Annotated in this window: 90 protein-coding genes and 1 pseudogene (1 of these 91 running past the window's edge); 22 read left to right on the forward strand and 69 right to left on the reverse strand. The window is 67.9% G+C overall.

Annotated features, from left to right (window positions below):
* Nucleotides 1–201: 201 nt before the first annotated feature.
* The 9 genes from C1Y63_RS03290 to C1Y63_RS03330 all read right to left on the reverse strand — a co-directional run bounded on the left by C1Y63_RS03290 (nt 202) and on the right by C1Y63_RS03330 (nt 12868).
* Nucleotides 202–1161 (reverse strand): ArsA family ATPase, encoded by a 960-nt coding sequence (locus C1Y63_RS03290; protein ID WP_106015047.1) that lies wholly within the window; start codon nt 1159–1161, stop codon nt 202–204.
* Nucleotides 1152–1424: a cory-CC-star protein gene (locus tag C1Y63_RS03295; RefSeq protein WP_369831012.1), complete on the reverse strand. Its 273-nt coding sequence runs from the start codon at nt 1422–1424 to the stop codon at nt 1152–1154. The genes C1Y63_RS03290 and C1Y63_RS03295 overlap by 10 nt, the downstream gene beginning before the upstream one ends.
* Nucleotides 1424–3085 (reverse strand): carbon starvation protein A, encoded by a 1662-nt coding sequence (locus tag C1Y63_RS03300; RefSeq protein ID WP_106015048.1) that lies wholly within the window; start codon nt 3083–3085, stop codon nt 1424–1426. Before C1Y63_RS03300 ends, C1Y63_RS03295 begins: the two co-directional genes overlap by 1 nt.
* A 373-nt stretch (nt 3086–3458) precedes the next feature.
* Nucleotides 3459–6737, reverse strand: coding sequence for a choice-of-anchor M domain-containing protein (locus tag C1Y63_RS03305; RefSeq protein ID WP_158256071.1), 3279 nt, complete (start codon nt 6735–6737; stop codon nt 3459–3461).
* Nucleotides 6738–6793: 56 nt separating this feature from the next.
* Complete coding sequence (locus C1Y63_RS03310) at nt 6794–7660, reverse strand: anchored repeat-type ABC transporter permease subunit (protein WP_106015050.1); 867 nt, start codon at nt 7658–7660, stop codon at nt 6794–6796.
* Nucleotides 7657–8454 (reverse strand): metal ABC transporter ATP-binding protein, encoded by a 798-nt coding sequence (locus tag C1Y63_RS03315; RefSeq protein ID WP_233195555.1) that lies wholly within the window; start codon nt 8452–8454, stop codon nt 7657–7659. Before C1Y63_RS03315 ends, C1Y63_RS03310 begins: the two co-directional genes overlap by 4 nt.
* Entirely contained in the window at nt 8451–9473 is a 1023-nt protein-coding gene (locus C1Y63_RS03320) for a choice-of-anchor M domain-containing protein (protein ID WP_146128848.1), read from the reverse strand. Before C1Y63_RS03320 ends, C1Y63_RS03315 begins: the two co-directional genes overlap by 4 nt.
* Nucleotides 9474–9500: 27 nt before the next feature.
* The gene (locus C1Y63_RS03325) at nt 9501–11117 is read right to left on the reverse strand and encodes an anchored repeat ABC transporter, substrate-binding protein (protein WP_106015052.1); all 1617 of its coding nucleotides are present in this window, start codon (nt 11115–11117) and stop codon (nt 9501–9503) included.
* Nucleotides 11114–12868 carry a TIGR03773 family transporter-associated surface protein gene (locus C1Y63_RS03330; RefSeq protein ID WP_158256073.1) on the reverse strand — a complete coding sequence of 585 codons (1755 nt, stop codon included), beginning with the start codon at nt 12866–12868 and terminating at the stop codon, nt 11114–11116. The genes C1Y63_RS03325 and C1Y63_RS03330 overlap by 4 nt, the downstream gene beginning before the upstream one ends.
* A 556-nt stretch (nt 12869–13424) precedes the next feature.
* On the opposite strand from C1Y63_RS03330, the gene C1Y63_RS03335 reads away from it, so the two are divergent.
* Complete coding sequence (locus tag C1Y63_RS03335) at nt 13425–14696, forward strand: DUF5129 domain-containing protein (protein ID WP_158256074.1); 1272 nt, start codon at nt 13425–13427, stop codon at nt 14694–14696.
* A gap of 122 nt (nt 14697–14818) precedes the next feature.
* Here C1Y63_RS03335 and C1Y63_RS03340 read toward each other — a convergent pair whose 3' ends face one another.
* The 7 genes from C1Y63_RS03340 to C1Y63_RS03370 all read right to left on the reverse strand — a co-directional run bounded on the left by C1Y63_RS03340 (nt 14819) and on the right by C1Y63_RS03370 (nt 21407).
* The gene (locus C1Y63_RS03340; RefSeq protein WP_106015054.1) at nt 14819–15244 is read right to left on the reverse strand and encodes a metal-sulfur cluster assembly factor; all 426 of its coding nucleotides are present in this window, start codon (nt 15242–15244) and stop codon (nt 14819–14821) included.
* Between the two features lie 63 nt (nt 15245–15307).
* The gene (gene sufU / locus C1Y63_RS03345) at nt 15308–15763 is read right to left on the reverse strand and encodes a Fe-S cluster assembly sulfur transfer protein SufU (RefSeq protein WP_106015055.1); all 456 of its coding nucleotides are present in this window, start codon (nt 15761–15763) and stop codon (nt 15308–15310) included.
* 111 nt (nt 15764–15874) lie between these two features.
* Nucleotides 15875–17137, reverse strand: coding sequence for a SufS family cysteine desulfurase (locus C1Y63_RS03350; protein WP_106015056.1), 1263 nt, complete (start codon nt 17135–17137; stop codon nt 15875–15877).
* Nucleotides 17137–17892, reverse strand: a complete 756-nt coding sequence (sufC, locus tag C1Y63_RS03355) for a Fe-S cluster assembly ATPase SufC (protein ID WP_106015057.1) — start codon at nt 17890–17892, stop codon at nt 17137–17139. The genes C1Y63_RS03350 and sufC overlap by 1 nt, the downstream gene beginning before the upstream one ends.
* An 88-nt stretch (nt 17893–17980) precedes the next feature.
* Complete coding sequence (sufD, locus tag C1Y63_RS03360; RefSeq protein WP_106015058.1) at nt 17981–19165, reverse strand: Fe-S cluster assembly protein SufD; 1185 nt, start codon at nt 19163–19165, stop codon at nt 17981–17983.
* 2 nt (nt 19166–19167) lie between these two features.
* On the reverse strand, nt 19168–20607 hold the full coding sequence (gene sufB / locus C1Y63_RS03365; protein ID WP_106015059.1) for a Fe-S cluster assembly protein SufB: 1440 nt from the start codon (nt 20605–20607) through the stop codon (nt 19168–19170).
* Nucleotides 20604–21407, reverse strand: coding sequence for a metalloregulator ArsR/SmtB family transcription factor (locus C1Y63_RS03370; RefSeq protein ID WP_106015060.1), 804 nt, complete (start codon nt 21405–21407; stop codon nt 20604–20606). The genes sufB and C1Y63_RS03370 overlap by 4 nt, the downstream gene beginning before the upstream one ends.
* A gap of 584 nt (nt 21408–21991) precedes the next feature.
* Here C1Y63_RS03370 and mptB point away from each other — a divergent pair.
* The 5 genes from mptB to C1Y63_RS03395 all read left to right on the forward strand — a co-directional run bounded on the left by mptB (nt 21992) and on the right by C1Y63_RS03395 (nt 27918).
* Nucleotides 21992–23818, forward strand: a complete 1827-nt coding sequence (mptB, locus tag C1Y63_RS03375; protein WP_199189052.1) for a polyprenol phosphomannose-dependent alpha 1,6 mannosyltransferase MptB — start codon at nt 21992–21994, stop codon at nt 23816–23818.
* Between the two features lie 36 nt (nt 23819–23854).
* Nucleotides 23855–24814 carry an ABC transporter ATP-binding protein gene (locus C1Y63_RS03380; RefSeq protein ID WP_233195557.1) on the forward strand — a complete coding sequence of 320 codons (960 nt, stop codon included), beginning with the start codon at nt 23855–23857 and terminating at the stop codon, nt 24812–24814.
* Nucleotides 24815–24818: 4 nt separating this feature from the next.
* Nucleotides 24819–25622 (forward strand): ABC transporter permease, encoded by an 804-nt coding sequence (locus tag C1Y63_RS03385; RefSeq protein ID WP_199189053.1) that lies wholly within the window; start codon nt 24819–24821, stop codon nt 25620–25622.
* Between the two features lie 148 nt (nt 25623–25770).
* Nucleotides 25771–26805 carry a heme A synthase gene (locus C1Y63_RS03390; protein ID WP_106015061.1) on the forward strand — a complete coding sequence of 345 codons (1035 nt, stop codon included), beginning with the start codon at nt 25771–25773 and terminating at the stop codon, nt 26803–26805.
* Nucleotides 26806–26946: 141 nt separating this feature from the next.
* A complete protein-coding gene (locus C1Y63_RS03395) occupies nt 26947–27918 on the forward strand; it encodes a quinone oxidoreductase (protein WP_106015062.1) in 972 nt (323 codons plus the stop codon).
* A gap of 80 nt (nt 27919–27998) precedes the next feature.
* Here C1Y63_RS03395 and C1Y63_RS03400 read toward each other — a convergent pair whose 3' ends face one another.
* Complete coding sequence (locus C1Y63_RS03400; protein WP_106015063.1) at nt 27999–28934, reverse strand: heme o synthase; 936 nt, start codon at nt 28932–28934, stop codon at nt 27999–28001.
* A gap of 830 nt (nt 28935–29764) precedes the next feature.
* On the opposite strand from C1Y63_RS03400, the gene tkt reads away from it, so the two are divergent.
* The 5 genes from tkt (at nt 29765) to pgl (ending at nt 36774) form a co-directional block, all read left to right on the forward strand.
* Nucleotides 29765–31888 (forward strand): transketolase, encoded by a 2124-nt coding sequence (gene tkt / locus C1Y63_RS03405; protein WP_369831013.1) that lies wholly within the window; start codon nt 29765–29767, stop codon nt 31886–31888.
* 180 nt (nt 31889–32068) lie between these two features.
* A complete protein-coding gene (gene tal, locus C1Y63_RS03410) occupies nt 32069–33166 on the forward strand; it encodes a transaldolase (RefSeq protein WP_106015065.1) in 1098 nt (365 codons plus the stop codon).
* Nucleotides 33167–33381: 215 nt separating this feature from the next.
* Nucleotides 33382–34938 (forward strand): glucose-6-phosphate dehydrogenase, encoded by a 1557-nt coding sequence (zwf, locus tag C1Y63_RS03415; RefSeq protein ID WP_233195559.1) that lies wholly within the window; start codon nt 33382–33384, stop codon nt 34936–34938.
* A 62-nt stretch (nt 34939–35000) separates the two neighbouring features.
* Nucleotides 35001–35966 (forward strand): glucose-6-phosphate dehydrogenase assembly protein OpcA, encoded by a 966-nt coding sequence (locus C1Y63_RS03420; protein WP_106015067.1) that lies wholly within the window; start codon nt 35001–35003, stop codon nt 35964–35966.
* Between the two features lie 34 nt (nt 35967–36000).
* Nucleotides 36001–36774, forward strand: a complete 774-nt coding sequence (gene pgl / locus C1Y63_RS03425) for a 6-phosphogluconolactonase (protein WP_106015068.1) — start codon at nt 36001–36003, stop codon at nt 36772–36774.
* Between the two features lie 49 nt (nt 36775–36823).
* Here the strand turns inward: pgl and C1Y63_RS03430 are convergent, their stop codons facing one another.
* From C1Y63_RS03430 to mihF, 25 genes and pseudogenes are all read right to left on the reverse strand, one after another.
* Entirely contained in the window at nt 36824–37930 is a 1107-nt protein-coding gene (locus C1Y63_RS03430; RefSeq protein WP_106015069.1) for an endonuclease/exonuclease/phosphatase family protein, read from the reverse strand.
* Nucleotides 37931–38037: 107 nt separating this feature from the next.
* Nucleotides 38038–38271, reverse strand: coding sequence for a preprotein translocase subunit SecG (gene secG, locus C1Y63_RS03435; RefSeq protein ID WP_106015070.1), 234 nt, complete (start codon nt 38269–38271; stop codon nt 38038–38040).
* Between the two features lie 316 nt (nt 38272–38587).
* A pseudogene (ppc, locus tag C1Y63_RS03440) lies at nt 38588–41339 on the reverse strand (phosphoenolpyruvate carboxylase).
* A 221-nt stretch (nt 41340–41560) separates the two neighbouring features.
* Nucleotides 41561–42340, reverse strand: a complete 780-nt coding sequence (gene tpiA, locus C1Y63_RS12980) for a triose-phosphate isomerase (protein ID WP_106015071.1) — start codon at nt 42338–42340, stop codon at nt 41561–41563.
* A gap of 120 nt (nt 42341–42460) precedes the next feature.
* Nucleotides 42461–43672 carry a phosphoglycerate kinase gene (gene pgk / locus C1Y63_RS12985; RefSeq protein WP_106015072.1) on the reverse strand — a complete coding sequence of 404 codons (1212 nt, stop codon included), beginning with the start codon at nt 43670–43672 and terminating at the stop codon, nt 42461–42463.
* A 357-nt stretch (nt 43673–44029) separates the two neighbouring features.
* Nucleotides 44030–45034 carry a type I glyceraldehyde-3-phosphate dehydrogenase gene (gene gap, locus C1Y63_RS03455; protein ID WP_106015073.1) on the reverse strand — a complete coding sequence of 335 codons (1005 nt, stop codon included), beginning with the start codon at nt 45032–45034 and terminating at the stop codon, nt 44030–44032.
* Nucleotides 45035–45779: 745 nt separating this feature from the next.
* Nucleotides 45780–46757 carry a DNA-binding protein WhiA gene (gene whiA, locus C1Y63_RS03460; protein ID WP_233195560.1) on the reverse strand — a complete coding sequence of 326 codons (978 nt, stop codon included), beginning with the start codon at nt 46755–46757 and terminating at the stop codon, nt 45780–45782.
* Nucleotides 46758–47096: 339 nt separating this feature from the next.
* On the reverse strand, nt 47097–48068 hold the full coding sequence (gene yvcK, locus C1Y63_RS03465; RefSeq protein WP_233195561.1) for a uridine diphosphate-N-acetylglucosamine-binding protein YvcK: 972 nt from the start codon (nt 48066–48068) through the stop codon (nt 47097–47099).
* 235 nt (nt 48069–48303) lie between these two features.
* Nucleotides 48304–49206, reverse strand: coding sequence for an RNase adapter RapZ (rapZ, locus tag C1Y63_RS03470; RefSeq protein ID WP_106015076.1), 903 nt, complete (start codon nt 49204–49206; stop codon nt 48304–48306).
* Nucleotides 49207–49356: 150 nt separating this feature from the next.
* Entirely contained in the window at nt 49357–51645 is a 2289-nt protein-coding gene (gene uvrC / locus C1Y63_RS03475; RefSeq protein ID WP_106015077.1) for an excinuclease ABC subunit UvrC, read from the reverse strand.
* 138 nt (nt 51646–51783) lie between these two features.
* Nucleotides 51784–52314: a PH domain-containing protein gene (locus tag C1Y63_RS03480; RefSeq protein WP_106015078.1), complete on the reverse strand. Its 531-nt coding sequence runs from the start codon at nt 52312–52314 to the stop codon at nt 51784–51786.
* 171 nt (nt 52315–52485) lie between these two features.
* Nucleotides 52486–52959 carry a 6,7-dimethyl-8-ribityllumazine synthase gene (gene ribH / locus C1Y63_RS03485; protein ID WP_106015079.1) on the reverse strand — a complete coding sequence of 158 codons (474 nt, stop codon included), beginning with the start codon at nt 52957–52959 and terminating at the stop codon, nt 52486–52488.
* A 102-nt stretch (nt 52960–53061) separates the two neighbouring features.
* Nucleotides 53062–54276 (reverse strand): bifunctional 3,4-dihydroxy-2-butanone-4-phosphate synthase/GTP cyclohydrolase II, encoded by a 1215-nt coding sequence (locus tag C1Y63_RS03490; RefSeq protein WP_106015142.1) that lies wholly within the window; start codon nt 54274–54276, stop codon nt 53062–53064.
* Nucleotides 54277–54555: 279 nt separating this feature from the next.
* The gene (locus tag C1Y63_RS03495) at nt 54556–55173 is read right to left on the reverse strand and encodes a riboflavin synthase (protein WP_106015080.1); all 618 of its coding nucleotides are present in this window, start codon (nt 55171–55173) and stop codon (nt 54556–54558) included.
* A 97-nt stretch (nt 55174–55270) separates the two neighbouring features.
* Entirely contained in the window at nt 55271–56311 is a 1041-nt protein-coding gene (gene ribD, locus C1Y63_RS03500; RefSeq protein WP_106015081.1) for a bifunctional diaminohydroxyphosphoribosylaminopyrimidine deaminase/5-amino-6-(5-phosphoribosylamino)uracil reductase RibD, read from the reverse strand.
* Entirely contained in the window at nt 56308–57006 is a 699-nt protein-coding gene (gene rpe / locus C1Y63_RS03505) for a ribulose-phosphate 3-epimerase (protein ID WP_106015082.1), read from the reverse strand. The genes ribD and rpe overlap by 4 nt, the downstream gene beginning before the upstream one ends.
* Before the next feature lie 91 nt (nt 57007–57097).
* A complete protein-coding gene (locus C1Y63_RS03510; protein ID WP_106015083.1) occupies nt 57098–58708 on the reverse strand; it encodes an RsmB/NOP family class I SAM-dependent RNA methyltransferase in 1611 nt (536 codons plus the stop codon).
* Entirely contained in the window at nt 58705–59694 is a 990-nt protein-coding gene (gene fmt, locus C1Y63_RS03515; protein WP_106015084.1) for a methionyl-tRNA formyltransferase, read from the reverse strand. Before fmt ends, C1Y63_RS03510 begins: the two co-directional genes overlap by 4 nt.
* Before the next feature lie 66 nt (nt 59695–59760).
* Nucleotides 59761–60285 (reverse strand): peptide deformylase, encoded by a 525-nt coding sequence (gene def / locus C1Y63_RS03520; protein WP_106015085.1) that lies wholly within the window; start codon nt 60283–60285, stop codon nt 59761–59763.
* 174 nt (nt 60286–60459) lie between these two features.
* The gene (locus tag C1Y63_RS03525) at nt 60460–62718 is read right to left on the reverse strand and encodes a primosomal protein N' (RefSeq protein ID WP_106015086.1); all 2259 of its coding nucleotides are present in this window, start codon (nt 62716–62718) and stop codon (nt 60460–60462) included.
* A 137-nt stretch (nt 62719–62855) separates the two neighbouring features.
* On the reverse strand, nt 62856–64079 hold the full coding sequence (metK, locus tag C1Y63_RS03530; RefSeq protein ID WP_106015087.1) for a methionine adenosyltransferase: 1224 nt from the start codon (nt 64077–64079) through the stop codon (nt 62856–62858).
* Nucleotides 64080–64340: 261 nt separating this feature from the next.
* A complete protein-coding gene (coaBC, locus tag C1Y63_RS03535) occupies nt 64341–65663 on the reverse strand; it encodes a bifunctional phosphopantothenoylcysteine decarboxylase/phosphopantothenate--cysteine ligase CoaBC (protein ID WP_106015088.1) in 1323 nt (440 codons plus the stop codon).
* Nucleotides 65664–66023: 360 nt separating this feature from the next.
* Nucleotides 66024–66302 carry a DNA-directed RNA polymerase subunit omega gene (gene rpoZ / locus C1Y63_RS03540; RefSeq protein WP_106015143.1) on the reverse strand — a complete coding sequence of 93 codons (279 nt, stop codon included), beginning with the start codon at nt 66300–66302 and terminating at the stop codon, nt 66024–66026.
* A 235-nt stretch (nt 66303–66537) separates the two neighbouring features.
* Nucleotides 66538–67119 (reverse strand): guanylate kinase, encoded by a 582-nt coding sequence (gene gmk / locus C1Y63_RS03545; protein ID WP_106015089.1) that lies wholly within the window; start codon nt 67117–67119, stop codon nt 66538–66540.
* A 2-nt stretch (nt 67120–67121) separates the two neighbouring features.
* Entirely contained in the window at nt 67122–67448 is a 327-nt protein-coding gene (gene mihF / locus C1Y63_RS03550; protein WP_106015090.1) for an integration host factor, actinobacterial type, read from the reverse strand.
* A 560-nt stretch (nt 67449–68008) separates the two neighbouring features.
* Between mihF and C1Y63_RS03555 the strand changes: the two genes are divergently transcribed.
* The 4 genes from C1Y63_RS03555 to C1Y63_RS03570 all read left to right on the forward strand — a co-directional run bounded on the left by C1Y63_RS03555 (nt 68009) and on the right by C1Y63_RS03570 (nt 70955).
* Complete coding sequence (locus C1Y63_RS03555; RefSeq protein WP_106015091.1) at nt 68009–68917, forward strand: AEC family transporter; 909 nt, start codon at nt 68009–68011, stop codon at nt 68915–68917.
* An 81-nt stretch (nt 68918–68998) separates the two neighbouring features.
* On the forward strand, nt 68999–69598 hold the full coding sequence (locus C1Y63_RS03560; RefSeq protein WP_146128849.1) for a winged helix-turn-helix domain-containing protein: 600 nt from the start codon (nt 68999–69001) through the stop codon (nt 69596–69598).
* Between the two features lie 35 nt (nt 69599–69633).
* Complete coding sequence (locus tag C1Y63_RS03565) at nt 69634–70668, forward strand: serine hydrolase (RefSeq protein WP_158256075.1); 1035 nt, start codon at nt 69634–69636, stop codon at nt 70666–70668.
* Nucleotides 70665–70955 (forward strand): hypothetical protein, encoded by a 291-nt coding sequence (locus tag C1Y63_RS03570; protein ID WP_106015094.1) that lies wholly within the window; start codon nt 70665–70667, stop codon nt 70953–70955. Before C1Y63_RS03565 ends, C1Y63_RS03570 begins: the two co-directional genes overlap by 4 nt.
* 391 nt (nt 70956–71346) lie before the next feature.
* Here the strand turns inward: C1Y63_RS03570 and pyrF are convergent, their stop codons facing one another.
* The 6 genes from pyrF to pyrR all read right to left on the reverse strand — a co-directional run bounded on the left by pyrF (nt 71347) and on the right by pyrR (nt 79753).
* Nucleotides 71347–72222 (reverse strand): orotidine-5'-phosphate decarboxylase, encoded by an 876-nt coding sequence (gene pyrF / locus C1Y63_RS03575; protein WP_106015095.1) that lies wholly within the window; start codon nt 72220–72222, stop codon nt 71347–71349.
* Nucleotides 72222–75605: a carbamoyl-phosphate synthase large subunit gene (gene carB, locus C1Y63_RS03580; protein WP_106015096.1), complete on the reverse strand. Its 3384-nt coding sequence runs from the start codon at nt 75603–75605 to the stop codon at nt 72222–72224. The genes pyrF and carB overlap by 1 nt, the downstream gene beginning before the upstream one ends.
* Complete coding sequence (carA, locus tag C1Y63_RS03585) at nt 75606–76736, reverse strand: glutamine-hydrolyzing carbamoyl-phosphate synthase small subunit (RefSeq protein ID WP_106015097.1); 1131 nt, start codon at nt 76734–76736, stop codon at nt 75606–75608.
* Between the two features lie 30 nt (nt 76737–76766).
* Nucleotides 76767–78137: a dihydroorotase gene (locus C1Y63_RS03590; protein WP_106015144.1), complete on the reverse strand. Its 1371-nt coding sequence runs from the start codon at nt 78135–78137 to the stop codon at nt 76767–76769.
* Between the two features lie 78 nt (nt 78138–78215).
* Nucleotides 78216–79139 carry an aspartate carbamoyltransferase catalytic subunit gene (locus C1Y63_RS03595; RefSeq protein ID WP_106015098.1) on the reverse strand — a complete coding sequence of 308 codons (924 nt, stop codon included), beginning with the start codon at nt 79137–79139 and terminating at the stop codon, nt 78216–78218.
* 23 nt (nt 79140–79162) lie between these two features.
* Nucleotides 79163–79753 carry a bifunctional pyr operon transcriptional regulator/uracil phosphoribosyltransferase PyrR gene (pyrR, locus tag C1Y63_RS03600; RefSeq protein WP_106015099.1) on the reverse strand — a complete coding sequence of 197 codons (591 nt, stop codon included), beginning with the start codon at nt 79751–79753 and terminating at the stop codon, nt 79163–79165.
* Nucleotides 79754–80240: 487 nt separating this feature from the next.
* On the opposite strand from pyrR, the gene C1Y63_RS03605 reads away from it, so the two are divergent.
* Genes C1Y63_RS03605 through C1Y63_RS03615 form a run of 3 tightly spaced genes read left to right on the forward strand, consistent with a single transcriptional unit; the run spans nt 80241 to nt 82749 of the window.
* Complete coding sequence (locus C1Y63_RS03605; protein ID WP_106015145.1) at nt 80241–81701, forward strand: TIGR01777 family oxidoreductase; 1461 nt, start codon at nt 80241–80243, stop codon at nt 81699–81701.
* The gene (locus tag C1Y63_RS03610; protein WP_106015100.1) at nt 81698–82258 is read left to right on the forward strand and encodes a hypothetical protein; all 561 of its coding nucleotides are present in this window, start codon (nt 81698–81700) and stop codon (nt 82256–82258) included. Before C1Y63_RS03605 ends, C1Y63_RS03610 begins: the two co-directional genes overlap by 4 nt.
* An 8-nt stretch (nt 82259–82266) precedes the next feature.
* Nucleotides 82267–82749, forward strand: coding sequence for a hypothetical protein (locus C1Y63_RS03615; protein ID WP_106015101.1), 483 nt, complete (start codon nt 82267–82269; stop codon nt 82747–82749).
* Nucleotides 82750–82869: 120 nt separating this feature from the next.
* On the opposite strand, the gene nusB is transcribed toward C1Y63_RS03615, so the two are convergent.
* The 15 genes from nusB to aspS form a co-directional block, all read right to left on the reverse strand.
* Nucleotides 82870–83583 (reverse strand): transcription antitermination factor NusB, encoded by a 714-nt coding sequence (gene nusB, locus C1Y63_RS03620; protein ID WP_106015102.1) that lies wholly within the window; start codon nt 83581–83583, stop codon nt 82870–82872.
* Nucleotides 83583–84146 (reverse strand): elongation factor P, encoded by a 564-nt coding sequence (gene efp / locus C1Y63_RS03625; RefSeq protein WP_106015103.1) that lies wholly within the window; start codon nt 84144–84146, stop codon nt 83583–83585. The genes nusB and efp overlap by 1 nt, the downstream gene beginning before the upstream one ends.
* Before the next feature lie 111 nt (nt 84147–84257).
* The gene (locus tag C1Y63_RS03630) at nt 84258–85346 is read right to left on the reverse strand and encodes an aminopeptidase P family protein (RefSeq protein WP_106015104.1); all 1089 of its coding nucleotides are present in this window, start codon (nt 85344–85346) and stop codon (nt 84258–84260) included.
* Between the two features lie 232 nt (nt 85347–85578).
* The gene (gene aroQ, locus C1Y63_RS03635) at nt 85579–86070 is read right to left on the reverse strand and encodes a type II 3-dehydroquinate dehydratase (protein WP_106015105.1); all 492 of its coding nucleotides are present in this window, start codon (nt 86068–86070) and stop codon (nt 85579–85581) included.
* Between the two features lie 70 nt (nt 86071–86140).
* Nucleotides 86141–87208 carry a 3-dehydroquinate synthase gene (gene aroB, locus C1Y63_RS03640; RefSeq protein WP_106015106.1) on the reverse strand — a complete coding sequence of 356 codons (1068 nt, stop codon included), beginning with the start codon at nt 87206–87208 and terminating at the stop codon, nt 86141–86143.
* A 7-nt stretch (nt 87209–87215) separates the two neighbouring features.
* Nucleotides 87216–87779, reverse strand: a complete 564-nt coding sequence (locus tag C1Y63_RS03645; protein WP_106015107.1) for a shikimate kinase — start codon at nt 87777–87779, stop codon at nt 87216–87218.
* Nucleotides 87779–89002, reverse strand: coding sequence for a chorismate synthase (gene aroC / locus C1Y63_RS03650; protein ID WP_106015146.1), 1224 nt, complete (start codon nt 89000–89002; stop codon nt 87779–87781). Before aroC ends, C1Y63_RS03645 begins: the two co-directional genes overlap by 1 nt.
* Before the next feature lie 134 nt (nt 89003–89136).
* Nucleotides 89137–89733: a prepilin peptidase gene (locus C1Y63_RS03655; RefSeq protein WP_158256076.1), complete on the reverse strand. Its 597-nt coding sequence runs from the start codon at nt 89731–89733 to the stop codon at nt 89137–89139.
* Nucleotides 89734–90252: 519 nt separating this feature from the next.
* On the reverse strand, nt 90253–91080 hold the full coding sequence (locus C1Y63_RS03660; RefSeq protein WP_106015109.1) for a shikimate dehydrogenase: 828 nt from the start codon (nt 91078–91080) through the stop codon (nt 90253–90255).
* Nucleotides 91081–91605: 525 nt separating this feature from the next.
* Nucleotides 91606–92745, reverse strand: a complete 1140-nt coding sequence (gene mltG, locus C1Y63_RS03665) for an endolytic transglycosylase MltG (protein ID WP_106015147.1) — start codon at nt 92743–92745, stop codon at nt 91606–91608.
* 157 nt (nt 92746–92902) lie between these two features.
* Nucleotides 92903–93481, reverse strand: coding sequence for a Holliday junction resolvase RuvX (gene ruvX, locus C1Y63_RS03670; RefSeq protein ID WP_106015110.1), 579 nt, complete (start codon nt 93479–93481; stop codon nt 92903–92905).
* 235 nt (nt 93482–93716) lie between these two features.
* Nucleotides 93717–96383 (reverse strand): alanine--tRNA ligase, encoded by a 2667-nt coding sequence (gene alaS, locus C1Y63_RS03675; RefSeq protein ID WP_106015111.1) that lies wholly within the window; start codon nt 96381–96383, stop codon nt 93717–93719.
* A 292-nt stretch (nt 96384–96675) separates the two neighbouring features.
* A complete protein-coding gene (locus C1Y63_RS03680) occupies nt 96676–98001 on the reverse strand; it encodes a replication-associated recombination protein A (RefSeq protein WP_233195568.1) in 1326 nt (441 codons plus the stop codon).
* 156 nt (nt 98002–98157) lie between these two features.
* Complete coding sequence (locus C1Y63_RS03685; RefSeq protein ID WP_106015112.1) at nt 98158–99420, reverse strand: phosphotransferase; 1263 nt, start codon at nt 99418–99420, stop codon at nt 98158–98160.
* Between the two features lie 544 nt (nt 99421–99964).
* A complete protein-coding gene (gene aspS / locus C1Y63_RS03690) occupies nt 99965–101770 on the reverse strand; it encodes an aspartate--tRNA ligase (RefSeq protein WP_106015113.1) in 1806 nt (601 codons plus the stop codon).
* A gap of 396 nt (nt 101771–102166) precedes the next feature.
* Here aspS and C1Y63_RS03695 point away from each other — a divergent pair, with 396 nt between their 5' ends.
* On the forward strand, nt 102167–103069 hold the full coding sequence (locus C1Y63_RS03695) for a neutral zinc metallopeptidase (protein WP_106015114.1): 903 nt from the start codon (nt 102167–102169) through the stop codon (nt 103067–103069).
* 107 nt (nt 103070–103176) lie between these two features.
* Here C1Y63_RS03695 and C1Y63_RS03700 read toward each other — a convergent pair whose 3' ends face one another.
* Nucleotides 103177–104436 (reverse strand): hypothetical protein, encoded by a 1260-nt coding sequence (locus C1Y63_RS03700; RefSeq protein ID WP_106015115.1) that lies wholly within the window; start codon nt 104434–104436, stop codon nt 103177–103179.
* A complete protein-coding gene (locus C1Y63_RS03705; protein ID WP_106015116.1) occupies nt 104433–107651 on the reverse strand; it encodes a DEAD/DEAH box helicase in 3219 nt (1072 codons plus the stop codon). Before C1Y63_RS03705 ends, C1Y63_RS03700 begins: the two co-directional genes overlap by 4 nt.
* Before the next feature lie 418 nt (nt 107652–108069).
* Between C1Y63_RS03705 and C1Y63_RS03710 the strand changes: the two genes are divergently transcribed.
* Entirely contained in the window at nt 108070–108654 is a 585-nt protein-coding gene (locus tag C1Y63_RS03710) for a TetR/AcrR family transcriptional regulator (RefSeq protein ID WP_158256077.1), read from the forward strand.
* Nucleotides 108655–108947: 293 nt separating this feature from the next.
* On the opposite strand, the gene C1Y63_RS03715 is transcribed toward C1Y63_RS03710, so the two are convergent.
* The 3 genes from C1Y63_RS03715 to C1Y63_RS03725 form a co-directional block, all read right to left on the reverse strand.
* Nucleotides 108948–109592 (reverse strand): hypothetical protein, encoded by a 645-nt coding sequence (locus tag C1Y63_RS03715; RefSeq protein ID WP_106015118.1) that lies wholly within the window; start codon nt 109590–109592, stop codon nt 108948–108950.
* A gap of 2 nt (nt 109593–109594) precedes the next feature.
* The gene (gene hisS, locus C1Y63_RS03720) at nt 109595–110902 is read right to left on the reverse strand and encodes a histidine--tRNA ligase (RefSeq protein WP_106015119.1); all 1308 of its coding nucleotides are present in this window, start codon (nt 110900–110902) and stop codon (nt 109595–109597) included.
* Nucleotides 110903–111040: 138 nt separating this feature from the next.
* Nucleotides 111041–111691 (reverse strand): MBL fold metallo-hydrolase, encoded by a 651-nt coding sequence (locus C1Y63_RS03725; protein ID WP_106015120.1) that lies wholly within the window; start codon nt 111689–111691, stop codon nt 111041–111043.
* Between the two features lie 308 nt (nt 111692–111999).
* Here C1Y63_RS03725 and C1Y63_RS03730 point away from each other — a divergent pair, with 308 nt between their 5' ends.
* Together C1Y63_RS03730 and C1Y63_RS03735 are read left to right on the forward strand one after the other, a co-directional pair.
* Nucleotides 112000–112845 carry a peptidylprolyl isomerase gene (locus C1Y63_RS03730; protein WP_199189054.1) on the forward strand — a complete coding sequence of 282 codons (846 nt, stop codon included), beginning with the start codon at nt 112000–112002 and terminating at the stop codon, nt 112843–112845.
* Nucleotides 112846–113323: 478 nt separating this feature from the next.
* The gene (locus C1Y63_RS03735) at nt 113324–113689 is read left to right on the forward strand and encodes a hypothetical protein (protein ID WP_106015121.1); all 366 of its coding nucleotides are present in this window, start codon (nt 113324–113326) and stop codon (nt 113687–113689) included.
* A gap of 352 nt (nt 113690–114041) precedes the next feature.
* Here C1Y63_RS03735 and C1Y63_RS03740 read toward each other — a convergent pair whose 3' ends face one another.
* Nucleotides 114042–115343, reverse strand: the 3' portion of a protein-coding gene (locus C1Y63_RS03740; RefSeq protein ID WP_106015122.1) for a bifunctional (p)ppGpp synthetase/guanosine-3',5'-bis(diphosphate) 3'-pyrophosphohydrolase. 936 nt of this gene lie beyond the right edge of the window; 1302 of the gene's 2238 nt are visible here — the last part of the coding sequence; the start codon falls outside the window, past its right edge — the gene reads right to left on this strand; it ends in the stop codon at nt 114042–114044.

Raw genomic sequence — 115343 nt, forward strand, 5'->3', positions numbered from 1 at the left:
GCCGAACCGGACTCGGGGCCAGTTCCAGCGGGACGCGGACGGCAAGGTCAGATTCAAGTTCCGTGGCCGGGCCACGGCAGGAGAGTCGACGATGTCGCGGTTCGCGGCGGGTGAGACGTTGCGGCACTTGCGGGGGCCGTAGGTAGTGGGGCGTGAGCAGCCCCCGGATCCAGGGGTGGTCCGGGGGCTACTCGTCGTGCCTTAACTCCCCGGCAACAGCTCCTGGCGGAGCCGTTCGACAGCTGCAGTACCGGTCATGTCACCACCGAGCCACGGCACCTCCACGACCGGGACGTCGGGGCGGGCGCGGCGCAGCTCTGCGAGAAACCCCTCTTCGAGGTCCGCGCGCTGCGCCAGGAACTCGCCCTGGTCGCGGGGCGAACGCCGGTTGGCGATGAAGTCAGCCAGCCGCAGCCCCGCCTCGTCGAGGTGCCGGGCCAAGTCCAGGGATTCGGCGACAGGCATCCGCTCCGCGGTGAGCACGATATGGAAGGCTGCGTCGTCGGTGAGCCGGGCGCGGAAACGGCTGTAGAGGTTGCGGCGGGCAGTGAGGATCGCCCGGAGTTCCGCCGACCTGGGTTCGGGGTCCTCCCCCAGCAGGCGCGTGTCGTCAGCGCGCCGCATGCTGCGGGCCGCCCGGCTGAGCTTCTCACTGCGATCCTGGTGGCCGAGGAGCCCCTCCATCCAAGCGGTCATGAGCTCCGGCAACGCCAATAGCCGAGTGGTGTGCCCGGTCGGGGCGGTATCCACGACGACGGTGTCGTAGTCCTCGTCCATGGCGAGGTGGGCGAGCCTTTCAATGGTGGCGGCTTCCACCGTGCCGGGTGCCGTGGCCGCGAGCTCCAGGTGCTGCTCCACCGCCCGGTGCAGGCGGGGCGCGGTGAGTCGCCGCATGGTGCGGCGCACCTGCTCAATGTGGGCTGCTGCGGTGGCGTCCGGGTCGAGTTCCACGGCCGCCAAGCCGGGCGCGACCGGGGTGGGGTGCGCCGCAATCGGCTGCCCCAGCAGGTGCCCGATGTTGTGAGCGGGGTCTGTAGAGACCAGCAGCACCCTCCGGCCTTCGCCAGCGAGATGCCAGGCGGTGGTGGTCGCTAGGGTGGTTTTCCCCACCCCGCCCTTGCCGCCGAAGAAGTGCAGCCGGGCGCTGGTGTCTAGCAGCATGAGATCCCCTCCCACGGGGAGCGTTCCATGCCCATGCGGGTGTGCCAAGCATGGAAATTGTCGATGAGGATCGGGGTCAACTCCAACGTGTGATACGCCGCCGGGTTGGGGATGCCGAGTGCTTCCGCCATGACGTTGAGCATGAACAGGTCGTCGTGATCGCGGGCGGCGCGCGCCAGGGACGCCCGGTAGGGCGCATGATAGAACTCGTGCAGCCCCGCGCCGAGGTCCCGGAGGCGCTGCCGCAGCTGTCGCGCCGCCACTAGGCTGCGAGGGTTTCCCGGCGGGCCCGGCGCAGCGCGCCGACAGCCTCAATCGTCACCCAGACGGCGGCGACGAGGATGATGACGTCGAGGACGAGCAGCAGCCAGTTGCCGTCGGCGAGGAAGCCGGTGAGCTGAGTGGCCAACGCCCAGAAACTCATGACGAGCACGAACACCAGGGGGATCGCCACCGGCCAGAAGTTGCGACCCAGGCGGGCGAGGATCACGCAGATGATCGCCAGCGTCAGTGCGGCCATGAGCTGGTTGGTGGTGCCGAACAGGGGCCAGATGAGCATGCCGCCGGAACCGTCGCCACCCGCGGAGAACGTCAGACCCAAAGCCACCACGAGCACGATGACCGTGGCGACGGGCCCGCCGATGCGCACGCCGGCGATCTCGCCGATTTCCTGCACCACCAGGCGCTGCAGGCGCACACCGGTGTCCATCGTCGTCGCAGCGAACAGCACCGCCATCGTCGCCAGAATCGTCGACGACAGGGACGCCGGAATACCCAGGCCGTCGTTGATGATGGTGGAGCCGCCCTCCACGAAGGCCGTCACCCCGCCCTTACCGAAGGCGCTGTACACCTCCTGCCAATTCGCCAGAGTGCGGTAGCCGCCGGTGGTGGCGATGATCGCGCCGAGCGCCAGCAGCCCCTCACCGACCGCGCCGAAGTAGCCGACGAAGCGGGCGTCAGTCTCCTTATCGAGCTGCTTCGAGGACGTGCCGGAAGCCACCATGCCGTGGAAGCCGGAAATCGCGCCGCACGCAATGGTGACGAACAGCAGCGGCACCATCGACGGCGAGCCCTCCGGCATCGCATCATTGAGGGCGGGAGCAATGAGCGTCGGGTGGGCGATCGCCACCGACCCGTAGAGAATCGCCAGGCCGACGAACAGCTGCAGGCCGTTGATGTAGTCGCGGGGCTGCAGCAGCACCCACACCGGCAGCAGGGACGCCACACCGGCGTAGAGGAACAGCAGCACAATCCAGAACGCCTGCGGGCTCAAGCCCAGCACCTGTTCCGGGAGAACGATCGGCATGCGATCACCAAGCACCATGAGCCCGTAGAGCGCGATGACACCGACGACGGACACGACCGGCAGGTTCCAGTGCAGGCGGTAGATCGCCTGGCCGATGAGCACGGCCACAACGATGGCACCCCAGGTGGGGATCACCGCCGTCGGCGTACTCACCAATAGCTTCGCGATGACGACGGCGAACGCCGCATTCACCATGAGCAGCAGCAAGAAAATGACCACGAGGAACAGGTTGCGACCCCGGGCACCGATGTAACGCCCCGACAACGTACCGATCGACTGGCCTTTGTGGCGGCTCGACGCCCACAGGGCACCGAAGTCGTGCATGCCAGCGATGAACACGGTGCCGATCGTCACCCACAGGAACGCCGGCACCCAGCCCCAAATGACGGCGATGGCGGGGCCCACGATGGGCGCCGCGCCCGCCACGGAGGTGAAGTGGTGCCCCCACAGCACAAACTTGTTCGTGGGCACATAATCCACCCCGTCGTTGAGTTCGTGCGCCGGGGTGACGGCGGAGTCCTGAAGCTGATACACCCGGCGGGCGAGATACTTCGAGTACAGGGCGTACCCGGCGAGCATCATGGCCACGCCAATGAGCGCGAGGAGAACAGAGTTCACTGTGGTCGTCCTTCCAACGAATGCGTGGAGGTGGTAAGAGTCACAACAACGTAACAGTCAGAGTTCAGACATCCATAATCGCTACGCGCGGGCGTACCCCCACCACGCCGCCGACGTGTGGGAAACCGCCTCTCAGCAGCATCGCGGACAAGCCGCCCCACCCCCGGCGGGGGTGGGCTCAACACAACGAGGACACCCCATCGGAATGGCTGCGGCCCGCCCCTACTGCCTACGGCCATTTCCCATCGATACTTTGGGAATATTCCGGGGCGTGGATTGTCAACCACTGCTCCCCCAGGAGGCTCCCGTGGTGGTGGCATCGCCAGCGACGGATGCACCCCGCGTTGCCACTCACCCAGAGGGGAAACCGGAGTTAGCGCCGGTGACGCTGAGCACCGATCGACGCCCCGACAACTGCGCCGGCACCAAGGAGGCTCATGACACCGACGCCGACGAGCACTCCCTCCAGATATGAACTGTCCGCGACCGGCTGATAAGTCACCGTTTCCGGCACCGCGGGGGCAGCGGCAATCTCCGTGTCAAGGTTCGCCGGGGGCACCTGCGCTGCATCCAACGGCACGACCGCTGGACTGATAGTGCCGGCGGCAGCGACTGCCGGCTGCCCCACCTGTCGGGGCGCGGAGGCGGTGTGCGCTGCCGCAACGAAACCGCCTGAGACGGGGCCGTTGAGGTTGTTCCCGACAAGTGCGGCAGGTGTGGCGGTAGCACTGGCGGCCGGGGCGTGGTTCGTCTCACCGTGATTGCTTGTCGGCTCACTCGATCCGGCAACCAGCCAATCAAACAGTGTCGTCAACACGGTGTGCCCGCCAGCTACGATCTGTCCCAGCAGTCGTGCGATCGCCACCACAACGTCGACGAGTCCTCGCGCGACCCCCCACGTCGAACCTGTGACGGCGTCTGCCGGCGTCCGAGGGGGACGAGCAGCTGGACTCGAAGGCGTCGACGTCGCGGACGTGGAACTGTGGGTCGTGGTGCTCCGCGGCGCCGTCGGCGATGCAGTGGGGCGCGTGACCGTGGCAGAGGGTGGGGCGGGGATCGTCGTGCTACCCGTACCCGGCGCTGCACTCGGACCCTTCGAGGGCTGCGGAGTTGGCGTCAGGCTGGTGGAAGGCGTGGGAGTGACCCGCACCTCGGATGCTCGGCTAGTGGAAGGGACGCTCGGTGTCGTCGTCGGGGTTACCGCCACGGTTGTGGGGGCTGGTTTCTCAGCAGCGACCCGTGCGCGCGCTTCATCAACTGCCCGGCCGCCCACGGCGAAGAGCACGTCAATGTCCTTCGACTCCCTCACACCCTGATTCAGCCACGAGTAGTTCAACGTCGCCCGGTACTGGCCCGGGGCGCTGAAGAAGAAGTACTGGTGGTCGTGCGCGCGACCGCGGTACAGCATCGTGTGATCCTGATCGGCGGAGTCGAGAGTCTTATCCAACCCACCGAGGAAATCCATGTGCCCGCTAACCATGCGCCCCGGCCCCTGCCACTCAGTGAGCGCAACCGTCACCGTGTGGTCATCCGCTTGGTCGTGGTCGAAACGGTCGGTGCTGAAACCAAGCCAGGGAAGGTCCTGTTCTTGAACCTGGGGCAACGTCCACCCACCATCAACAAACTCGGTTCCCTCGTCCTGGACCGCGTAGGGCAGTTCACTATGAGCGCTGTCCGGGACGGCGATCACAAAGGTGCCGGAGTCCCGGAGTGTCTCGTGGGCCGGGTTTTCCCCGTCAAGCAGGCCGACCGTGGCCTGCCCCGGCTGGCCGCTCAAGGCAAGGTCCATATGTCCGCGCTCCACCACGTGCGTCGGCGCGAATCCAGCCCACACGTCTGGTGCCGTGGGCTCCGCAGCGGGCAGCCGACTACTCGTGGGCGTGGCGCTGGGCTGCTGCCGGGTGCTCGTCGGGGCGCTGGGGGCACTGGCAGTCGGCTCGGCAGGACGTGACGCGTCCACACCGGGCAACTCTGGGTAAGTGAATGGGTCCGCCCCGCGGAGCGGCGGACCGCTGCACTCCACCTGGGTGCCGGCCGGCAGGGGCGGCGCGCCAGGAGTGTGGCGTGCGCGCCAGGCATTGATGGCGTCGTTACCTACGAGAAAGGTCACTTCGGCGAAGCCGTAACGGTAGCGACTTGCTTCGACGTCAATGAAGAGATTCGCACTCGTGGAGTACACACCCGGGTGTGTAAACAGCCACCGGGTCGGTGTGTCATCGGCGGTCGGCAGGAGGAATGCCCGCGCGCCACCACCACCGTTGCGGCTCACAGGGGTGATGGTGTCACTGTCCTGACCGGTCACGCCGCCGACACTCAAGGCACCTTCAGGACCAGTCAGCATCATGTCGACACGGACTTTGCTGTGGGTGGGGATCGCAGAGTAGTCGACACCACGAGTGTCAAACCCGAAGGATGGAGCGTCTGCGTTTGCGGTCACCGGCGTGGCATACACCGCCGTGCTCCCACTACGCCGTGCAAGGTAGCCAAGGTACTCATCGTCCGCATCGACGCATCGCACCGTGCTATCAGGGACCTCGATGACAGGGGCACGACTGTGGGTGGTTCCGAGGCTATTACTCACCGTGTAGCTGGGGGTCTCATCGCCGTCAGAGTAGGTCAGCGCCAAGCGTGCGTCGCCCGCCTGCACGAGACCCTCCGGGTCAGGGTCCCAGAACTTGTTTTCCACGGTCTGATCAATTGCCGCGAGGTCCGCCGCGGGGGTCCTTGCACCCACCGTGGGATGAGGAGGCTCGCCGGTGGGCTCCTCAAGTCCCATAGCGCTGCGCTGTTCCTCCGCGCTCACGCCGCCCGTGGGCAAACCCACCGTCGTTCCCTCCGGGAGCCCCACCTGCTCATCGGTGCCCACCAACCAGTACTGGGTCACAGGCTTCGTCGTTTCCACCGTGCCGTCGTAATGACGGCCCCGCGCCTTCCAGGTCAGCGCGTAGATGCCAGGGGCGCTAAAGGTCCAGTCGTAGTGCCCGTGGCCGCCCACCTGGAGGCTCGTCCGGCGCTGCTCCGTACTGGAAAAATGCCTGCGGGCCGTTTTCCAGCCGGGAAGATAATTGAACACCTCCATCTCCCCGGGTCCAGAGAAGTCGACGAGTTCCAGGTCGATCATGTTGCCCACGAAGTCCGTAGGTACGTCGAACTCGTGGTGGGGGTCGAACGCTCCAAAGCCGGCCCAGATGGGCACGTGGCCATCGTAGAGATTAAACGGTGCGTGCCACAGCAGACTCCCCGGCTGGCCCAAGAAGCTCAGCTTCGGATCGCGGGGCACCACCATGCGGGAGACTTCCCGGCCGCCCGCAGCGGCCGGCGCGAGGCGCATGCAGGCAGAGTCGGAGTCGACCACCTCGGAGCCGTCGACCGTTGCGATGGTCAACTCCCCCGCATCGCGAGTGATGTAGGTGGCGTCGACGTGCGAGGCGTAGAGCACATCCCTGCCCGCACAGGGGTGAGCGGTACCGTCGGGAAGGGTGAGCCCAGCGTCAAGATGGACGCTGGTGCCCCGTTCGCCTGGCCGGTGGTGGGATTGCGCGGCGGCAGGTGGCGCGGCAGCCACCGTGATGCTCACCCCGCAAGCCACCAACAGCGCCACTGCTGCGCGGGGCCCGCCCCATCGGCGTGGGGAGAAAAAATGCAAAGTCACGGAAAATTCTTCTTTCTTGTGAGGTTCTTTGTCCGGGGCTCGCGAGCCCGACACTTCTAGTTTTGCGGTGCGGAGATGCGCACCGCAGGGAGCCTCCGTACCACGGGTGGGATTGCCCACGCAGCGAGGAAACACCCAGTCGTCACCAGCACGATGGTTGCGCCGGCCGGAGTGTCCCACGCCCACGCCAGATACACCCCGACGACGGCGCTGAGGGCTCCCAAGACTCCGGCGGTGACCATCATCGGAACCAGGCGGTAACACAACAGCCGTGCCGTAGCCGCCGGTGTGACCAGCAGGGCGAGCACGAGAACGTTGCCCACGGTGCGCACACTCACCACGACGGTGAGTGCGATAGCGATGTAGATGCCAAGGTCGACTGCGCGAACAGGCACCCCCATTGCGCGGGCTGTCATCGGATCCACGCTCGTAGCGACGATCAGACGGCCCGCAACAGCCATCAGCACGATCATGACGACGAGGGTGCCCGCCACCACTGCGGCGTCTGCTGCGCTCGCCCCAGTAAGGCTTCCGAAGAGGAAGCCGGTCACACTGGCCGAATAGGCCGGTGAGCGTGACAACACCACCAGGCCAATCGCGAACGACGCTGCAAAAAACACACCAATCGCTGAGTCCTCGCTCACGCGGCCCCGGTGGCTGACTGTCGCGATGAGCACCACGCACACCACAGCGGCGGCGAGCCCCCCGAGGAGGAGGCTTCCGCCGAGGACAAAGGCAATGGCGAGACCGGGGAAAACTGCGTGGGCGACGGCATCACCGATGAAGGCCATGCCGCGGACGACCACGAGGCTGCCAGTGAGCCCGCAGAGCGCAGCGCTCAACACCGCGACGAGCAGTGCCCTCGGCAAGAAGTCCAGCTGCGGGTTCGCCATGTCGGCGAGAAATTCCCACGGGGTAATCACGGACGCACCCCCGCCGGTCGCGGTGACGCCAGGCCGGCAGCCCGCAGCACCATGGTCTCCACGGCGTCAGCTGCTGCAGTGTCTCCGGCACTCGGCCGGAAGGTCTCTCGCCACGGCTGTGGTTCCAACACCTGGTCAACAGGGCCCTGCGCCACCACGCGTCCGCGGAGCAACACCACATGGTCGCAAAGCTCAACCGCCTGCCCAAGGTCGTGGGTAGCCATGACCACGGCGGTTCCGCTGTCACGCACCCGCTCGACAATCCGGCCCACCTCAACCTGGTTGGGGACGTCAAGTCCGGTCAGGGGTTCATCAGCGACGAGAAGATCGGGTTGAGCCGCGAGTGCTCTGGCAATCAACATGCGTTGGCGCTGTCCTCCGGACAAATGTCCGATCGGCCGCGTACTCAGGTCCACCATGTCGACGAGGCGGAGCGCACGCACTACGGCCCCGATATCGTCCTCGGTGAGGCGTCGCAGACCCATCGTTTGGGTCCTCCCGCTGAGGACGCACTCGCGTACCGTCATCGGGAAGTTCCAATTCACTCCGGAATGTTGGGGCACAAAGCCGATGACGGGGCGCCCCCGAGGTGACGTGACGGCACCTGCAGTCGGTCGCAGCGTCCCAACAATTGTGTGCAGCAGCGTCGACTTCCCGGCGCCGTTGGGTCCGAGCAACCCATAGATGCGTCCAGGCAAGACGTCCAGGTTCACGTCGCGCAGCACCTGCATCCGACCGCGGTTGACGGAAACACCCCGCACTGTCAGCAGTGGTGTGGCAGCCGTGGCGCTCATGGGGTCGCCTCCGGCATCGAGGGCTGGGCGTCCTTTTCCGCGTCCCAGGCGGCGCCGCGCGTGCCGCGGCTGCGCGCCCAAACAATGACAGCGACAAGCAAGACCAGCGCGCACCCTGCGCCCAGACCAAGCCACAGCAGCCGGTCAGAGTCGCCGTCCGCAATATCGGTGAGCGCTGCCGTAGCCTCCGGCGTGCGCATGGCAGCCGGTGCCGGCTCAGCAGGATCGTTGACTGTGGCCGCCAGCGCGAGCTGCGGATCCGTATCCCCGACTGCAAATCGGAGCACCGTTGTCACCGTCTGTGGCGGCCCAGTGGGGTAGTCAACGTCGGCCTGCAGCGTCAGTACATGGACTCCAGGGTCGCTAAACACCCAATTGGCGTGCACATGGGTGTTCGGTTCGATCCACATGCTCTGGGGGAGCACTTTTCTTCCGTCGACCAGTGCTTGCGGCGCCTCAAACGTGCCGGACTGGAGGAACAGGCTGGCTGTCCCCGGCCCCTGGTGCCCCGTGACGCTCAACGTCATGCCGGTGGGATGAGTGTCCAGGAAGCTGGGGGCTTGGGTGTTCCACCCTAGCCATGGCACATCCGCGACTTGGTTTTGGGGGATCGCCCACACCAGCTGGCCGGGGTCTGCCCCAGTGAGCCCATAGTCGGCGGAATCCGGCACCCGATTTTCTGCGGCCGCTCCCAGAACGAAAACCACGTCGTTGGGGTCGCGCCAAACCGGTGGTACGACGGTGTCGTCACGGATTTTTATTTCCAGTGCACCATCGTGGAACAGCGGCCCAAAGTCAGCGTGGCCTGAGTGCATCGCCACCGGGGTGCCCGGAGGAATCAGTTCCTCTTCGGCAGTGACAACGACATCGAGCGCAGGGTCGCGGGGTTGCGCCCCGACGGCAGGTACGCCCCCAGCAACGACAGCCGCTGCAAGCCCGACAGCCCACAGCCTCCGCCGGAAATGGTCGTCACGTTGCCTTGTCGTGGGGGCATCAAGGCAGTGTTGTCCAAGTGTCACGACAATACTTCTCCTTTTCTCGGTTTCTTATGACTGCGGCAGTGGGGTTGTGCCCCGGCCGCCCTCGGTTCCCAGACAGGTACGCAGTTCGCGTGCTGTGTGCTGGAGTAGCGGCACATACCCATCAACCCCCTCACGGGGGTCAAGGACTTCCCCATACAGGACGCACACCTTGACGCCTGCGCGGCCTGCAATGTCCTCCAAGGTGCGCTGGTGGGTTGTATCCAACGGCCCACGGAACACCGCGGGTAACTGCAGACCTTCGATCGCTGCAGCTACCTGGGCACGAGCCCTCGGCGTCGACTCCAGGCCGGCGTGGGCTGCCACCACGCCCGCCCGCCGCAACCCATACGCCTCCGTGAGATACCCGAAGCCGTCGTGGGTGGTGACGAGCCCGCGCCGACCAGGGGGTATCGCTGCGACTGCACGTCGGATCTCCTCCCCTGCTGCGTTCACCGCGTGCGCCGTACGTGCGCTGCGTTGCTGATAGACCGCCCGCTGGCCTGGGTCGACCTGTGATAAGGCGGCAGCGATGCTATCGAGGTAAGCGATCCCGTTGGCAGGGTCCAGCCAGGCGTGCGGGTCCGTGTCGCCGTGAATGTGCCGACCGACGACTGCTTGACGGAGTACAAACCACTGCTCGCCCCTCCGGCCGAGGAATCGGAAGTCCGTCGTCCGCGGGATCTCCATCACTGTGGTGGCCGGGACGGACACCACCGTGTTCTCAAGATCCCACTGCGGACGGACGTCCCCGGGCGTTGCCGGATCACCGACCAACACCAGCTCTCCATCTCGCAAGGTGACGTCAGCATGTCCCCGATCGATAACGTCGGGGGTTGTCCCTGTCTCGACGAGAGGGTGGGCGTATGGGTCGACGCCGACAGCAACCAAGAGATGCGCGCGTGCAGGCGGCTCGTTGTTTGGTCGGTCGGCGGTCGCCGCTTCAAGGTCAAGCGCGTAATAGCCTGGCTCGTTGAATGCCCACGACACGTGGGTGTGCGCGCCACGCGGCAGTCGCGTCGATGAACCTTCCTCGTCGCTGTCGAACAGCACATACGGCTGCCCGAAAGTCGCCGTTTGGAACGCGACGGCACGGCCTCCTGGGGGCACTGTGGCCCCGACGAGCGTCCATTCGGCCTCGCTGCCTGTCGCGGCGCCATTGTCGCTTCCGGCCGCGGAGGCGCCTCCGGCAGTGCTCGGCGGCATATCGACGCGCACTCCCAGCCACACGGTATCGAGGGCAGCGTCCTCCACAAGGGGAAGCAGGTACCCACCGTGGGCCGGCGCGTCCTCAGCCAGAAACACCACCGGAGTCCCCGGCTTCTTCACTGCCTGCACCGTGCGCAACACCCGCGAATCTTCGAAGAACAGCCCATTGGCCACTATGAGATCGGCGTGGGCAATCTCCCGAATTGTGCGTAACGTGGGCTCGAAGGTGTGGGGGTCCGCACCGTTGGGCACGATGGAACTCACATGTGCGGTCGGCATCGCTACCTGCCGCACCATGTCAGCAAACAGGGGCGTGGTCGCTACGATCTGCAGCTTTTCCCCAGTGTCCGGAGGCGACGGCTGCGAGCATGCCGTGGCACTCGCTACGACGGCCATCGCGATTGCGGTCACTCCTCGCCGAAGGCGAGAAGTCATCGCGGCCCTCCCAGCCAGGCCGGAAGAGTTCCGGTGTGCCACCCATGGAGGAGGGCAGCGCCGATGCTCAGCAAGCCGAGAGCTGCGAGGATCAATGCCCACAAAGGCGATGCCACGCCAGTCGAGGCCAACTGGGAGCCATGACCGTCCGTGGTCGTCGGCTGGTCGCTCGCACCCGGAGAGCAGGGGGTCCCGTCGGGAAGCGTCCACGTCCCCACGCCATCGCGGATGGTGGCCCCCAGATCAAAGTGGCCTTCGTTCACCTGTCGACCGGCTGCAGTGCCAGCGGACTTGCCAACGAGGAACCTCAGCGTCGTCGTGGCCGACATGCGGTGACCATCGGTGGACGTCGCGCTCTGCTCCACGGTCAGGAGATATTCGCCAGGTGCGCTAAACACCCAGTTGGGGTGGACATGGGTGTTGCGCGGAATTGTCACTTCCCCACTGAGGTGGTCGGCGGAGGCCTGGAACCAAGGAGTACCGATCACCTGGCCAAAATTGCCGCTGGTAAAAACTTCCAATCGACCAGGTCCCTGGAGGCTCACGGGTCGCCACGTCACCTCACCAGTCGTGGAACGCTGGAGATCCTCGTCCATGGTATTCGCGCCCAGCCAGGGCACACCGGCAATTTGGGTCGCTCCAATGGTGTAGATCTCGCTTCCCGCCTCGATGCCCTGCAATCCTGCAGGGGCCTGCGCTCGGGCACGCTCCCCCACAACGAAAGTGACAGATGCCGGGTCGCGGAACACCGCGGGGTGCACCGTGTCGTCTTTCAGCTGGGCGACGAGCCCCGTCCCGGTCGATGTCTGCCGGCATTCGGGGACCGTGGCGGTTGCGTGAATAGGCTGGGCCGAGTGACCACCACGCTCACTGCTACCAGACGACGAAGAGGAGCCGCTGGGCGCTTGACGAGGAGCCGGTGAAGGAGTTTTCTTCGGGGGATCCGAAGGAAGCGGGGGGACTACTGGCACGGATGGTGCGGGCGGAACAGCAATCGGGGGCACGGCCCCCGAATCAGGAGCAGGAGTGAGGTCTCGGGAGTCCACCGCGGTGGCGTCCCCCACCGCCCAGGTGTAGGTCACCTGGGGGCTGGAAACAGTTGTGCCATAGCGCTCACCCTGGGCATGGGCGGTGAAGGTATAGACGCCGGGCTCCGTGAACATCCAGTACGCATGCACGTGAGCCGGGGTGGCCTGGTGGATGCGGGAGCCATCGTGGAAACTCAATTCACCATCCGCCAGAAGCGGCTGAAGTTCCTGGGAGAAGTTCTTCTGCGTGAACAGGTACACGGTGCCGGGACCCCGTACCTGATCGATGACGATGTCGATAGCCTCAAATCCAGCGGGCGAGACCTCCAAGGTGTCCCACCCGGGCCACAGCAACCCTTGCACCTGAGTCAAGGGCAGCACATAGCCGCTTGACGCAATGTCCGGGTGGCTGGCGAGGTCGGCACTGTATGCCGCATCACCGACACGGAACACCACATCTTCCGGGTTGCGCAGCACCCCATGGCCGGTGATGTCCTCTTTCACCTGCAGGGTGAGTCCGTCATCGTTCGGGATGACGGTGAAGGCATCGACGTGACCGTCTGCCAATTCCACGGCATCTGCGGCCACAGCGACACCAGCTGCCCCCAGGAGCATGCCGAGGCTTGCGGCAATGGCGAGCAGCAGTCGCGTCGCCGTACTCGACAGCTCCTGCGCGTGGGTGCGGATGCTTGGCTCTCTACCGGGCACATGTCGGGAGGTCATGGGGTGCGCCCCCGGGGGAGGCGGAAAAATCGTGAACATAAAATCCTTCGTTGACAACGACGAACAGCGGTCACACCGACAGCTAGTGGAAACGATGTGCAGAGTCAGTTCTAGCAAAATGAAAACCCCTCCGCAAGCGATATTCATTAACGGTTCGTTGATGAACATCCCCACACCCCCGACGATGCCCGACAGGCTAATCACACAGACATCATGGGCCTCATCGCCACCTCTCGACATGGGCCAATGCAACTCCCCACCGACAACGTCAGGACACCGTCGCCATCGTCCGTCTACCCCCACACCACGCATCCCTGCAGCCACTATCCCCCTGTCCCCATCCCTGACACACCACACCACAGCGACCAGTTTCCATATACTGGAGCCCATGAGAATTATGCGCGCGACAAAACTATTCCGCCACGCGCTTGGTGCGCTGGCCGCCGGAACGCTCGCAGTGTGCACCACAGGAGCCCTCCCCCATGCCGCAGCTGTTCCACCAGCACTCATCGATGCGTCCCCCACCGCGACACCACAAGGATCAGTGGAGGTCAGGGTGTGGTCGAACGACCCGACGATTACCAGTGCAGACGTCGACTTCCTCCGCAAGGAAACCGACAGAATCCCCTTTCCGCCACAGGTCACCCACGTCGACTATGTCGTCTTTAGCTCTGGCGCAGACAATCTCAACGACACCACCCTCGCTTTTGCGACTGAGCAGCGACGTGACCTCATTAATGCCACGGAAACCAAATGGGCCCCTGGCCACCTCATCGCAGTGGTCAGCCTCGACCCCCGCCGCAACGGTATCTACTGCGGCGACGATGTCTGTTCAGCTCTGCAGCTCGCTGGCACAAGCCATTTGGATTACTCCCTCGATGCAATGAAACCTTCACTGCGCCAAGGCAACATTGCGGCAGGGCTCTTCGAAGGCGTCAAGGCCGCCTCCGACCCCACCCTGAGGCGCACCGACAACGACACGTCGAAAGGCACCTCTGTCTGGTGGCTTCTCCTCGGTGGCGGTTCTGCGGCACTACTGCTTGGGTACGGCATCCGTCGCGGCGCTCGGCAGGGTGCCGAGTTGACCAAGCGTCACAACAGACTCATCACCGAATGGTCACGTGTCGCTCACCAGCTCGACGACTACGACATCCGCGCCAATAGCTTGACCAGCGTTTTTGCTGACGCCCAGTTGCGCCACGAGTGGACCGAGCTCCGCGACGGATTCGTCGCCGTCGAAGAGCAGCTCCACACAATCCCCGAAGCCCCCACGGAGCAAGACCTTGCCCCCTACGCCCAGGACCTCACCGAGGCGGAGCGCACCCTGACCATGATGAAGAACGCACAAAACAATATCGATGTGCTCTACGACGTCGAGCACGGCGACGTGCAACGGCGAATCATCGAGGCCACCAAACTTCACCTCGAGCTCCAAAAGGCGCTCCGCACGACGGACGACACCGCAGAGATCGAACAACTCCGGGAACTCGACGCGCGCGCACTCCTCCTGCGTGATGAGCCTGAAAGGGACACCTTCCTCGATGACTTCGCGCTACTCATTGCTGATATCGCCGAAATCACCGAAGCGATCGCCGCGAGCCACTACTCCGACACCACTCGGCGATCGACGCCAAAGCTCACTAGCTACGACTGGTCGCTCGGCACCGGCTACCACGACTACGTGCCCTTGACTGTGTGGGAGACATGGCACGACTACGATCACGCACCGGTTGCGTCCGCCAGCGACGGCAGCTGGGGCGCATCCAGCTCCAGCACTTCTTACTCCTCGGGCGGTTTCAGCGGTGGCGGAGGCTCCAGTAGCTGGTAGCTGACTCACCTCGACGTTCGAGGTGCTCGACGAGGTACACCCCTCCGTGCACGCTCCTTGAGACTAGGCTCACGAGCCGACACGAAGGGGTGAGATTCCATGCCCAACGTCTGTGACGGGCCCTATACGCTAAACCCCAGGGCACGCAGCTGCTCGCGCCCATCTTCGGTGATCATCGCCGGCGTCCACGGCGGCATCCACACCCACTTGATGGTGAGCTTGGAGGCCACCTTGTTACCCACTACAGCTTGCTCCGCCTGGTCCTCCAACACGTCCGTCAGCGGACACGCAGGCGAGGTCAACGTCATCTCGATGACGGCCTCGTCGCCGTTTTCGATCCAAATGTCGTAGACCAAACCCAGGTCGACGACGTTGATGCCGAGCTCCGGGTCAATGACGTCGCGCATGTACTCCTCGACGTCGAAGGCGCGGGCCTCGTCGGCCTCGGACTGCGGCGGCTTCACCTTCTCCGCGGCCTCGGCGCGCTCCTCGCTGCGATCGGCCGGCAGGGTGGTCTCGTTGTCCTCGACAGGGGTGTTCTCAGTCATCGGCTTCCCGTGAAATCAGTGGCCGCCCCAACAACCGGGCGGCGAAAAACGTGTGTGTGGTCTCTACTCGGCGCTTTTGTGCTCCACCGCGTCCGCGGCCGCAGCCTGGAATGCCTTCCAGCCCAGCAGCGCGCACTTGACGCGGGCGGGGTACTTGGACACCCCGCCGAAGGCGACGCCGTCGCCCAGCACCTCCGGGTCGCCTTCAATCGTCCCGCGGGAGGTCACCATCTCCTCAAAGGCGGCGAGCTTGTTCACCGCCTCCGCCAGCGGCAGGCCGACGATCTCCTCGGCCATCACCGACGTCGAGGCCTGGGAGATGGAACACCCCTCAGCCTCGTAGGAGATGTCCTTGACGGTGGAGCCGTCCTCGTCGAGGAGGATCCGCAGCGTCAACTCGTCGCCGCAGGAGGTGTTGACGTGGTGCACCTCTGCATCGAATTCATCATTCAACCCCGCGTGGGTGGGGTGACGGTAGTGATCGAGGATCACTTCCTGGTACATCGACTCCAGGTTCACGACAACACGCTCCTTAACTGTCTTCGGGCCGGCGGGGCCCACTGTACAGTGCCACACGGCACCGGCTAGATGCTGCAACGCCCAGGGTGCGGGAAAACTTCCCCCGCAGGGCTAGCGGCCGAAAAACTCGGCCGCCCGGCCCACCGCCCGCGCCAACGCCTCGATCTCCTCGTGGGTGTTGTACAGGTAGAAACTCGCCCGCGCGGTCGCCTGGGCGTCGAGTGCCCGGTGCGCCGGCCACGCACAGTGGTGGCCGACCCGGATGCAGACGCCATCGTCGTCGAGCACCTGCCCCATGTCGTGGGGGTGCACCCCATCCAACACGAAGCTCACGGCGGAGCCGCGGCGCTCGGCGGTGCGGGGACCGACGATACGAACCCCGTCGATGGCCTGCAGCGCCTCCAGGGCGTGGGCGGTGAGCTCGTGCTCGTGGGCGGCAATCGCGTCCATGCCCACCTCGTCGAGGAAACGCACCGCCTCCCCGAGGCCCACCACCTGACTATTCATCATGGTGCCGGCCTCAAAGCGCTGCGGCGGCGGGGCGAAGGTCGAGCCGTCCATGCGCACAATTTCGATCATGGAACCACCGGTCATAAACGGCGGCAGCTGCTCCAGCAGCTCGCGTGTGCCGTAGAGCGCGCCCACACCCGTCGGCCCGCACATTTTGTGGCCGGAGAAGGCCGCGAAGTCGACTCCCAGGGCGTGGAAATCGATCGGCATGTGGGGCACCGACTGGCACGCGTCGAGCACGACGAGCGCGCCGACCGCGTGGGCGGCCGCCACAACGGCCTCCACATCGGTGACGGCACCGGTGACGTTCGACTGGTGGGTGACCGCCACGACTTTGACGTTGCCTTCGCTCAAGTCGAGTGCCGCCAGGTCGATGCGACCATCCTCGGTCGCGGGGAACCAACGCAGCGTCGCACCCGTGCGGCGGCAGAGTTCCTGCCAGGGCACGAGGTTCGCGTGGTGTTCCAGCTCCGTGACGACGACGGTGTCGCCGGGGCCGACCGCCAACTCGCCTGCGCGCCGATCACCCAGGGTGAAGGCCACAAGGTTGAGTGCTTCCGTGGCGTTCTTCGTGAACACCAGCTCATCGTCATCGGCACCGACGAAGCGGGCGATGTCGTGGCGGGCGGTCTCGTAGGCGTCGGTGGCTTCCTCCGCCATGGAGTATGCGCCCCGGTGCACGGGCGCGTTGCACCCGAGCACGAAGTTCTGCTCCGCCTCCCACACGCGCAGGGGGCGTTGGCTGGTCGCGCCGGAATCCAGGTAGACAAGCGGCTTGTCGCCCCGCACCGTGCGGCTCAGGATGGGGAATTCCTGCCGCACGGCGGCGACGTCCAAGCGGCCATCGGGGAGACGGAAACTCATCACAGGAAGCGGTCGTAGCCGTTGGCCTCGAGCTCGTCGGCGAGCTCCGGGCCACCGGACTCGACGATGCGGCCGTCGGCGAAGACGTGCACGAAGTCGGGCTGGACGTAGTTGAGGATGCGCTTGTAGTGGGTGATCATCAGCACGCCACCGTTCTCGCGCTCCTTGTAGCGGTTAATGCCCTCGGACACCACGCGCAGTGCGTCGACGTCCAGGCCGGAGTCGGTCTCGTCGAGGACGGCGAACTTAGGCTTGAGCAGCCCCAGCTGCAGCACCTCGTGGCGCTTCTTCTCACCGCCGGAGAAGCCCTCGTTGACGCTGCGCTCGGAGAAGGCCTTGTCGATGGCGAGCTCTTCCTGAGCCTCGCGCACCTCCTTGACCCAATCGCGCAGCTTCGGGGCCTCGCCGCGCACGGCGGTGGCGGCGGTGCGGAGGAAGTTCGCCATGGACACACCCGGCACCTCGACCGGGTACTGCATGGCGAGGAACAGGCCGGCGCGGGCGCGCTCGTCCACATCGAGGTCGAGGAGGTTGACGCCGTCGAGCAGCACCTCGCCCTCGGTCACTTCGTACTTGGGGTGGCCGGCGATGGTGTAGGACAGGGTCGATTTGCCGGAGCCGTTGGGGCCCATGATGGCGTGGGTTTCACCGGAGTTGATGGTGAGGTTGACGCCCTTGAGGATTTCCTTCGGTGCCGCGCCCTCCTCGGTGGGGCGGACCTGGGCGTGCAGGTTTTTGATTTCGAGAGTGCTCATGGGTGAGGTCACCTTTTCGTGTCAAGCAGGGCACACACGCCCCCACCGGGCGCAAGGGCCGGCGGGGTGTCGTGGGTGGACGGAGGGGTTACAGCGGGGTGTTTTCCAGCTCGTGGGCGATGCGGTCTTCGAGGGTGTCGCGGAGTGCGGCTTCCGGGATACGGGAGATGACCTCGGAGAAGAAGCCGCGCACGATGAGGCGGCGGGCGGCCGCCGGGGTGATACCGCGGGACAGCAGGTAGAACAGCTGCTCATCATCGAAGCGGCCGACGGTGGCGGCGTGACCGGCACCGGCGATCTCGCCGGTTTCGATCTCGAGGTTCGGCACCGCGTCGGCGCGCGCACCCTCGGTGAGCACGAGGTTGCGGTTGACCTCGTAGGTATCGGTGCCCTGCGCGTTGGAGCGGATGAGCACGTCGCCCACCCAGGCGGTGCGGGCCTCCGGCTTGTCGGAGTCGGCGTCGGCCTGCAGCGCACCCTTGTACATGACGTTGGAGCGGCAGTTCGGCACGGCGTGGTCGACGAGCAGGCGTTGTTCGAAGAACTGGCCATCGTCGGCGAAGTAGACGCCGAGCAGTTCGGCGTCGCCGCCGGGCTGGGTGAACTTCACCTGGGGCACGTTGCGCACCACGCCGCCGCCGAAGGTGGCCACGGTGTGGCGGAACACGGAGTCACGGCCGAGGACGGCGCGCTCGCCGGCGCAGTGCACGGCGTCGTCGTCCCAGTCCTCGTGGACCACGACGGTGAGGCGGGCGTTGTCGCCGACCAAGTATTCGTGGTTGTCGGCGTGGGTGCCGGTGCCCACGAAGTGCAGGTTGACAAAGGCGCTCGCGCCCTCTTCCACATCGATGACGAGGGTGCCGAAGGTGGTGACCTCCGGCCCCTTGCCCGTCACGGTGATGGTGATGGGCTGGTCAATGTGCGCATTCTTGGCGATGTGCACCAGCTGGCCGCCCTGGGAGGACGTCCACGCCTGGGCGCCGATGCGATCCACGGCACCGCCGGTGCGGCCCAGCCGCGGGTCGCCCTTGGCCAGGGTTTCCACGGTCACGCCTTCTGCACCCGCGGGGACGTCGACGGTGACGTCCGGGGTGTCTGCCGGGGCGAAGCTGCCGTCGTGCAGGCCGCGCAGGCGGCGCAGCGGCACGAAGCGCCACACTTCGTCGCGGCCACGGGGGACCTCGAAGTCAGCCACATCGAAGGAAGTGAACAGGTCACCCTTGTTGTTGTGGTAGGTGGCATTTTTGACGGGAGCGGTTTGGGGGGTGGTCACTTCTAGCCCACCGATCCTTCCATCTGCAGTTCAATGAGGCGGTTGAGCTCGAGGGCGTATTCCATCGGCAGCTCCTTGGCAATCGGCTCGACGAAGCCACGGACGATCATCGCCATGGCCTCATCCTCGGCCACGCCGCGGCTCATGAGGTAGAACAACTGGTCTTCGCTGACCTGGGACACGGTGGCCTCGTGGCCGAGCGAGACGTGGTCGTTGCGGATGTCGTTGTAGGGGTAGGTATCCGAACGGGAAATGTTGTCGACGAGCAGGGCGTCACATTCCACGTTGGAGGTGGAGTGGTGCGCGTCCTTGTTGACCTGCACCAGGCCGCGGTAGGCGGCGCGGCCACCGCCGCGGGCCACCGACTTGGAGACAATGTTGGAGGACGTGTGCGGTGCCATGTGCACCATCTTCGCGCCGGTGTCCTGGAACTGGCCTTCGCCGGCAAAAGCGACGGACAGCACCTCGCCCTTGGCGTGGGGGCCGGTCATCCACACGGCCGGGTACTTCATCGTCACCTTGGAGCCGATGTTGCCGTCCACCCACTCCATGGTCGCGCCCTCTTCGCACTTGGTGCGCTTGGTGACGAGGTTGTAGACGTTGTTCGACCAGTTCTGGATGGTGGTGTAGCGGCAGCGGCCGCCCTTTTTCACGATGATCTCCACGACGGCGGAGTGCAGGGAGTCCGACTTGTAGATCGGCGCGGTGCAGCCCTCGACGTAGTGCACGTAGGCGTCCTCGTCGACGATGATGAGGGTGCGCTCGAACTGGCCCATGTTTTCCGTGTTGATGCGGAAGTAGGCCTGCAGCGGGATGTCGACGTGCACACCCTTGGGCACGTAGATGAAGGAGCCACCGGACCACACAGCCGTGTTCAGCGCGGAGAACTTGTTGTCGCCGGCGGGGATGACGGTGCCGAAGTACTCGCGGAACAGCTCCGGGTGCTCCTTGAGCGCGGTGTCGGTGTCGAGGAAGATCACGCCCTGACGCTCGAGGTCCTCGCGGATCTGGTGGTAGACGACCTCGGATTCGTACTGGGCGGCCACACCGGCGACCAGGCGCTTCTTTTCCGCCTCGGGGATGCCGAGCTTGTCGTAGGTGTTTTTAATGTCCTCGGGCAGGTCATCCCAGGTGGTGGCCTGCTTCTCCGTGGAGCGGACGAAGTACTTGATGTTGTCGAAGTCGATGCCGCTCAAGTCCGCACCCCAGGTGGGCATGGGCTTCTTGTCGAAGATCTCCAGCGCCTTCAGGCGGTTCTGAAGCATCCACTCGGGCTCGTTCTTCTTGGCGGAAATGTCGGCGACGACGTCGCGGTTGAGGCCGCGCTTCGCGGCCGCGCCGGCGGCGTCGCTGTCGTGCCAGCCGTAGTTGTAGGCACCAATGGACTCGATGATTTCGTCATCGGTGCGTGGCGCGTCGGCCCTGTCAGTTGCCTGAGTCACTGTCGAGGCGCTCCCTTCGTGTGAGCAGTGTGGGTGATGGGCGTCAGGGGAAGACAATTCCCCGGAACCTTCGATGACGCAGTCTCCGCGCCGCAGTCACAGCCGCCGTCGCTCCCGCAGCAGTCCTCAGCGCTCCCGAGGAACGCGAGGGTCGTGGGGATGTGGGTGGTGCAGATGTCGTGCCCGTCGGCGATCGATGCGAGTGGTTGCACGTGCTGGCCGAAGAGTTCAGCCAGGGCTTCGTGTTCCGCTTCGCACAGCTCGGGGTGCTCGGAGGCCACCTCACTGATCGGGCAGTGGTGCTGGCACAGCTGCACACCCCGGTCGGTGGCGCGAACCTCCGCGGCATAGCCGTGGCGGCTCAGCACCTCGGCGATCCGTTCGGCTTTCTCCTCGGGGCTGAACTCCGCGTGGCTGGTCGCCTCGGACACGTCGGCCAACATGCGGGCGGCGCGTTTTTTGGCGAACGCTTTCACCGCCACACTGCCGCCGGTTTCCCGCAGTGCTTCCACCGCGAGGGAGGCGAGAGTGTCGTAGTCGTGCCCGAAGTGCTGGCGCCCTGCCGGGGTGAGGCGGAAGGCTTTGGCCGGCCGGCCGCGCCCCTTGTTGGGGGTGCGGGCGGGGCAGGTCTCCACCAGCCCATCCTCCAGCAGGTTGTCGAGGTGGCGGCGCACACCGGCTGCTGCGAGTTGCAGGTGCGAGGCGATATCGGCGGTGGTTTGGGGGCCGCCGGTGAGCAGGCGACGCAAAATGGCCTGGCGGGTATCACCCTCCACGGCGCGTAATGCGGCGTTGGTCATCGCAGCTCGTCGCCTCCTTCCCTCACTAGTGGTGTGCCTCGCCGACGCCCACGCACCACCCCAGGCGCCGGACTCCTCCCCCGATCTGCTCGGCACGCCACTGCATCGTTAGCGCGGCGGTGCGCGCGTGAAGGCGGCGTGTGGTCTCACAAGGCCGTGGGTGAGGCGACACATGGGCTGGCGCGAGCCACACGCGCACGAAGTCGACGCCCCGATACTTTGCCGTCGGCGGCAGGGCGCTGGCCGGATGCGGTGCGGTGTGTCGTGCACACGCGCGCGGCCTAGAGAAAGGCGGTCGGGCGCGGGGCTGGTGCACGACGGCACTGCGATTCCGATGGCGCGGGCTGCGGACGATGTCGGGGCGCGTGCGGTGTCAAGCGACAGCGGTCGTCAAAGGTTTTTGACAACACTAGTGTTCCTTAAATCTGTGGCGCATGCAATAGCCCTGGCCATGTGGCACAAACACGCCACCCCACCACCTACTCCCATGCGCATGCACGCACCAGTGGGGTTGCCTGCGTCCCACCCCTTCCCAGGCGGGGCGCGACCCGCGGCAGGGCTCAGCATCGTTAGACTGAGCGCTTGTGAAAATACTGTCCCGTCTGGCCGCCGCAGCACGTGGCGATGCGCCGCACCTGGGGTCCCCGGGGTCGCGCTCGCAGGCGCTCCACATCGACGCCGCCGAGATCGGTGAGGTGCCCCAGCCTGCCGGCGCGCAAGCCACCGGCACGGGCGCGCTCATGCGCGCGGTCGTGGGCCACGACCTGGTGCCCGTCACCGGCGGCCCCGGCGCCCGGGTGCGGCAGTTGGCGCAGCCGGGACGCATTTCCTCCCAGCCGGCGCGGGCCTTAAGGGCGGAGGAACTCTACCGCTTCGCTCTCATCCGCTGGTTGGGCACGCTCGGCGCGATCCTGTTGGGGTTCGGCGCCCTCGGCGCCGGCGCGCTGCCGGTGGTGGGTAACCCCTATGGGTCCTTCCCCGGCGGGTCGATCATGGGCCGGATGCTGCAAACCTCCTCGGTGCTCTGCTACGTCGGCATCGGATTCCTCGTCGTCGCGTGGCTGGCCATGGGCCCCTTTGTGGGGGTGCGGCTCACCCGGGCGGATGCCCGGCCCCTGCTCACCCTGTCGCTCATCCGCCGCACGGCGGCCGCCTGGATCCTGCCGATCGCTTTGTCCGCCCCGATGTTCACCCAGGACATCTACTCCTACCTGGCCCAGGGGTCGATTGCCGCCCAGGGCCTGGATCCTTATAGCGCCGGCCCGGTCGACATCCTCGGGGTCAACCACCCCCTGGCCCGCAGCGTGCCGCTCATTTGGTCCCACTCCCCCTCCCCGTACGGGCCGGTCGCGTTGGGACTCGCGGCCGCGATTTCCCGCGCCACCGGGGACTCCATCCTGCTGGGCATCATGTGCCACCGCCTACTCAGCGTGCTGGGCGTGGCGGCCGCCGGCTGGGCCGTGTACCGGCTGGCGCTGCGCTGCCGGGTCGACGCACAGGCCGCCCTGTGGATGAGCGTGCTCAACCCCCTGGTGCTGCTGCACCTGGTGGGTGGCATCCACAACGAGGCTGTGCTGCTGGGCTTCATGCTGCCCGGCGTGGAGCTCGGCATGCGAGGCGTCGACGCGCTGAAGATGAATCACCGCCCCCGGGCGTGGGCGCTCATCGTCGCCAGCACCGTGCTCATCACGTGCGCAGGGTTGACGAAGGTGACGGGGTTCGTGGCCTTAGGTTTCGTCGGCATGTGGCTCGCCCGGGAGCTGCGTGGCCTCGACTGGCCGCACGCCCTGGCCATCGGAGTGGCCGCCGCCGTGGAGGCGGCCGTCATGGTGGCCACGATTGCTGCGGCCACGGTGGCCACGGGCATCGGCTTGGGCTGGGTGACCGGCCAGGGTGGGGCCGCCACGATCCGCAGCTGGCTGTCACTGACCACCGATGTCGGCGTGCTCAGCGGCTTCGTGGGCATGCTGCTGGGGTTGGGGGATCACACGGACACCATCCTGCCGCTCACCCGGGGCGCGGGCCTCGTGCTCGTCGCGGTGTTTTTGGCGCGCATGCTGCTCGCCACCTACCGGGGCGCGATCCCCCCGGTCGGCGGGCTGGGGGTGTCCACCTTCGTCCTCGTCGTCTTTTTCCCCGTCGTCCACCCCTGGTACCTCCTGTGGGCGATCATCCCGCTCGCAGCTTTCGCCAACCGGCCCCTGTTCCGCACCCCGGCGATTGTGTACTCGGCGGCCGTGTCCTTCATGGTGCTGCCCCGCGGCCTGGCGCTGCCGCCGTCGACGACGGTGTGGATTTACGGCGCGGCCCTCGGGGTTTTCGGCACCTGCATGCTGGCGTTGTGGTGGCTGCTTGCCCGCCGCACCGGCACCTTCTGGCGGGGCGCGCGGCCTGCGGCGCGCCGCCGCTGAGCCCCGCGGGCGCACTCTGCCTTAGACTGGTTCGACGTGAGTACAGACCACCGCACCCCCGGGGGCACAAGCCCCGCGCTCAGCGTGCGTGACGTGAGGAAGACGTTTGGCGATGTCACCGCCGTCGACGGCGTGAGTTTCGACGTCGCCCCCGCCACCGTCACGGCGGTGCTGGGCCCCAACGGGGCGGGCAAAACCACCACCATTGAAATGTGTGAGGGGTTCACCCGCCCCACCTCCGGCAGCATTTCGGTCCTGGGCCTCAACCCCGCCACCCAGCCGGTGCAGTTGCGTCGCCGCATTGGCATCATGCTGCAGGGCGGCGGCGCCTACCCGGGAATCCGGGTGCGGGAGATGCTCGACCTCGTAGCCTCCTATAGCGCCCACCCGCTGGACCCGGAGTGGCTGCTCGACCTTGTGGGGTTGAGCGCCCAGGCGAAGACGAACTACCGGCGCCTGTCCGGCGGGCAGCAGCAACGCCTGAGCCTCGCCTGCGCGCTCGTGGGCCGCCCGGAGCTGGTATTCCTCGACGAGCCGACGGCCGGCATGGATGCCCAGTCGCGGCTGGCGGTGTGGGAGATCGTCAACCGGCTGCGCGCCGACGGGGTGACGATCGTGCTGACCACCCACTTGATGGACGAGGCGGAAGCCCTGGCCGACCAGGTGGTCATCATGGACCGCGGCCGGGTCCTCACCCAGGGCACCCCCAGCGAGCTTATGACCCGCACGGCCACCGGGCAGTTGTCTTTCCAGACGGCGTCCGCGCTCGATGTGGAGCGTTTCGCCGCCGGCCTCGCCGCCGCCCACCCCGGAGTGGAGGTCACCGCGCTGCGGCCGATGTCCTACCGGGTGAGCGCCGAGCCGTCCCCGCAACTCATTGCGACACTGGCGCGGCTGGCCGCCGAGCAGGACGTGCTGATGAAAGAACTCAGCGTCGTGCACCGCAGCCTTGAGGACGTGTTCCTCGACATCACCGGCACCGAGATGCGGAGGTAACCCCATGGCAGACACCACCCCCACCGCGGGCAGCGTGACGAGCAACCTGCGGCTTGCGCCCGGCACCTTCACCCCCGATACCCGGCGTGCGAGCGTGCCCGCCATGGTGGCCGCGCAGGCGCGCATCGAGTCCCGCCTGTTCCTCCGCCACGGCGAACAGCAGCTCCTCAGCCTCGTCATCCCGCTGCTCACACTGGTGGCGTTGTCGCTCACGTCGGTCATTGACGTCGCCGACCCGATCCGGGTGGCGTTCCCCCTGACGTTGGCGATCTCCGCCATGTCGAGCGGGTTTACCGGCCAGGCTATCGCCGTGGCCTTCGACCGCCGCTACGGGGCGCTCAAACGCATCGGCGCCTCCGGGGTGCCGCCATGGACGATCATCTCCGGCAAGGTGGTGGCCGTCATCGCGGTCGCCGCCGTCCAAACGCTCATCCTCACCGTCACCGCCCTACTGCTGGGCTGGCGCCCCGACAGCGCCCTGGGCGTCGTCTACGCGCTGCTCACCCTCCTGGTGGGTGTGGCCGCCTTCACCGCCCTCGGACTGCTCGTGGGCGGCACCCTGCCGGCGGAGATCGTGCTCGCGCTCGCCAACCTCATCTGGTTCCTCCTCGTCGGCTTCAGCAGTTACGTCGTCGTGCGCGCCGCGGGCGACATCCACCCCGCGCTCAACGTCGTGCCCTCGGTGGCGCTCGCCGACGGGGTGAAAGACGCCCTCGCCGGCCAGCTGCCGCTGACGCACCTGGCAATCTTGCTCGTGTGGATGGTGCTGGGCGGGGCGGCCGCCGCGAAACTCTTCCGCTTCGAGTAACGCCAAAGCTCCGCGCTACCCCCGCCGCGGTGTTCGCCCCCGCCGGGGTGCTGCGGCGAGGAGTGGCGAGCGCTCCACCGATGTGTGGGAAAGGCCGCAGCTGCGCGGTGATATCGGGCACATGCGGGCATCTGGTGGGAGCTATTCCATGCCCGAGCAAACATCCGGCGCTAAACTAGCGGCCGTGACTACCACCCCCACTCACCCAACTTCCGCCCCCACGGACCTGCGGGGCTTCGACAACCTCAAGCGCCAAAAGATCGCCGCCCTGCTGGTGCTCATCTGCCAGGCGGGCATCGTCTTCACCGGCTCCATCGTCCGTGTGACGGGCTCCGGCCTGGGCTGCACGACGTGGCCGAACTGCCAGCCGGGGTCACTGACCCCGGTGCAGGGTGCCGCCCCGGCGATCCACCAGGCGATCGAGTGGGGCAACCGCCTGCTCACCTTCGTGGTCGGCGCAGCCGCCCTCTACTGCTTCATCGTTGTGTGGCGCGCGGGCCGCCGCCGCGCCATCAAGGTGTTCGCCTTCCTCCAGGGCATTGGTGTCATCGTGCAGGCCATCATCGGCGGCATCAGCGTCCTGCTGTCGCTCAAGTGGTGGATCGTGGCGCTGCACTTCATGCCCTCGATGATCCTGGTGTGGATGGCCGCCCTCCTCTACGAGTGGATCAAGCAGCCGGATACGGGCCGTCCCGTGCAGTTCTTCCCCCGCCCGCTGCAGTACCTGGCGCTGGCCGCGGCGGTCGCCCTGCTTATCGTGCTGACGACCGGCACCATGGTGACCGGCGCCGGGGAGCACGCCGGCGACTATGAGGCAGGTGCCCTGGGTCGCCTCCACGTCGACCTCGCGGAGATCGCCCACATCCACGCCCACTTCATGTACCTCTACCTGGGGCTCACGGTGGGCCTCGTGGTGGCGCTGCTCGCCATCCGGGCGAACAAGCAGACCCTGCGCCTGGGCCTCATCCTCATCGTCTTCATCCTGGCGCAGGCCGCCATCGGCATCATCCAGTACAACTGGGGGGTGCCGCGCTGGACGGTGCCCTTCCACGTCGGCCTGTGCGGTGTGATCGTGGCCTACATGGGCTTCCTCTACGCCCAGGGTCGGCAGCTCGTCGACCCCACCATGGAGGACACCCCGGCGCTCCCCCTCGGCGTCGAGACCGCCGCCGCGCCGCGCTAAGCCTGCGCAGGCATCTCGCACCCCGGACCGGTACCACGGGCCGGGGTGCCGGCGTCTGCGGGGCGACTGCGCAGTGTGTGTTCTCCCCTGTGTGGGGGCAGCGTGGGACACAGGTGGGCGTGAGCTAATACAGTAGACGGCATGAAAGCGTTAAGAGTCACACGCCATGGCGGGCCCGAGGTCCTCTCCCTGGAGGAGGCGCCGGTCCCGGAGCCGACAGACGCGGAGGTGCTCGTCGCCGTCGATGTGGCCGGCGTCAACTACATCGATACCTACTTCCGTGAGGGCGTCTACCCCGCCGAGCCGCCCTTTACCCCCGGTTTTGAAGGCACTGGCCGAGTGGTGAAAGACCCCACCGGCACCATCGCCGAGGGCACCCGGGTGGCGTGGTGCGATGCCTTTGGCTCCTACGCGGAGTTCGTGTGCGTCCCCCGCGACCGGCTGGTGGCCGTGCCCCGCGGCATGGACCTCGAGGTCGCGGCGAGCATGCTCCTGCAGGGCATTACCGCCCACTACCTCACCCACGGTGTGGTCGAGCTCGGGGAGGGCGACAGCTGCGTCATCACCGCCGGCGCCGGTGGCGTCGGCCGACTCGTCACCCAGTTCGCCCGTGCCCGCGGTGCCCGCGTCTACTCAGTCGTCAGTAGCGATGCCAAGGAGCAGCTCGCGCGGGACGCCGGCGCGACGGAGGTGTTCCGCTACGGTGAGGACCTCGCCGAGCAGGTGCTCGCTGCGACGCAAGGCCGCGGTGTCGACGTCGTCTACGACGGGGTCGGCAAGGACACCTTTGCCCAGTCGCTGTGCATGGTGCGCCCGCGGGGCGTGGTCTGCCTGTTTGGTGCGGCCTCCGGGGCGGTGGACCCCATCGACCCGCAGGAGCTCAACGCCCACGGCAGCATCTTCCTCACCCGCCCCAGCATCGGTGCGTGGACTGCGGAGCCCGGGGAGTTCGTCATGCGCGCCCAGGCCGTCACCCAAGCCATCGCCGAAGGTGTCCTCGACATCCGGGTCGGGGCCTCCTATCCGCTCGCAGACGGCGCGCAGGCCCACCGGGACCTGCAGGACAGGGCCACCACCGGGGCGGTGGTGCTCCGCATCAGCGACGAGGACTAAGCAGGCCCCACACACAACAGCGCCCCAGGGACACCGTCGGTGGTTTTCCTGGGGCGCTGCCGTCTTTAGGCACAGGTGGTTTAGATGAACAGGCTGGAGGTCCAGCCCAACCAGCTGGCGATGGTCTCCAGGCCAAGGATCGCGTCGAGGGAGAGCGCCACAAACACGATCGCGAGGTAGTTGTTGGAGAGGATGAACAGCTTCAGCGGCTTGACTTCCTCCCCCTTCTTCACGCCGGCGTGCAGCCGGATGGCCATGATGAGGAACCAGATGCCCGTGAGCACCGCCACAACGGCATACAGCCAGCCGGCGGCCGGCACGAGCAGCAGGGTGGTCAGCACGGTGGCCCAGGTGTAGCCCACAATCTGCCGGGTCACTTCGACCTCGGTGCGGACCACCGGCATCATCGGCACCCCGGCGGCCGCGTAGTCCTCCTTGTAGCGCATCGCCAGGGCCCACGTGTGCGGCGGCGTCCAGAAGAAAATCACCATGAACAGCACGACTGCCTGCCACCAGTGCGGGTTCGCGCCTTCCGGGAGGTTGTCGGCGATGACCGCCCAACCAACCAGGGTGGGCATGCAGCCAGCGGCGCCGCCCCACACGATGTTCATCGGGGTGGAGCGCTTGAGCCACTTGGTGTAGACGAAGATGTAGAAGGCGATCGTCAGCATGACGAACACGGCCGCCAGCAGCGAGTGGCACAACAGCCACAACCACAGGAAGCTCGTCACAGTTAACGTCCACGCGAAAATCGTGGCGTTTCTGTTGCTGACCACCATCTTGGCCAGCGGCCGGCGCTCCGTGCGCTTCATCACCTTGTCGATGTCGGAGTCCGCCACCATGTTGAAGGTGTTGGCCGCCGCGGCACCCATCCAGCCACCGATGACGGTGAGCAGAATCAACCCAATGTGGTTGACTCCGCGTTCCGCCTGGAGCATGGCCGGGAAGGTTGCCACCAAGAGGAGCTCAATGACCCGCGGCTTCGTCAGCGCGACATAGGCCTTGATCGTCTCCACGTACAGGTCCCTTCGGGGTTTCTAGAAAAAACTCACACCACGGTCGCGGCGATGCGCAGCGTGCGCGGGCGCGTGGTGTGACAAAACAGTGGAGGGCGGGGCCCACCAAAAAAGATAGTCGGCCGGGGATGCGAAGAAGTTCCCAGGGGACCCCACATTCGGGGGTATCCGACGCCTGTGCCCGGGCGGGCACACACTCGCCTCCATCGGTGGCGGTGCGCATCCCCACAGCGTGATGCTGCAGAGCACGGCGCGGCAGGGGCTCGCGGCCCGATTCGACCGCACTAAGCCTAGCGGCCGCCCGGGGGCGATGCCATCAGTGGCACGCCCATCCCCCACCGCCACCGCCTCGCCCCGCCATGGGGGCCGGGGTCGCCAACGGCCCTGGCCGCGCAAACCCCCGCCAGTGATGCGGGCGCGGGCGCCGGTGGCGGCGCGCCCGGACTGCCGCCGTGATGCACGGGTGCCCCTGGGAAAGCTGTGGGCACGGATGGTCCAGGCAGCGAAAGTGCCGGGCCATCAGCTCACATCCGATCGTCGCGGCGCGCACCACAGTGGTGCAGTGAGGCGCAACAATGGCCCCCGGATCACATGAGATAGACAACAGCACGGCCCGCGGTGAGATACGCCTGACATCACCCCCGCCGCACACCACCGGGCGCGGGTTGTGCACAGGCCCAGCGGCCCGAGCAAGCAGGATCGGGCACGGTTCACTACAGTTGTGGGCACAGCATCACCGCCGCCACGGCGATCCGCGCGACGCCCGCGCCTCGTGGCGGGCGCGATGCCCGCAGACTTACCTAGCTATTTTCGAAGGACCTTATTTCACCGTGAGTGCTTCCACCTCCTCCGCTGCGTCGTCGACGCACCGGGATCTCAGCGAACTGACAACCGCGCACTACCCCGCCGACTGGGCGACGCTGGACACCCTTGCCGTCGACACCGCCCGCATTCTCGCCGCCGACGCGGTGCAGAAGTGCGGCTCCGGGCACCCCGGCACCGCAATGTCGCTGGCGCCGCTGGCCTACACCCTCTACCAGAAGGTCATGCGCCACGACCCGAGCGATACCGAATGGGTGGGCCGCGACCGCTTCGTGCTGTCCTGTGGCCACTCCTCGTTGACGCAATACGTGCAGCTGTACCTGGGCGGTTTCGGCCTGGAGATGGAGGACCTGAAGAAGCTGCGCACCTGGGGCTCGCTGACCCCGGGCCACCCGGAGTACCGCCACACCAAGGGCGTGGAGATCACCACCGGCCCGCTGGGCCAGGGCTTGGCCTCCGCGGTGGGTATGGCGATGGCGTCCCGCCGCGAGCGCGGCATGTTCGACCCCGAGGCTCCGGCCGGCCAGTCCCCCTTCGACCACTACATCTACGTCATCGCCTCCGACGGCGACATGGAGGAGGGCGTGACCAGCGAGGCCTGCTCCCTGGCGGGCACCCAGCAGCTGAGCAACCTCATTGTCTTCTGGGACGACAACCGGATCTCCATTGAGGAGGACACCCGGATCGCCTTCACCGAGGACGTCGTTGCCCGCTACGAGGCCTACGGCTGGCAGACCCTCGAGGTCACCGGCGGCGAGAACATCGCCGGCATCCTCCAGGCCGTCGAGGAAGCGAAGAAGGACCCGCGCCCCTCCTTCATCCGCATCTCGACCGTCATCGGCTACCCCGCCCCGAACAAGATGGACACCGGCTCCGTGCACGGTGCCGCCCTCGGCGCCGAGGAGGTGGCCGCCACGAAGAAGGCCCTCGGTTTCGACCCGGCCGTCGACTTCCCCGAGAACGACGAGATGCTCGCCCACACCCGCGAGCTCGTCGCCCGCGGCAAGGCCGCCCACGCCGAGTGGCAGCAGGCTTTCGACGCCTGGGCGGAGAAGAACCCCGAGAACAAGGCCCTGTTCGACCGCCTGGCGACCCGCTCCCTGCCCGCCGACTTCGGCGCCACCCTGCCCAGCTGGGATGCCGACCCGAAGGGTGTGGCCACCCGCAAGGCCTCCGAGGAAACCCTGCAGGCGCTGGCCGCCCAGCTGCCCGAACTGTGGGGCGGCTCCGCCGACCTCGCCGGCTCCAACAACACCGTCATCAAGGGCGCCGCATCCTTCGGCCCCGAGGCGATCACCACCGACACGTGGACCACCAGCCCCTACGGCCGCAACCTCCACTTCGGTATCCGTGAGCACGCCATGGGCGCCATCATCAACGGCATCTCCCTGCATGGCAACACCCGCGCCTACGGCGGCACCTTCCTCATCTTCTCCGAGTACATGCGCCCCGCCGTGCGTCTCGCCGCCCTGATGAGCACCGACGCCTATTACGTGTGGACCCACGACTCCATCGGCCTCGGCGAAGACGGCCCCACCCACCAGCCCGTCGAGCAGCTCGCCGCGCTGCGCGCCATCCCCAATCTGTCGATGCTGCGCCCCGCGGACGCCAACGAAACCGCCGCCGCCTGGAAGGCCGCCCTCGAGTACCGCGAGTCCCCGAAGGGCCTGGCGCTCACCCGCCAGAACGTGCCCGTGCTGGAAGGCACCAAGGAGAAGGCCGCAGAAGGTGTCGCCCGCGGCGCCTACGTCCTCGTGGAAGGCTCCAAGCCCACCCCGGACGTCATCCTCATCGCCACCGGCTCCGAGGTGCAGCTCGCCGTGGAGGCCGCCCGCCTCCTCGAGTCCGACGGCCACGGTGCCCGCGTCGTCTCCATGCCCTGCATGGAGTGGTTCGCGGAGCAGGACGAGGCCTACCAGGAATCCGTCCTGCCGAGCGCTGTTCGCGCCCGCGTCTCCGTCGAAGCCGGCATCGCGATGCCCTGGTACCAGTGGATCGGCTCCGCCGGCCGCGCGGTCTCCCTCGAGCACTTCGGCGCCTCCGCCCCCTACGAGAAGCTCTACGACGAGTTCGGTATTACCGCCGAGGCCGTCTGGCGTGCCGCTCAGGAATCCATGAAGGCCGCCAAGTAGTGCCACACTTTTCCCTCCGTGGGCGTCGGCCCGCACCCGCCCCGTGCCCACGGATATTCCTCTTTTTCGCTCCCTCTCGCTGCGCGGTGCGCAGGGTGGGGAGCCCCTATTTTTTCTTATATTTCCCACCCCAGCCGTGTGCGCACGGGGGCGTGGGGTCACACGAAAGACGGTTAGTCCATGACGTTTACTGCTTTGCACGACCTGGAGCGCATCGGCACCAGCACCTGGCTGGATGATTTGAGCCGCGAGCGGATTCACAGCGGCAACCTCGCCGCCATGATCGAGATCGGCGTGCTGGGGGTGACCACCAACCCGGCGATCTTTGCTGCGGCGATGAGCAGTGGCAACGCCTACGACGCCCAGCTGAAAGAGTTGGCCGCCAAGGGTGCCACCGCCGACGAGGCGGTTTACGCCATGGCCATCGACGATGTGCGCGAGGCCTGCGATGCCTTCGCGCAGGTCTTCTCCTCCACTGGCGGCCGCGACGGCTGGGTGTCCATCGAGGTCGACCCCCGGATCTCCGAGGACGCGGCCGCGACGCTGACCCAGGCCCGCGAGCTGCACCAGCGGGTGGGCCGCGACAACGTCATGATCAAGATTCCGGCGACCGAGGGGTCCCTGCCGGCGATTAGCGACGCCCTGGCCGAGGGCATCAGCGTCAACGTCACCCTGATTTTCTCCGAGGCGCAGTACCGCAAGGTCGTCGCCGCCTACCTCGACGGCATCGCCCGCGCCCACGCCGCCGGAAAGGATGTGTCCCGCATCCGCTCGGTCGCGAGCGTGTTTGTCTCCCGCATCGACACCGAGGTCGACAAGCGCCTCGACGCCATCGGCACCGAGGACGCCCTGGCGGCCCGCGGCGTCGCCGGCCTGGCGGGCGCCTACGCCTGCTACGGCGCGTTCAAGGAACTGTTTGCCGCAGCCACCCTGCCCGAAGGCGCGCACGTGCAGCGCCCCCTGTGGGCCTCCACGGGCGTGAAGAACCCCGCGTACCCCGCCACCCTCTACGTCGACCAGCTCGCCGGCCCCGACACCGTCAACACGATGCCGCAGGGCACCATCGACGCCCTCCTCGAAGGCGCGGGCCTCGACGGCGACACCCTCACCCCCGGCGCACTGACCGCGCACTCCCAGTTGCAGCGCGTCACGGACGCCGGCGTCGACCTGGCAGACGTCTACGCCACCGTGGAACGCGAAGGCGTGGAGAAGTTCGTCGACTCCTGGACCGCGCTGCTCAATGAGTTGGACACCAAGCTCGCCGCACAAGGGCGCTAGAATAACCCCGGTTCGCAACCCCCGGGCCACCCCGGGGCGCGTGCGCCCCGAGGGCACGGCACAGAACCCCCGGTAGGAGGACCCAGCCCGCACACAGCGGCAGTGCTTCCCAGCGTCTCTTCTTCCCCCGTGCCCACCTGCGCTGCACCGCAGCCGGGCACAGTCTCCACGCCCCAGACCCCCCCATTCCTTCAACGGACGCGAAGAAACCTCACGTGAACAATTCCTTAACCGGTATCCCCCACGGCGCGGAGTGGTTCAACCCACTGCGCGACACTGAAGATAAGCGACTGCCCCGCATCGCGGGCCCGTGCGGCATGGTGATCTTCGGCGTCACCGGCGATCTCGCCCACAAGAAACTCCTGCCAGCGATCTACGACCTGGCGAACCGAGGGCTGCTGCCCCCGGGGTTCTCCCTCGTCGGCTATGGGCGCCGCGAATGGAGCAAGAAAGACTTCGAAAACTACGTCCTCGGCGCGGTGAAGGAGGGGGCGCGCACCGACTTCCGCGACAGTGTGTGGGAGCGGCTCGCCGAGGGCATCTTCTTCGTCACCGGCAACTTCGACGACGATAAGGCCTTCGATCAGCTGGCCGACACCCTGGCCGATATTGATTCCTCCCGCGGCACGGCCGGCAACTGGGCGTTCTACCTGTCGGTGCCGCCGGATTACTTCTCTGACGTGTGCCACCAGCTGGACCGGTCCGGGATGGCGAAAGCCACCGACAGTTCCTGGCGGCGCGTCATCATCGAGAAGCCTTTCGGCCACGACCAAAAATCGGCCCGCAAGCTCAACGCCATCGTCAACAGCGTCTTCCCCGAGGATGCGGTGTTCCGCATCGACCACTATCTCGGCAAAGAGACCGTGCAGAACATCATGGCGCTGCGCTTCGCGAACCAATTGTTCGACCCGTTGTGGAACAACCACTACGTCGACCACGTGCAGATCACCATGGCCGAGGACATTGGCCTGGGTGGTCGTGCCGGCTACTACGACGGCATCGGTGCGGCCCGCGACGTGATCCAAAACCACCTGCTGCAGCTGCTGGCGCTCGTCGCGATGGAGGAACCCATCGCGTTCACCCCGCAGGAACTGCAGGCGGAAAAGATTAAGGTGCTGCGCGCCACCGCCCCGGTGTACCCGCTGGCGAAGACGACAGCTCGCGGCCAGTACGCGGCCGGCTGGCAGGGCAGCGAACTGGTGCCCGGCCTGCGGGAGGAGAAGGGCTTCGACCCGGAATCCACCACGGAAACCTATGCGGCCTGCACCCTGCAGATCGCCAACCGCCGCTGGTCCGGGGTGCCGTTCTACCTGCGCACCGGCAAGCGGCTGGGCCGCCGCGTCACCGAGATCGCGCTCGTGTTCAAACCGGCCCACCACCCGCCCTTCGGCAACTCCCAGTCCCCGGAGGAGCTCCACAACGCGGTCGTCATTCGCGTCCAGCCCGACGAGGGCATGCTCATGCGCTTCGGTTCGAAGGTGCCCGGCTCCACGATGGAAGTCCGCGACGTCAACATGGACTTCTCCTACTCGGAGGCGTTCACCGAGGAATCCCCCGAAGCCTACGAGCGCCTCATCCTGGATGCGTTGCTTGATGAGTCGAGCTTGTTCCCCACCAATGAGGAAGTCGAGCTGTCGTGGAAGATTCTCGACCCGATCCTCGAGTACTGGGCGCAGCGCGGCCGCCCCGAGGAGTACCCCGCCGGCAGCTGGGGCCCGGAGTCCGCCGACCGGATGCTGGCCCGCGATGGCCGCACCTGGCGCCGCCCCTAATGACAGCCCACCGTGGTGCGCCCGCCACGCCTGATTCATTCGACTTTTCCTAGGATCTGCCCGTGATCATCACTCTCCCCGACACCACAACTCGGGACATTTCCAAAACCCTGGTGAGTATCCGGGACACCGGCGGCCAGGTCGCAACCGGCCGGGTGCTGACCCTTATCGTCGTCGCCAGCATCGACGACGATATTGACTGCCTCATCACGAGCGTGTCCGACGCCTCCCGGGAGCACCCCTCCCGGGTGCTCATGCTCGTCGCCGACCCGGACTCCCCCACCCAGTCGCTGGATGCGAAGGTCCTCATCGGCGGCGACGCCGGCGCCTCCGAGATCGTGGTCATGCAGCTCCGCGGGGAGCTGGCCCGTCACCTGGAGGCGGTCGTCACCCCGCTGCTGCTGCCCGACACCCCGATTGTGGCGTGGTGGCCCTCAGCCGCCCCCGTGGAGCCCGCCGTGGATCCCATTGGCCGGCTCGCGCAGCGCCGCATCACCGACGCCCTGTTCGACCCGCCGGAGGATTCCATCTACCGGCGCCGCAACCACTACACCCCCGGCGACTCGGACATGGCGTGGGCGCGCATTACTCCCTGGCGGGGCATCGTGGCCTCCACCATGGACCAGCAGCCCCACGAAGAAGTGCTCGACGCCCGCGTCTTCGGCCCCGCCGGCTCCCCCAGCGTCGACCTAGCCGCCGGGTGGCTGGCCGACCGACTGGGCGTGAACATTGTGCGCGAATCCACCGGGCAGCAGGCGGTTCCGCGGGATGCGGAGGGCCGCCCCTGTATTCCGTTGACGAAGGTGGAGCTCATCCGCAAGCACTCCCTGATCACCATTGAGGTGGCAGACGCCCACACCCTGTCGGTGCATGTGCCCGGCCGGGCGCCGGCACTCGTGGCCTTGTCGCGCCGCAGCCAGGCGGACTGCCTCGCCGAGGAGTTGCGCCACCTGGACCCGGACCTGGCCTACGGTCGCGCCCTGCGGGGCTTGAGCCGGGTGCGTTACGTCGACACGTTCAACCTCTAAACCACCCCGCCTACGTTTTTTAGGAGTCTCCCTGATGTCGCAGTCCTCGCTGCCCCGCCCCGTCGTGCGGGAGTTTGCTTCCACAGAGCAGTTGGCGGCGCAGGCCGCCGCCGCCATCGCGGAGAAGATCTATCAGGCGCAAACCCACGGCGGGGTGCACGGCGACCACATCGCCCGCGTGGTTGTCACGGGCGGGACTGCCGGCATTGCCACCCTGAAGGCCCTGACGGATCTTCATGATGCGCACGAGCAGAATCCGCACGCGCCCGCCCACCCGATTGATTACTCCCGCCTGCATGTCTTCTTCGGTGACGAGCGCAACGTGCCGGTGTCCGACCCGGAGTCCAACGAGGGGCAGGCCCGTGCGGCGTGGCTGGACCACGTGCCGGTGCCCTCCTCCCGCATCCACTCCTACCGGCTGGGTGAGCTCAGCCTGGAGGAGTCGGTGGCGCACATGAGCGACGTTCTCGCCGAGTCGGCGCCGCACGGCTTTGACCTGCACCTGCTGGGCATGGGTGGGGAGGGCCACATCAACTCACTGTTCCCCCACACCCCGGCCCTTGCCGAGCGGGAGCGCCTGGTGGTGGCGGTGACGGATTCGCCGAAGCCCCCCGCGGAGCGCGCCACGCTGACGCTGCCGGCGGTCAACAGTGCGGACGCGGTGTGGTTCCTCGTGGCCGGCGCCGATAAGGGCGAGGCAGTGGCGGAGCTCATCGCCCGCGGCGATGCCGCGCAGTGGCCCGCCGCCGGTGCCGCCGGCCGGGACAGCACCGTCCTGTTCGCCACAGCGGAGTGCCTCCCCCACTAGCACCACACAAAAGCCCTGCCGCCACCGGTCGGCGGGGCTTCGTCATAGGTCAGCGGGTGCTCAGCGTCGTGACGACGATGGTGTGGTCGGAGGCCACCGGATCGTGGACCCGCGTGTCCACGACCGCGAGATCGTCGCTCACGAGCACGTGGTCAATACTCGTGCGCAGCAGCGCGCCCAGGCGCGTCGTCCACGTGCCGCGCTGCAGCAGCGGCGCCGCGTCCAGCGCGTCAGCAAAGCCTTCGAGCCTCGCAAGCGGCCCATGCCGCAGCGTGGCGTTGAAATCCCCGAGGATGACCACCGGGGTGCCGCCGTTGTGTCCGGCAAGCCGGGAGATGCGGTGAAGATCCTCCTGCCACAACTGGCGGTCGCCGACGGGGGCCATGGTGTGCAGCCCGAGGATCCGCGGGCACTGGCCCGTAGCCTGCAGCTCCACGGTGCCGAAGGTGGTCTGCTCTGCCGGCTCCACCACTATCGCGTCCCCGCAGGCACCGTCGGCGCGCCACACGAGACTCACCGGCCAAATCCATGACGGGTCCGGCTGGGTCGACTGGGCCAGGTGGAAGTTCTCCGGGTTGAGTCCGGCCTCCGCGAGCAGTGCGCGGGTGTGCTCACCATATTCGCCGTCGACGCGCCACTCGGGCAGCACCGCCACGTCCGCCCCCTGGGTGCCGAAGATCTCGGCCAGGTCCTCTGCCCGAAGCTCTGCGAAGGTATTGAACGCCGCGACCGTGACCGTCGGCGTGGCCGGAGCCTCGGCGCGTGGCAACGCATCCAGCGGGGAGACAGCCCACGTCCACCACCACCCCACGGCGGCCACCATGGCCAGCGCTGCCCGCGCCCACATCGTCGTCGTCCACCCGCTGCACGGGGCCAGCTGCCGGGCGCGCAGCAGCGCCCGCGCCGCACACCAGATGCCGAGCACCACGCTGAGCCCGCACCACAGTTGCGGGAAGCTCAGCGCGTGCAGCACGCCCGGGCGCATGCTCAGCGCCTGCAGGGCACCCCACCCGGGGGCGAGGGCTGCCAGCAGGGCGGCGGCCGCCCACAGCGCCACGACGGCCGCACCGGCCCAGCCGGCGAGCATCCGGCCCCGGGTAGGACGGGCGAAGGTCTGCACGATGGGCCGCATCGGGGCCGGGCGCTGCGGGGTCACGGAAATCCTCCTCCAGGAGTGCGTCGGTTGAGATACACGTCCACCCCGACGGCGGGGGTGCCGGCGGGGTGGAGTGTGGCGACGCGGCGTGTGCCGCGCGGGGGCGTTTAGGCGTAGGCCTGGATCAGGTTGAGACCGATGATGCAGCCGAGCCAGATGAGCGCGGTGATGATGGTGACGATGTCGAGGTTCTTCTCCACGACGGTGGAACCGGACAGGTTCGACTGGACGCCGCCACCGAACAGGCTGGACAGGCCGCCACCCTTGCCCTTGTGCAGCAGCACGAACATGGTCATGAGCAGGGAGGAGATGACGAGAATGATCTCGAGGGCCAGGGTCATGGAACAACAATCCTTCGGGGTACAGACTTTGACGTGGGGCACGGCGCACTCCCCGCATGTCACGGGGCAAAGCGGTGGGTGTCCCGGCGGTGACGGGCGGGGCCCAAGGTGTCCTCGGGTGCCTGCCGCATCCCGCGTCAGGGGCGTCGCGCGGGGAACACACCCCGGGCGAGGCAACACTTGGCCACTATACACCACGAACACCCCGCGGGCGCGCGGGTTTCCCGCTGCTCACGCGGGGTGGCCGCGGGAGACACCCCCGGGCTGTGACTGCTGTGTCGCAACACTACCCGTGGGGTGTGTGGGGACTACTCCCCTAGCCGCTGTTCCGCAGCGCGGTGGCGAGACCATTCATCGTCAACCGGATGCCGGTGGAGACGACATCGAGGTCTTCGCCGGCACGGTAGCGGCGCAGCAGCTCCAGCTGGATGATGTTCAGCGGCAGCAGGTAGGGGTAACGGGTCCGCACCGAGCGCGCGAGCTCCGGGTTATCCGCCAGCAGGCTGTCGGCACCGGTGATGAGGAAGAACATCTCCTTGGTGAGCTCGTACTCGGCGTTGATGGCCTGGAAGATCCGCTCCCGGGTCTCCTCGTCAGCCACGAGGCCGCTGTAGAGGCGGGTGACGTTCATGTCCGCCTTGCTCATCACCTGCGCCATGTTCGACAGCACGGAGGTGAAGAACGGCCAGGTGCGGTTGAGTTCCTGGAGGCGACCCAGGTTCTCCGGATCCGCCTCGATGAGCTGCTGGATGGCGGAGCCCACACCGAACCAACCGGGCAGCATAGTGCGCGACTGCGACCAGCTGAGCACCCAGGGGATCGCCCGGAGGTCAGCAATCGAGTTGGTTTGCTTCCGCGAGCTCGGGCGGGAGCCGATGTTGAGGGCCCCGATCTCCTGCAGCGGGGTGGAGGTAGTGAAGTACTCGATGAAGCCGGGGTCCTCGTGCATGAGCGTGGAGTACACCGCCCGGGAGCGGCTGGACAGCTCCCGCAGCAGCTCGTAGGCGCCGCTGGGGTCGACGAGTTCGTTGACGGGCAGCAGGGAGGCCTCCAGGGTGGCGGCCACGAGGGATTCGAGGTTTTTGCGGGCGGAGTCGGGGTCGCCGTACTTGGCGGAGATGATCTCGCCTTGTTCCGTCACCCGCACCGAGCCACGCACCGCCCCCCTCGGGCTGCGCGAGGATCGCATCATAGGTGGGCCCGCCGCCACGGCCGACGGTGCCGCCGCGGCCGTGGAAGAAGCGCAGGCGCACGCCGCCCTCGCGGCAGGCCTGCACGATCGCCAGTTCGGCGTCGTAGAGCGCCCAGTTCGCGGCGAGGTAGCCGCCGTCCTTGTTGGAGTCGGAGTACCCCAGCATCACTTCCTGCAGGTCGTTGCGCTGCGCGAGGTAGTTGCGGTACAGCGGCACCTGCCACAACTCGCGGAGGATCTCCGCACCGGCGGCGAGGTCGTCGATGGTTTCGAACAGCGGGATGATGTCCACCGCGCCGGTGGGGTGCTCCCCGGCGGCGGTGATGATGCCGAACTCCTTGGCCAGCACCATCGGCTCCAGGATGTCGGACACGGAGGTCGCCATCGAGATGATGATGTGGGGAATCATCCGGGGGCCGAAGGTGTCGATGAGTTCGCTCGCGGCGCGGAAGATGCCCAGCTCGCGGGCGACCGCTTCGCTGAAGTCGGTATAGCCGTGCGGGATCAGCGGGCGCGGGCTTGCCAGCTCCCGGGTGAGCAGGGCCCGCTTGGCCTCTTCGTCGAGGGCAGCGTAGTCCTCGGCGACGCCGGCGGCGCGGAACAGCTCGGTCAGGACCTCCTCGTAGGAGTCGGAGTTCTGGCGCAGGTCCATGGCGTAGAGGTGGAACCCGAAGCTCGCGACGGCGCTGCGCAGGCTGGCGAGGCGATCATCGGCGATCAACTCGTCGTGGCTGCTGCGCAGGGAGGCGTCGATGACGTCGAGGTCGGCGGCGAATTCGGCGGCCGAATGGTAGGGCTCGTACACGGTGTACCAGGTGCCCTCGACGGCGTGGTCACCGAGCGTTTTCGCCTTGGTGGCGTTCATGCGGCCCCGCATGCCGTGCACGGCACGCCGGTAGGGCTCATCGACGCGGGAGGGCACGTTGTCCTGCCCCCGGGAGGCCAGTGCGGCCAACTGCACGGTGGGGCTGGTGAGCCGATCCGACAGGCTCAGTTCGTGCTCCAGCTGATGCAGCTCGTCAATGTAGTAGCTGAGTACCGTGTCGGCAGCCCGGGTCGTCGCATACGTCAAGGTCTCAGCCGTGACGTAGGGGTTGCCGTCGTGGTCGCCGCCGATCCAGCTGCCCGGCTGAATCATCGGGGTGTCGGGGATGTCCTCCCCATAGAGTTCGTGCAGCATGCGGGTGACGTCCCGGTTGATGGCCGGGATTTGCTCCAGCAGCGACAGGGTGTAGTAGCGCAGGCCCACATCAACCTCGTCTTCGATGCGGGGGCGTGCGACCCGGATGAGAGCCGTCTGCCACAGCATCGACATGCGCCGCGCGAGGTCGTTCTCGATGCGCTCCAGCTGCTGCTGCGTGCGGGCGTTGGCGGGGCGGGCGAGGATGGCGTGGCGCTGCTCCAGCAGCTGGCGGATGTGCGCCTGCGCGTCGAAGACGGTGCGGCGGCGGGTTTCCGTCGGGTGGGCGGTGAGCACCGGGGCCACCTCGGCGTGGGCCATGACATCGGCCACCTGCGGCGCGGACACGTCCGACTCGCCCAGCTTGAGCCGGGTGGCGGCCAGGGAGGATGCGACCGGCGGCGCGCCGGCATCCAGCCGCGCTTCGGCCGCTTCGACGTCGTGGAGGTCCTCCACCACGTTCACCATGAGGGCGAAGTGGGAGAAGGCACGCACCACCGGCAGTAGCATCTTCGGGTCCTTGTCCCGGAACAGCTCCTGCAGATCGTCGATCGTGGCCTCGCCGCGGGTGATGGCGAAGCTGGTGCGCCGGGCGGTCTCCACGAGGGTGAACACCTCCTCCCCTTCCTGCTCGCGCAGAGTGTCGCCGAGGATGCGGCCGAGCAGCCGGATGTCCTCGCGGAAAAGATCGGTCATGGTGAACTCCCTCAGCTGGGAAAACGACGATGGGGGTGTGCGGAACGCGGGGTGAGAAAACGCCACACCGTGGCACCCCACACCCGGGGTGGGGGGAAATGAAGGGCTGGGCGGGTAAGCCCAACGCCTGTGGAACACGGTGTGGCGCTAAAAAAAACTGGAGGAATAGCGGCGGGTGAGGGGCTCACCCGCCGGGGCGCACACGGCGCGAGGAGACGGTGCTAGACCGCGAGGGCGGCGTTGGCTGCCAGCTGGGCGAAAGCCTCACCGTCGAGGGAGGCGCCGCCGACGAGGCCGCCGTCGACGTCGGGCTGGCCGACGATCTCAGCGACGGAGTCAGCCTTCACGGAACCGCCGTAGAGGATACGCATACCCTCGGCGACCTCGGCGTTGGCGATCTCAGCGATGGTCTCGCGGATGGCCTTGCAGACTTCCTGCGCGTCGGCTGCAGAAGCAACCTTGCCGGTGCCGATAGCCCACACGGGCTCGTAGGCGATGACGGTCTTGGCGAGGTCCTCTGCGGACAGGCCGGCCAGGGAGGCCTTGGTCTGCTCGACGACGTACTCGACGTGGGTGCCCTTCTCGCGGATCTCGAGCGGCTCACCAACGCAGACGATCGGGATGATGTCGTTGTCGATAGCGGCGCGGGACTTCGCGGCGACGAGAGCATCGGTCTCGTGGTGGTACTCGCGGCGCTCGGAGTGGCCGACGACGACCCAGGTGCAGCCGAGCTTGTTGAGCATCTCGCCGGAGATTTCACCGGTGTAGGCGCCGGAGGCGTGCTGGGAGATGTCCTGTGCGCCGTAGGTGATCTGCAGGTCGTCAGCCTCGATGAGGGTCTGGACGGAGCGCAGGTCGGTGAACGGGACGGTGACGGCGACGTCGACCTTCTCGTAGTACTCCTTCGGCAGCGCGAAGGCGAGCTTCTGGACGGTGTGGACGGCCTCAAGGTGGTTGAGGTTCATCTTCCAGTTGCCGGCAATCAGGGGCTTACGTGCCATAAGTGGTCACTCTTTTCTCGTGGTAGAGATGGGAAGAAAACGGTGCCCCACCCACCACGGGCCAACAGTCTAGCCCCGAGGCTAGATTGCCTCACCCGTGACGCGGGGCGGGTGCGGGTGTTAGTCGGCGAGGATCGCGACACCCGGGAGGGTCTTGCCCTCGAGGAACTCCAGGGAAGCGCCGCCACCGGTGGAGATGTGGGAGAAGCCGTTCTCGTCCAGGCCGAGCAGGCGGACGGAGGCAGCGGAGTCGCCGCCGCCGACGACGGAGAAGCAGCCGTTCTTGGTGGCCTCGATGATGGCCTCAGCGACACCGCGGGTGCCGTTGGAGAACTTCTCGAACTCGAACACGCCCATCGGGCCGTTCCAGAACACGGTCTTGGCGTCGTGCAGGATGCCGGCGAACTTCTCGACGGTCTTCGGGCCGACGTCGAGGGACTGCCAGCCGGCGGGGATGGCGTCGAGTTCGACGACCTTGGTCTCCGCCTCCGGGGAGAAGGAGTCGGCGGCCACGAGGTCGACGGGCAGCTGGATCTTGTCGCCGTAGGTCTCGAGCAGCTTCTTGCAGGTGTCGATCATCTCTTCCTGCAGCAGGGACTCCTGCACATCGATACCCTTCGCGGCGAGGAAGGTGTAGCACATGCCACCGCCGATGATGAGGGTGTCGGTCTTCGGGGCCAGGGCCTCGATGACGCCGAGCTTGTCGGAGACCTTCGCGCCGCCAAGGACGACGACGTAGGGGCGGGCCGGGTCGGTGGCGACCTTCTCCAGGACGGTGATTTCCTTCTCGACGAGGCCGCCGGCGTAGTGCGGCAGGCGCTTGGCAACGTCGTAGACGGAAGCCTGGGCGCGGTGGACGACACCAAAGCCGTCGGAGACAAACGCGCCACCGGGGACGAGGGCGACGAGCTGGTCGGCGAATTCGCCGCGCTCTGCCTCATCCTTGGAGGTCTCGCGGGGGTCGAAGCGGACGTTCTCCAGCAGCAGCACGTCGCCGTCGGTCAGGCCGTTGGCGCGCTCGTGGGCATCCTCGCCGACGACGTCGCCAGCCAGGGCCACGTACTGGCCGAGAGCCTCGGACAGTGCCTCGGCGACGGGGGCCAGCGAGAACTTCTCGTTGACCTCACCCTTCGGGCGGCCCAGGTGCGCCATGACGACGACCTTCGCGCCGGCCTCGGTGAGAGCCTTGAGGGTCGGCAGGGAGGCGGTAATGCGGCCAGCGTCGGTGATCTCACGGGCGTCGTTGAGCGGCACGTTGAAATCGGAACGGACCAGCACGTAGCGGCCTTCGACACCATCGTTGATGAGGTCGGAAACGTTCTTCACAGCCATGTGTTCTCCTTGAATAAAAAAGAGGGGAAAAAGCGTGCACCCACCTCCCCCACGCCCGTGCGGGGTCACAGACCCCTGACGCGAAGCAGTGTGTGAGGAAGAGTGCGCAACAAAAGCAATTGTCTCACGACACCCGGGCGCGCGGCAGCGGGATGCCGATGAGGGATAGGCAACAGCCGCGGATTGACGCAGCTAGAGCCAGGCAACAACAAAGCCCGGGGGTGTGCCGGAGCACACCCCCGGGCTTGTGGTGCCATCACCGTGATGTCACACCGTGTCCGCCACGGGCCGCGAGGTGATTCTCACCCGCGGCTCCGTTCGGGGAAACGGCGGCGGTGATAGTCGGGCGCGGGAGTCTTAGAGACGCTCGCCAACGTACTCGGTCAGGGAGACGAGCTGGTTGGAGTAGCCCCACTCGTTGTCGTACCAGGAGACAACCTTGACCTGGTCGCCGATGACCTTGGTCAGGCCGGAGTCGAAGATGGAGGCGTGCGGGTCGGTGACGATGTCGGTGGAGACCAGCGGATCCTCGGAGTAAGCCAGGATGCCCTTCATCTCACCCTCGGCAGCTTCCTTGATGGCAGCGTTGACTTCTTCAACGGTGACCGGCTTGGAAGCGGTGAAGGTCAGGTCGGTGGCGGAGCCGGTCGGAACCGGAACACGCATGGCGTAGCCGTCGAGCTTGCCCTTGAGCTCCGGGAGGACCAGGGCGACAGCCTTGGCAGCACCGGTGGAGGTCGGGACCATGTTGATGGCGGCAGCGCGGGCGCGACGCAGGTCGCGGTGCGGTGCGTCCAGCAGACGCTGGTCGCCGGTGTAGGCGTGAACGGTGGTCATGAGGCCACGCTCGATGCCGAACTTGTCGTTGAGCACCTTAGCCATCGGGGCGAGGCAGTTGGTGGTGCAGGACGCGTTGGAGATGACGTTGTGCTTCGCCGGGTCGTAGTCGGTGTGGTTGACACCGACGACGAAGGTGGCGTCCTCGTTGGAAGCCGGGGCGGAGATGATGACCTTCTTGGCGCCAGCGGCGATGTGAGCCTTAGCAGCCTCAGCGTCGGTGAAGAAGCCGGTGGACTCGATGACGATGTCGACGTCGTGCTCGCCCCACTTGAGGTCCTTCGGGTCGCGCTCAGCGGACACGAAGATGCGGTGGCCGTCGACGGTGATGGACTCGTCGTCGTAGGTGACCTCAGCGTTCAGGCGACCCAGGGTGGAGTCGTACTTCAGGAGGTGGGCCAGGGTCTTGTTGTCGGTCAGGTCGTTGACGGCAACGATGTCGAAGTCAACACCGCGCTCACGAGCAGCGCGGAAGAAGTTGCGGCCAATACGACCGAAGCCGTTAATACCAACACGAACAGTCACAGTGTTCTCCTAAGTAGGGGTTGGGGGCGGATGCACACCCCTCGCGGGCGGTAGCCCTGCTCGGTGGCGTGTGCCCCGTGTGGGAAGATGTCCGGTTTTTGCCCCAGGTGGGGAACTCCTACCCTCCGCCCTCGCCGGGCCCGACTGGGGCTGGCTGTGGTGTGACGCTTGCGCGTCTGTGGCGGGCGGTGGTCCCGGCCATCCGTTGTCTCCCACTGTACCGATGCCACAGAGATCCCGCCCGGGCGGAGTCGGTCACGAGCCCAAAATCGGGCAGATTTGGGCACGGGGAATGCCCATGCGCGTTTTTGAACGGATGACCGTTATGTGCCAGACGGGCACAGTCGGACATGGCGACCGCGAGGCCCACCTGGCTCTTTCCCGCCCGTTTCACCCCTTTCGGGGGTGCATTGGTGACACTTATGCAGAATTGCGGGCGCCCAACTGCACACTCCATCGATCCTCCACCAGGGCATGTGAAACTAGCCACAATTCGGGCTGAAACTGCCCTGAACCACCCCTCGCGGGCCGCCCGGGGCCTTTTGATTGCTTCCGAATGGTCCCGCACTCACCCCACAAACCAACCCCACCCACCCCACACCCGTGCCCCCTCCCCACCGGCCGAACGGTGCCACAGCGACCCCATCGCCAGCGCTTCTCCCCCGCCCCCGCACCCCAGTGACGACAGAACCCGCCGACACACCACTTCTCCGTGGCGGGTCGACGGGCGGCGAGGGGCGCGGACCTAGTTGTCGTCCAATTCCTTGACTGCGGCCTGCGTGTCGGGGATACCCAACTCTCTCGCGCGCTTGTCCGCCATGCTGAACAGACGCCGAATCCGGCCAGCAATCGCATCCTTCGTCAACGGCGGATCCGCCAGGTGGCCCAGCTCCTCCAAGGAGGCCTGGCGGTGCTCCACGCGCAGGGCCCCCGCCTCCGCGAGGTGCGCCGGCACATCGTCAGCGAGGATCTCCAACGCCCGCTGCGCGCGGGCGGCCGACTGCTCTGCAGCCCGCGCCGAACGGCGCGTATTCGCATCATCAAAGTTCGCCAAGCGATTATTCGGCGCAGCGGCCGTGCGGGTCACCCGGTGGTCATCCCACATGATGCGGGACTGGTGCGCCCCGAGACGCGTGAGCAGCGCACTCACGGAATCGGCGTCGCGCACCACCACCCGGTCGGCACCCCGAGTCTCCTTCGCCTTGCAGGCGAGGTTGAGGCGGCGGCCGAAGCCGACAAACGCCATCGCCACCTCCGGGCACGGGCACACGATCTCCAGGGCGCTGGAACGCCCCGGGTCGGTGATCGCACCGCGCGCCAGGATCGCTCCCCGCCAGGCGGATTCGGCTTCACTCACGGAGCCGCTGACGATGCTCGGCGGCATGCCCTGAATCGGGAAACCACTGCGGGTCACCAGACCCAGTTCCCGAATCACGGTCGGCACCTTGTCCTGAATGAGCAGCTCAAAGTGGGAGGGCTTGCGGCCACTACCAGCAACCTCCCGAATGGTGCGCAAGCGCACCTGGTAGTTGTGCAGCAGCATCTGGGAGACGTACTGGGCGACCGACTTCGTCGGCAGGTCAAGCACGAGGACGCTGGAGTGCGGGGTGAGCGTGTCCGTGGCGGTCAGCCGGACCACGGCGGCCAGTTCCGCGCGCAGGTCCTGCGGGCGTTCCAGCTGCATGCCCAAAAGCTCGTCTTTAAGCCGGGTGGTGATGTCCACGACGGTGTCAAACCCCTTATGAAACGAATGTGAATACGTAGTGTGTCGGCGCGTGTCGGTGTGTGCCGGTGTGTGTCTGCGCGTGTCTCGGTGTGCGACCGCGTCACTGTCGAACATTCTCATGCCGCGGCGTGGCGCTACACGGGAGGTGGAAGACACACGCCGTGATGTCCACGAGCACCCTCGTCGACACTGGCTTTTTCTTCGGTGGCGGTGCGCGCACACGTCGTGCGTGCGACACGGCGCTGCGCAGGCGCGCGGCCTGCGACCATCTGCACCATCATGCCAGAGACCGACGGGCTGCCCACAGCTGGCCGGGTCGATCCCGGCTGCGACTCCCTAACGCCGCGCGTCGTCGTACACCGCGCGCAGCGCGGCAGCGAGCTTCGCCGGATCGTGCCGGCCGGTGACACGCCCGGCGGCATCTTTCTCGGCGACGTCGTGCAGAGCCACCCGCGCGCCCACCAGTTCGGCGGCACGCTCAATGTGGGTGCGCTCCCGGGCGGAGGGAATCGCGTTGCCATCCATGATGATGCGGTCCACCCGCAGCCGCGGCGCGTGCTGCGCAAGCATGTGGATGTGGCGTTCCGTGGAGAACCCGGCGGTCTCCCCGGGCTCCGATTCGAGGTTGAGCACCACCGTCGTCACCGCAGCCGACTCATTGATCGCGTCGACGACGTCGTCGACGAGCACGTGCGGCAGCACCGAGGTAAACCAGGAACCCGGCCCGAGGGTCACCATGTCGGCGCGCTCGATGGCCTCTAGGGCGTCGCCGCAGGCGGCGGGCTGCTCCGGGATGAGACGCACCCGTCGCACCTGGCCCGGGGTGCTGGCGACGGCCACCTGGCCCCGCACGGGCCGCATGATGCGGGGGTCTTCCTCCAGGCCAGCCACATCGGCCTCAATGTCGAGGGGTTCCTCACAGACGGGCAGCACCCGCCCGCGGCAGCCGGCCAGTTCGGCCACCTTGTCGAGCGCCGCCACCTGGGATCCCAGCACGTCCGCCAGGCCTACGAGCAGCAGATTACCGACCGCGTGGCCGGCGAGCGCCCCGTGGCCGCCGTAGCGGTGTTGCAGGACTTCTTCCCAGAACCTGCCCTCCGGGGTGTCTGCCGATAGGGCGCTCAGCGCCATCCGCAGATCCCCCGGCGGGATGAGGCCCAGTTCGCGGCGGATGCGCCCCGAGGACCCACCGTCGTCGGCGACGGTAACGACCGCCGTCACGTCGGGGAGATCCATGTGCCGGGCGGCGCGCAGGGTTTGGAACAAGCCGTGGCCGCCGCCGAGGGAGGCCATTGACGTCAAGCTCATCGTGGGGTCCTCGATTCTGCCCTCAACTCCCCGCACCGGGGGCGGATGCGTGTGCCGATCCGCTGCACGCGGACACGCCATAGACCGGGTACCGCGCGGCGGTGGCTCTGGCACGACGGATGGCGGGCGCGTGGCCCGTGGGCTGACGGGACACGGCAGCTTCGTGCGCACTGTCCGCGCACCGGAGAGTGAGTATGGGTGAGTAAATGAAGGTTCAGTGGGGGTTCAGGTGGCGCTATCCGCGGGAGATATCGCGGTGCACGACGGAGACATCCAGCCCCTCGTGCTGCTGAAGGCGGCGGGCCAGAGCCTCTGCGACCGCGACGGAGCGGTGGTGGCCGCCCGTGCACCCCACACCAACAGTGATGAAGTTTTTCCCCTCCCGGGCGTAGCCGGGAAGCATGGAGCTCAGCATGTCTTCGAAGCTGGTGAGGAAGTTGTCCGCTTCCGGGCGGTCGAGCACGTAGTTCGCGACCGCCTCGTCGGTGCCTCGCCCGGAGCGCAGCTCCGGCACCCAGTAGGGGTTCGGCAGGAAGCGCATGTCGACGATGATGTCGGCGTCCTGCGGGGCGCCGTGCTTGAAGCCGAAGGACTGCACGGTGATGTGCTGCCGCTTGGAGGCAATCGTCGCAAAAGAGCTCTCCAGCGCACGCCGCAGGTCGTGGATGCTCAGGTCGGAGGTGTTGACGACGATGTCGGCGCGTTCCTTCAGGTCCGCCAACGCCGCGCGTTCCCGGTTAATACCGGACACGAGGGTGCCGTCCTCCTGCAGGGGGTGGGCGCGGCGCACCGTGTCGAAGCGGCGGATGAGCACGTCGTCGCGGGCGTCGAGGAACACCACGGTGGGGTTGCAATCGTTGTCCCGCAGGGTTTCCAGCGCCTCGGTGATGGTGCCCAGTGCTTCCTGGCTGCGGACGTCGCACACGAACGCCAAGCGGGTAATGGGCTCCCCATCGGGCCCGGTGAGCCGGTCGACGGTGGAGACGAAGTGGACGATGAGCTGCGGCGGGAGGTTCTGGGTGACGAACCACCCCATGTCCTCGAGCACCTTCGCGGCGGTGGACAATCCCGCCCCGGACATGCCGGTGATGATGACGGGTTCCTGGTCGATTGCGTGGCGGGGTGTCATGGCCACCATCCTAGCCCCGTGCCCGCCACTTGGCGCAGCATTCCCCCGGGGTTCATCGTCCAGCCTCTTCTCCGCCCCTGCCGCGCAGCGCCCGGGCGGGAAGGGTCCTGCCCGTCGGCGCAGGCGCCGCAGCACCACCCCAGGGGCGCGCTGCCGGGGCTAGCCCTCCGGGTGGAGTGCCGCGTACACGTCGGCGGCGAGCTGCGCGCCGAAACCTTTCACCTGCTGGATGTCGTCGACGCTGGCCTGCTTGAGTTTCGCGACGGAGCCAAAGTGCTTGACCAGGGCGGTGCGGCGCGCCGGCCCGAGGCCTTTGACGCGGTCGAGTTCACTGCTGCGCATCCGCTTGGAACGCTGCTGCCGGTGGAAGGTGATGGCGAAGCGGTGCGCTTCGTCACGGATGTGCTGCAGCAGGAACAGCCCGGCGGAGTTGCGCGGCAGGATGAGCGGATCCTCCTCGCCCGGCAGCCAGACTTCTTCCAAGCGCTTCGCCAGCCCGATGAGGGTGACGTCGTGGATGCCGAGGGAGTCGAACACCTCGGCCGCGGCGTTGACCTGCGGGAGGCCACCGTCGACGATGAACAGTTGCGGGGGGTAGGCGAATTTCTTCCCCGTGACGGACTGCTCCTCGACGGTGAGGTGGTCGGATTCGTCGGCGAAGGTGGAGCCGTCGAATTCTTCCTCCGCCGGCGGGGTGATCCACTCGCCCTCAGGGCCTTTCACCGCGCCCTGCCCGGCGGCGGGGCCTGGGTGGTCGGCGTCGGTGCGGTGCCGAAGGAAGCGGCGTTCGGTGACCTCCCGAATGGACGCCACGTCGTCGGAGCGGCCCTCGCCGGCGACGGTGATCTTGTAGCGGCGGTAGTCCGATTTCTTCGGCAGCCCGTCCTCAAACACCACGAGGGAGGCCACGACGTCGGTGCCTTGGATGTGGGAAATATCCGTGCACTCGATGCGCAGCGGGGCCTGCGCCATGCCGAGGGCTTCCTGGATTTCGGCCAGTGCCGCGCTGCGGGCGTTCATGTCGCCCACCCGCTTGAGTTTGTGCTGTTTGAGCGCCTCCAGGGCGTTGCGTTCCACGGTCTGCATCAGCGCCCGCTTCTCCCCGCGCTGCGGGATGCGCAGCTCCACGCGGCTGCCCCGCAGCCCCGCGAGATAATCGCCGACCTGCTCGGCGTTGGCGGGCATGACCTGCACCAGCACCTGGCGCGGGATGGCGGAGTACTCCTCCTCGACCGTGTGAGAGGCCTGGTCGACGCCGCGGCGGTGGATCTCCTCGGCCTCGAGGTCGGTGCGCGCCCCGGTGGCCTGCAGCTGCAGGTGGGCGTCTTGCTCCCGCTCGGCTTCGGCCCGTTCGACCGCATCGCCGTAGAACTGCACCATGAAGTCCTGCAGCAGCTGCGGCACCGCAGGGTCCCCGCCGCTGGCATCGCTTATGGCCCGCAGGGCTGCCGGCAGCGCCGCACCCGCCTCCGCCGCAGGCGCTTCCGATGCCGCAGCGGCGGGCTCGGCACCCGGCTCCTCCCCCGTGGCGGCGGGGGCTGCCGCAGCTGCGGCGTCGAGGGCGGCCACGTCGGGTTTTTCCACCACCCAGCCGCGCTGGCCCCGAATACGGCCGCCACGGACGTGGAAGACCTGCACGCTCGCCTCGAGGTCATCGACCGCGCAGGCGATGACATCGGCGTCTGTGCCGTCGCCCAGCACCACCGCCTGCTGCTCCATGGCGCGCCGCACCGCGCCCACGTCGTCCCGCAGCCGGGCGGCACGCTCAAAGTCGAGGTCCTCCGCCGCGGCATGCATCTCGCGCTCCAGCTCGCGCACCACGGGATCCGTCTTGCCACTCATGAAGGAAATGAAGCCGGAGACGATGTCCGCATACTCGGCGCTGCTCACCCGCTTCACGCAGGGTGCTGCGCACTTGTCGATGTAGCCCAGCAGGCAGGGGCGCTCGAGGCGCTCGTGCCGGCGAAACACCCCGTTGGCGCAGGTGCGCACCGGGAACACCCGCAGCAGCAGATCGAGGGTCTCCCGGATGGCCCAGGCGTGGGAGTAGGGGCCGAAGTAGCGCACCCCGCTGCGGCGGGGCCCGCGGTAGACGAACGCCCGCGGCACCCGCTCCCCCGTGGAGACCGCCAGCATGGGGTAGGTCTTATCGTCGCGGTATTTGACGTTGAAGCGCGGATCGAAGCTCTTGATCCACGTGTATTCCAGCTGCAGGGCCTCCACCTCGGAGGCCACGACCGTCCACTCGACGGAGGCAGCGGTCGTCACCATGGTGCGGGTGCGGGGGTGCAGCTGGGTGAGGTCCTGGAAGTAGTTCGACAGCCGCGCCGCCAGGTTTTTCGCCTTGCCGACGTAGATGACCCGCCCGTCCGAGTCGCGGAACTTGTACACCCCGGGTTCGGTGGGGATGGTGCCGGGCGCGGGGCGGTAGGTTGTCGGGTCAGCCATGAGACCACATTCAACTCTGTTGCGGCCCCAGTTTCCACCCGGGCGGACGCGCACCACCATCCGGCGGTGCCGCACCCACCCCAGAGACGACGCGAGGGGACCACCCGCAGGTGATCCCCTGGTGGCGGGCGCTGCCCGCTAGTCTTCCGGCATGTACTTGTCTTCCAAGGCGCGGAAGTCGGCGACGGCCTTCATGACGCGCTCCTTATCGCCCGCCTGGAAGGCCATCATGGAGACGAACTCAAAGTCCGGCAGCTCCAGCCGGGCCCAGTGGTCGCCCTTCGGGAAGCTCAGGCCGTACACCAGCGACCAGGGGTAGAACTGGGAGCCGAGGAAGTTGCGGACCTCCACCCCGTCGGCGTTGACCCGCACCCGGGGGCGCAGCATGAGCAGCAACCCCGCGGAGAACACCAGCCCAATGCCGGTGAAGGCGAACTGATCGACGATGTCGACTTTCGCGCCGGTGTCCCCGGCGACGACGGCGAACGCCATGAAGATGTGCACGAGCATCACGATGATGATCGCGATGACCATCCGCACCTTGAGCACCTGGCTGGTCACCACGAGTTCCCACGGCTTGGTCGTGGTGGTCACCGGGTTCGCTGCGACGAGCTTCTCCAGGGCGGCGGGGGGCTGGTTGCTGGGCGAGGTGGAGGTGGGGTTATCCATAGTTGCTTTTCACGTGGGGTGGGCGGGGCACGGGCACCGAAGCGCGTGAGCGGCGGTGCGCATATCCCCCACAGCTTAGTCCGGGGGATGCGGGCGGGGGCGAATTCACACCCACCCGCCAAGAACTGCGCGCCGCGCGCACCACGGGAACGCAGTCGCTGTGGGGCGGGATTAGTCGGCGCGGATCGCGCGCAGCGTCAGCGCCGTGTGCAGGGCCGCGAGGGTGGCCTCCGCGCCCTTGTCTTCTGCCGCGCCGGGGGCGCCACTGCGATCGACGGCCTGCTCGTGGGTGGTGCAGGTCAGCACCCCATTACCGACCGGGGTGCCGGTCTCCAGGGCGATGGTCGTCAACGCGTTTGTCACCGACAGGCACACGTAGTCGAAGTGGGGGGTGCCGCCCTTGATGACGCAGCCGCAGGCGACCACCGCGTCGCAGCGGCGCGCCAGCTCCTGGGCCACCACGCCCAGTTCGAGGGCGCCGACGACGCGGGCCTCGACGACCTCGGCGCCGCAGGCCCGGGCGGTCTCCACGGCGTGGGCGTGCAGCCGGTCGCAGATGTCAGCGTTCCACAAGGCAGTGACGACACCGACGGTCATGCCAGAGGCATCGACGGTATCCAGGGTGGGCAGGCCAGCGCCGCTCATGACAGCTCCTTCACAGCGTAAAGAAAAAATTTTCAGGGTGTTCGCGTATGTGACTGCGGCCGCGGGTCGGTGGTCCGCCGGCCGCAGGGTCGACTCCTCGAGCTAGTCGAGGTTGGGCAGTTCGTGCCCCATCCGGTCCCGCTTGGTGCGCAGGTAGGCGATGTTGTCCTCGTGGACGTCGATCGGGATGGCGGTACGCTGAGCGATCTCCAACCCATATCCGGTGAGCCCGGCCCGCTTGGTGGGGTTGTTACTGATGAGGTTGATGCTGCGGATCCCGAGGTCGACCAGGATTTGAGCGCCGGTGCCGAAGTCGCGGGCATCCGCCGGCAGTCCGAGCGCCAGGTTCGCGTCCACGGTGTCATGGCCGGAGTCCTGCAGCGCGTAGGCTTGCAGCTTCGCCAGCAAACCAATGCCGCGCCCCTCATGGCCCCGCATGTACAGCACCACGCCACGGCCCTGCTGCTGCACGAGCTCCATGGAGGCGTGCAGCTGCTGCCCGCAATCGCAGCGCCGTGACGCAAACACGTCGCCGGTGAGGCACTCCGAATGCACCCGCACGAGCACATCCTCGCCATTGTTGCTACTGATGTCGCCGACGACGAGGGCGACGTGCTCCACCCCGTCGTGGGCGCGGTAGCCGACGGCGGTGAACTCGCCGAAGTCGGTGGGCAGCCGGGTTTCGGTGACGCGCTCCACGAGGGTTTCGGTGCGCCGACGGTAGGCGATGAGCTGGGCGATGGACACCAGCGCCAGATCGTGCTCGTCGCAGAAGGCGCGCAATTCCTCACCCCGGGCCATGTCGGTGGGGTCGTTGATACCGACGACCTCGCAGAGCACCCCCACCGGGGCCAGCCCCGCCAGGCGGGCCAAGTCCACGGCGGCCTCCGTGTGGCCGGCGCGCCGCAGCACCCCGCCCGGCACCGCCCGCAGGGGCACGACGTGGCCGGGGCGGGTGAAGTCCCCCGGGGTGCTGTGCGGGTCCGCCAGGCGGCGGACGGTCTCCGCCCGGGAGGCCGCCGAAATGCCCGTGGTGCCGGTGTTCGCATCGACAGTGACGGTGTAGGCGGTGTTCCGGGCGTCCTCGTTGCGGGCCACCATCGGCGGCAGGTGCAGCCGATCGCAGGCCTCCCCCTCGAGGGAGACGCACACGTAGCCGGAGGTATGCCGCACCAGGAAGGCCATGAGTTCCGGGGTGACGGTCTCGGCGGCGAAGATGAGATCGCCTTCGTTCTCCCGGTCCTCGTCGTCGACGACCACGACGGGCCGTCCCGCGCGAATATCGGCGATCGCGCGCTCAATGGAGTCCAGGCGCACGGCCCCCGGGGACGTCTCGGTGGCTGCGGCAGCAAAATCAGTGTCAGTGGTTGTCACAGGTGAGCACAACTTTCATGCATCGCCGCTACAAGGATCCAACTCCCCCGCCGCGCAGGCGGGAGGACGTCGGCTTGTGGCGGGCGTGGGGGAAGGAAGAGAAAGGACCATCAAGGGAAAAACCGCGCGCCCCCGGCAACACCTGGAGCACGAGTGCCGCGCCGGTGGCGCAGGCGGTCGGGCGCGCCGGTGGGGCGGGGCGTTCATGCCCCACCGACAATGTTAGGGCGTGGGCGGGTGCGTCAACAGCCGTTCCACGTATTTGCCCACGATATCGACCTCAATGTTGACGAGATCACCCGGGGCCAGGGTGCCGAGGATGGTGTCGCGTAGCGTCACCGGGATGAGGGACACCTCGAAGTAGTCTTCCCCCAGCGCGCTCACCGTCAGCGACGTCCCGGACACAGTGATGGAGCCTTTCTCCACCACGTAGCGGGCAATCGCCGGATCCAAGCTGAAGCGCACCACATCCCAGTGCTCACTGGGGGTGCGCCGGAGGAGCTGTGCGGTGGTGTCCACGTGGCCCTGCACGATGTGCCCGCCGAGGCGGGAATCCACCCGGGCGGCGCGTTCCAGGTTCACCGGGCTACCGGGGCCGAGCTCCCCCAGCGCGGAGCGCCGCAAGGATTCCTCCATGACGTCTGCGGCAAACCAGCCGGCGTGCCCGTCTGCGGGGTGAGCGAAATCAGTGACTGTCAAGCACACACCATTGACGGCGATGGAGTCACCGTGGTGCACGTCCGCAGTCACGGTCTGCGCCTCAATGACGAGACGCACCGCATCTGTCAGGCGCTCCACGGCGCGGACCGCGCCGAGTTCCTCCACGATGCCGGTAAACATGGGCCACACCCTTCCTGCACAAGGCGTTTGGTGACAGTAGTTGAGATCACAGCGGATCACAGTCGAGTTGCAACGAGGACCACCGGTTGCCGCAGGCTCAGCCTGCGGGTGGTCGCACGGCCGCTTCAGGGGCGGACACCGCGCGCGCCACCAGGCGCACGTCCTCGCCCAGCGGCGTGATGTCCACTATCTCAAACTGCTGGGCCTGGCTCAGGGTGGGGCTCACCATGCCGGCGATCATGGGGGTACCGGCGCCAAGAATCTTTGGCGCCACATAGGCGTGAATATCGCACACGATGCCCGCCGCCAGCGCGGAGCGCGCCAGCCCCGCACCGCCCTCCACCAGGACGTTCGTGTGGCCTGCGTCGACGAGGTAGTCCATGGCGGACGCCAGGGTGGAAAATTGGCGCGCTACCCCCGCTAGGTGGAAGTGCGGGGGGATGGGCCGGGTGCCGACGACGATGGGTTCCGGTTGGTGCGCCGCCAGCGCACCGGAGGGCGTCCGCGCCGACAGGCGTGGATTGTCGGCGAGCACCGTGCCGGTGCCGACGAGGATCGCGTCCCGGCGGGCCCGGTCGGCGTGACCGGCGGCCCGCGCGGTGGGGCCGGTGATCCACTGGCTGGTGCCGTCGGCGGCGGCAATGAACCCGTCGAGGGTGTGGGCGACTTTCCACGTCACCCACGGCCGCCCGGTAGCCTGCCGGTGCAGCCACGGCTCAAGGGCTGCGGCCGTGCGGCCAATCGTGAGGACCTGCACCCCGTGGGCGCGGAGGGTCTCCGCCCCGCCGCCGGCGGTTCGGGTGGGGTCGGGCTGGCCGATGACGACGCGCCGAATGCCGGCGGCCAGCAGCGCCTGGGCGCAGGGGCCGGTGCGGCCCGTGTGGTTGCAGGGCTCGAGGGTGACGACCGCGGTCCCGCCGCGGGCACGCTCGCCGGCGTGGGTCAACGCCACGACCTCGGCGTGGGGGCCGCCCGGGGGCTGCGTGGCGCCGACGCCCACGACGTGGCCCGCCGCATCGAGGATGACCGCCCCCACCGCAGGGTTGGGCCACACCCCACCCAGTGCGCTGAGGGAGGCCTCCTCCGCGCGGGCGAACGCGGCCTCCTCCGCGGGCGACAGGCCCGGGGTGTGGGTCATGCGCCGGGGCGGCTGCCTGCCGCCAGGGCGTGCAGGCGCTGCACCTCAGCGTCCGGGTTGTCGGCCTTGTACACGGCGGAGCCCGCGACGAAAGCATCGCAGCCCGCGGCGGCGGCATGAGCGATGGTGTCGGCGGAAATACCGCCGTCGATTTCAATGATGGTGTCGAGCCCCCGGGCGTCGATCGCCTCCCGGAGGGCGGCCACCTTCTCCACCTGCTCCGGCATGAAGGACTGGCCGCCGAAGCCCGGCTCCACACTCATGACGAGCACCAGGTCGTAGTGCTCCAGGTCGTCCAGCAGTACGTCCACCGGGGTGCCCGGCTTCAGCGAGATGCCCGCCCGCACCCCCTTGCCGCGCAGGTAGTCGGCCAGCGCCACGGGATTGTCGGTGGCCTCCACGTGGAAGATGACGGTGTCCGCACCGGCGTCGATGTAGGAATCCACCCAGCGCTCCGGGTCCTCGATCATCAGGTGCACGTCCATGATCTTCTCAGAGCTGCGACGCGCCGCCCGGAGGATATCGGCCCCGAAGGACAGGTTCGGCACGAAGTGGCCATCCATGATGTCCACGTGGATCCACCCGGCGGAGTCCACAGCCGCGATTTCTTCCCCGAGGCGGGTGAAGTCGGCGGCGAGAATCGACGGGGCGATCACGGGAAAGGCGGGGATGGGGCGAAGGGCAGCGTTGCTCATGCCCACCATCCTAACCACCGGCCCTCCCGCCCCCGGCACAGCGGGGCGCTGCGGGCGGGTACGCCCCGCGGCACGCCGCGGGGACGGGGCGTTAGACCCGGGAGGGGTCCGTGACGCGCAGCACGGCGAAGAACATCGCGTCCGTGCCGTGGCGGTGCGGCCACAACTGCACCGACAGTTCCTCCCCCAGGTTCTCGCCACCGGGCACGAAGCCGTGGGCGTCCTGCTCCACGACGGCCCCCGTGGCCAGGACCTTGTCAACCACGCCGCGGGTTTCCCGCAGGTCCGGGGAGCAGGTGGAATACACGACCACCCCGCCGGGGCGGGTGAGCCGGATCGCGGCCCGCAGGAGTTCCTCCTGCAGCACCACGAGGTCGGCGATGTCGCTTTCCTGCTTCCGCCACCGGGCTTCCGGGCGGCGGCGCAACGCACCCAGCCCGGAGCAGGGGGCGTCAACGAGCACCCGGTCGACGCCGGGGGCGAGGCCACTGACGCGACCGTCGGCGACGTGCACCGTCACCGGGAGATCCGCGCAGGCTTTCTCCACGAGGGCCGCCCGGTGGGGCTGCAGCTCGACCGCATCCACCCGGGCCCCATCGATGGCGGCCAGGGCACCAATGAGGGCGGTTTTGCCGCCGGGGCCGGCGCACAAGTCCACCCAGCGGCCCGCATCCGCGCCGTCGACGTCGGCTTCCACCAGGGCGCGGGCGATGAGCTGGCTACCCTCGTCCTGAACGTGGGCCATGCCCTGCCGCACGGCCTCAATGTCACCGGGCGAGCCGCCCGGCAGGTACACCGCGTAGGGAGAGAACGTGCCGACCTCGCCGCCGGTCATGGCGGCCAATTCCTCGGCCCCCATCTCCCCCGGGCGGGCCGCCAGGTGGACTGTGGGGCGGGCGGAATCCGCCTCCAGGGCGGCCGGCAGGTCCTGCATCCCGAGGACTCGGGCGAAGGACGCCGCAATCCACTCGGGGTGTGCGTGATCAAACGCCACCCGCGCGAGCTCCCCTGCCGGCCGCAGGTCCTCCACAAGGCCGTGGCCGCCGCGGACGACGTTGCGGAGGATGCCGTTGACGAAGCCGCCGGCGCGCGGGTGCCCGGCATCCTTGACCAGGTTCACGGCGGTATCCACCGCCGCGTAGGCGTCGACCCGGGTGTAGAGCACCTGGTAGATACCCATCCGGAGGGCGACGAGCACCTCCGGGGCGAGGGTGTCCACGCCACGGGAGGACAACGAATCAATGACGGCGTCAAGTACTCCCTGGGTGCGCAGCGTGCCGTAGGTCAGCTCCGTCGCGAAGGCCGCGTCGCGGCCGGACAGGCCTGCGGCAGCAAGCTGCTTCGGCAGCACCAGGTTCGCGAACGCCTCGTCGACGGTGACTGCGCGCAGCACATCGAAGGACACCGAGCGGGCCGCATCGACGCCCGCATACGGCCGGAACCGCGGCGGGCGGTTGTCACGCCGGCGGTCCCGTCGCTCGTCGCGCCGGCGGTCCTGCTGCCCCTGCGGGCGAGACCTGCGGGCGTCACGGCGGTCAGAGTCGCGGCGTTCCTCAGGCCGCCGCCGCTGGCCGCGGGGCTGCTCCCGGCGGTCGCCACTGCCCGACTGCCCGGCACTGCGGCTGCGGAAGCCACCGGACGGCTGCTCGCCTCGCTCGGGGTCCTGGTTGCCGCGGGCGCGGCTACGGAATCCGCCACTCATTGAAAACTCCTCGAGGGATAGTCGGTGTCACCGCAGCGCACAGCGCCCTCGGCGAGGGACAGGTTGCGGCCCCAATCGGCCGCCGGGATCATCTTCTTGCCGGGCAGCTGTATCGTGCCCAGCGCCACCACGCCGGCACCCGTGCCGACGAGGACGCGTTTCTTCTCCGCGAGCAGCTGCCCCGGTGCCAGGTCCACCGGATCCCCGGCGGCAGACACGGGTGCCACCGGGGTGACGGGGCCGAGCTTGACCCGCTGCCCCTCGAGCTCACACCAGGCGCCCGGGGCGGGGGTCACGGCCCGGATGCGGCAGTCGACGACCTCGGCCGGCTGGGAGAAATCGACGCGGGCAAACTCGGTGGAAATCTTGTGCGCGTACGTGCCCTCCCCAACCTGCGGCTGGGGGGTGATCTCCCCACGCTCGGCGCGGGTGAAGGTGTCGACCATGAGCTCCCCGCCCACGGCCGCCAGGCGCTCCAGTAGGCTCGCCGCGGTGTCCTGGGCCGCAATCGGGGCCTCACAGCGCGACAGCACCGGGCCCGTATCGAGGCCTTCGTCGATGCGGAACACCGTCACCCCCGTCGATTCCTGCCCGGCGGCAATCGCCGCCTGCACGGGGGCGGCACCCCGCCACTGCGGCAGGAGGGAGAAGTGCAGGTTCACCCACCCGTGGGGTGCGGCATCCAACAGATCGGCAGGCACCAGCGCCCCGTAGGCGACGACGGGAATGCAGTCGGGAGCAATCTCCGCCAGGCGGGCGCGCACCAGCGCCCCCTGCTCGTCGTCGGCTGCGAGGCGGGAGGCTTTGAGCACCTCAATGCCGTGGGCTTCGGCGACCTGGGCGACCGCGCTGGGGTGGAGGGTCCGCCCGCGACCTTGGCGGGCATCGGGGCGGGTAATGACGGCCTCCACCGTGTGTTCGGAGGCGATGAGCTGCTCCAACACGGCGGCAGCAGGGGCGGGGGTTCCGGCAAAAACTAGACGCATAACACTCTTGAGAACTCGACGAGGATAAAAAACACGGCCCGCACAGGCATGCAGCGGGCCCGCGGGCTACACCGTGGTCAGCCCCTGCTGGTACCAGTCCGTGGCGCGTAAGCTGCGCATCGCGGTCTTGCGGTCCTCGGGGGACAGGCGCTTGAGGAACAACACCCCGTCAAGGTGATCGGTTTCGTGCTGCACGCAGCGCGCCAGCAGGCCGGTGGCCTCAAACTCGACCGGGTTGCCGTCCACGTCGACGCCGGTGCAGCGCACCGCCGCCGCCCGCTGCACGGGGGCGTGCACATCCGGGATCGACAGGCAGCCCTCGCTCTCGAAGGTGGTGTCCTCCCCCACCGGCTCCCACACGGGGTTGATGACGTGCCCCCGGGCGCCGGGGGTCTCGTGGCTGCAGTCGTAGACAAACACCCGGGTGAGCAAGCCGACCTGGTTGGCGGCCAAGCCGACCCCGCCGTGGTGTTCCATGGTGTCGAACATGTCGGCCACGGTCGCTTTGAGCGCGTCATCGAAGACAGTGATCTCTTCGGCACGGGTCTTCAACACGGGGTCGCCGAACAGGCGAACAGGGCGAACTGCCATGGGGTGGGGGCCACTCTTTCTGTCAGGGTGTGCACGCGGCACGCGGGTGTGGTGGACGACGCGCACGAGGCGCGGGCCGCACCGAAGGAACACCCATCGGGGGTGCCGGCACGCGTCGTCGAAGTCCCATTCAGCATAGTCCCCCACCTGCGAATCGCCCGCCGGCGCGGATCGCTACCCGAACTCGATGGGGTTGACCTGCACCCGCAGCGGCAGCTCTTCTTTCAGCGCGGCGCGCTGCTGCACCGCGTGCTTGAGCGCGGCCGCGAGCGCTGCGCGCTGCGCGATGGGGGCGCGGACGAGCAGCCGCTGGGGCGGGCCGAAGCGGCGCTCGTTGTACTCGCCGGGCAGCTTGGAGCCCAGCGGCAGGTCCGTGGGCCCGAGGATCATGGCCCCCGGCGGCAAGTCGAGGAGACGTTCCAGGTTCTCCAGCGACTGGGCGGGCGCGTCAATGGCGGCCATGGACACGCTCGGGGGCAGTTCGGTGTCCCGGCGGGAGGCGAGTTCGGCGGCGGCGGCCGCGGGTGCGTCGAAGCGGATGAGGAACTGGATGGCACGCAGCCCCGGGTCGCCGGTGATGACGACGGTGCCGCCGTGCCCGTGCGGGGCGACCAGTGCGGCCGCATCCATCCAGCGTTGCAGAGCACGTTCCGTCGCCCGAAGGTCCTGCAGGCCGAGCAGCGCCCACGTATCGAGCAGCACCGCCGCCCCGTAGGAGTGCTGGACCACGTCCGACAGGGGCGCGGGGGTTGCCTCCGGCGCTGCCGGCACCCCGGCACCCGCAGCCTGTTGCTCAGCAGCAGTGGGTACCTCGGCGGCAGTGCTCGCCTCGGCAGGGTCGGCCGCCGGCTGGGGCGCGTCCGTGGCGGCCGCCGTAGGCGCGGCCGCTGCCGCCGGTGCGGCTGCGGTTGCTGTCCCCGCCCCAGGCACGACGCGGGGTTCCGCACCAGGGGTCGCGATGACGATTTTCGCGCCGGCCGTAATGGTCTTCTTCAGGTTCGTGCCGCTGGAGGTCACCACCGGCACCTGGGGGAAGGCGCGGCCGAGTTCTTCGGCGGTGCGCTCCGCACCGATGGTCTGGGGCCGAAGACGACGGCCACCGCACTCGGGGCAGCGATAGTGGCCGTCGGGGCGGCCGCACCAGCGGCAGGTGGGCACCTGCGCCTGGGCGGCCTGGCTCCGGTCCTCCCGGGCAGAGGTCGCCCCCTGGGTGGGGATGGACAAAGGCCCGTGGCAGTGCCGGCAGCGGGCGGGCGTGCCGCAGTCGGTGCACCGCAGGCTCGGCATGTAGCCGGCGCGCGGCACCTGCACGAGCACCGGACGGCCCTGCTGCAGGGCGGCGCGCATCGCCGCAAACGCCTGGCCGGGGATACGGGCCCGGTGGGCCATGGGGTCGCGGGCGAGCTCAAAGTCGGAGTCGCCGGCGGCGCGGATGCGAGGCATCCGTTCCCGCAGCACCTCCAGCGGTGCGGTGAGCGCGTGCGCCCACCCGGATTCGACGAGCAGTTGGGCTTCCGCGGTGCGGGCGTAGCCGCCCACGAGGAACGCGGCACCGTGCTGTGCGGAACGCATCGCCAGCACTTCCCTGGCGTGCGGGTAGGGAGCCATCCGGTCGACGAGGTTGTCGTTGCCATCGTCCAGCAGCACGCACAGCCGCAGGTTGCGCACCGGGGCGTACATCGCCGAGCGGGTGCCGACGACGATGCGGGCCTGCCCGTGCAGCATGGACAAAAACTGCCGGTAGCGTTTCTGCGGCCCGTCGGAGGCGGCGTAGCCGCAGATCTGTTTCTTCGACACCCACTCCGCGAGGTGGTCGACCACCGTGTCGAGATCCGACTGGTCGGGCACGACGATGAGTACCCCGCCGCCCTCCAGGGCGACTTTCACCGCCAGTGCGGCGAGCGCCTCCTCGTGGTGGTCGTGGGGGATCCAGTTCCATACCGCGCGCGCCGCCTGGCCGGCGAGCACCGCGTCCACGAAGGATTCGCCGAAGCGGTAGGTCAACCAGCCCGACAGGTCGGGTTCCGTGGCGGTACCGAGCTCCTCCCACGGGGTGGTGGTGTCGGTTTTCTCCGCGCCGGCGTGCCGCGGCGGCACCGCCAGCCGGATAACGTCCGCCCGGGTGCCCGCGTAGCGGGCGGCCACGGATTCCACCATCTCCATCTGGCCGGGCGGCAGCACCACTTCCGGGGAGACGACTTTGTCGATCCAGGACAAGGTGCCGGTGAAGTCCGATTCGGCGAGCCGGGCGAGCACGATGCCGTCGACGCGGCGGCCGTGGAAGAAGATCCGCACCCGCACGCCCGGCTGGACGAGCTCGTGGAACTCCTCCTGCACCTGGTAGTCGAAGGCCCGGTCCAGGTGCGCGAGCGGCAGCAGCGGCAGCACACGGGCGACTGGCAGGCTCGGGGCGGGGATCCGGACTGGGGGCATGGCTAACAGACTAGACGAGCCACACCTGCCGCCGCTGCAGCGCGGAGACACCGTGGCGGGCAGATGCACAAGCACCCGCGCAGGCGCGCGCAGGAGTTCCTGCGGCGCTCACGCGGGTGCGTCCAAGTGCGGGGGCGTTAGATGCCAGCGGCGGCCTTGAGGGCCTCGGCCCGGTCGGTGCGCTCCCAGGGCAGATCCAGGTCGGTGCGGCCGAAGTGGCCGTACGCGGAGGTCTGGGCGTAGATGGGGCGCAGCAGATCCAGGTCGCGGATGATGCTCGCCGGCCGCAGGTCGAAGACCTCGGCGACGGCGCGCTGAATGTCGGAATCCTTCAGGCCCTCGCGGGCGGTGCCGAAGGTCTCAACGTAGAGGCCGACGGGCTTCGCGCGGCCAATGGCGTAGGCCACCTGGACTTCAGCGCGGTCGGCGAGGCCTGCGGCGACGATGTTCTTCGCCACCCAGCGCATGGCGTACGCCCCGGAGCGATCCACCTTGCTGGGGTCCTTACCGGAGAACGCGCCGCCACCGTGGCGGGCCATGCCGCCGTAGGTGTCGACGATAATCTTGCGGCCCGTCAGCCCCGCATCGCCCATGGGGCCGCCCATGACGAAAGACCCGGAGGGGTTGACGAAGAGCTGCAGGTCCTCGTCGACGAGGTGCTCGACCCCCGCCTCGGCGAGGACGACGTCGACGACGTGGGTGCGGATCTGCTGCTCCAGCCACTGCTGCGTGACGTCCTCATCGTGCTGGGTGGACACCACAATCGCGTCGATGCGCACCGGGCGGTCGTGATCGTCGTAACCGATGGTCACCTGGGTCTTGCCGTCCGGCCGCAGGCCGGGCACGATGCCCTCCTTGCGCACCTGGGTGAGGCGCCGTGCGAGCCGGTGGGCGATGCTGATCGGCAGCGGCATGTACTCCGGGGTTTCGTTCGTCGCGTAGCCGAACATCAGCCCCTGGTCGCCCGCACCAATCTGGTCCGCGCCTTCGGCGTCGGTGTGCTCCGCGCGGTCGGTCGGGGTGGACACGCCGGCACCAATCTCCTCCGACTGGTCGCCGATCGCCACGGACACACCACAGGAACGGCCATCGAAGCCGACCTGGGAGGACTCGAAGCCGATGTCGAGGAGCTTCTGCCGCACCAGGCGGGGGATCTCCACGTAGCCGGCGGTCTTCACCTCACCGACGATCATGACCTGACCGGTGGTGACCACCGTCTCCACGGCGACGCGGGAGGTGGGATCCTGCTGCAGCATCGCGTCGAGGATCGTGTCGGAAATCGCGTCGCAGATTTTATCCGGGTGGCCTTCAGTGACGGATTCACTGGTGAACAGGCGCAAGTTGCTTTGGGGCTGACCCACTGGAGTTGTCCTTTGCACGTTGCCACACGCGCCCCCGCGCAACCCATTGACGGTGCAGGAACACAACCGGTGGGGGCGGGAGGATGTGGGGGAAAATGATGTGTGGTGCCTGGCCCTGCCGCCCGGGCGAGCATCTGCCCGATCACGACCCAAGGGGGTGCGCAGCACGCGCTGCGCGGGCACCACCTGGCGAACAATATAGACTAAGCTGTCTACGAGCGTCAACTACTGACGCCCGCAGCCACCCACGACGGGTCAGTGTCACCCGTGCGACGCCGCAGCGCCGCGCAGCCGCACAGCCGCATCGAGAATCCGGCCGGCGACGACATACTTCGATGCCAACGGCACGACCTCATCCTCACCAGTGCGACTGAGCAGCCAGCCCTGGTTGGTGGCCTGACCAAAGACGACGCCGTCGCCCACCTCGTTGCACATGAGCAGATCGCAGCCCTTCCGGGCCAGCTTCTGCCGGCCGTACTCCTCGGCGCTGGCGTGCGCGTCGCCGGTCTCCGCCGCGAAACCGACGATCGTGGCGTCCGCGCGCACTGCGGGCAGCTCCTCCCCCGCACCGGCGGAGTCGCCGGCAGCCTGGGCCGCACGGCCCGCCACCAGGCCACGCAAGATATCGGGATTCTCCACGAGCGCCACCTGCGACAACGCATCGTCGGACTGGCCCTTTTTCAACTTCGACTCCGCCAACGTCGCCGGACGGTAGTCCGCCACCGCAGCCGCCATGACGATGACGTCCGCCGTGGGCGCATGGGCCGCCACCGCAGCCTGCAGATCACGGGCGGAACGAATCCGCACCACCTCGGCGCCCGCAGGTGTCGGCAGCTCCGCCGTGGCACCGGCGATAACAGTGACGTGGGCGCCCCGTTGTGCGGCCACCTCCCCCAGGGCGAAGCCCTGCTTGCCGGAGGACTGGTTGCCGATGAAGCGCACCGGGTCGATGGCTTCCCGGGTACCGCCGGCAGTGATGAGGACCTCCAGGCCCTCCAAGTCGCGGGTAAGCGTCCCACCGGCGCGGACGTACTCCGCCAAGGCGAAAATCTGCTCCGGATCCAACAGTCGGCCCGGGCCCGTGTCCTTACCCGTCAGTCGGCCGTGCGCCGGCTCCAACACAACAACGCCCCGCCGGCGCAGGGTGGCCACGTTGTCCTGAGTGGCCGGATTGTTCCACATCTCCGTATGCATGGCGGGGGCCACCACCACCGGGCACGTCGCCACGAGACAGGTGGCGGTGAGCAAATCGTCGGCGCGGCCGGCAGCCAGGCGGGCCAGCAGGTCCGCGGTCGCCGGCGCGATGACCACGAGGTCGGCGTGTTGTCCGACGTGCACGTGGCGCACCTCGTCGACGGCCTCGAACACGCTCACCGACACCGGGTTGCCACTCAACGCCTCAAAGGTTGCGGGGCCGACGAAGTTGCAGGCAGCCTCCGTCGGCACCACGCGCACGTTGTGCCCGGACTCGGTGAACAGGCGCACCAGGTGGCAGGCCTTGTAGGCGGCGATACCGCCCGCCACACCCACCACCACATTGGGGCGGGCGGCGGGCTGGGTTGCCGCAGCTGAAGCTTCACTCATGGGTCGAGACCACACCTTTTTCTTCCATTGTCAGGATGTCGCGAAGGGCTCCCGGCCGACGCCACATCGCGCGGTGGCGGTGGCCCTGGAACGGAAGAGCCCTGAAGGGGAAAAGTCTGCACCCACCCTACCGCCCCACCCCGCCACGCAGCCCACCACCCCTGCCGCACCCTTGGTGTTCCCAGCGACCACGCCGGAGGGCGCACCCGACTGAAGTTCGAGACATAGCTGCAGCCCCGCACCCCTCCCGCCGCCCACCATGGGTGGACGTGCGGATGATGACAGGGGTGCGGGGCTGCGAACACTCCGCGCAGCGTGTGGACGACACACGGTCGTCGCACCGCAGCGCGAGCAGGAGGCTTAGCCTTCGGTGTGCTCCAGGAGACCGCGGTCGATTTCGCGCAGGGCGATCGTCAGCGGCTTTTCTTCCTTGGTGTGGTTCACCAACGGGCCCACGTACTCGAAGACGCCTTCTTCCTGCTGCAGCTCGTAGCTGTTGATCTGGCGCGCGCGCTTCGCGGCGAAGATCACCAGCGCGTACTTGCTGGACACGTGCTTGAGCAGGTTATCGATCGGCGGAGCCGTGATACCCACCGGCGGATCGAAGATCTCGTCGTTGATCGCCCGGTCGTGGGCGATCTTCAGGTCGGTTGCAACGTCAGTCACGTCAACTCGTTTTCTTCACAGTTTTTGTTGAGGCGGGAGTCGTGAAGGGAAAGGCTCGTGCCTTGCCTTCACCCCGGCCCCAGTTGTCACAGTGCCGCGCCTGCGCAGACACGCGCGCGGCGGCGAGAAGCGGTGGACCGGGTGAGGTCGCACCGCCGTCTCAACAGCACCTTTCACGGGCCTCACCCGGGGGTGTGTCCGCGGGGTGTTAACGGTCCGTGGTGCCGAGGAGAATGTCGCGGAGCTGCTGCACCGCCACATCGACGTCCTCGTTGACGATGACGTAGCGGAACTCGTCCGAAGCGGCGAGCTCTTCGCGGGCAGTTTCCAGGCGACGTGCAATCACGTCCTCCGGCTCCGTGCCGCGCCCGGTGAGACGCTCCACGAGAATCTCCCAGCTCGGCGGGGCCAAGAACACGGTCTGCGCCTCGGGCTTGAGTGCGGCGATCGCGCGAGCGCCCACCAGGTCCACCTCGACGAGCACCGGACGGCCGGAAGCAAGCGCTTCCTCCACCGGCTTCGCGGGGGTACCGGAGCGCTGCAGGCCACCGTGAATGTCAGCCCATTCCAGCATGCGACCGTTGTCGATGTTGTCCTGGAACTGCTCCGGGGTGACGAAGAAGTAGTCTTCCCCGTCGACCTCGCCGGGGCGGGGTGCGCGCGTCGTCATCGACACCGAGAAGTACATCTCGGGCAGTTCTTCGCGCAGGCGATGAACCACCGTGGATTTGCCCACGGCAGAGGGGCCAGCCAGAACAACCAGCTGGCCGGTGCGGCTATCGCCGGCCATTGTTAGTCCTCGGAGGAGAAGCCGAAGCGCTCCAGCAGGGCGCGACGCTGACGCTCACCCAGGCCGCGCAGACGACGGGTCTGAGCGATCTCGAGCTCGTCCATGATCTCCTTAGCCTTGACCTTGCCGACCTTGGGCAGAGCCTCCAGCAGCGCGGAAACCTTGGTCTTGCCAATGATCTCGTCGCTCTGGGCCTTATCCAGAACTTCCTTGAGGTTGGTGTTGCCGCGCTTGAGGTTTTCCTTCAGCTCAGCACGTGCCTTGCGGGCCTCAGCGGCCTTCGCGAGGGCTTCCTTGCGCTGCTCGTCGGTCAACTTGGGAAGGGCCACGGGGTTTCCTCCATCTAAATGTTTTCGGGATGTCCGGGTCAGTTCACGTCACTGGCCACGCGATGTGCTCACCCAACGACACGCCCGCAGACTGCGGGTGCGTGTTGGCGGGGCACCGTGACCGGTACGACGACAAACTGTCCGCGCTGTGACGCTACCACCACCAGCAGGCGGCGGGGCGAGATGTGGTCAGCGCCCGGACGATGAGTTGAAATGCTTCATGAAAGCGCCGCCACCTGCGAAATTGCATCCATGTCGGTCGCGAAGCTTCAGCTAGTCTAGCACCACGTGCGCAAAATCCAAGGTGGACCCCTCAAACCTGCACGTCAATCGCGCCCCATCAGTCACACACCATACAGAAAACCGCAGGTCACGGCCCACTTCGTGTGGGCACGCGCAGGAGACATGCGACCTGGGAAAACCCTGCACTCTTACCCCCTGCATCCACCGGGGCCTGGCCTGCAGCCACACCGATCGCTGCCAGCACAGTCGCGACCCGGGCATCGCTGCGGACACCGGGGTGCCGCAGGGCAGCCACCAGGTGGCTTATAGTGAGCGGAATGACCGGCGTTCTTCAGGGCTTCACCATCATTTTCGCGGTGATCTTCGCGGGCTATCTCCTTGCCCGCTTCCGCATCATCAACAGTGACGAGCAGCGACTCGTACTCAACCGGGTGGCGTTTTTCGCCGCCACCCCGGCACTGCTGTTCACGGTCGTCGCCCAGGCGGACGCCACCCACTTGTTCTCCCCCGTCATCGCGGTGCAGGCGCTCAGCGCCCTGCTCATTGCGGCGATTTTCGTGGCACTGTCGCGGGTGTTCTTCCCCACCGATAAGGCCTCGACGGTGATGGGCGCGGCCTCGACGGGCTACGTCAACTCCAACAACATTGGCCTGCCGGTCGGCATGTATGTCCTCGGCAACGCCGCCTACGTGCCGCCACTGTTGGTGCTGCAGCTGGTGGTGTTCACGCCAATCATCTTGGCGCTCATCGCCCCCGGCAAGGCCTGGCAGGCAGTGCGCCAGGCCGTGACGAGCCCCATCGTGCTGGGTGCCGCAGCCGGTCTCGTGGTGTCGCTCAATGACCTCACCGTTCCGGAACTCGTCTGGGAGCCGCTCACGCTCCTCGGTGGGGCGTCGATCCCGATGATCCTCATGAGCTTTGGTGCCTCCCTGCGGGACGCCCGCCCACTGGCCGTGGCCTCGGAGCGCCGCGCGGCACTCACGGGAACTGCGCTGAAGATCGCCGGCATGCCGGTGATGTCCTTCCTCCTCGCCTACCTCCTCGGGCTGCGGGGCGACGAGCTGTATGCCTGCGTCATCCTTGCCGCGCTGCCGACAGCGCAGAACGTCTACAACTACGCCGCCACCTACCAAAAGGGCATGGTCATCGCCCGCGACGTCATCCTGCTGTCGACGTTTATCGCGCTCCCCGTCATGCTCATCGTGGCGCTTGCCTTCGGACGCTGACGCCACGCATCGCCGACGCTTTTGCAAAGAATTTTTTGAAAAAACACAGAAATTCTTTCACGTTCTCCGTAGGGTGAAGGCATGACACCCCCACCGGCAACCTCGCCGTTACCGCACGATCGTGGGTCTCACGCCCCCGAATCCGCTGCACACGCCGCACTTGTCCACCGCCTCGACCGCCTTGAGCAGCGACTCGCAGCACTAGAAAACTCTCAGGCAGCGCACACCCCAGTTGACTCCGCGGCTGCGGGGGTAGGCGCTGCGACCACCGCGGGGTGGCTGGTGGAGGAACTGCACCTGCGCCACCCGGAGGACGCCGTCTGTTTCGGCGGCACCCATGACGGTGTGCACTGGCAACTCACCCGCCCCACCGACGTGCTGCTCGACAGGGAGTGGACCACCGCCGTGGAGAGCCTTGCCGCCCTGGGCCACCCGGCACGCTTAAGAATCTTGCAGCTGGTACTCAACGGCACGGCGACCATCCGGGGCCTGAGCGAGGCTGGTGCGGACACGGCCAGCGGCGAGGGGGTGCTCGGCACCTCGGGGCAGATCTACCACCACGTCAGGCTGCTCGCCCAGGCCGGGTGGCTCAGCCCGGGCCCGCAGCGCACCTGGCAGGTTCCCGCCACGCGCAAGATTCCTTTGCTCGTCATCCTCGCGGCTGCGGAGACCCACCCATGAGGAGAATCACGCGGCGGGCGGGTGCCCTCGGAATCATGGGTGTCACTGTCCTCGGTGTGGGCCTGCTCTTCCGGCCCCAGCAGCCCACTCTCGCCGACCTCGAGGGCTTGGCCGGGACTCGGGGCGCGATCATCTCTCTCGCCGGCGACACCCTCGACATCCGCACCGCCGGCACCCAGTCCACCTCTGCGCTGAAGTCTTCTGAGTCCGCACAGCCCGAGGGTGCCTGCGTCGATGCCTTCGAAGTGGGGTCGATCTCCAAGGCGATGACGGGGTTGGTTCTCGCCGACGCCCTCGAGCGCGGCGAACTGCATCTCGACACCCCCATCCCCGACCATCCGGGGCTCACCCTGCGCGACGTCGTCACCCACCATTCCGGCCTCCCCCGCAGCGGCAGCGGCCTCAAGCACACAGCACGGCTCATGCTCTCCAGCATCACGGGGGCCAACCCTTACGACCCCACCCCTGGGGCGCTGGCCCAGCAGCTCGCTGAGCTCGACCTCAACGAGGTACAACCGGGGACTTTTCGCTACTCCAACCTCGGTGCCGCGAGCACCGGCGCCCTGTTCCCCCGCTACCTTGGCGGCGACTACGCCACCGTCATGCAGCAACGCTTGTTTGCCCCGCTCGGCATGCACGACACCTTCGTGCAGACCCTCGATCACACGGTGTGCCCAGGGTTCAGCGGGGCGGGCCTGGCCCAGGACCCGTGGGTGATGGGCGACTACTCCCCCGCCGGCGGCATCGTATCCACCCCGGAGGACATGGGCCGACTGCTCCGCGCCCTGCTGGCGGGCACCGCCCCCGGCATGAGTGCCCTGGAGCCCTTGGCACCCAGCACCCCCGGTGAGCAGATCGGCATGTTCTGGATGCTCACGCCGCAGCACACCGCCGCCGACTCCCACACAGCGCCCACACCGCTGGCGTGGCACGACGGTGCCACTGCCGGCTACGGCAGCTATCTGGGCATCGACCGCACGCGCGGCCGGGGTGTCGTGGTGCTCTCCAATTCGCCTGCTGACCACACAGCCCGGGGCGAAAAACTCCTTCGTGAAGGGCATTCCTCATGACCGCAGCCATCATCGCCGTCTTCTGCCTCGACCCCGCGTGGCGCATGCTGCGCCTGCTGCGCACGCGGACCGCCGGCCCCTGGGTTGAGATCCTCATCCACGGTGCCACCAACATCGCCCTGCTTGCCCTGCTGCGCCCACTGGCGCTCACCCCCGCAGCACAGCTCGCATGGCTGGCGTATCTCGGCGCCACGGCAGCGTTCTTCCTCGTGGCCGGCGCCGTCACGTACGCCACACAGCCCACGGGGCCTACGTCGTCAGCCCCACCCGCACCCACCGCAGGGTGAGAAGGCCGCCGCATCCCCGCGCAACAGACACCTGCGCGCCCGGGACGCGGTCGGTAACCGGCACTCAGATGTTCGCCGGGTCGTCTCTGGGGCTGGGGGCTTCGCCTGCAGCGCCGCCATTGGGTGAGATGGCGTCCTCGCCCGTGATCGCGGCGCCAGTTGCATCCGAGTAAGGGCCGCGCCCGCCACCTGCCCCAGCGAGAGCACAATCATGTGCGTACCGCCTCGGGTTCTGCGCCCGCTATCCCCGGCGCAGTGTGGGCTCCCGTGCCGGGCTCGCGCAGCTCGTGACCGTACACCCCGCGCATGCCGCAGCCCACCTGCTTCGCCCGTGGGTCGGGTGCGAAGGAGGTGGGCTGTGGAGTGCGGGTGCGCTCGCGTGCGCGGCGGGTTAGTCGACCGGGAAGGCAGCGGCTTCGCGCGCGACCGCGGCGCGGAGCTGTTCCACGTCGGGCCCTGCGGACAGGATGCCGCGGGAGATGTTCGGGAACACCAGGTGGGCGCTGCGGCCCGCGATGCGGGCCACGTCCTCGGCGGAGCCGCCCTGCGCGCCGACGCCCGGCATGAGGATCGGGCCGTGGAGCTCATCCAGCTGCGGCGGGTTGCTCAGCGTCGCACCGACGACGACACCCATGGTGCCGGCCTGGCCGCGGGCGGCGGCCGCGGCGTTGGTGCGGCCCGCGAGGTCGACAATCTGCTGGGAGACCGTCACCCCGTGGCTGTTGGTGTTGTCCTGCACCTGGCGGCCCTCCGGGTTGGAGGTGGCCGCCAGCACGAAGATGCCACGACCGGTGGCCTCCGCGACGTGGATTGCGGGGTCGAGGGAGTGGTAGCCCAGATACGGCGACAGGGTCACCGCGTCCGAGCACAAAGGGCTCGAGTCTTCCAGCCAGGCGGTGGCGTAGCCGGCCATGGTGGAGCCGATATCGCCCCGCTTGGCGTCCGCCACCACCAGGGCGCCGGCGTCGCGGAGTTCACCGATGGTGTCCTCCAGGACGGCCAGGCCCCGCGAGCCGAAAGCCTCGAAAAACGCCACCTGGGGCTTAACCAGTGCTGCGGTGTCGCGGAAGGCTTCCACACAGATGTTGGAGAAGCTGCGCAGCCCCGTGACGTCGACGCTGAGCCCCCAGGCCTCAAGGAGGCTGGCGTGGGGGTCGATGCCGACGCAGAGCCGGCCGCCGCGCTCACGTGCGGCGGCGAGCAGCCGCTCACCAAAGGGGGTCACGGCGGCCTGCGCGCCTGCCTGCGGGGTGTCGGTGGCGGCCATTAGTGCTGCACCTTCTCCTCCGGGGCGGCCTGCCCGGTGTGGTCGATTTCCTGCAGGGCCCGGACGGTGAGCTCACCCGCGCGGAGCGCCTCAATACCCTGCACGGCGGCGGTCACGCCCTGCACCGTGGTGACCAGGGTGACGCCGACGTTGACGGCCGCGGCGCGGATGTCGTAGCCATCGTGGCGGGCACCGGAGGAACCAGCCGGGGTGTTGAGGATGAGGTCGACCTCGCCGGCCTTGATGATGTCGACGATGGAGCGGGCGTCGGGGTTTTTGCCCTCTTCCTGCAGTCGCTTGACGTCCGTCTGCTTGAGCACGGTCTCGCACTCCACGCCGTTGCGGCGCAGCATGCGGGCGGTGCCGGCGGTAGCGAGCATCTTGAAGCCCATGGCGGCCAGCCGCTGGATCGGGAAGATGAGGGTGCGCTTGTCGCGATTGGCGACGGAGACGAACACGGTGCCCTCGGTCGGCAGGGCGCCGAACGCGCCGGCCTCGGCCTTGGCGTAGGCGGCACCGAAGTTATCGGCCAGGCCCATGACCTCACCGGTGGACTTCATCTCCGGGCTGAGCAGCGTGTCCAGCATCTTGCCTTCGGCGGTGCGGAAACGGTTGAACGGCAGCACCGCTTCCTTCACGGCGATGGGCGCATCCAGCGGCAGGGAGCCGCCGTCGTGGTCGGTGGGGATCATGCCCTCCGCCATGAGCTCCTCAATGGTGGCGCCCATCATGATGCGGGACGCGGCCTTCGCCAGCGGCACCGCGGTGGCCTTCGACACGAACGGCACGGTGCGGGAGGCACGCGGATTGGCCTCGATGACGTAGAGGATGTCGTCCTTGAGCGCGAACTGCACATTCATCAGGCCCTTGACGCCGATGCCGTGCGCGAGCGCCTCCGTGGAGCGCCGCACGTTCGCAATGTCCTCCTCGCCGAGCGTCATCGGCGGCAGGGCGCACGCCGAGTCGCCGGAGTGGATGCCCGCTTCCTCAATGTGCTCCATCACGCCGGCCAGGTAGACGTTCTCCCCGTCACACAGCGCATCGACGTCGATCTCGATGGCGTTGTCGAGGAAGCGGTCGACGAGCACCGGGTGGTCGGAGGTGATCTCCGTGGCGCGGTTGATGTAGTCCTCCAGGGAGGCCTCGTCGTAGACGATCTCCATGCCGCGGCCACCCAGCACGTAGGAGGGGCGCACCAGCACCGGGTAGCCGATGGACTCCGCCACGGCCTTCGCCTCCGCGAAGGAGGTCGCGGTACCGAAGGCGGGGGCGGGCAGGTTCGCGGCGCGCAGCACCTCACCGAACTCGCCGCGGTCCTCCGCCAGGTTGATGGCCTCCGGGGAGGTGCCCACCACCGGCACACCAGCGTCCCGCAGGCGCTGCGCCAAGCCCAGGGGGGTCTGGCCGCCGAGCTGCACGATGACGCCGGCGACGGTGCCGGACTGGCTTTCCGCGTGGTAGACCTCCATGACGTCCTCGAAGGTCAGCGGCTCAAAGTACAGGCGGTCGGCGGTGTCGTAGTCGGTGGACACGGTCTCCGGGTTGCAGTTGACCATGACGGTCTCGTAGCCAACCCGGGAGAGCTCCAGGGCGGCGTGCACGCAGGAGTAGTCGAACTCAATGCCCTGGCCGATACGGTTCGGGCCGGAGCCCAGGATGATGACCTTCTCCCGTTCGGTCTGCGGGGCGACCTCGCTTTCCGCGGCGGGATCCAGCTCGTAGGCCGAGTAGTGGTACGGGGTCTTCGCCTCGAATTCGGCGGCGCAGGTATCCACCGTCTTGAACACGGGGCGGATACCCAGCTGCCAGCGCAGGCGGCGCACCCCATCCTCGCCGGCGAACTCGGGCCGCAGGGCCGCGATCTGGGCATCCGACAGGCCGAACACCTTCGCCCGGCGCAGCAAATCCTGGTCGAGGACCGGGGCGTCGACGAGCTCCGCGCGGAAATCAACGAGGGCCTGCAGCTCCGCGAGGAACCACGGGTCAATGCCACTGGCGGCGTAGACCTCGTCGACACTCGCCCCGAGGCGCAGCGCCAACTCCGCGTCGTAGAGGCGACCCTCGGTGGGGCGCTTCAAGTCCTCCAGCACCGCATCCTTATCGGTGGCGCGCTCGCCCGCGAAAGCCTCGTCCGGCACCGTCCAGAAACCGGCCTGCTTGTTCTCCAGGGAGCGCATGACCTTGCCGAGGGCGGCAATGTAGTTGCGGCCCAGCGCCATCGCCTCACCCACCGACTTCATCGTCGTCGTCAGGGTGTCGTCGGCACCGACGAACTTCTCGAACGCAAAGCGCGGGGCCTTGACCACCACGTAGTCGAGGGTCGGCTCGAACGCCGCCGGGGTCACCCCGGTGATGTCGTTGGTGATCTCGTCCAGGGTGTAGCCGATGGCCAGCTTGGCGGCGATCTTCGCGATCGGGAAACCGGTCGCCTTGGACGCCAGCGCCGAGGAGCGCGACACGCGCGGGTTCATCTCAATGGTGATGAGGCGGCCGTCGCGGGGGTTGATGGCGAACTGGATGTTGCAGCCGCCGGTATCGACGCCGACCTCGCGGAGGATCGCAATACCCTGGTTGCGCATGATCTGGAACTCGCGGTCCGTCAACGTCATCGAGGGCGCGACGGTGACGGAGTCACCGGTGTGGACGCCGAGGGCGTCGACGTTTTCGATGGAGCACACGACCACGCAGTTGTCGTTGGCGTCGCGCATGAGCTCCAGCTCGTATTCCTTCCACCCGAGGATGGACTCCTCGATGAGGACGTTCGCCTCTGGGGAGGCGGCAAGGCCGCCGCCGGCGATGCGCTCCAAGTCCTCGTCCGTGAACGCCAGGCCGGAGCCCAGGCCACCCATGGTGAAGGAGGGGCGCACGACGACCGGCAGGCCCAGCTCGGCGACGGTCTCGCGGACTTCGTCCATGTTGTGGCACACCCGGGAGCGCGCCGACTCGCCACCGATCTTGGCGACGATGTCCTTGAACTTCTGCCGGTCCTCGCCGCGCTCAATGGCGTCGATGTCGGCGCCGATGAGCTCCACGCCGTACTTCTTCAGGCTGCCGCGGCGGTCGAGCGCAATGGCGGCGTTGAGCGCCGTCTGCCCGCCGAGGGTCGCCAGCACCGCGTCGATGGGGTGCCCCTGGGCGATTTCCCGCTCGAAGATCTTCTCAATGAACTCCGGCTGAATCGGCTCCACGTAGGTGTGGTCGGCGAACTCCGGGTCGGTCATGATCGTCGCCGGGTTGGAGTTAATGAGGGTGACCCGCAGGCCCTCCTCCTTGAGCACCCGGCACGCCTGGGTGCCGGAGTAGTCGAATTCGCAGGCCTGGCCGATGACGATCGGGCCAGAGCCGATGACCAGGACGTGGTTGATGTCGGTCCGCTTCGGCATTTACTTAGCACCTTCCAAAAGAGCGATGAACTGGTCGAACAGGGGGTTAGCGTCGTGGGGGCCGGCGGCGGCCTCCGGGTGGTACTGGACGGAGAACGCGCGCCCCGACTCCAAGGCCACGCCCTCGACGACGCCGTCGTTGAGGCAGGTGTGGGTGACGATCGCGGGCCCGAAGTCGGTGTCAAACGGCGTCCCCGGCTCGCCCTTGAGCGCGAAGCCGTGGTTCTGGGCGGTGATGTCGATGGTGCCGGTGGTGTGGTTGAGCACCGGCACGTTGATGCCACGGTGGCCGAACTTCAGCTTGTAGGTCTCCATGCCGAAGGCGCGGCCCAGGATCTGGTTGCCGAAGCAGATGCCGAAGAAAGGGATGTCGGCGGCGAGGACCTCGCGCACCACGGCCACCATCTCGTCGGCGGTCGCCGGGTCGCCCGGCCCGTTGGAGACGAACACCCCATCCGGGTTGTACTGGGCGATCTCGGCGAAGGGGGTGCCGGCCGGCACGATGACGGTGCGGATGCCGCGGGCGGCGAAGTTGCGAGGCGTGTTCGTCTTAATGCCCATGTCGTAGGCGACGACGGTGAAGCGGTGCTCCCCCTCGGGCTCCACGATGTAGGCCTCCGCGGCGGACACGTCGCCCGCCAGGTCGGCGCCCGCCATCGACGGCTGCGCCTGCACGATGCTCAGCAGTTCCTCGTCGCTGCGTTCGGCGTCCGCGCCGGAGAAAATACCGGCGGCAATGGAGCCGTCCTCCCGCAGCAGGCGGGTGAGCGCGCGGGTATCGACCCCCTTGATGCCAACGATGCCCTGGGCTTCCATCTCCTCGGCCAGCGTGCGGGCGGCACGCCAATTGGACACCCGGTGCGCGAGGTCGCGGATAACGAGGCCGGCGACCCAAATCTTGTCGCCGCGGGATTCGCCGTCCTCATCGTTCCAACCGGTGTTGCCGATCTGGGGTGCGGTGCACACCACGATCTGACGGTGGTAGGACGGGTCGGTCATCGTCTCCTGGTAGCCGGTCATGCCGGTGGTGAACACGGCCTCACCGAGGGTGGTGCCGGTGGCGCCAAAGCCGGTGCCGGTGAAGACGTGGCCACTGGCGAGCACGAGCTTGGCGGGAATGGTGGTGGTCACAGATGTGCCTTTCGGTTTCTCGGTGGGCGGTTAGCGGGTCACGGGCTGGCCGTCACGGCAGGTGACGTGGCCGCGGAGGACGGTGGTGGTCACCCGGGTGGAAAACTCCATGCCCTCATAGGGGGTGTTGCGCGACTTCGAGGCCAGCTCCTCGCCGCGCACAGTCCAGGAATCATCCAGGGCCACGAGCGTGAGGTTGGCCGGCTCCCCCACTGCCAGGGGGCGGCCGTGGCCGGGCAGGCGGGTGATCTCCGCGGGCTTTTCACTCATGACGCGGGCGACGAAACGCCAGTCGGCGAGGCCGGGGCGGACGAAGATCTCGGCGATGATCGCCAGCGAGGTTTCCAGGCCCAGCATGCCGGGGCGGGCGTGCTCGAACTCGCAGCACTTCTCCTCACTGCCGTGGGGCGCGTGGTCGGTGGCCACGCAGTCAATCGTGCCGTCAAGCAGCGCGTCCCGCAGCGCGAGAGTATCCGCGTGCTCCCGCAGCGGCGGGTTCACCCGGTTGTTGCCGTCGTAGGTTTCCAGCCGCTCGTCGGTGAGCAGCAGGTGGTGCGGGGTGGCTTCGGCGGTGATGGCGAGACCCTGGGCCTTCGCCCAGCGCAGCAGTTCCACGGTGCCGGCGGTGGAGGCGTGGCAGATGTGCACCCGCCCGCCGTAGTCGCGGTGCATGAGGATGTCGCGGGCGACGATGGCTTCCTCCGCGACGCGCGGCCAGCCGCGCAAGCCCAGGCGGGCGGCGATCTCCCCTTCGTGGGCGACAGCCCCTTCGGTGAGGCGGGGTTCCTCGGCGTGCTGCGCGAGCAGCACATCGTCGGCGCGGGAGTACTCCACCGCCCGGCGCATCAGCTGCGGGTTGTCGACGCACTTGCCGTCGTCGGAGAACATGCGCACCTTCGCCCCGGAGCGGGCCATCATGCCGAACTCGGTGAGCTCCTTGCCGTCGAGGCCCTTGGTGATGGAGCCGACGGGGTGCACGTCGCACAGGCCGATCTCCTGGCCCTTCATCCACACGGATTCGGCGATGACCGGCTGGTCCATGACCGGGTTGGTGTTGGCCATGGTGAACACCGCGGTGAACCCGCCCTTGGCGGCCGCGGCGGAACCGGTGGCGATCGTTTCGGTGTCCTCCCGGCCGGGCTCCCGGAGGTGGACGTGCATGTCGACCAGCCCGGGCAGCAGCACCTGGCCGGAGCCTTCGATAACGACGTCGGCGTCCGTGTCGGCCGGGGCGTCCATGTCGGCGATGACTCCGTCGCGCACGAGCACGTTGCAGCCCTCCCCCTCACCGTAGGGGCGCACCCCGGTGAGCAGCACGGTGCCGGCGAACGCGGGCGCGAGTGTGCCGGTGGCGGGGAACGTGGACGGGTCGGCGGGTGCGGTGGTGTCAGAGACCGTCATGGCGGGGGTGCCTTTCGTCGGGGAGGGCGCTGCGGCTGCAGCGGGGGTCGATGCGGCGGAGGTGTGTGCGGCTGCCATCTAGCTGCCCTCCTGACCCACCAGGAGGGTGAACAGCACCGCCATGCGCACGTGCACGCCGTTGCCGACCTGCTGCAGCACAGCGGACTGCGGGGCGTCCGCCACCGCGTAGTTGATCTCCATACCGCGCAGCATCGGCCCCGGGTGCATGACGATGGCGGAGTCCTTCATCGCTGCCAGCCGCGCCTGGCTCAACCCGTAGAGGGTGGCGTACTCGCGGTGGGAGGGGAAAAACCCGCCCAGCATGCGTTCCTGCTGCACGCGCAGCATCATCACCGCATCCGCGTCGCGGATCTCGGCATCCATGTCGTAGGAGTAGCGCACGGGCCACTTGTCGACGCCGGTCGGTAGCAGAGTCGGCGGCGCGACGAGCACGACTTCTGCGCCCAGCTTCGTCAGCAAGTCCACGTTGGAGCGCACCACCCGGGAGTGGAGGCAGTCGCCGACGATGACGACCTTGCGGCCGGAAATACCGCCGAGGCGCTGGCGCATCGTCACCGCATCCAGCAGCGCCTGGGTGGGGTGCTGGTGGGCGCCGTCGCCCGCGTTGATGACGCTGGGGCCATCGACCCAGCCGGCGAGCTGCTGCGCCGCGCCCGAGGAGGGGTGGCGAATAATCAGCGCATCCGCGCCGATCGCCTGCAGCGTGAGCCCGGTGTCCTGGAGGGATTCGCCCTTTTTCACCGAGGAGGACGACGCCGAGATGTTAATCACGTCGGCGCTCATCCACTTGCCCGCCGTCTCAAAGGAGGAGCGGGTGCGGGTGGAGTTTTCGTAGAAGACGGTGAAGATGGTGCGGCCGCGCAGCGTCGGCAGCTTTTTCACTTCCCGGTCCTCGAGGGCGGCGCGGAAACGATCCGCCTCGTCCATGAGCCCGATGATCTCATCGGTGGACAAATCCGCAATGCTCAACAAGTGCTTCATCAGATGATCCTCGCCCTTCTCATCTAGGCGTCCGCGTCCGCGGACTCGGCGGGTGCCGGGCGGGTCAGGGTGACGGAGTCTTCCCCGTCGATTTCCGCCAGGGATACGGTGACGTCTTCCGCGCGGGAGGTCGGCAGGTTCTTGCCCACATAGTCCGCGCGGATCGGCAGCTGGCGGTGACCGCGGTCAACCAGCACGGCCAGCTGGACTTCCTCCGGGCGACCAATGTCACGCAGCGCATCCAGCGCTGCGCGGATGGTGCGGCCCGAATACAAAACATCGTCGACGAGGATGACGGTGGCACCGTCAATCCCCTCGACGGGAATGGTGGTGGGCTGCAGCGCCCGGTGGGGACTGCGCCGCAAATCATCGCGATACAGGGTGATGTCCAACGCGCCGCAGAACACCTCCCGGTCTGCGAACTGCGCGATCTTCGCCTTGAGGCGCTCCGCGAGGGGAACACCCCCCGACGGGATCCCCAACAACACAACCCGGCGGGACTCGGGCGAGTCCAGCGCCGTCTTCTCAATGATTTGGTGCGCGATGCGTGCGACGGTGCGATTCACATCGTCCGCGGAGATGATCTCCGTGACGTGTGCTGCGGGTGCGCTCATCGTGACCTCCTTCCCCGCCTCTCGGTGCGGTCCGTTAAAGGATGTCGAAACATGAATTTTTCCGCGGGCCTTGTGACAGTACGCGTCACGCACACGTGACGAACAGTGAACCAACCGCGTACGAGCCGTGCGCGAACAGGGTGCGCGCAGGCGTCAGGCCAACGCCTTCCACCCTAGCAGCAACACCGCACAACACCGCACACCCGAACCCACACCCCGGCGACCACCGCATCCCGATATGGTCTCCGGCACAGCAACACCAGCTACCCCCGCCCCACCCCCGCCGCAGCGCCGCCGCATCCCCGCCCGTGGCGGCATCTGGCGGGCGCTGCACCAGAATCACCGCGACGTCCTGCGCGATCCGGCGCGCGCTCCAGCACCGCCAGCCCGCGCATCCCACCGCCACGTTGACCATCTCCCCTGTCTCTATGGCACGGGTGAGGCATCCTGGGGTGCCTCTGTGTTCACTGTCGATACAATGGCCCGCATGAGCCTCGCGACCAGCCACACCCTGCCCTTTGATCGCCGCACCGTGTGGGCATGGCACACCCGGCCCGGTGCCGTGGAACGCCTCACCCCGCCGTTCGTGCCCATGCACGTGCTTGAGCAGGCGGACTCCTTGGCCGACGGCATGACTCGCTTCGCGCTGCCTGCGGGTTTGAAGTGGGACGCCCGCCACGACCTCTCAGGCTTCGTCGACGGCCGCACCTTCACCGACGTGTGCGTCTCCGCGCCGCTGAAGGCCTTGGCGACGTGGCGGCACGTGCACACCTTCCACGACGTCTCCACCGCGGAGCAACCCGCCACCCGCATCACCGATCGGGTGACCACGCGGCTGCCGGGCAAGGCGATGCACAGCATGTTCGCCTACCGGCAGCACCAGCTGCTTGAGGACCTGCAGGCCTTGAGCCGGGCGGAGGGCTACGCCGGGGCGGAGTACCGGGTGGGCGGCAGCCCACAGGCCCCGATCCGGCGGCTGGTCGTCGCCGTGACGGGCGCGGGCGGGACCGTCGGCCGGGCACTCGTCGCCCAGTTGGGTACCGCGGGGCACAGTGTGGTCCTGCTCAGCAGGGACCCGGCGGTAGCTCACGAGAACGTCGGTGCCGCGGAAGACCGGCCGCAGCAGGCCGCCATGGACGGCCGGCCGACGGTGGCCCGCCGCTACTGGGACCCGCAGCACCCGGACCCCAGCCTGCTGGATGGGGTGGATGTGCTCGTGCACCTCGCCGGGGAGCCTCTCCTGGGCCGCTTCAACGCCGACCACACCGCCGCCATTTACGACTCCCGGGTGGGGCCCACCCGGGCGCTCGCGGAGCTGGCCGCCACGAGCCCCACCTGCCGCACCATGGTGGTGGCCTCCGCGATCGGGTTCTACGGCCACGACCGCGGGGAGGAAGAACTCACCGAATCCTCGTCCACCGGCAGCGGATTCCTCGCCGAGGTGTGCCGCGACTGGGAGGCCGCCTGCGCGCCCGCCATAGACGCTGGGGTGCGGGTCGTCAACGTCCGCACCGGCATCGTGCTCAGCGGCCGGGGCGGGGTGCTGCCGGTGCTCAAAGTGCTGTTCTCCGCCGCCCTTGGCGGCCAGTTCGGTGACGGCTCCGCCTGGTTTTCCTGGATCGCGCTCGACGACCTCACCGACATCTACCTCCGTGCCATCCTCGACCCCACCCTGAGCGGGCCCATCAACGCGGTCTCCCCCACCCCGGTGCGCAACCGGGAGATGGTGAAAGCGCTCGCGAAAGAACTCAAACGGCCTGCCGTCATCCCAATTCCCGCGCTAGGCCCTAAACTGCTGCTCGGCGACCAAGGCGCGCAAGAGCTCGCGCTCGCCAACCAGAAAGTGCTGCCTGCCGCGCTGGGCCAGCACCATTTCCGCTATACCACCATCGCCCAGGCGCTCGCCCACGAACTCGGCGGCGAGAACCTGTTTGAGGAACCCAAGTGACTTCTAGCCCCACCCCCGTCACCCCGGAACGGATCGCCGCACTGCTGTCCGACGAGGGGATCCCCCACGAACTGCTCGGCGACACCGTCATCGTCACCTTCGCCGAATACGGCGTCTACTTCGGGGTATTCCCCGAAGCGATCGGCGCGGCCGGCAACTGGGCCGGCGCCGTTGATCCCGCGCTCGTGCCCGTCGCCCTCGGCGCCTGCAACGAGTGGAACCTCACCCAGCTCAACCCGATGCTCACCTTCACCATCACCTCCCCCAGCGCGGAGTCCGACCACGCCCCCACCGGGGACGTCACCGCCGAACCCCGCCCGGGCGACATGGTGAGCTTCTCCTTCCGCCGCACCGGCATCATTGGCGCCCAGGGGTGGACCCACAACCAGCTCGGTGCGTGGATCATGACCACCTTGGAAAACATCCAACGCCTCGTGGTGTTCCTCGAGGGCCAGTTCCCCGACACCACGACCACGATCACCGGCGACACCTACGTCATGCCCACCCCTGACGCCGACACCTCTTCGGCCCCGCAGCCCGCCACGGATGAGGAGTAACCCACACCATGAGTGAACACACAGCACCTGTCATCCGCGAAGTCACCATGGAGCGCGTCCGGGAAGTGATGCGCACCTTCAACGTGGAGTTGTCCGAACCCCGCCAGATGGAGTTCCAGGGGGCGGTGGTCTCCGGGGTCAACCTCAACAACTTCGACGTCCACTTCATCGTCATGGGCGGCTACCTGCTCGTGCGCGCCGACCACCCCACGGGTGAGAAGACCGAGGACGGCGATCCCGGCCTGTTTCTCGCGGCCCACACCGTCAACTCCTCCTCCCCGCTGCCGAAGTCGGTGATCCTGGACCGCACCCCGGAGCTCATCGTCCGCACCGAGGTCGAGATGATCATCGGCGCCGGCATGACCGATGAGCAGCTGCACACCTACCTTGGGGCTGCGATCGATGGCGTGTTGGAAGCCCAGGACAAGGTCGCACAGGTGCGCGCCGCCTACGCCCAGCAGGCCGGCGGTGCCGCGCCCGCAGGGCAGTAAACACACCCGCCCCCTCGCGCGGGGCTGCAACGACCAACACCCGCCTCGGATTACTCCGGGGCGGGTGTTGGTGTCTGTACAGCGTCGGCAGGCCTGCCGCGAGTACTCCTGGCGGGGCTGTTAGGCGCCGCCGTTGTGGAAGGAGGTCAGGCGCAGGAACTCGAAGCCAGAAAACGGCTGCGTTTCCGTGAACGTCTGCGGCTGCGCTGCAGCCCCGGTGCCCGTAGGGGCCGTGGCGTCCGCGGCGTCGTCCTTCTCATCGACGTCGTCGTCAACCTCGAACTCGATGCCGGCGAACTCGTCTTCGCCGTCCACCCCCAGGTCCAGCGCGTTGCCCTCCTCGGCAAGCTCCAGGGTCGGAAACGCCGGCAGCGCGCCGGAGCGCACGTCCTCGGCGAAGCCCGCGATCTGGTCCAGCACCGCGTTGATGTACGGCGGGGCCGCGTCCGTGGAGAACGTGGCGGCCAGCTCAATGCCCTCCACCACGGCGGCACGCACCGGCACCTCCGGGTTGCGCAGCAGCTCCCAGGTGGACACGCGCAGGATCGCACGGTCCACGGCGGGGATGCGGTCAAGACGCCAGTCCTCCGCGAGGTGGCGGGCGATGGTGTCGTCCAGTCCATCCAGGTCGACGGCGACACCCTCCACGATGGCGGCGGTGTAGTCACTCACCGGCGGCACGACGGGATTGACCTGCCGGGCGAGCACCATGCGGTCCCGCATGATGGCCACCGGGTCGACGTCGCGGGCCTCGGCCTCAAAGAGGATGTCGACGGCACGGCTGCGGGCCTTGAAGCGCGAGCCGTGGCGGCGGAATCGGTTGTTGTCCGCCATTAGTTGTTGACGCGGGAGAGGTACTCGCCGGTACGGGTGTCAACCTTGAGGACGTTACCGGTCTCGATGAACAGCGGCACCTGGATCTCGGCGCCGGTCTCCAGGGTGGCGGGCTTGGTGCCGCCGGTGGAGCGGTCGCCCTGCAGGCCCGGGTCGGTGTGCTCCACCTTGAGCTCCACGGAGATCGGAAGCTCGGCGAACAGCGGCTCACCCTCGTGGAAGGACACCTGCACGGTGGCCTCCTCGAGCAGGAAGCGGCCGGCATCACCGAAGAGGTGCGGGGCGAGCTCGATCTGCTCGAAGGTCTTGGCATCCATGAGGACGTAGTTGGTGCCGTCGTTGTACAGGTAGGTCATGTCGCGGCGGTCGACGGTGGCGGTCTCCACCTTCACGCCAGCGTTGAAGGTCTTGTCCACGACCTTGCCGGAGACAACATCCTTGAGCTTGGTGCGCACGAAAGCGGGGCCCTTGCCCGGCTTGACGTGCTGGAACTCAATGATCTGCTGCAGCTTGTTGTCGATCTTGAGGACAAGACCGTTCTTGAAGTCGGCGGTGGTTGCCACTGGTTTAACACTCCTGTGTGGTGGGCCGAGCACCACGCACACGCGGCTGCGGCGCGGGGGCGACGAGAGCGCGGGCGGTGAGCGGCGGGGTGGGCGTTTCTTTACAAAACTCTACAAGACTAGCAAGTCTTTGCTGACAGTCGTAATAATCTCCGGCGCGCCCTCGGTGATGATGAGGGTGTCTTCGATGCGGACACCACCCTGACCGGGCACGTAGATGCCGGGCTCGATGGTGAGCGTCATCCCGGGCCGCAGGGTGCCCTTCTGCGTCTTCGCAGCATAGGGCGCCTCGTGCACGTCCAGGCCGACGCCGTGGCCGGTGGAGTGCACGAAGTACTCACCAAATCCTGCGGCCTCGATGACGTCGCGGCAGGCGGCGTCGATGTCCTCCAGCACAGCACCCGGGGTGGCGGCTGCGACGCCGGCCAGCTGGGCCGCGAGGACCACCTCGTAGATGTTCTTCGTGAAGTCGGTGGTGTGGCCCATGATGACGGTGCGGGTCATGTCGGAGTTGAAGCCGCGGGAGTGGGCACCAAAATCGAGGGTGACGAGATCGCCAGCCTGAATAACGCGGTCGCCGGCATCGTGGTGGGGCTTCGCCGAGTTCGGGCCCGAGGCCACGATCGTGTCGAAGGACACGCGCTCCGAGCCGGCTGCGCGCATCCGGTACTCCAGGTCGGCGGCGACGGCGCGCTCGGTGCGGCCCACGGCCAGCTCGCCGGCGGCGAGCAGGTCGAGGTAGGCCTGCGAGGCAAGGTCCGCGACCTCCCGGAGGCGCACCTGCTCCAGCGGCTCCTTGATGATGCGGATGTCCTCGATGACCCCGGTGACAGGAATCAGGGTGACATCCTCCGGGCAGGCCTCCTCCAGCTTCTTCAGCTCAGTCACCGTCACATAGTCGGCCTCGAAGCCGACGCGGCGGGGGCCAGTCACCTCCCCCAGGAGGGCTTCGCCACAGGCGCGGGCCTGCACGACGGGCAGGTCGGGGGCCTGCTCGGCGACCTGGGTGATGTAGCGCCCATCGGTGGCGATCTTCGCCGACAGGTCCTTGTTCACCAGCACCGCACCATTGGACCCGCTAAACCCCGACAGATAACGCACGTGCTGCAGGTGGGTGACCAACATACTGTCGATGCGCTGCGCGGCGAGCGCTGCGGCCAGGGTCCGGCGGCGGGTAGAGAAACGAGTATCAGCAAGCATGACTGCGGAAAAGCCCCTTGGAGGAAAAAGCGGATGCACGAAACATCCGGGAGACAAGACGTGAATTTTTTTAAGAACTAGAGCCGCGCGGCGGGCGCGGATGCTGTCGCGACATGCCCCGCCGGCCGGCAACACGCCGCGTGCGGGAGCGGCCGGCGACTAAGGCACCACTATCAGCGTAGTCCGCGACGCCTACCCGCGGGGCAGGAGGTGCGCTGGGCCGGTCGGTGACTTAGCCGCGCGGCAGCGCGCCCGCCAGGTAGCGCAGCGCCAGCTCGTAGCCCGCGACCCCGCAGCCGGCGATGACGGCGCGGGCGATCGGCGACAGGTAGGAGTGGTGGCGGAATTGCTCCCGGGCGTGCACGTTGCTGATGTGCACCTCGACGAAGCCCGCCCCATCGGCGACCTCCGCGAGGGCGTCACGCAACGCCACCGACGTGTGCGTCAAGCCGCCAGGGTTGATAATGACGGCCACGCCGTGGTCGGCGCAGGCGTGCACGCAGTCGATGAGGGCGCCCTCAAAGTTGGATTGGAAGAAGCCCACCGTCAGCCCCAGCTGCGCGGCGAGGGACTGTACCTGCGCCTCCACGTCGGCCAGGGTGGTGGAGCCGTAGACCTCGGGCTGGCGCTGACCCAGCCGGTTGAGGTTCGGCCCGTTGAGCACCATGATGTCGGTGCCGGCGGTGGGAAACGTGCCGATGCCGAGGGCTGCGGATGCACTCATAGGGGTGTGTTCTCCTCACGGGGGGATGGGGCAAACGTCAGGTTCGTCGCACGCGACGACGCCTGGCGGCTTAGTCGCTGATGCGCTGGTACGCCTCGAGCATCATCTCGTGGCTCGGACCCTCCAGGCGGGTGGGGTCACCTGCGGCGCGCAGCACCACGAAGCGGATCTTGCCGTCACGGTTTTTCTTATCGCGGGTCATGCCGGTGTACAGGGCACCGAACTGGTTGGCCTTGTAGGTGGTGGGCAGGCCGATGCTCGACAGGATTGCCCGGTGGCGTTCGACAAGCGCGTGGTCGATGAGCCCGGCGAGTTCCGCCAGGTTGGCGACGAACATCATGCCGACGGCGACAGCATTGCCGTGCCGCCAGGTGAAGTCCTCGTTGAGCTCCACGGCGTGGCCGAAGGTGTGGCCGTAGTTGAGGATCTCCCGCAGGGAAGATTCTTTGAGGTCGGCGGCGACGACGCGGGCTTTGACGGCGACGGAGCGCTCAATGAGCTCCGGGAGGAAACCATCGACGCGCAGGCAGGCGGCCGGATCCTGCTCGTAGCGCTCGAGGATGACGGTGTCGGCGATGAAGCCGGTCTTGATGATTTCCGCCGAGCCGGCGATGATCTCACCTTCGGGGAGGGTGGCGATGCGGTCGAGGTCGATGAACACCCCGGCCGGCTCGTAGAACGCGCCGACGAGGTTCTTACCGGCGGCGGTGTTGATGCCGGTCTTACCGCCGACGGCGGCGTCCACCATCGCCAACAGCGTGGTGGGCACGGTGACGAAACGGATGCCGCGCATCCAGCAGGCGGCGACGAAGCCCGCCAGGTCGGTGCAGGCGCCACCGCCGTAGCCGATGATGCAGTCGCGGCGGGTAAAGCCCTGCTCCCCCATCGTCGCCCACAGCTCGCCGCAGGTATCCAGGGACTTGCCGTGTTCGGCGTCCGGGATCGGCATCGGGATGACCGTGAGCCCCCGGGAGGCGAGGGCATCCATGAGCGCCGCCGGCGACAGGGAAGGCTGGTGCACGATGCCGACGGTGCGGCAGCCGTCGAGGCCGGCAACAAACTCGGCGATGCGGTCCTCAAGTCCGTGGTCGATGACCACGTCGTAGGGCTGGGCGGATTCAACAGTCACGGTAGCCATAGGGCACTCACTTTTGCGTCGTGGTGGGTAGATCTGCGGCCTGCCGCAGACGGTCATGAATCTCGGCAGCCAGGTCGTGCGGGCTGCGGTCGTCGCTGGACAGCCGCCAGGTGGAGACCTCTTCGTAGAAGGCGAGCCGTTCGGCCCGCAGCTGCCGGTAGCGGGCCACCGGGTCGGCGGCCTGCAGCACGGGGCGGGTGTCGTCCATGAGGGTGCGGCGCACCCCTTCGTCGACGCTGACGTCAATCCACACCACGGGCACGTGCGCGAGCCGCGCCCGGGTGCTCGCGGTGACGACAGCCCCGCCGCCCAGGGACAGCACCCCGGGCTGGGTGAGCGCCTCGGCGATGACGTCGGCCTCGAGGGCGCGGAAGCGCGGCTCCCCGAGCTCGGTGAACACCTCCCCGCAGGGCGCGGACTGACGCTGCTCGATGAGGAGGTCCGAGTCCACGAAGGGCAGGCCGAGGTCCTCGGCGACGAGGCGCCCCACGGTGGTTTTCCCGCTGCCCGGCAGGCCCACGAGCACAACCACAGGACCGGAAGCGGCGGCGGTCGCGTCGACTGCCACCATTAGTTGCCGTCCTCGCCGAGGAACGCCAGCCGCTCGTCGAGCTCCGCGAGGTAGGAGGCGATGTTGCGCTTGGTCTCTGCGAGACTATCCCCGCCGAACTTGGCCAGCACGTTGCGGGCCAGCACCAGCGCCACCATCGCCTCGGCGACGACGCCGGCTGCCGGCACCGCGCACACGTCGGAACGCTGGTGGATGGCCGATGCCGGGGCGCCGGTGGTCATGTCCACGGTCTTCAGGGCGCGCGGTACCGTCGAGATCGGCTTCATAGCGGCGCGCACGACAAGCGGCTGCCCGTTCGTCATGCCGCCCTCAAGCCCGCCTGCACGGTTGGACAGGCGAATCACCGCGCCGGTGTCGTCGCGCACCATCTCGTCGTGTGCTTCGGACCCGCGGCGGCGGGCTTCCTCGAAGCCGTCGCCGATCTCCACACCCTTGATGGCCTGAATGCCCATGAGCGCCGCCGCGAGCTGGGCGTCGAGACGATCCTCGCCACTGATGTGGGAGCCGAGGCCGATCGGCAGGCCGTGGACGACGACCTCGACGATGCCGCCGAGGGTATCGCCGGCCTTCTTCGCGACCTCAATCTCCGCGATCATCGATTCCTCGGCGGCGGAGTCGAAGGCGCGCACCGGGGAGGCGTCGATGGCCTCCAGGTCGGAAAACTCCGGCAGGGGGCCTGCGTAGGGCTCACTGCGGCCGATGGAGATCACGTGGCTGAACACTTCCACCCCGAGGGCTTCACGCAGGAAGTTCCGCGCCAGCGTCGCCGCCGCCACGCGGGCAGCGGTCTCGCGGGCGCTGGCGCGCTCCAGCACCGGGCGGGCATCGTCGAAGCCGTACTTGAGCATGCCGGCGAAATCCGCGTGGCCGGGGCGGGGGCGGGTGAGTTTCGCTCCCCGCCCGGAGGCGAAGGCGGCCTGCACCTCAGGGTCCTCCGGGTCGACAGCGTCGGCGGCCATGAGCGTCGTCCACTTCGGCCACTCCGTGTTGCCGATCATCACCGCGATCGGGGAGCCCAGGGTCTTGCCGTGGCGCACACCGCTGAGCATGGTGACCTCGTCGGCCTCAAACTTCATGCGGGCGCCGCGCCCGTAGCCGAGGCGGCGGCGGGCGAGCTGGGTGGCGAAGTCCTCGGTGGCAATCGGAACGCCGGCGGGCAGGTGCTCAACGAGGGCGACCAGTGCCTGGCCGTGGCTTTCTCCTGAAGTGGTCCATCGAAACATGAGTGACATTCTGCCATGCTCCCCCACATGGGGGCACCAGTGGTTCACCCCCACCGCCTGAACCCAGCACAGGATGGCACAACGGGAAGAACCCGCCGGCGCAGCGCGCGCGCCACACCGCCACCGGCGCGCCCTCACCACCCCATCGGGATGAGGAATCCTCCCCACGCAGACTCCCACAGCACAGCCACCGCGGCGGCCGCCCACATGTGGGGGCCGTGGGCCACCCGCGCGCGCCGAGTCAGCCACAGGTGGAGCACCGTGGTGACCTGAGCCAGGGCGATGGCCACCAGCACGGCACCCGGGCCTGCGGCCGCCGCGAGGCTGCCCGTCGCGAGCGCCAGCTTGATATCGGCGCCCCCGATCACGTCCCGCCACACCGCGAGGACGAGGTACAGCAGCATCCACACCGCCCCACCCCACAGCGCCGCGCCCTGACCGACACCGACCAGCACCAACATCACGGCCAGCACCCCGGGCACCATGAGCGTGTTGGGCATGCGCAGGGTGCGCACGTCCCACCACCACAGCCGGGCGGCCCACGCGCCGCATGCGAGCGCCGCGCAGCAGGCCCCAGCAGCAAACAGCACCCCACCGGCACCGCTGTGCGCAACGGGCCCGTGTGCGGCTGCCCCCAGGCGCCAGCACAGCACCAGCACCGCCCAGGCCACCACGACCCCACCGGCGGTGGCGCCCACCCAGGCCCGGCGGGAGGATGCGGGATCCTGCACCACCATCCTCGGGGCACCGACATGACCGGCACCCTGCGCCCGCCTGCAGCGGGCTGCTGTCGGGTGCTCAAGGGCAGCACCCGCACTGGCAGTACACGGTGGGCGGCCTGTGGTCGGGGTGTGGGTGGGTGGAGTCACGGGTTTCTCCTCACTGCTCGGCGGCGATGGATGCACGTCGCGATTGCGACACCCACGAGCCTGCCCAGTGCCCCTCACAGCCGCAGCAGCCGGATGGTGCTGGTACGCCGAATCTGTGGATAACCCGCCCGCAACGCCAGTCAGTGTGGACACCAGCAGCCTCCACCCGCTCCCGTCACGTGCCGCCGTGCTAGTCGCGCCGCTCCCGCCCGGGGTGGCCTGCGAGGCGCGGGTGCACGGGCACCGCGTGCACGACGACGCCCCGTACGCCGGGGCTTTTCTCAAGCCGGGGCGTACGGGGCGCAGTAGTGGTCGAAGAGTGTCAGCGCGGCGCGGCTCCTTACGCGGCACGCGCACACAGTGGGGTGCGGTGCGAGGTGTTTAGAAGCGGTCCATGAGTGCCGCCCACATGGAATCCTCCGGGGCGGCGAAGCCGGTGAACTGCTCGAACTGGCTGAAGGCCTGGTGGGCGAGCATCACGTGGCCGCCGGCCACGGGGTGGCCATGCGCGCGGGCGGCCTGCGCGAGCGGCGTGGGCCAGGGGTTGTAGATGACGTCGAACAGCGGGGCGTGAGAGCACGCCTCCACGAGGTCGAGGGTGCCGGGTACGGGAACGGTGTTGATGACGACGCTGGTGCGTTCAATCGTCTCCCGCAGGTCTGCGGTGGGCGGCAACCATTCGAATTCGGCGCCGGTGCGGGTCACCAGGGGGCTGAGTTCCTCGGAGCGGTCGGTGCGGTTGATGACGGTGACTTTGCTGCAGCCCAACTCCGCCATGGTCCACAGCACGGTGCGGGCGGTGCCGCCGCCACCGATGAGGACAGCTTCAGAGCCCTCGGCGGCGACACTGGGGGCGTCGACGCGGAGACGCTCGAGGGCGGCGCGGATGCCGTCGACGTCGGTGTTGTCGGCGCGCCAGCCGGTCTCCGTACGCACCAGGGTGTTGCCGGAGCCGATGTCCTCACAGCGGGCGCTGATCTCGTTGGCGATGTCGAGCACCGCGAACTTCCCCGGCATCGTCACCGACAGGCCGACGTAGGTGTCGTCGAGGCTGTCCACCAGGGCGGGCAGGCCGGCGGCGTCGCAGTCGAAGCTGCCGTACTCCCAGTCGTCCATGCCGAGGGCGGCGTAGCCGGCGTTGTGCAGCACGGGCGAGAGTGAGTGCCCGATGGGTGTACCCACGATGGCGGCGCGATGCTGAATAGCCACGGTCCACGGACTCCTTTGGGTGGGGTGGAGGGTCAACGACAAGGGAAAAACACACAACACCTGCACCCCAGGGTGCAGTGCTGTGCCGGGGAGCGCGTCGCCCGGCGGCAGGACTCCGCGCGGTGGTGCCTGCGCGGCCCGCCTGCGGGGGTAAGACTGCTTGGTGCCAAAGATACCCCGGGTGGGCCATCAGGTGACAATGCATGCGACTTTGTTCGGGCATGTCGTGGGCGAATGAGTCGACACATTCCCCTCATGCGGGGGTACACGCTGGCCGGAGGAGTCTGTCCACGCAGTGCCCGTGCCACGCAGCGGCAGCGGTGCCGTCACCCCCACCCCCACTCACCCATGCGGGCACCCGCATAGGTGGAGTGCGCCTGCACCCCTCCCCACACCCTCGTGCGCCGCAGGCGGTGCCTGCCGCCGCCGGCGGGCCCCAGGGACGACGAAACCCCGCCGGAGGGGCACGGCCACACACGTGTGGGGCGCCCCTCGGGCGGGGTCGGCGGATGCAGGGGAGGCTCGTTACTCCTCGCGCTGCGAGTCGAGGACGCCGTTGTCGATCGCCTCGACGGTGGACTGCTGATGCTCGTCGAAGGTGCGGTTAAACACCGTCGTGCCGTCCTTGTCGATGGTGACGAAGAACAGCCAGTCACCCTCGGCGGGGTTCTCCATCGCCTCGATGGCTTGCAGGGAGGGCGAGGAGATCGGGGTCTCCGGGAGGCCGTCCTTGGCGTAAGTATTCCAGGGGGTGACGCGGCCACGGTCCTCGTCCGTGGTGGCGACCTCCTGGTTCGGCAGGTCGTAGTTGACGGTGGAGTCGAACTCCAGCCGCATCGGCTCCTGCAGGCGGTTAAGGATAACCCGGGCCACCTTGTCGAAATCGCCGGCGGGCGCTTCGCGCTCCACGAGGGAGGCGGCGGTGAGCAGCTCGTAGGGGGTGAGCCCAATGGCCTCAGCGCGGCCGACGATGTTGGTCTCCTGGTACTTCTCCGCGGAGGCCGTAATCAGGCTGCGCAGCACCTCGGCGGCGTTCTGCTCCGGGTTGACCACGTACTCACCGGGCATGATGAGCCCTTCGAGGCGGCGGGGGTCATCGCCGCGCGCCAGCACTGCGGCCACAGCCCAGTCCGGCACGCCCAACTGCACGGGGTCGACCCCGCCGGCGGCCTGCTTGAGGGCCGCCACCGTCAGGCAGTTCTGCGCACCCTCAGCGCAGGTGACGCGGCTGATCTGGGAGAAGATACCCAGGCGCGTATCGCCGCCGACGACGGTGACGTCGTTGAGCGTCGCACCACCCGGGATGTCGAGGGTCTGCACCTTATTGGCCGGGTCGAGCAGCGCCGCCACCGCAGCTGCGGCCGACATCTCCCCCTGCAGGCGGTAGATGCCGGGCTGCACCTTCGCCGCGTTGGGGTTCTCGCCGGCGGCCTTCTGGAAGGCGCCATTGGATTTCACGATGTTGCGCTCCACCAGCTCGGGCCCCAGCTCACTCACGGAGGACCCGGGGGCGATCTCCACGAGCTCCACCGTGCCGTTGCCGGCGGTGGTGTAATCGGCCGGGGTTTTTAAGTTGTTGCGGGCAATACCGATGTAGACCACCGAACCAATGATGAGCAGCAGGGTGATAATCAGGACGGCCAGGCCGCGTTGTCGACGTTTCACGTCGTGCGCGGCTGCAGCGTGGGGGTGAGTGCGGTTGGTACTCAACGAGCTAGCGTCTCGCTTTCGAAATGGGGGACTGCCACACCCTAAGAATCACAGCACCGCCATCGTGGCGAACACGATGCGCGGGCCTGCGCGCGGGGCGTGGCGACAAGGGCTAGGCGGGGTCGGACGAGGGGGCGACCAGGGACTCCTCGGCTGCCGTGCTGGAGGCATCGGCAGCGGCGCGGGCGAGCGCGTTGTTCCTGCCGTCGAGCCAGCTTTGCAGGATTTCGACGGCGGCCGCCTGATCGACGACCGCGCGGGACGTGCGCGCGCTGAGCCCACTGGCGTGGAGCGCCTGCGTGGCCACCACTGTAGTCAGCCTTTCGTCGGCCAGCCTGACCGGCACGGCCTTTTCAGCAGGTTTTAACCTTTTCAGGCGACGCCGCACCCGGCGGGCGATCTCCGCGGCATGTTTCGCGGAGGCGGAACCATCCCCGGACAGCGTGCGCGGCAGGCCGACGACGACTTCGACGGCGTCGTAAAGCTCAACGATGTCGAGGATGCGGTCAATGTCCTCACCGTCGGGGCCTTTCCTGCGGGTGGCGCGGGCGACGGTTTCCACCGGCATCGCCAAGGTGGCCTCCCTGTTGGAGCGCGCCACACCGATGCGGACGGTGCCGACATCAAGCGCGAGGCGGACCCCGGGGCCGGGGTCGTCGACGCCGGGGCTATCCGGGTAGATGGGGGGCACGTCGGCCTCCTTCTGGCGCGTCGGGAACAACAGTAGGACTGCCTGCCACAGTAGCCACACAAGCCCCAGCAATCACAGCCGCAGGCCGCGCCCAGCGGGCACAACAAGCGCACAGTGTGAAAAACCCCACAGTCCACGCGCTGTGCGTGAGCTGTGGGGCGCACTCCCCCGCCGACCCGCCACCGCCGAGTGACGGCGGCGGAGGGAGGGTGAGGGAATCGACGGTGTCGACCGCTTAGCGGGCAGCCAGGTCGTCGGCGACGGCGGTGAACGCCGCATCCAGGCCGGCCGGCTTTGCGCCGGAACCCTGGGCCATATCCGGCTTGCCGCCGCCGCGGCCATCGACGTAGGTGCCGATGAGCTTGACCAGCTCGCCGGACTTCACACCCTTCTCCACGGCGGCGTCGGTGGCGGCCACGATGAAGGGCACCTTGTCGCCGGCCTCCGCGGCGAGTACCACGACGGCCGCCGCATCCTGCAGGCGGTTCTTCAGGTCGGTGGCGACGGTGCGCAGATCACCGGCGGCAGTACCCTGCGGCAGGCGGGCCGCAAGCAGGGTGAACCCGCCCACGGTGGTGGCCTGATTGAGCAGCTCGCCGGTCTTCGCAGCCAGCTGCTGGCGGTTGAGCGCGGCGATTTCCTTCTCCGCGGCCTTGAGCTGCTCCGTGAGCTTCGCGATGCGCTCCGGGAGCTCCTCCGAGGGGGTCTTCAGGGAGGCGGCCAGGCCTGCGGCCAGGGCGCGCTCCTTCGCCAGGAAGGTGAAGGAATCCAGGCCCGAGTAGGCCTCGATGCGGCGCACGCCGGACGCCACGGAGGACTCGCCGAGCACGGCCACCGGGCCGATCTGGGAGGAGTGGCCGACGTGGGTGCCGCCGCACAGCTCCATGGAGAACGGACCACCGATCTCCACGACGCGGACAACGTCGCCGTAGTTCTCACCGAACAGGGCCATCGCCCCCATCGCCTTCGCGTCCTCCAGGCTCGTCTCCACGGTGTTGACCTGGTAGTCGGCGTCGATCGCCTGGTTGGTGATCGCCTGGATCTCCTCCAACTGCTGCGGGGTCAATGCCTCCGCGTAGTTGAAGTCGAAACGCAGGAAACCGGGCTTGTTCATCGAGCCAGCCTGCACCGCGGTGGGGCCGAGCACCTGCCGCAGGGCGGCGTGGATGAGGTGGGTGCCGGAGTGCGCCTGGCGGGCAGCGTGACGCCACTGCGGGTCGACCTCGGCGGTGACCTCGTGGCCCACCTCGAGGTGGCCGTCTTCCACCACGCCCTTGTGGATCCACAGCTTCTTGCCGATCTTCTGCACGTCCGTGACGCGCACCAGGCCGTCACCGGTGCGGATGACACCGCGGTCGCCAAGCTGGCCGCCGGCCTCGGCGTAGAGGGCCGACTCGTCGAGGATGACCTCCACCGGGGTCCCGGCGGTCACCTCGTTGAGCTTCACCCCGTCGCTGACCAGACCCAGCACGGTCGCCTGGTTGCTCAAGGTGTCGTAGCCGACGAAACGGGTCGGGTTGTTGTCGACCCACTCGCGGTAGATGCTCAGGTCGGCGTGGCCGTGCTTCTTCGCCCGGCTGTCCGCCTTCGCGCGCGCCACCTGCTCCGCCATGAGCGACTCGAAGCCCGCACGGTCGACGTCCAGGCCGGCCTCGGCGGCCATCTCCAGGGTCAGATCGATCGGGAAGCCATAGGTGTCGTGCAGGGTGAACGCCTGCGCGCCATCGACCACCTTCTGACCGGAAGCCTTCACGGACTCCGCCACCTGCTCAAACAGGTGGGTGCCGGACTCGAGGGTGCGCAGGAACGCCTTCTCCTCGTTGACCGCCACCTGCAGGATCCGCTGACGGGACTCCGCGATCTCCGGGTAGGAGGGGGTCATGGTGTCCATGATGGTGGTGATGAACTGCTCCATCGTCGGACCCTTCGCACCCAACAGGCGCGCGGAACGGATGATGCGGCGCAGCAGGCGGCGCAGAATGTAGCCGCGGCCCTCGTTGCCGGGCACCACACCGTCGAGGATGAGCATCATCGCGGTGCGCGAGTGGTCGGCGATGACACGGAAGCGGATGTCGGACTCGTGGGCGGCACCATAGGTGGAGCCGGTGAGCTTCTCCGCCACGTCGATGACGGGGCGCAGCAGGTCAGTTTCGTAGACGTTGTCCACGCCCTGCAGGATGCAGGCGACGCGCTCCACACCGAGGCCGGTATCAATGTTCTTCTTCGGCAGGGGGCCGATGATCTCGAAGTTGTCCTTGCCGATGCCCTCGCCGCGTTCGTTCTGCATGAAGACCAGGTTCCAGATCTCCATGTAGCGGTTGTCGTCGGCGATCGGGCCGCCCTCCTTGCCGTACTCCGGGCCGCGATCGTAGTAGATCTCGGAGCACGGGCCACAGGGGCCGGGGATACCCATGGACCAGTAGTTGTCCGCCATGCCCAGGCGCTGGATGCGCTCGGCGGGCAGGCCGATCTTCTTCTCCCAAATGTCGGCGGCCTCATCGTCGTCGAGGTACACCGTCACCCACAGGCGCTCCGGATCGAGCCCGTAGCCGCCGTCGTCGACTGCCCCGGTCAGCAGGCTCCAGGCATAGGTGATCGCACCTTCCTTGAAGTACTGGCCGAAGGAGAAGTTGCCCGCCATCTGGAAGAAGGTGTTGTGGCGGGTGGTGATACCGACCTCCTCAATGTCGAGGGTGCGGACACACTTCTGGATGCTGGTGGCGGTGCCGTTGGGGAACGGGGGGTTCTGCTGGCCCAGGAAGTAGGGCTTGAACGGCACCATGCCGGCGTTGACGAACAGAAGGTTCGGGTCGTCCAGGATCAGGGACGCGCTGGGCACCTCCTGGTGCCCGGCGTTAACGAAGTGCGCGATGAAGCGCTCTCGAATCTCGTGTGTCTGCACGACGAAGTCAACCTCACTTGGTGTGTTGTATCGGTACTAGCGCCCGCGCACCACCACGCCTGTGCGCACACCAGGCCAATCACGGCCCGGGGTGGCAGGTGGTGTGCGGGGGAACATCAGGGGCAAGAAAAAAGGGTGGTCTCTTCAAGCGTTCGGTGCACTGCCGCGGGCGGGCCCGCGACAGTCCTGGAAGCAAACTTTAGTCCACACCTGTCGAAAACACGGCACGTGGCCTACGTGTTCCCAGCGACCGCGCCCGCGCCCCTGCCCCACCCCGGCGGCGTTGCGGGGTTTAGCCGCGGGCGCGGATGAGCCGCCGCAGACGGCCCAACCAGTCGGCGCGACCTTTTTCCTGCCCGTGTTCCGTCGGATAGTAGTAGACGGCGTCGTCGAGTCCTTCGGGAATGTAGCGCTGCGCGAGCACCCCGCGGGGGTCGTCGTGCGGGTAGCGGTAGCCGACCGCGTTGCCGAGCTTTTCTGCCCCGCTGTAGTGCCCGTCGCGCAGGTGGGCGGGCACGGGCGGGGTGTGCCCGGCCCGCACGTCCGCCAGTGCCGCATCAATGGCACGGATCACCGCGTTGGATTTCGGCGCGAGCGCGATGTGGATGGTGGCCTGCGCGAGCGCCAGCCGGGCTTCCGGCAGGCCGATCAACGCCACGGCCTGGGCGGCATTCGTCGCCGTCGTCAGCGCCGTGGGGTCGGCCATGCCGACGTCTTCGCTGGCGTGGATGACGAGCCGGCGGGCGATGAAGCGGGGGTCCTCCCCTGCGTCCAGCATGCGGGCCAGGTAGTGCAGGGCGGCGTCGACGTCGGAGCCGCGCATCGATTTGATGAACGCGGAGGTCACATCGTAGTGCTGGTCGCCGTCCCGGTCGTAGCGGACGGCCGCCTTGTCGATGCGGGCGGCGATGTCCTCGGCGGTAATCTCCGCCCCGGGGGCCGCGCCCTCGGTGATGGCGTCGAGGTAAGTCAACGCCCGGCGGGCGTCCCCGCCGGCCAGGCGGGTGAGCAGCGCGCGCGCCTCCTCGGTGAGGGTGACGGCGCCGCCGAGCCCCCGCTCGGAGGTCAACGCCCGGTCGATGACGGTGCGCAGGTTGTCATCGCTGAGCGATTCCAGCTGCACGACGAGACTGCGCGACAGCAGCGGGGACACGACCGCGAAGGAGGGGTTTTCGGTGGTGGCGGCCACGAGCAGCACGTCGCGGTTTTCCACCGCCGCGAGCAGCGCATCCTGCTGGGTTTTGCTAAACCGGTGCACCTCGTCGATGAACAGCACCGTGGATTCCCCGTGCCTGCGGGCGCGCCGCGCCTCGGCGATGACCTCCCGGACTTCCTTCACCCCTGAGGACAATGCCGACAAGGCGACGAAGTGATCGCCGGCCGCCTGGGAGATGAGGGAGGCCAGGGTGGTTTTCCCCGTCCCGGGCGGCCCGTAGAGCACGACACTCGCCGCGCCGTGGCCTTCCACCAGCCGCCGCAGCGGCATCCCCGGCCCCAGGATGTGGTCCTGGCCGACCACCTCGTCGAGGCTGCGGGGCCGCATCCGGGTCGCCAGCGGGGCGTGCGCCCCCGGGTGGAAGTAGGCCTCGTTGGCCTCCCGGGGCGGCTGCCCCGGCAGGTCGAATAGTCCCTCGCCACCAGCCACGAGTTGTCTCCTTCCGGCGCACCCTCACGCCACGGCCGCCGCCACGGATACTCCCCGGGGGCGGGTCTACCCCATCCAAGTCAGGGCCGGGCGGCCCGGGGGCGGCCCTGACGGGGAGATGAACAGTGCTTATTCGGCGGGCGCGAGGGCCGCCAGGCGGTCACAGATGGTGCTGGCGAACTCCTCCACCGCCTCGAAACGGGGGTCTCCGCCGCGGGCGGCCATGCGCCGCATCGCGTGGAAGGTTTCCAGCAGATCCCGGCGAGCCGCACCGCCGTTTTTCAGAATGGACTGCAGGCTGCCGCCGGCGAGAATATCGTAGTCGTCGTCGACGATCCCGAGCCGCAGGGCTTCCTGCTCCGGGGTGGGGGTGTCATCGGCGCCTGCCTCCTCGTGGTGCTCGGCGGCGACCTGGGTGGCCAGCTGGTTCATCGACCCGTAGTAGATGTACGTCACGCTGGCGAGCGCCCAGCCGATCATCGCGGTGATGATGCGGGCCCGCAGCCGCACCGGGTTGCCCACGTTCGGCCAGACCGACTCCACCTCATGCACCCAGGCGGCGATGAACGCGTCAGCTTCCTCATCGCCAATCGGGCCCGTGAGCAGGAACTGCGGGAAGCCGGCCACCACGCACGCCACATCGAAGGTGGCATCCCGGAAGCCCGCCCACTCATAGTCGAGGAACTGGCAGCCCGAGGCGTAGAGCACATTATCCGGGGAGAGGTCGAAGGGGCTGAATGCTCGGTGCTGGCCGCGCAGCAGCCGCCGCTTGGCATCGGTGGCGAAATCCACCACGGTCGGCACCAGCGGCACTCCCGCCCGCGCCAACAACGCCATTCCCTGATCGATCGCCACCAACAGGCTCTCATCGCGGGAGGCGTGCACCTCCCGGGTCGCCGGGTAGCGGCCCAGCATGCGGGTCAGCAGGATGGAGAAGTGCTCCTCCCGGTCCGCGGTGCCGGCGTGCATCCGCCCAATCGCGTGCCCGAGGCTGCGCAGAATCTGCAGGCGGGCCGCCTCATCCGAGTAGGACAACAGCTCCTCGAGGGTGTCCCCCTCGCCCGCGTCGGAGATCACCAGCAGCCGGTGGTCAATGTCGTAGCCGAGCAGCACCGGGCCCGGGCGGACGTCCTCCGGCAGGGAGTTGGTGAACTGGTAGGCCACCACCTCGCGGATGAGGGACGCGTCGTCGAACTCGTCGCCGGTGGCGGGCGAGTACTTGAGCACCACGGTACGGGCCTGCAGGAAGGGCTGCGGGGCGACCTTGGCGCGCAGCACGATCGAGGAGCCGCTGCCGGACAGGGCCACCGCGTCGCTGAGCACCTGGGTGCCGCCGAAGCGTTCACTGAGCAGCTGAGAACCCAACTGGAGGATGTCTTCGTGGGTGAACAACGTGTGCACTCCTTGCGTGGTGCGTGTCGAACTTCCTCCCCCACGATCCAGGCTGAGCGACAGGCACGCACAGGGCCTGTGGCTGGACACCACCGGCAAGGCCAGCGGCCACCACCGTGGTGCGTGCTGTGTGCCGGCGGCCCAGAGCGTGCCAAGTCCTGCTGCCCGTGCCCGCAGCCGCAGGCCGAGGCACCAAGGGGGATGAATGAAAGAACGACAGGGGGAAGAAAAAGGGGAAAAAAGATGAAAGAAAAAAGCGGAACAAAAAGATAAGGACGCCGTGCGCTGCGGGCCTGCCGCATGGTGCGGGAGGGCCCGGGCCGTCGTGTCCCCCACTCTAGGTGACAACCACGAGCGTGGGGCGGCACACCACATTGGGGATTGCTGTGAATCCTGCGGCCTGCAGGCGATGTGACGGGCGGGTAGCTGCGCCCAGCGAAAAGCCCCACGGGGTGGCGTTGCACTCCCGCAGGGCCCACAGGTGTCCCCTCACGCCACCTGCCCTGCGGATCGCAGGCACAGGTGACGAAAGGTGGGCTGCGCGTTAGGCCTTGGCGGCCTTGTCGGCGTCAGCCTTCTTCTTCGGCTTGGCGTCGATGCCGGATTCCTTGCGCTGCTCCGGGGTGATCTCCGCGGGGGCGTCGGTGAGCGGGTCCACGCCGCCACCGGACTTCGGGAAGGCGATGACGTCGCGGATGGAGTCGAAGCCGCCCAGCAGGCTGACGATGCGGTCCCAGCCGAAGGCGATGCCGCCGTGCGGCGGGGCGCCGAAGGCAAAGGCGTCGAGGAGGAAGCCGAACTTCTCCTGGGCCTCAGCCTCGTCGATGCCCATGACGTTGAAGACACGCTCCTGGACGTCGCGGCGGTGGATACGGATGGAACCGCCGCCGATCTCGTTGCCGTTGCAGACAATGTCGTAGGCGTAGGCCAGCGCGGAGCCCGGGTCGGTGTCGAAGGTGTCGAGCGACTCCGGCTTCGGGGAGGTGAAGGCGTGGTGAACGGCAGTCCACTTCGAGTGGCCGAGCGCCACGTCACCGGAGGCGGTGGCGTCCGCGGAAGGCTCGAACATCGGGGCGTCGACGACCCAGGTGAAGGCCCAGTCGCCGTCCTTGATGAGGCCCAGCTTGTTGGCGATTTCCCCGCGGGCCGCGCCCAGCAGGGCGCGGGAGGACTTCGTGTCGCCCGCGGCGAAGAAGATGCAGTCGCCCGGCTTCGCGCCGACGTGGGCGGCGATACCGGCGCGCTCCTCGTCGGTGATGTTCTTCGCCACCGGGCCGGCGAGCTCGCCGTCCTCGCCGACGAGGATGTAGGCCAGGCCCTTCGCGCCGCGCTGCTTCGCCCACTCCTGCCACGCATCGAGCTGGCGGCGCGGCTGGGACGCGCCCCCCTCCATGACGACGGCGCCGACGTACTCGTTCTGGAACACGCGGAAGCTGGTGTTCTTGAAGAACTCGGTGCACTCGGTGATGGTGATGTCGAAACGCAGGTCCGGCTTATCGGAGCCGTAAAGGCGCATCGCATCGGCGTAGGTCATGCGCGGGATCGGGGTGGTGATCTCGTAGCCGATGAGCTCCCACAGGGCACGCAGGATCTGCTCCGCGAGGTCGATGACGTCCTCTTGGTCGACGAAGCTCATCTCCACATCGAGCTGGGTGAACTCCGGCTGGCGGTCCGCACGGAAATCCTCATCGCGGTAGCAGCGCGCGATCTGGTAGTAGCGCTCCATGCCGGCAACCATGAGCAGCTGCTTGAACAGCTGCGGGGACTGCGGCAGGGCGTAGAACGTGCCCGGCTTCAGGCGCGCCGGCACGAGGAAGTCGCGCGCACCTTCCGGCGTCGAGCGCGTGAGGGTGGGGGTTTCGATCTCGGTGAAGCCGTTCGCATCGAGCACGCGGCGGGCCGCCTGGTTGGCGCGGGAGCGCAGGCGCAGCGCCTCACCCTGGCGGGGGCGGCGCAGGTCCAGGTAGCGGTACTTCAGGCGGGCTTCCTCGCCCACCTCTCCGCCGTGATCGTCTTCGATCTGGAACGGCAGCGGCGCGGACTCGTTGAGCACCTCGAGGTCGGTGACGTTGACCTCCACGTCGCCGGACGGCAGGTTCGGGTTCTCGGAGCCTTCGGGGCGGAGCTCCACCACACCGGTGACCTTGATGCAGAACTCGCTGCGCAGGTGGTGGGCACGCTCGGCAACCTCGCTATTGCGGAAGACCACCTGGGCAACCCCGGAGCGGTCACGCAGGTCAATAAAAATCACGCCACCGTGGTCGCGGCGGCGGGAAACCCAACCGGTCAGGGTAACGGTCTGGCCGGCGGTGTCTTTCCTCAAGTCACCCGCAAGATGAGTGCGCAGCACGTCGATCGTGTCCTTTCACGCATGTGAGACAAAAGTAGTTTTCTTGATGTCATCACCGAGCCGTTCCCGTGGGGTCCTGCCCGGGCCGAAAATGCTGACGCACCTGCAGTCCCCGCGCAGCAGTCAACGCACAGGCTCGGTTCCCCGGGTCGCCGCCGGGGAAGACAATGTTAGACAGTGTACCCCCGACGCTTGCTCTCCCCTACCGCCGGCCACCTCCTGCCCCGCCCGACACACCTGGGGCGGGCGCATCCGTGGGGGTGCCGACACCCGGGGCTGGGCGCCTGCCAGGGTGGCCGGCGCTCCTTCAGCTCCCCATGGCGCGCGGGTGGGACGTGCGGGGATTCGCCTGCTCGCTATAGCAGCATCGCCGCTGGCATGTGGCACAATCGACCCATGACTTTTCGCGGTGATGTTGAACGTGGTGCGCCCCGTGCGCGGCGTGCCGGCGGTGGCGGCGGTGGCCGCATCGCGGTCGGTGGCGGCGTCGGCACCTTGTTGTTGGTGGGTTTGTTTTTGTTGATGGGTGGCAACCCGAACGAACTGGGGTCGCTGCTGGGCAGTGACCCGGGCGCGCAACAGCAGCAGTTGCCCAGCGGGGAGCAAAGCCAGACGTTGGATCATTGTCAGACTGGCGAGGACGCGAACCGGTACACGGATTGCCGGTTGGAGTTCACCGCGAAGAGCCTGGACGAGGTGTGGCGGAAGGTGCTGCCGGCGCAGGCGGACATTGCCTACACCGAGCCGGGTTTGTCGATTTTTAGCGGCCAGGCGCAGACGGGCTGTGGTGTGGCGTCCTCGCAGACGGGCCCGTTCTACTGCCCCACGGATCAGACGGCGTACTTCGATACGGACTTCTTCACCATGCTGGAGCAGTTGGGCGGCAAGGATTCGCCCTTGGCGCAGGAGTATGTGGTGGCCCACGAGTTTGGCCACCACATCCAGCAGCTGGAGGGCACGCTGGGGTTGAGTAACTACAACCAGCCTGGTGAGGATTCCAATGCGGTGCGCATTGAGCTGCAGGCCGATTGTTATGCGGGCCTGTGGGCGCATTATGCGGATAAGGGCCAGGATGCGTTTTTGGAGCCGATTACCCAGGATCAGGTGCGCGATGCGGTGACCGCGGCGCGTGCGGTGGGTGACGATAATATTCAGACGCGTTCGGGTGGCCGGGTGCGCCCGGATATGTTTACCCATGGTTCTTCGGAGCAGCGGCAGCAGGCGTTCCTCGCGGGCTACTCCACGGGCCAGATGAGCACCTGCGACACCTTGGAGCGTGGCGGCTACCGCACCAGTTAAGGCGGATAGTCACCCGTCGCGCGCAGCACACCCCGGCCGCACCAGTCACGTATGGTGCCGCCGGGGTGTGGTGTCTTTGGGGCACAGTTGGGTGTGGGTGGTGCGACTTAGCCGGAACTGGGAAACAGTGTGGTGGCCATGGTGGCGCGGCGGGCGTCTTCGTCGCGGTGGCAGCACCAGTCGCAGTTGTCTGCCCCGCTGGTGTACCAGTGGCAGCAGCTGGTCCGGTAGTACGCGAGCCGCACACACTGCGGGGCGTCGGGGTCGCTGCCCGCAGAGCTCGCCTCGTCGGCTTCGGTGGCCGCACTGAGGAGCATCTCGGCGCTTTCCTGCGACTGGACTCGACTGTCGGCGAGGACCTCGACGCCGCAGCTGACGCCCGCGCAGTCAGGGTGCGTATCTGAGTGTGGGGGCGCCTGGCGCAGCAGTTCCACCCAGCCGCCACGGGCGAGCCCGGGGTCGGCGGCAGCCAGGCCGGCAGCAGTGGCAAAAGCATCACTGGCTGCCAGGAGGTCTTTGCGCACAAGGTTGCGCAGCATGCCGCACACTGCGGTCATGGTGTTGGCCACCAGGTTGGCGCGGGAGACCCCCGTGGTGGAAAACGCGGCGATGAGCGGCTCCATGGTAGCCAGGAGCACGCGCCCCAACTCCTGCACGGAATCTGGCGCAGCGGGCGTCTCCTGCTGCCGCCTCCCCACCACGGCATCCTCAGAGGAGTCTCCACCCGGGGTTCGGCGACTGGCGTCGCCGCCGGCGCGGGTCCTGCGGGCTGCAGCCACCGTGGCGGCCATCCGCGCCCGTGTCCGATGGGCATCGCACGCAGGCTCGCCGGCGGTGGTGAACAGTGCGCTCGTCGCACCCCGGGTGATGAGCACGGCAGTGCCCGGCGCGCCCACGAGTGCGGGGAGGTCCCCGCCGAGGACCCAGCTGCCCGCAAGCAGGCATGCCACCCGGTGTGCGAGCCGCTGGTAGGCCAGGGAGCCTGCCTGGCGTGTACGGACGTCGTAGGCGGCGGCGAAGGCATCGACGATGGCCTGTGCGCCGTCGGGGGTGGTGAGCATGTCGAGGGGCACGAGGATGGGGTCGTCTCCTGCCGCGCGGAGGTGTTCCACGGTGCGGGCGACGGGCGCGTCGGCTGCGTGGCTGTGTGCGGCCCACGCGTCGTGTGCCGCGCTCCCCTGGCCGACCGTGCCGTGGGTGGCGGCGTGCTCCCCGCGGTGGGCGGCGTGGTCGGTCGGCGTATCTTGCGGGTCCACCGTGGTGTAGCGGTATTGAAAGGAGGCCGCGCGCAGGATGCGGTACACCCCCGCACCCGAGGTGTGCTCCTCGCCCGGTGTGCCGGGGGCGGGCGCGTGTGGGGTGGTCACGGGGTGTTCTCCTCGGGGGGTGCCGGGGTGGACTGCGGTGCGGTGTGGTGCGTTTCTGCGGGCGCGGTGTCTGCTGGTGCCTCTGCGCCCGGCGTCCCTTCTGCGTTGTGTGGGCGCCCGGTCGTCCCCGCGCTCTTTGGTGTGTCCGTGTGCGTATTCCCGAGGGGTGCCGCGGCTACACCGGCAGGCGCGGGCACGTCGCCGAATTCGGTGGCGATCGGGGCTGCGGCGTCGAAGCCCAGGCGGGCGCGTTCCTCGGCGATGATGGTGGCGGCGAGTGCCGGTTCGGTGATGTCGACAGCGTCGGGGGTGCTGCTCGTGACCTCACTGCGGCGGGCGTAGGAGTCGAAGGTGGCGCGTTTGGGGGCGAGGATCTCTAGCATGCGTTCGTCGACAGTGTCGGCGCCAATAAGCCGGTGCACGTGGACCTTGCGGGTTTGCCCCATCCGGAAGGCGCGGGCGATGGCTTGGTCTTCGATAGTGGGTTTGACCTGTGGTTCGGCGAGCACGATGACGCTGGCGGCCTGGATGTTGAGCCCCACACCGCCGGCGGTGATCTGGGCGAGGAGGACCGCGCCGGCGGGGGCGGCGCCGAGTGCGTCGACCATCTCTTGGCGCTGTGGGGCGCTCACGCTGCCGGTGATGGTGCCGACGACGCGGTCGCCGAGGTAGTGCTGGAGGACGTCGAGGACGTCGAGGAAGTAGGTGAAGACGATGACTTTGCGGTCGGCGGACTCGGCTTCCTCCACGATGTCGAGGATGCGTTCCACCTTGGCGGGCATGCTCGGCGCTGGGGCCGCGGCGGGGCGCCCGGCCGCAGCATGACCCGGGTCCTGCTCCACTGCTGCCCCTTCTGGGTCGTCGAGGCGGTCGGGGTCGTCTGGCGCGGTGTCCTGCGGGGGTTGCCAGCCGGCGAGAAACGCCGCCCGGCGCATCGCCATCCAGCTCCCGGAGGCGACCGCCTCCCGGTAGGCGGCCTCGTCGCCTGCGGTGAGTTCGACGATGTCGTCTTCCTCGAGTTTCTCGGGCAGCTCGTCGAGCACATCCACCTGGTTGCGGCGCAGGTACGCCGGGGCGATGGCGCGGGCGAAGGCCATCGCCCCCATCTGCGTCGCGCCCCGGCCCAGCAACTCGGGCTGCACGTAGCGGATGAGGGTGGTGAACTCCTCCACCCGGTTCTCCAGGGGCGTGCCGGTGAGCAGCAGGGCGTAGTCGACCTGGTCGATGAGCGCGGCAACCGCCTGGGAGCGGCGGGCGGTGGGGTTTTTCACCAGGTGGGCTTCGTCGACGATGAGGGTTTCCGCCGCGCTGAGGTCGAGGGCGCGGGCCCCTTCGAAGGTGCACACGAGGAACCCACCCTGGTTCACCCACTGCGCGCGGCTGGCTTCCTTGTCCGGCCCGTGGGCTTTCACCGCCGGCAGGGTGGAGAATTTCGCCAATTCTCGCATCCAGTTGAGCACCACGCTGGCGGGGCAGACGACGACGATGTGGCTGGCTCCCGCATCAGCGGCGGCGAGGTGCGCCGCCCAGGCGATGGCCTGGATGGTTTTGCCCAGGCCCATCTCGTCCCCGAGGACGGTTTTGCGGCGCACCACCGCGAATTTCGCGCCGAATGCCTGGTAGCCACGCAGGAACGTGTCCGGGGTGAGATAGTCGCGCAGCAGGGTGAGGTTCCGGATGGCGGCGATGGTGTCCGGGTCGGTGAACCCCACATGTTCGGCGTCGAGGCGCAGCAGGTCGGCGAGCAAGCTCTGGTAGCGGGCCGGTGCCCGAAGGTAGTCCTCCCACACGTCCGGGCCCGGGTCCAGCACGCGAGCGGCGGCAAAGATCGCCGGGTCCGCCTGCGCCCACTGCAGGTCGTCGACTAATTGGTCGATGGGGTCGTGCGCGCCTGCGTTCTCGGCGAAGGCCAGCCAGCGGCGCTGCCCGAGCCGATCGCCCGCGCCTAAGGTGGCGGCGGTGGGCAGCGCGCGGGCACACCCGGCCAGGCGCTGCACCCGGGCGGTGTCCTGCGGCTGCTGGGCGAGGACCTGCCCGTAGCGGTGCAGAATGCCGACGAGTTCGACGGCGTGGGGGCTGGGCTCGTGGCCGATGCGGGTGGCGTGGCGGGCGGCGGCCTCCGCGCGCAAGCTCTGCGCGGCGGCTTTCATGCGGCGGGCGGTCGCCTCCCCGATGCCGTTGACCCGGGTGAGGTCCTCCACCCGGGCGGCGAGCACCTGCGCCACGGTCGTGATACCCACGGCGTCCAGGCCGCTAAAGCGCAGGCGCTGGCTAGTGGCGTCTTTGAGCTTCTCCACGGGCATCTGCGCCAGCAGCACCTCCACCCGTTCCTGCGTGAGGGCCTGCAGGGCGGTCTCTGCGGCGGCCCGCAGGCGCACCACACTGTTGGGGTCGGCATCCCAGGCGCGCACCGCAGCCACAAGTGCATCAAGCTGGTCCGCGTCAATCCAGCGGAACTCCGCGTCCCGGCAATCCGCAGCCGCAAGCACCCGCTGCCGGGCGGTCGCCACGAACTCCTCCGGCACCCGCGGGTCCCCCTCCCACAGGGCGACCCCGGTGGATTCCTGCAGGGCGACCGCCGACTGGAACAGCTGCTGGGAGGCCTGGAAAGACTGGTAGGCCCCGTCGCGTAGTTGGAGGAACACCTCCCGCAAGGCTTGGGCCTCTGCAAGCGCTTCGGCCGGCGGGGGCGAAAACAGCGCCCGCACCCGGCTGACGAGAGCCTTCGCCGCGAGCGTGCGGCGCGCCGGCAAACCGGCCAGCAGGTGTTGGACGTCGACGAGCGCCTGGCGGGACTGCGCGTCCGCGGCGAGCAGGAAACCAGCGTAGGTATCGCGCGCCCACTCAATGCTGCCCGGGTCGACGAGCGTGATGACGGGAAGCTCGGCGGGGGCCTGTTCCGCCTGCGCGGCGGCAGCACTCGCGGATACCTGAGTCGCGTCCTGCCCGCCCGGGGCGTGCGCACCGGCAGCATCCACGTCCCCCGGGAAGTCGGCAGCGGTGGCGGCCGGCACCGCCGCGCCAGCCTCGGCGTCGGCGGGCGCGGCAGGCGGCTGAGCCGAGGCGTAGGGCAGACGCACCACGGTGTGCAGCAGCGGCGGCTGCTCACTGTGGGCGATTGCGTACACCATGTGGTTCGCGCTCGTGAGCACCGGCATGTAGAAATCGGCAGCCTCAATAATGGTCTGTAGCTCCGCGCGGCTCAGGGCAGTCATGGCAGACATTCTGCCACCGCCGACCCCGCACCCGGCCCCCGCCTGCGCGCCGCGCGTCAGACCAACCCTTAGCGCCCGCCGGTGCGCCCGGTTCCGGCCCGAACCACGTGCCGTGCCGCGCGGAATGCCTGGGGGCTGTGGGACGGCCGGGGAGCGTGAGCGTCAGGGTGGGTGGTGGACTCGGCAGGAGTGCGCGAGTGTGTGCGCTATGATGTCTGGCGAGTGTGCGAGCACCTGTCTACGACTCCGCAAGGCGTGCCCGCACCACAGGCCGCACAAGCACCTTCAAAAGTGCTGTTGAGCGGGGCAAACAGGGGGATGATTCCGGGGGCGGGGATGATTTGGACTTCGTCCACCCACACACTAAAGTGGATTTGCATCTATCATTTCTCGAGTTTTCACAGAAAGATCTCCGACTGTGCGCTCCGACGCCCTAGCACGCCGCGAACGAATCATCACGGCCGCGTGTGAACTGTTTTCGACCAACGCCCACAACGTCAGCCTCGACACCGTCGCTGAGCGGGCCCAGGTCGGCATCGCGACCCTGTACCGCAACTTCCCCGACCGCACCGCCCTCCTCGTGGCGTGCGGCGGCCGATTCTTCGCCGAGGCCCAGCAGCTGCAGGACGACGTCCTGAAGTACTTCCACACCAACCCGGAGCACTGGTGGTACACCTACGTCGACGGCCTGGTGAACATGGGCGTCTCCATCCTCGTGTCCTCCTTCGCACCCGACGATCTGTCGACCCTGCCGGCGGAGGTCGCCGACGCACGCGCGCTGGCATCGAGCAAGGGCGAAAAGATCATCGCCATGGCCAAGGATGCCGGCCTGGTGCACAAGGACGTGCACCACAACACCTTCATCGTCGGGCTCATCACCGTGACCCGTCCCCCGGTGCCGGGCATCGTCGCCCTGGAGCCGAACATCACCCACAACCTCGTGGACCTGTTCCTCTCCGGGCTCAAGCACGGCAGCATGCGCGGCCTGCGCTACCCGGACTAAGCCGCACCACAACCACTGCGGCCACGTTCGTCGCATACTCCCCCGCCCGGCACACCAGCTGCGTGTGCCGGGCGGTGGTGTTCCTCCAGCCGCCACACCCAAGCCCCACAGCGCACCCGTGGACCCCATCACGCGGGCATCCCCCGCCCACCCCAAGTCGGGTACGGCACGCAGCACCCAGAGCACAGACACACACACGCGCCGCAGAGGATCCCTCAGGGATGTCTGCGGCGCGTGTGGTGCATGGCGGGTCACCCAAGCGGCAGGGCTGGTGCTGGTAGGCCCCAGCCGGGCTACCACATGAGCACAGAGTTCCCCCGGTCGTCCACGCAGGTGAGCACGATGTTGCCCTGCTCCGAGCAGCTAAACATCGCATCCTCGGCGCGCACGGGCTTCACCGTGGCGAAGTGGACGTTATCGGCGGGATCCTCGCCCTTGAGTGCTGCCTCGGACACCACTGTGGCGTTCGCGCACCCAAACTCAGGCGATGCGCCCACATAGTGGATGCCATAGGCGTCCCCCGTGGAGCACACCTCCACCTCGGTGCCGAGGATGTCGACGAGGCTGCCGATCTCCAGCCGCTCGTGCGGCAGGCGGGCCGCAGTATCCGGGTCGTAGTCGTCGCCGCCCCAGAACTTGCCTTCCCGGCTCGCGACCTGGGGGACTTCCGTCGTCACGACCAGCGGCGGCGGGGTGGTCGGGGTGGTGGTGTCCTCCGCCTCACTCGTCGGCGCTGCCGTGGTGGACGCCGGTGCGCTCACCACGGTCGAGGAGGTGACGGTGGGGGCCACGCCCGCCAGCACGCTGCTCGTCGGATCGGCGGCATCATCCGACTGCCCGCAGGCGACGAGGGCTGCGGCGGTGATCAGTGCTGCGGCGGCCGCGGCTGCGGGGCGCGCCGCACCGCGCGCCCACAGGCAAACGGCTGCTGCCCGCATGATTAGTGGCCCTCCTGAGTGGCATCCTGTGCCGCACCCAGGGCGGCCGCGATGAAGCCGACGGCCTCCGCGCGGGGCACGGAGTGCTGCTCCCGGGTGCGCATGTTCTTCACGACGACCTCGCCGGCGGCGAGCTCCGCCTCCCCGAGCACGAGCGCCAGCGTCGCACCCGAGCGGTCCGCGCCCTTCATCGCGCCCTTGAGGCCGCGATCGCCGAAGCTCATGTCGGCGGCAATACCGGCGCGGCGCAGCTCGGCGACGAGCAACGCCATCGCCGACTTCGCTTCCGCACCCAGGGGCACACCGAAGACGTCGACGCGGGCGGCCGTATCCAGGGCAATCCCCTCGGCCTCCATCGCGAGCAGCACCCGGTCGATACCGATGCCGAAGCCGATGCCCGACAGCTCCTGCCCACCGAGCTGCGCCATGAGCCCGTCATAGCGGCCACCGCCGCCAATACCGCTCTGCGCGCCCAGACCGTCGTGGACGAACTCGAAACACGTCTTGGTGTAGTAATCGAGGCCGCGCACCAGGCGCGGGTTGACGACATACGACACCCCCATGTCGTCCAACAGCCCCGTCACGGTCTCAAAGTGGCTGCGGCACGCATCATCCAGGTAATCCAGCATCAGCGGCGCATCCGCGGTCATCTCCTTGACCTCCGGGCGCTTATCGTCCAGCACGCGCAGCGGGTTGATCTCCGCGCGCGCCCGGGTCTCCTCATCCAACGGCAGGGAGAACAGGAATTCCTGCAGCTTCGCCCGGTACTCGGGGCGGCAGTTGCTATCGCCCAGGCTGGTGAGCTCCAGGCGGTAATCCTTCAGGCCCGCCGCACGATAGCAGGCGTCCGCCAGGGCGATGACCTCGGCGTCGAGCGCCGGGTCATCCACACCGATGGCCTCCACGCCAACCTGCTGCAGCTGGCGGTAGCGGCCCGCCTGGGGGCGCTCGTAACGGAAGAAGGGGCCCGCGTACACCAGCTTCACGGGCAGCTGCCCGCGATCCAGGTTGTGCTCGATCACGGCACGCATGACGCCCGCGGTGCCCTCCGGGCGCAGGGTGACACTGCGGCCACCGCGGTCGGCGAAGGTGTACATCTCCTTGCTCACCACATCCGTCGACTCGCCCACGCCGCGGGCAAACAGGCCAGTCTCCTCGAACACGGGCAGCTCAATGTGCTGGAACCCATAGGTGCGGGCCGTCGCCGTGAACAGGTCCCGAATGTGCTGGAACATGGGCGAGGTCGGCGGCACATAGTCCGGCACGCCCTTCGGGGCAGCAAACGGGTGGATCTTCTTCTGGTCAGTCATGGTTAGGAAGTCTAACCGCTCAGCACCCTCCCCGCGGCCCCGCGGCCCCGCCGCCGGAGGACCGCCAGGCATATCCTCTGCGGTCCGGCTCGCGGGGCGGGTTCCCGGGGGCGCACATCGCAGTGCGAAGAAGCAGTGTTAGGCGATCGCGTCCGGGTCGCGCAGGTAAGGGTTGGTGCGGCGCTCCGCGCGCATGCTGGTCGCCGGGCCGTGGCCGGGCAGCACGCCCAAGGAGTCGTCCAGGGTGAGGACCTGTTCCTTGAGGCTGCGCACCATCTCCTGCGGGCTGGAATCGGCGAGATCGGTGCGCCCGATAGAACCGGCGAAGAGCACGTCCCCAGAGAACACCACTTCGTCGCCAACGAGCAGCACGCAGCCCGGGGAGTGGCCGGGGGCGTGGCGGACTTCGCACTGCATGCCCACCAGGTCGATGACATCGCCATGGTTGAGCGGCTCGAGGTTCTGCAGCGGCGCCATGTCGGCGGCGTTGAAGGCGCGGGCCGTCTCAGCACTGGTGCCCTCACCGGGCTGCTCCACCATGAACTTATCTGCCGGGTGGAGGTAGACCGGCAGCCCGTAGCGCGCCGCAATCTCGCCCGCATCCCGGGTGTGGTCAATGTGCCCGTGGGTGAGGACAACGCGCTCGACGGTGAAATCATGCTCGGAGCTAAGGCGAGCGACCATCTCGGCGGCCCCGAGACCGGGGTCGATGACGGCGGCGCGGCCGCCGTTAACGAGGACGTAACAGTTGGTCTGGTAGGGGCCCAGGGGCGCGTAAAACATCTCCATAGCCGCCCATCCTAGGTGCCTGCCGCCGGGCGGTGGGGTGGGCGAGGCCGGAGACACTGCACTAAGATGTCTGCGTACCTGCGCCACCACCCCGGTGGCCACCCGGGAGAACCCCGCTGCTCCAGGGCGGGGATCGCGCCACACGCACGCAGCCCTTGCGGGCAGCGATGTGGTTGCGTCAACCCCTCCCAGCTGACCCCCGCAGCAGCCGCCAGATACGCACCGGCACATCCGGCGCGTGGTGGTCACACGCGCTGCGGTGGTGTCAGCGCCCACCGTAGAACAACGCACCAAGCAAAGAAGAGACTGTGTCGAACAACAGCCCGCGCCTCGACGAGGCCATGAAGAAGCTCGATGGTGAGCTCAAACGCCGCGACCGCGCCGAGAAGGCCAAGCCGCTGAGCGTGGCCCTGGCCGCCCTCGTCGTCCTCGGCGTGATCACCGGCGGTATCTGGTTCGCCGCCACCCGCGGCGGCGACGATGCCGACACCCAGGCAGCCGCCTCCTCCACGGAGATCACCCCCGACTACCCGATGCTGAAGACCTCCCTGGACACCCCGCTCCCGGAGACCGTCAGCTGCGAGTACTCCAGCGACGGCCTGGAGGCCGCCAAGCAGGTGAGCCTGCCGCCGACCACCGGTGTGCCGACCACCGGCGCAGTGACGCTGACGCTGAAGACCAACGACGGCGACATCCCGATGGTGCTCGATCGTTCCGTCTCGCCGTGCACGGTCAACGCCATCACCCACATGGCCAAGGAGAAGTACTACGACAACACCGTGTGCCACCGCATCACCACCCAGGGCATCCACGTCCTGCAGTGCGGTGACCCGACCGGCACCGGCACGGGCGGCCCCGGCTTCTCCTTTGCCGACGAGTTCCCCGTCAACGACGAGTCGCAGAACACCGGCACCCCGGTGACCTACCCGCGCGGCTCCATCGCCATGGCGAACTCCGGCGCCAACACCAACGGCTCCCAGTTCTTCCTCAACTACGGCACCTCCCCGCTGCCGGCGAACTACACCTACTTCGGTGAGGTCGGCGAGGAAGGCCTGAAGACCCTCGACACCATCGCCGCCCGCGGCGCTGAAGGCGGCGTGAGCGATGGGGCTCCCGCCGAGACTGTCACCATTGAGCAGGCGACCGTCTCCTAAGAGCCACACTCCCTCCCCCACACCCCGCACGCACCCCGCCCCGGCAGCCTCGCTGCAGGGCAGCGATGGCGCGTCGCGGGGTGTTGGCGTCTCAGGCTCCCAGATGCGCGACACCCACCGCGAAGCGAAGTGTACGCAAGCCTCACTCACCCGCTCAGGGGTACCCGGCAGCGTGATGTCAGACACAAATGACAGGCCTGTCAGTCCACCGGAGAGAACCTAAGAACGCCATAACCAACTCTCAGCAAAATCTTAAGTGAGAGTGTCACCCAAGGACACGGGGCCAAAACCCCTGCTCACAGCCCACAGCAGATTCCCAGTAACTTTTCGGCCACCACCAACGATGCACCTGGTGGATGCAACCTCTGGCAGCACAGCTGCGGCACCACACCCCGTGGAACGATGTTGCAATCTGGGCGAAAGACGTTAGTCTGGAGTCCACTCTGAACGCACCGACCTTGTGTAAAGGACGTAACTCATGAAGTTCCGTAAGTCTCTCGTCGCGGCCGCCGCGGCTCTGTCCATGTCCGCCGGTATCGTCACCGCTGCTCCGGCTCTCGCCGCTGACGACTCCTCCGCTTCCAGCTCCGAGTCCTTCGGCATCACCGAGGCCCTGGGCTCCTACGATCCGTCCCTCGAGGAGTCCTTCACCTGCTTCGAGGACCGTGACAAGGACGGCTTCAAGGAAGAGTACAAGTGCGTCCGCCCCGTCCCGAAGGGCAAGCAGTTCGTCCAGAACATGAAGGACATCATCGCCCTCATCGGCACCATCGGCTCCCTGTTCGCAGCCGTGATGACCCTCACCAACAACGCTGACAAGCTCTCCAAGGCTTTCGCTCGCTAAGACTCCCCGGCGGCGTCCACGCCGCCCGGAGCACGTCCGTGCGCGTTCACGGACAGCGGCTTTCCCTGTGCCCGCAGCAGCCCCTGGTTTTCCAGGTGGCGCTGCGGGCACAGGTGTTTTGTGCGGCCTGTGTGTCCCCGGGCCGCTACTCCCCTTGTTTCAAGCTCTCACGCTGTCTGCGCCGCGCGTCGCTGACGCCGCACGACGGCGGCGTCCCAGGATCGGCGCCGTCATGTACAACGCCCGCAGCGAGAGCACCCCTCGTGTCGGGTGTGCGCCCTCGCTGCGGGCGTTGGTGGCGGCTCACGGGCAGAGATAGCCCGCTGCGGTGCCGCGTCGGGTTGAGGCGCCGCTAGTTGGGGTTGACGCGGTAGACGTCGAACACGCCCTCAATGTTGCGTAGCTGCGTCATGAGCGCGCCCAGTTGCTTCGTATCCGACACCTGGAAAGTGAACTGCGACACCGCAACCCGATCGTCGCTCGACTGGGAACTCATCGACGTCACCGCCACCTTCTGCTCATTCATCACCCGGGTGAGCTCAAAGAGCAGTCCCTGGCGGTCCAGTGCCTCCAACTGCAGGGTGGCGCTGAAGACACTGCCTGCACCCTCCCGGGCCCACTCCACCTGGATGAGGCGCTCGGGTTCCTGCTTGAGCTTGGCGGCGTTCGTGCAGTCCGCCCGGTGCACGCTCACCCCGCCGCCGCGGGTGACGAAACCGAAGATCTCGTCCCCAGGTACCGGCTGGCAGCAGCGCGCCATCTTGGCCAGCACATCCGGGGAGCCCTGCACGAGCACCCCCACCGCGTCCGCGTCCTTCGTCTCCCGGGAGCCGGTGACCAACTCCGCGAGCGGCGTGCGCGCCGCCAGAGCGTCCTCCGCGTCGTCCTTGGTGCCGAACATGGCCATGAGCCGGCCCGCCACATTCGCCGCGGACACACTACCCTCACCGATGGCGGTGTACAGCGCGTCGACGTCAGCGTAGTTAAGGTCGCTCGCGACCTGCTTCATCGACTGGGTGGTAAATAGCCGGTGCAGCGGCAACCCGCCGCGCTGCACTTCCTGGGCCAACTGATCCCGGCCCAGCTCCAGGGATTCCTCCCGGCGTTCCTTGGCGAACCACTGGCGGATCTTCGCCTTCGCCCGCGGGGACACCACGAACTTCTGCCAGTCGCGACTCGGGCCGGCAGCCGGGTCCTTGGAGGTAAAAATCTCCACCCGGTCGCCGCTTTTCAGGGTCGACTCCAACGCCACCAGCTTGCCGTTCACCTTCGCCCCGATACAGCGGTGGCCGACCTCGGTGTGGACGGCGTAGGCGAAATCCACCGGGGTGGACCCCGTCGGCAGATTCACCACATCCCCCTTCGGGGTGAAGGCGAAAATCTGCTGGCTCGTCAGGTCGTAGCGCAGCGAATCGAGGAACTCGTTCGGATCGGCGGCCTCCTTCTGCCAGTCCAGCAGCTGCCGCATCCACGCCATCTGGTCGACTTCGGCCTTATCCCCGGAGTGACTGCCCTTGGTCTCCTTGTAACGCCAGTGGGCGGCGATGCCGAACTCCGCGTTGTAGTGCATCTCGTGGGTGCGGACCTGCACCTCCAGGGGCTTGCCCCCGGGCCCCATGACCGTGGTGTGCAGCGACTGGTACACCCCGAAGCG

Source organism: Corynebacterium sp. 13CS0277, from assembly GCF_002994655.1.
Lineage (GTDB): Bacteria > Actinomycetota > Actinomycetes > Mycobacteriales > Mycobacteriaceae > Corynebacterium.

Bases quoted from the DNA above. Each gene is read 5' to 3' on its own strand.
- C1Y63_RS03705 (WP_106015116.1), bottom strand. From the start codon at position 107,651: ATGACTGCCCTGAGCCGCGCGGAGCTACAGACCATTATTGAGGCTGCC.
- gmk (WP_106015089.1), bottom strand. From the start codon at position 67,119: ATGGCCGGCGATAGCCGCACCGGCCAGCTGGTTGTTCTGGCTGGCCCC.
- ribH (WP_106015079.1), bottom strand. From the start codon at position 52,959: ATGAGCGGCGCTGGCCTGCCCACCCTGGATACCGTCGATGCCTCTGGC.
- C1Y63_RS03350 (WP_106015056.1), bottom strand. From the start codon at position 17,137: ATGAGTTTCCGTCTCCCCGATGGCCGCTTGGACGTCGCCGCCGTGCGG.
- C1Y63_RS03560 (WP_146128849.1), top strand. From the start codon at position 68,999: ATGACACCCCCACCGGCAACCTCGCCGTTACCGCACGATCGTGGGTCT.
- C1Y63_RS03555 (WP_106015091.1), top strand. From the start codon at position 68,009: ATGACCGGCGTTCTTCAGGGCTTCACCATCATTTTCGCGGTGATCTTC.
- C1Y63_RS03315 (WP_233195555.1), bottom strand. From the start codon at position 8,454: ATGAGCGCCACGGCTGCCACACCACTGCTGACAGTGCGGGGTGTTTCC.
- C1Y63_RS03370 (WP_106015060.1), bottom strand. From the start codon at position 21,407: ATGACCAACGCCGCATTACGCGCCGTGGAGGGTGATACCCGCCAGGCC.
- aroB (WP_106015106.1), bottom strand. From the start codon at position 87,208: ATGGCTACCGTGACTGTTGAATCCGCCCAGCCCTACGACGTGGTCATC.
- fmt (WP_106015084.1), bottom strand. From the start codon at position 59,694: ATGCGTCTAGTTTTTGCCGGAACCCCCGCCCCTGCTGCCGCCGTGTTG.
- def (WP_106015085.1), bottom strand. From the start codon at position 60,285: ATGGCAGTTCGCCCTGTTCGCCTGTTCGGCGACCCCGTGTTGAAGACC.
- C1Y63_RS03510 (WP_106015083.1), bottom strand. From the start codon at position 58,708: ATGAGTGGCGGATTCCGTAGCCGCGCCCGCGGCAACCAGGACCCCGAG.
- C1Y63_RS03605 (WP_106015145.1), top strand. From the start codon at position 80,241: ATGAGCCTCGCGACCAGCCACACCCTGCCCTTTGATCGCCGCACCGTG.
- nusB (WP_106015102.1), bottom strand. From the start codon at position 83,583: ATGGCGGACAACAACCGATTCCGCCGCCACGGCTCGCGCTTCAAGGCC.
- ribD (WP_106015081.1), bottom strand. From the start codon at position 56,311: ATGACCCACACCCCGGGCCTGTCGCCCGCGGAGGAGGCCGCGTTCGCC.
- C1Y63_RS03495 (WP_106015080.1), bottom strand. From the start codon at position 55,173: ATGTTTACCGGCATCGTGGAGGAACTCGGCGCGGTCCGCGCCGTGGAG.
- C1Y63_RS03590 (WP_106015144.1), bottom strand. From the start codon at position 78,137: ATGACGGTCTCTGACACCACCGCACCCGCCGACCCGTCCACGTTCCCC.
- C1Y63_RS03390 (WP_106015061.1), top strand. From the start codon at position 25,771: ATGCCCGAGCAAACATCCGGCGCTAAACTAGCGGCCGTGACTACCACC.
- C1Y63_RS03630 (WP_106015104.1), bottom strand. From the start codon at position 85,346: ATGCTTGCTGATACTCGTTTCTCTACCCGCCGCCGGACCCTGGCCGCA.
- C1Y63_RS03615 (WP_106015101.1), top strand. From the start codon at position 82,267: ATGAGTGAACACACAGCACCTGTCATCCGCGAAGTCACCATGGAGCGC.
- coaBC (WP_106015088.1), bottom strand. From the start codon at position 65,663: ATGAGTGAAGCTTCAGCTGCGGCAACCCAGCCCGCCGCCCGCCCCAAT.
- hisS (WP_106015119.1), bottom strand. From the start codon at position 110,902: ATGACTGACCAGAAGAAGATCCACCCGTTTGCTGCCCCGAAGGGCGTG.
- pyrR (WP_106015099.1), bottom strand. From the start codon at position 79,753: ATGAGCGCACCCGCAGCACACGTCACGGAGATCATCTCCGCGGACGAT.
- secG (WP_106015070.1), bottom strand. From the start codon at position 38,271: ATGACCCTGGCCCTCGAGATCATTCTCGTCATCTCCTCCCTGCTCATG.
- C1Y63_RS03325 (WP_106015052.1), bottom strand. From the start codon at position 11,117: ATGACTTCTCGCCTTCGGCGAGGAGTGACCGCAATCGCGATGGCCGTC.
- carB (WP_106015096.1), bottom strand. From the start codon at position 75,605: ATGCCGAAGCGGACCGACATCAACCACGTCCTGGTCATCGGCTCTGGC.
- pgl (WP_106015068.1), top strand. From the start codon at position 36,001: ATGTCGCAGTCCTCGCTGCCCCGCCCCGTCGTGCGGGAGTTTGCTTCC.
- C1Y63_RS03570 (WP_106015094.1), top strand. From the start codon at position 70,665: ATGACCGCAGCCATCATCGCCGTCTTCTGCCTCGACCCCGCGTGGCGC.
- pgk (WP_106015072.1), bottom strand. From the start codon at position 43,672: ATGGCTGTGAAGAACGTTTCCGACCTCATCAACGATGGTGTCGAAGGC.
- C1Y63_RS03290 (WP_106015047.1), bottom strand. From the start codon at position 1,161: ATGCTGCTAGACACCAGCGCCCGGCTGCACTTCTTCGGCGGCAAGGGC.
- rpe (WP_106015082.1), bottom strand. From the start codon at position 57,006: ATGAGCAACGCTGCCCTTCGCCCCATCCCCGCCTTTCCCGTGATCGCC.
- C1Y63_RS03735 (WP_106015121.1), top strand. From the start codon at position 113,324: ATGAAGTTCCGTAAGTCTCTCGTCGCGGCCGCCGCGGCTCTGTCCATG.
- C1Y63_RS03595 (WP_106015098.1), bottom strand. From the start codon at position 79,139: ATGAAGCACTTGTTGAGCATTGCGGATTTGTCCACCGATGAGATCATC.
- C1Y63_RS03525 (WP_106015086.1), bottom strand. From the start codon at position 62,718: ATGCCCCCAGTCCGGATCCCCGCCCCGAGCCTGCCAGTCGCCCGTGTG.
- C1Y63_RS03725 (WP_106015120.1), bottom strand. From the start codon at position 111,691: ATGGAGATGTTTTACGCGCCCCTGGGCCCCTACCAGACCAACTGTTAC.
- aroC (WP_106015146.1), bottom strand. From the start codon at position 89,002: ATGTTTCGATGGACCACTTCAGGAGAAAGCCACGGCCAGGCACTGGTC.
- C1Y63_RS03340 (WP_106015054.1), bottom strand. From the start codon at position 15,244: ATGACTGAGAACACCCCTGTCGAGGACAACGAGACCACCCTGCCGGCC.
- C1Y63_RS03330 (WP_158256073.1), bottom strand. From the start codon at position 12,868: ATGACCTCCCGACATGTGCCCGGTAGAGAGCCAAGCATCCGCACCCAC.
- pyrF (WP_106015095.1), bottom strand. From the start codon at position 72,222: ATGGCCGCCACCGACACCCCGCAGGCAGGCGCGCAGGCCGCCGTGACC.
- yvcK (WP_233195561.1), bottom strand. From the start codon at position 48,068: ATGAGCTTGACGTCAATGGCCTCCCTCGGCGGCGGCCACGGCTTGTTC.
- C1Y63_RS03480 (WP_106015078.1), bottom strand. From the start codon at position 52,314: ATGGATAACCCCACCTCCACCTCGCCCAGCAACCAGCCCCCCGCCGCC.
- aroQ (WP_106015105.1), bottom strand. From the start codon at position 86,070: ATGAGTGCATCCGCAGCCCTCGGCATCGGCACGTTTCCCACCGCCGGC.
- C1Y63_RS03715 (WP_106015118.1), bottom strand. From the start codon at position 109,592: ATGCGGGCAGCAGCCGTTTGCCTGTGGGCGCGCGGTGCGGCGCGCCCC.
- C1Y63_RS03395 (WP_106015062.1), top strand. From the start codon at position 26,947: ATGAAAGCGTTAAGAGTCACACGCCATGGCGGGCCCGAGGTCCTCTCC.
- uvrC (WP_106015077.1), bottom strand. From the start codon at position 51,645: ATGGCTGACCCGACAACCTACCGCCCCGCGCCCGGCACCATCCCCACC.
- C1Y63_RS03645 (WP_106015107.1), bottom strand. From the start codon at position 87,779: ATGGTGGCAGTCGACGCGACCGCCGCCGCTTCCGGTCCTGTGGTTGTG.
- tal (WP_106015065.1), top strand. From the start codon at position 32,069: ATGACGTTTACTGCTTTGCACGACCTGGAGCGCATCGGCACCAGCACC.
- sufC (WP_106015057.1), bottom strand. From the start codon at position 17,892: ATGAGCACTCTCGAAATCAAAAACCTGCACGCCCAGGTCCGCCCCACC.
- rapZ (WP_106015076.1), bottom strand. From the start codon at position 49,206: ATGGTGGCCATGACACCCCGCCACGCAATCGACCAGGAACCCGTCATC.
- tpiA (WP_106015071.1), bottom strand. From the start codon at position 42,340: ATGGCACGTAAGCCCCTGATTGCCGGCAACTGGAAGATGAACCTCAAC.
- C1Y63_RS03385 (WP_199189053.1), top strand. From the start codon at position 24,819: ATGGCAGACACCACCCCCACCGCGGGCAGCGTGACGAGCAACCTGCGG.
- C1Y63_RS03695 (WP_106015114.1), top strand. From the start codon at position 102,167: ATGACTTTTCGCGGTGATGTTGAACGTGGTGCGCCCCGTGCGCGGCGT.
- C1Y63_RS03565 (WP_158256075.1), top strand. From the start codon at position 69,634: ATGGGTGTCACTGTCCTCGGTGTGGGCCTGCTCTTCCGGCCCCAGCAG.